The organism is Pseudomonas sp. LBUM1676, assembly GCF_059695605.1.
The window spans coordinates 1,328,603-1,439,042 of sequence record NZ_CP166777.1 but is presented as its reverse complement, the minus strand read 5'-3'; the positions used below and the strand labels follow the sequence as shown (position 1 = coordinate 1,439,042).

Below are 110,440 nucleotides of genomic sequence, written 5' to 3'. Positions count from 1 at the left end.
CTTCCGCTTGCAGGGCTATCTGCTGGCCGAGGTTCAATGCCTGGCCCAGGTCCATCCCGTTGATTCCGGCCGATACCACGGCCGCCACCGCTGCCGCGCTGGAAATGCCCAACGTGGTGTTGTGGGTGACCTGGCAGGCCTGCACCACGGCGTTGATGAAAGATTCAGGATCGGCGACATCCGCCGCGATCCCGACCGGGGTGATGCGCATGGCCGCGCCATTGGTAGTGCCGTAGCGCCCCGCCTCTTCCGGCGAATGACCCGCAAGGATCATCTCGATCGCACGCTTGGTCGACGGGCCCAGCAAATCCTGCGAGCCCTTGGCCTGCATCGCGGCTTCCCATTCAATCAGGCGTTGCGCGAGCATCGACGCTTCGATCCGGCCCTTGCCGTCGATCAACAACTGACCGACCAGAATCGCCTGTTCGGTGTCGTCGGTGATCGAGCCCTTGGGCATGTTCGCCGCGATGGGTTGATCCGGACCAGCGTCTTGCAGGTCGGTGATTTCGCCGAAGCGCGCCTGGATCTCGGCGCGGCTCAGGGATTGCGTCGGCATGCCCAGCGCATCGCCCAGGGCCAGTCCGTAGAACGCACCCAGGGCACGGTTGAGCGCGGTCATTTTGACTCTCCAAACTGCAGGTGCAGACGAAAGTGCACCGGGTCGAGCAGGCTTTCGACCTGCTCCATGAAACGGTTTTTCCGATCGTAGGTGGTGCGCAGGGCCTTGAGAAATACCGTTCCTGGCAGACGGCCCAGCAGTTCGGCGTCTTCGGCACTCAGGGGTTCGGCACCGATCCATTGATCGCCGCGCTCACCGATGTAGCCGTAGGCGGCCAGGGTGATGGTCAGGGAATTATCGATCAAGCCGACCCGCGGCAGGCTTTCCAGGCCTCCGGTGGCGGGCATGAGTGAGCGTTCGAGGGAAACCAGCTTGCCGTCGGTGGAACGGCGTCGTCGGTCGAGGGTGATGAATTGGTCGGTGCCGAAGCGCGGCAGCAGGTCGGGACGGGTCACCGCCTCCAACCGCAGCACTTCGGTATTGATCAGCGCCCCGCTGTCGGCCAGGGCCTGGGCCCAGCCGCTGCGCTGATCGAGCACCACACCGTCGAAGGTGACGATGGAGCCGACCCCGCTTTGCGTCGCGATGTAATTGCGCCGTTTCAATTCGGCTAGGGCCTCGCGCAGCGTGCCCCGGCTGACCTTGAATTCCTGAGCCAACTGATGCTCGCCCGGCAACAGAAAACCGTCCTCCATGAGGCCGCTTTCGATGCGCCGGATGAGTTCGTCGACCACCCGTTGTTTCTTGTCAAATCGTACCTGTCTAATCATGTACAACTTGATAACCGAAACGGGTTGCGGCGGGCAAGGAATATTTCAGGGAGGTGACGGAGGAGACGCGACCGATGGACGATATCGCGGCGGCGGGCACCTGTTTTTGTGCGTGACACAAATCAACTGTGGGAGCGAGCCTGCTCGCGAAGAGGGCGGCACATCCAACAGCAATGTGTCAGGCATGGCGCTTTCGCGAGCAGGCTCGCTCCCACAGGGGATAGGGGTTAGCGTTGTTTCAAGCGGTCGATTACGACGGCCAGCAGCAAGATCGAACCCCGAATCACATACTGGTAAAACGTATCGATGTTCTTCAGGTTCATCGCATTCTCGATGATCGCCAGAATCAGCACCCCGGCAATCACATGCCGGATCATCCCGATCCCGCCACTCAGCGACACCCCGCCCAACACGCAGGCCGAGATCACGGTCAGTTCAAATCCCTGGCCGATCATCGGCTGCCCGGAGGTCATGCGCGAGGCGAGGATCACCCCGGCCAATGCCCCGATCACCCCGTGCACGGCAAAGATGATGATCTTGGTCCGGTCAACGTTGACCCCGGCCAGCAGCGCCGCTTCCTGATTGCCGCCGATCGCCATGGTGTTGCGCCCGTAGGTGGTGTAGTTCAGCAGCCAGCCGAAAAACAGGAAGCAGACGATGGTGATCAGGATCGGCACCGGCACGCCGAACAACTGGCCATTGCCGAAGACGAAGAACGACTCCTGGGACACGCCCACCGCTTTGCCGTTGGCAAAAATGTAGGCCAGGCCGCGAACGATCTGCATGGTCGCAAGCGTGGTGATCAATGCATTGACCCGCAGCTTGGCAATCACGATCCCGTTGATCAGCCCGACTATCAGCCCCATCACCAGCGCCGCGCCGACACCGAGCAACACGCTGTCGGTGTCGCGCATCACCACTGCCGCCACCACCCCGGCGCAGGCAATCACCGAACCCACCGACAAGTCGAAGTGCCCGGACGCCAGGCAATACAACATGGTGCACGCGGCGATCCCGGTGGTGGAAATCGCCAGGCCCAGGCCGCGCATGTTCAGCGGCGACAGGAAGTTGTCGATCAGCAACGTGCACAGCACGAAAATCCCGACGGCCGCGAGAAGCATCACCCAGTCATCGAGAAAACGCCGCAGGTCCAGAGGTTTGCGCTGGGTGGGCAAAGCGTTGTTTTGAATCGTCATAGTCACCTCTCAGTTCGCCACGCCGTCAGCGCGTTGGCGCGGCAAAGCCAGTTGCAGCAGGTTGGATTCATTGGCCTGTGCGCGGGACAGCTCGCCGCGCATCGCGCCCTCGCAGAGCACCAGGATGCGGTCGGAAATGCCCATGACTTCCATCAGGTCGCTGGACACCACGATCACCGCGATGCCGCTGGCCGCCAGGTTATGGATGATCTGGTAGATCTCGGCTTTGGCCCCGATGTCGATGCCACGGGTCGGTTCGTCGAGCAGCAGGACTTTCATCGGCATCGACAGCCAGCGACCCAGAATCGCCTTCTGCTGATTGCCGCCGGACAGGTACATGATTTTCTGCGCAGCGCTGGGCGTCTTCACCTTCAGCGCCTTGATCTGCTTGTCGGCGTTGCCCTTTTCCCACAGGCCGCGCAACAGGCAGCCAAAGGTGGAATGGGCGCCGCGGGCGCTGATGTTGATGTTCTCGGCGACGCTGGAAAGCGGCATGATGCCCTCCTTCTTGCGGTCCTCGGGGCACAGCAGAACCCCGGCGGCAATCGCGTCGCGCGGTGAGCGCAACTTCAGCTCATGGCCCCGCAGTTCCAGGCGTCCGGCGGTATTGCGCGTCAGACCGCTGAGCATCCGGAACAACTCGGTGCGACCGGCGCCCACCAAACCGAACAGCCCGAGAATCTCTCCTTTGTGCACCTCGAAGCTCACCGGCTCACGCAGTCCCGGCCCGAGCAAACCATCGACCTTGAGCGCCACCGCGCCACGCTGACGGGGGCGGTAATCGTAGATGTCCTGGATATCGCGACCGACCATGCAGGTCACCAACTGATCATGCGTCAGCTCACTCATGTCCTCGAAGGTGCGCACGTAACGGCCGTCCTTGAACACCGTCACGGCGTTGCAGATGCGGAACACTTCTTCCATGCGATGGGAAACGTAAAGCACCACTTTGCCCTCGTCCCGCAGGCGCCCGATGATCGCCATCAAGCGATCGATTTCCCGCGCCGAGAGGCTGCTGGTCGGTTCGTCGAAGGCGATCACATGCGCGCCACGGGACAACGCCTTGGCGATTTCCACCAATTGCCGCTGACCCAGGGACAGGCGCCCGACTTTCTCCTGCGGCTCGATCTCATCGGCCAGGCCCTTGAGGCAGGCCAAAGCCTGTTGCCGCAACGCGCCGCGATTGATCAGGCCGAAACTGGCGGGAAGATGACCGAGAAAGAGGTTCTCGGCCACGGTCATTTCCGGGACCAGATGCAACTCTTGGTGGATCACCGCGACGCCGCTGCCGATGCTGTCGGCGGTGGACCTGAAGACCATGGTCTGCTCGCCGATCTGCAGATCACCGCTGCTCGGGATGTAGGCACCGCCGAGGATCTTCAGCAGCGTCGACTTGCCGGCGCCGTTCTCGCCCATCAACGCGTGCACTTGCCCTGGGTGAGCGATAAAGCTGATGCCGTCCAGCGCCTTCACCCCGGGAAAGGTCTTGCCGATCCCGTTGAAGCGCAAGCTGCCGCCGGCACTGTGTCGTTGTGTTTTTGTTTGCGCTTGCATAACCACCTCATCCACAGATCAGACGGCCCCCGTCGCCAGGGCCGCCGATGAAATCAACCGTGCCTCAGTTCCAGAGGCCGATCTTTTCCAGTTCCTGCTTGAAGTTCTCGCGCGTGATCAGCGTCACGTCGTCCATTGCGGTGTACTTGGGTGGTTCTTTGCCGGTGGTGACCCACTCGTACATCATGCTCGCGGTGTTGTAGCCCTCGATATGCGGGCTCGGCAGCATCGAGCCGAAGAAGCCGCTGTTGACCTTCTTCAGTTCGCCGATGGCGTCGGTGCCATTGATGCCGATGCCGATCACGTTGGCCGCGGCAAACCCGGCGCTTTCGGTGGCGCGCACGCCGCCCAGTACGGTGTTGTCGTTCATGCCGCCGATGATCAGGTTTTTCGCTGCGCCCGGCAGCTTCACCAGGGCCGAGTTGGTGGCGTCCATGCTGCCCGGCACGTCGAGGGTTTTCAGTGCCGAGAACAGAATGTGGTCTTTGGGCATCCCGGCGTCTTCCAGGGCTTTGGCCGAGCCATCGGTGCGTTTCTTGCCGGTGTCGAGTTCGTTGTAGGTGTTGATCACCGCGTAGGTGTCTTTCCAGTCCCAGCCGCGTTTTTTCGCTTCGGTGGCCATGGCATTGCCCTGCTTCTGGCCAACTTCGAATGCGGCCATGCCGAGGTACGGCACGTCTTCCATGAACTTGCCGCCGGCATCGACGAAGCGGTCATCGACAGCGATCACTTTCAAGCCATTGAGTTTGGCCTTGGCCATGATGGCAGGTCCCAGGGACACGTCCGGTGGGCAGATCACAAAGCCCTTGGCGCCATTGGCCGCCAGGCTGTCGATGGCCGAGAGGGTTTTCTCGCCATCAGGCACGGCGATCTTGATCACCGTGAAGCCTTTGTCCTTGCCGGCCTTTTCGGCGAATGCCCATTCTGTCTGGAACCAGGGCTCTTCCGCCTGCTTGACCAGAAAACCGATCTTCACTTCTTCGGCCGCCAGCAGCGAACTGCTCAGGCTGACTGCAGTGACTGCCAAAGCGACACGGCACAGGGAACGGATCCCACGACGACGATTCATAAGCTGACTCCTTGTTATTTTTTTTGAGCGTTATTTTTTGAAAGCCGGTCAAGCATGAAGCAAATAGTCATATCGTATGATGATTGGATTTCAGACGTGGTACCGCGCGGAAATCCCGATCTGTCAGTCGTGATACATGACCGAGCGACCACCATCGATGGTGATGCAGGAAGCATTGATCAATGGCGCTTCATCGCTGGCCTGGGTCAAGACTCCTTTTTGCAGGCACGACGAAAACCGGGCATCTGTCGATGTCCGGTTAGCAACCTGGGTGGAAAATCGCTGCATCACTTCACCTGTTTTGTTTTTTTAAGTGTGAGTGCGTGTAACTGATGGCGCCGACTATAAACCCGAGCCCCACATAATCTCAATATATAATTTTACATCCCATATTATGGGATCTAGCCGGAAAATCTCTGACAGGTTTTTCCGGGCACATCCACTCGAATCGACAGCAACGCACCATCCAGCGGGTGCTCCAGCGGGCTGGCGGCGCTGGTGATGTACAGGGTTTTGAGGTCTTCGCCGCCGAACACGCAACTGGTGGGGCGGCTGACCGGCAGTTCCATAACGCGATCGACATGACCGTCCGGGGTCAATCTGAGCAGGCAGCTGCCGTCCCACCGGGCATTCCAGAGGTAACCCTCGGCATCCATCGCCGAGCCATCGGGACCTCCGCGCTCATGGGAGCCGAACCAGGGCCTGGCGGGCTCCAGGCTGCCGTCGGTACGGATGAAATGTTGATAGATCGTGCCATCGAGGCTGTCGGCGAAATACAGGCTGGTGGCGTCATCACTCCACAGCAAGGTGTTGGGAATGCCCAGGCCACGGAGCAATGGCGTGACCCGGGCATCGCGATCGATTCGAAACAGGCCGCCGCGACGATGCTCGATGGGCAAGTCCTCGCCCCCTGCGCCGATGTTGTTTTGCATGGTGCCGAGCCAGAGCCGGCCCTGGGCGTCGCAGCGGGCTTCATTGGCGCGGTTGCCGGGTTGCGGATCGGCGATGCAGAACAAGCTCAGGCGCGGCTCGAGGCCGGGGGAATCGAGATCCAGGCGATAGACCCCGCTGCTCAATGTCACCAGCGCATCGCCGCGTTCGCAGGGGATGAAGGCTGACACGTGCTCCGGCATCTGCCAGATCTGCACGTTGGCGCCGATCAATCGCAGTGCTTGCTTGCCGGCGATATCGACCCAGTACAGCGCTTGGGTCGGCGCGTCCCAGAACGGGCCTTCGCCGAGCTGCGCGCGGTGTTCGGTGATCGCGGTCCATTCCATGAAACCTCCTGCTTTTATTCTTATGTGGGAGCGAGCCTGCTCGCGAAGCGATACACCAGTCGACATTGATACTGAATGTGCCGTCCTATTCGCGAGCAGGCTCGCTCCCACAGGGTTCTTTATCGTCAGCCGGCTTTTTTGTCGGCCACGACCTGGGGGTAGTAGCGCTTGATCGCCAGGTCGGCGTTGTCGATCAGGGTCATGCAGGCCCAGACTCCCCGCGCGCTATCCCGGGCGGCGATGGCGTCGGCCATGTCTTTGTGGATCGGCAGCGTGCGGCGCAGCTCGGCCGGGTCGGCGGCGGAGACCTCGAAGGACACGGCCAGCAGCGCGCCAAGGGCTGGAACCATTTGTTCGATGAACTGATTATGGCTGGCGGCGAGGATGCATTCGTGGAAGAACTGGTCGGCGCGGTTGTAATCAATGCCGCTGTCCACGGCCCTCTCCAGTGCGTTGTAGGCCTGAAGGATGGCTTGAACCTGTTCGACGCTGGCGCGCTCGCAAGCCCAGCGCACGGCCATCGGTTCGATGGTGCGGCGCAGGTCGAGCAGGTCGTCGACGAAGTTCTCCGGCAGCCCGCTGCGCGACAGCCAGCCGACGACTTGCGGATCGAAGAGGTTCCAGCGCCGTACCGGCAAAACCCGCGTACCGACCTTCGGCCCCACTTCAAGCATGCCTTTGGCGACCAGGGTCTTGATGGCTTCGCGGATGACCGTACGGCTGACGCCCAATTGCTCGCCAAGGTCGGCTTCGACCTTGAGGCTCTCGCCGGGCTTCACCTGGCCGGTGGCAATCCAGCAACCCAGCCAATCGACCGTCGACGCATGAAAGCTGCTGGACATGGACACCTCGAGTCAGGGACGGCACAAAGCCGTTCGCGATGGATGTCCACGCTAATCATCACATGATTGGCTGTCAAATTGATTTTTCGAAGGGAGCGCAGATCCAATGTGGGAGCGAGCTTGCTCGCGATGGCGGTATGACCGTCAACATTGATGTTGAATGTAATGCCCTCATCGCGAGCAAGCTCGCTCCCACATTAGTAAGGGGTTACGGCTCGAGGCCTATGGGGAAGAACTCGCCGCCACTCCACACACCCAACCAGCGCTGCCCGTCGATCTCGCGGGTCACCGCCAGCTCCACCAGTTGGTAAAACACATTCCTGTGAATCAAGGCTTCAAGGTTGGTTCGCACATGCACATACGGTGCAGGCTCCTGCGTCAGCGGATCGATCACCACGCGCATCGGGTGTTCGGCACCGGCTTCGGCGTTCTCCTCGACATTGGTGGTGAAACGCAAGACCTGCGCTTCACCCTCGCCTTCCACATCCACCGCAATCGCGACGAAAGGTGCATCGTCAACCTTGATCCCGACCTTCTCCACCGGTGTGATGAGGAAGTAATCATCGCCGTCGCGGCGAATGATGGTGGAGAACAACTTGACCATCGGCTTGCGCCCGATCGGCGTGCCCAGGTAATACCAGGTGCCGTCGCGGGCGATACGCATGTCGATGTCGCCGCAGAAGTCGGGATTCCACAGGTGGACCGGCGGCAAGCCTTTGGTCTTGGGGATTTGCCCCAACAGGTCGTTGGCTTTTTGCGGGCCACTCATGGCGTTCTCCTTTTTGGGTTACTGGTCGCTGAGCCCCAGCAAGCTGCGAGCATATTGCTCCAGCGGCGGGCCCATCAGGTCTTCCGGCTTTTTATCGTGGAATGTCAGTAAACCGCCACGACTCTTGATACGTGCAGTATCAATCAAATACTGGGTGTTGGTCTCGATCAACATGATCTGAATCACGCCGCTGTCGATACCGAGTCGATCCACGGCTTCCTGGTCGAGCCATTCATCCGAGTTGCCGATACGGTCGTCGGCCTTGGCGAAGCGGGTATAGAGCAGGTAATGCGCACCGGCGGCACGGGCTTCGCCCATGGCCTGGTCGAGGCCTTGCGGCAGGCGAGCGCGGCGCACCATCGGGAAATATTCGATAAACCCTTCGAAGGCGACTTCGGCAATCACGTTGGGTCGTGGATAGGCGCTGCCCGGCGGGGCGAAAGCGCCCTGGGCGATGTAGACGAAGGAGTCCGGCTGAATGCGCAGATTGTTCGCGCGGTGGCTGTCGCTATGGTCAAGCAGCCCCGCGTCACTCATGTGGTAGCGAGTGCCTTCGGCCATGTCGCTGACATTCATGCAGCCGCCAAGCGCCAAAACGGCCAGCAGCAAAACCAGGCTACGCATCCTTCCCTCCAGAGGCCGGTGACGGAAAACCGGCGAATGGGCAGAGGATGCAGCTTCCGCGCCAGTCCTTGAGACCGTGAATAATTAGAGTTTGGAATACAGTTCTGTGGCGAGGGAGCTTGCTCCCGCTCGGCGGCGCAGCCGTCGTAAATCTGGAAGAATGCGTTGCGTCTGATAGTTTGGGGCCGCTTCGCGACCCAGCGGGAGCAAGCTCCCTCGCCACAAGGGCCCGATCAGCCGCCAATAATCTTCATGATGGTCGCGCCACCGGAGAACGCCACTTCCTGCTTGTCGCCCAAGGCTTTCACCAGCAAGCGCTGCAAGGCCGGCAATGCCTGATGCCGAGGTTTGTCGAGCAAGTCACCGACATAGTGGCGATTGCTCGACGACAAGCAGCCATGCAACCAGCCAGTGGACGACAGACGCAACCGTGAGCAGGTGCGGCAAAACGGCACGCTTTCGTTGGCAATCACGCCGAAATGACCCTGCCCCGGAATCTGGTAACGCACTGCCGTGGCGTCGACGGGCGCATCGGCCTGCAGGTATTCATAGCGCTCGCCAATCAGGCCAAGCAACTGCTGAAGACTGACGAACTGCTGCAGAAAAGCATTGGAGTCACTGGCCAGATGGCCCATGCGCATCAGCTCGATGAAACGCAGCTCATAGCCGCGTTCCAGGCAGTAATCGAGCAGCGGCATCACCTGATCGAGGTTCTGCCCGCGCAGCGGCACCATGTTGACCTTGATTTTCATACCGGCTGCGCTGGCCTGGTCCATGCCGTCGAGCACGGTCGCCAGATCGCCACCGCGGGCAATACTGCGGAACGCGCCGGCATCCAGGGTATCGAGGGACACGTTGATGCGGCGAATACCGGCGTCCACCAGCAATGGCAGCTTCTTTGCCAGAAGTTGGCCATTGGTGGTCAGGCTGATGTCTTCCAGGCCCATCTGCCCGACAGCCGTCATGAACGCTTCGAGTTTTGGGCTGACCAGGGGTTCACCGCCCGTAATGCGCAAACGCTCGATGCCGGCGGCCTCGATCAGATAGGCCACTCCCCTTGCCATCGCTTCGGCCGACAATTCATCCTGCGCAGCCACCAGCCGCTTGCCGTTGGGCACGCAGTAAGTACAAGCGTAATTGCAGGCTGAGGTCAGGCTGATACGCAGATTGCGAAAGCGCCTGCCTTGACGGTCAACGATCATGGATGACTCCGGCAAAAGGAAATTCGAACCGTTAAAACTTGACTCAGAAATCAAGTTTTAGCAAGCCCTATGCCTGAGTATATTCCTGAGGTACTGCGCCATGTAGCTAAATCATGGCGCAATAAGGCAACTGAATGACTCAGCTGCCTGGGGTGTCGGTATCTCGCTTGCGCTTGTTGCCCATGCGCACGCCAATGTCCATCAGGAACTGGAAGAAACCTTCCTGATCTTCCAGCACATTGCTCCAGAACGGCGAGTGATACAGCGCCACGGCACCGTGCACCAGCGCCCAGGACGCGCAGTAATGGAAGTAAGGCGGTACGTCTTCGAGTTTGCCTTCGCTGATCCGGCCCTTGATCAGCAAGGTCAGGCGTTCGAAGTTCGAGGCGCGGATCTTGTGCAGCTCCTCGACCATTTCCGGCACCTGGTTGCCCTTGACCACTTTTTCTTCCAGGCGGTCGAACAGCCGATAGCGTTGCGGATCGCGCATGCGGAATTCGAAATAGGCCCGGGACAGTGCCTCCTTGTCCTTGTCGACGTCGGCCGAATGCAACAGCTCGTTCAGATCGCGCTCGTAATCGAGCATCAGGCGCAGATAGATCTCCGCCTTGGACTTGAAGTGCTTGTAGATCGTGCCTTTGCCGATACCGACGGCATCAGCAATCATCTCGACGGTGACACTGTCTTCACCTTGGTCGAGGAACAGCTTGAGCGCGGTATCGAGAATTTCTTGCTCGCGGCGACGAAACTCACGGACCTTACGAGGTTCTTTATGCATAAGAAAAGGTCTGTAGGGGTCAAAATTCGAAGCCGCGTATTATGCCTAACTTGCGCCAAAATGCACGGATCATCCGACCATATCTGTGTTTCATGATGATTTCACGCAGATCGCCAGTTGATGAGAACGCTTCCGAAGCGGGCGTATTCCAAAATTGTTTAAAAACCCGACCGGCTAAACTGGACTCGGCGCGATACTGATCAATACTTCAACTGTCGGCGGGGCATCTCCCCCAAGTGTCGCGCCGATATAGGTACCAACGGACCGCGTACCTTTGTTTTACTCCTAATGGTCTTAACCCGGATTCCCCCCCCAGAACCCGGGTTTTTTTTGCCTGCGATTTAACCTGATGGCGCAAGCCTTTCCGCGAACGCGACTTCGAACCCTAAACTGCTTTCACATGCGCCAACGGGAATAACCGCTTGAAGTTTTCCGTGGTCTGCTCGGCAAATCGTTCATAGGACTCACCGCGCAACATCGCCAGAAACTCTGCCACTTCCCGCACATACTGCGGCAGGTTCGGTTTGCCACGATAGGGAATCGGCGCCAGGTACGGTGAATCGGTTTCCACCAGCAAGCGATCGGCGGGCACCTTACTGGCCACGTCGCGCAATGCGTCGGCATTGCGGAAAGTGACAATCCCGGACAAGGAAATGTAATAGCCCATGTCCAGCGCAGCTTTCGCCATGTCCCAGTCTTCAGTGAAGCAGTGCAGGACGCCGGCCTGGGGCAGCGCCGCTTCGCGCAACAGACTCAAGGTGTCGGCGCGGGCCCCCCGGGTGTGGATGATCACCGGTTTGCCGGTCTGCTGCGCCGCCTGCAGGTGCAGGCGAAACGACGCCTGCTGCAACTCGGCCGCTTCCGGCTCGTAGTGATAATCCAGGCCGGTTTCACCGATCGCCACCACTCGCGGGTGGTTCAGCTCCTGCAGCAACCACTCCAGCGCTGGCGCCGCACCGGGTTGCACATCCAGCGGATGCACGCCCACCGAACAATCGACGTCAGCGTAGCGCTCGGCCAGGGCTTTGACGTCGGCAGCATTTTCGACACTGACGCCGATACACAGGAAGTGACCGACCCCGCGTTGACGGGCTGCATCGAGTGCAGCATCCAGCGAACCATCGTGGGCGGCAAGGTCGAGGCGATCGAGATGACAATGGGAATCTACGAGCATAAAAGGGCAGCAACTTACATCGTATGGGTGGGACGGTCGGACTTCAGGGCTCCGGCCAGATGGGTTTCTATTCGACTGCGCGCGGTATCGTCGCCTTCGTTGAACTGCACACCAACCCCCGCGGCTCGATTGCCCTGGGCGCCTTTGGGGGTGATCCAGGTGACCTTGCCGGCGACCGGGATTTTTTCCGCATCGTCCATCAGGTTCAGCAGCATGAACACCTCATCGCCCAACTTGTAGCCTTTATTGGTCGGGATAAACAGGCCGCCGTTCTTGATAAACGGCATGTAAGCCGCGTACAGCACGGACTTGTCCTTGATCGTCAGGGACAAAATGCCGTTGCGCGGCCCCGGATTGACGGCTTCATTCATGCTCACCTCCACTGCTGATGCCCAGAGTCTAGGCGCGAACGGTCACTTCTGGCCAGGCAAGGACGCCCATTGCACCAGCAGCGCCTCTAACAACAGCGCCGGATTCAGGTTGGCTTTACTCATCACTTTCTGACGCTGGGCGAGAATCCAGTCCTGGATGGCGAGCACTTTGTCCTGCGCGGATTTCTGCGCCAGGTATTGAATGACCTTGCGCATGTCCGTCAGGCCGAGGCCTTCTTCATCCTGGGTCAACTGATAGCGCAGGATCAGGCTCGACCAGTCGCAGAACCAGTCGAACAACTGCAACTGCGCAATGGTTTTCCATTCCTCGGCGAGCTGGGTCGGCGATTGCTGCTGCTTGAGCAGTTTCTTCACGCCCTCGACCACCAGCGCCCGCTGATCGCGCACACCCCGGGCCTGCAACTTGACCGCGGCCAATGGCGAACCGGCAGCGAGTGTCAGCAACTCGACGCGTTCCTCTGGCGTGCACTCCGGCAACGCCTGCGCCAACCAGGCCAGGCTCATCGCCTCGCTGGGCAGCGGACACGCCTGCTGCTGGCAGCGGCTCTTGATGGTCGGCAACAAACGACTGGTCTGGTGGCTGACCAACAGCAACACGGTGTCGCCGGACGGCTCTTCAAGACTTTTGAGCAAGGCGTTGGCGGCGTTGACGTTCATCGACTCGGCCGGCTCGATCAGCACCACCTTGCGTCCGCCCATTTGCGCGGTCTGGACCACGAAGCTGACCAGTTCGCGAACCTGATCGACCTTGATCGCCTTGTCGGCTTCTTCCGGTTCCAGGATGTAGTTGTCGGGGTGGCTGCCGGCCTTGAGCAACAGACAGGATTTGCATTCGCCGCACGCGTCCTGCGCGGTCGGACGCTGGCACAGCAAACTGGCCATCAAGCGCTCGGCCAGCGCGCGCTTGCCGACCCCGGCCGGGCCATGCAGCAGATAGGCGTGAGCATGCTGCTTGCGACCGGCCAACTGCTGCCAGAGGCTGTCCTGCCACGGATACGCTTCAGCCACGACTCAACTCCAGCAGACGTGGAAGCAAGGCATCCAGTGCCAGCTGAACCTGCGCCAGCGGCTGGGCGGCATCGACCAGGACATAACGCGCCGGCTGCGCTTGAGCACGCTTGAGGAAGGCACTGCGCACCGCATCGAAAAATGTCCGGCCTTCAAGTTCGAAGCGATCCAGGCGACCGCGAGCGCTGGCACGCGCCAGGCCCACTTCAACCGGCAGATCGAAAATCAGTGTCAGGTCCGGACGCAGGTCGCCCTGGACAAAGGTTTCCAGGGTCGCGATGCGCTCCAGCGACAAACCGCGACCGCCGCCCTGATAGGCATAGGTCGAATCGGTAAAGCGATCACACAGGACCACGGCACCACGGGCCAGTGCCGGGCGAATCACCTCGGCCAGATGCTGGGCTCGCGCGGCAAACACCAACAGCAACTCGGTATCGGGGTTCATGACTTCATCGACAGGCGCCAGCAATACCTCGCGGATCCGCTCGGCCAGAGGCGTACCCCCCGGCTCGCGGGTCAGCAGCACCTCGATACCGGCGGCGCGCAGGCGCTCGGCCAGGTATTCGCGGTTGGTGCTCTTGCCGGCCCCTTCCGGGCCTTCCAGGGTAATAAACAAGCCAGTCACAGGCAGTCCTTAGTCAGAATCATTGCGGGCTTTGCGGCGCGGTCGCATCCGGTTCGGGCACGGCAGCGGGTTCTTGGGCAGGTTGCGGCGAAGGTTCTGGCACCGGCTCCGGTGGCGGCTCCGATTGTAACTCCGGTGGCGGCTCCGATTGTGACTCCTGTAGCGGCTCCTCGGCAGGCGCTTGCGGCTCGGCTGGCGTCGCCTGGGCTGGCTCTTGCGGCGGCACTGGCGGCAAAGCCTCAGGGGCCAGGTTGGGCGAAGCCGCCGGAATCGGCATCTGCTCGTCCAACGCCTGCGGCGCAGTCGCAGTCGCGGGCCCCGGGCTGGAGCGATAATCGGCGCGGCGCTTGAGCTGGAATTCACGCACCGCGTTGTTGTGGGCATCCAGATCATCGGAGAACACGTGGCTGCCATCGCCCCGGGCAACGAAATAGAGGCTGTTGCCCGCCACCGGATTGAGCGCTGCATGGATCGCTTCACGACCGACCATGGCAATCGGAGTCGGCGGCAACCCGGAAATCATATAGGTGTTGTAGGGGGTCGCTTCCTTGAGATGGGCACGGGTCAATTTGCCGTTGTAACGCTCACCGAGGCCGTAGATCACCGTCGGATCGGTCTGCAACAGCATGCCCATTTCCATGCGCCGCACAAACACCCCGGCGATCTGCCCGCGCTCCTGCGGCACACCGGTTTCCTTTTCCACCAGCGAAGCCATGATCAGCGCCTGATAGGGTTCGGTGTAGGGCACGTCAGCCGAGCGCTGCCCCCATTCCTTGGCGAGGACTTCATCCAGGCGGTCGTAGGCTTTCTTCAGCAGCTCGACATCGCTCATGCCACGCACGTAGCGATAAGTGTCGGGGAAGAATCGACCTTCGGGGAAAACCCCGCGATGACCGAGTTTCTCCATGATCTGGCTATCGCTCAAACCTTCGAGGGTCTGTTCGAGTTTCTGCTCCTTGGCCAATGCAGCGCGAACCTGATGGAAATTCCAGCCTTCGACCAGTGTCAGGCTGTACTGAACGATATCCCCGCGCTTCCACAACTCGATCAGCCCTTTGACCGTCATGCCGGGCTGCATGCGGTATTCGCCCTTGTGCAAGGGTTGCCGGGCGAGATTGAAGCGCCAGTAGACGCGCAGCCAGAAAGCGTCCTTGATGACGCCATCGGCTTCAAGCCGATAGAAGGTGCGGGTCGGCGTGGTGCCTTTGGGCACCTCCAGCAATTCTTCCTGGGTGATATTCAGCGGCTGTTCCAGCGCTGAATGGATTTTCCAGGCGGAGGCGCCCAGACACAGCCCCGCCAGAACCAATCCGGTTTCCAGCAGCAGCAGAAATTTACGTCTCACGAATCAAGCATCCAGTAGCGCACGGGCAATGGTTTGCAGTTTACGGGTGAGCGGCCCAACCGGCCAGCTCAGTGCTGCGTAGGCGCGCACCGGCCAAACGCCATACACACTGTTGCAGACGAAGACTTCATCGGCCCACTGCAGCTGATCCAGGCTGATGTCGGTGACTTGCGTGGGGATCCCCGATGACTCGGCTTGAAACAATAATTCCGCACGCATCACGCCGGCCACGCCGCAGCGCTTGAGATCGGCCGTGATCAATACCCCGTCGCGCACCAGGAACAGGTTGCTGAACACGCCTTCGATCACTCGCCCGGCCTGGTCGAGCATCAAGCCTTCGGCGTGATCGGTGTCCTGCCACTCGGAACGGGCGATGACCTGCTCGAGACGGTTCAGGTGTTTGAGGCCGGCCAGCAGTGGCTGTCTGGAGAGCCGCGTCGCGCAGGGGAACATTCGAATGCCCTGCTCCGCATTGGCAGCCGGATAAATCGCCGGGGGATTACTTAGCATGATGCGCCGCGCCTGGGCCGAAGGATCGGGCGCATAACCGCGCGCGCTTTCGCCCCGGGTGACCATCAGCTTGAGGACGCCTTCGCCCAACGCCTGAGCATAGGCCTGTAACTCAGTGCATAGGGCCGCATGGTCGAGATTGATTGCCAGGCGCTGGCAACCCTTGACCAGACGCACCAGATGCCGATCCAGCAGCACCGCAGCGCCGTTGTGCACGGCAATGGTCTCGAACAGACCATCGCCGTAAGCCAGGCCGCGATCCTTCAGCGACAAAGCGTCAGCCGGCTGACCGTCGACCCAGCTGTCCATCAGTCAGCGAACCGGCGGAACACCAGCGAGCCGTTGGTGCCGCCAAAGCCGAAGGAGTTGGACAGCACCACATCGATCTCCATGTTGCGCGCGGTGTGGGGCACGAAGTCGAGATCGCAGCCTTCATCCGGCTCATCGAGGTTGATGGTCGGCGGGGCCACCTGGCTGTTGATCGACAGCACGCTGAAGATCGCCTCGACCGCGCCCGCTGCACCCAGCAAGTGACCGGTCATGGACTTGGTCGAACTGACCGCCAGCTTGTACGCGTGATCGCCGAACACCGACTTGATCGCACAGGCTTCGGCAAGGTCGCCGGCCGACGTCGAGGTGCCATGGGCATTGATGTACTGGACCTGGTCGCTGTTGATCTTCGCGTCGCGCAAGGCATTGGTGATGCAACGCGCAGCACCTGCACCATCTGCTGGCGGCGAAGTCATGTGGTAGGCATCGCCACTGGTGCCGAAGCCGATCAGCTCGGCGTAGATGGTCGCGCCGCGAGCCTTGGCGTGCTCCAGCTCTTCCAGAACCAGTGCACCGGCGCCATCGGACAATACGAAGCCATCACGGCCCTTGTCCCATGGACGGCTGGCGCGGGTCGGCTCGTCGTTGCGGGTCGACAGCGCACGCGAGGCACCGAAGCCGCCCATGCCCAGACCGCAGGCCGCCATCTCGGCGCCGCCGGCAATCATCACGTCGGCTTCGTCGTACATGATGTTGCGAGCCGCCATGCCGATGCAGTGCGTACCGGTGGTGCACGCAGTGGCGATGGCGTAGTTGGGTCCCTGTGCGCCCAGGTGGATGGACAGGAAACCGGAAATCATATTGATGATCGAGCCAGGCACGAAAAACGGAGAAATCCGTCGCGGGCCGGATTCATGCAGGGTGCGACTGGTTTCTTCGATATTGGTCAGACCGCCAATACCCGAACCCATGGCCACGCCGATACGCTCGCGGTTGGCGTCGGTGACTTCCAGGCCGGCGTTACGAACAGCCTGAAAACCTGCGGCCAGACCGTACTGGATGAACAGGTCAAGTTTGCGGGCTTCCTTGACCGACAGGTATTCCTCGACATTGAAGCCCTTTACCGAGCCGCCAAAACGGGTGGAATAGGCAGAAAGGTCGGTGTGTTCGATCAGACCAATGCCACTGCGGCCAGCCAGAATGCCCTGCCAGCTGCTCGGCACATCCGTGCCCAGTGGCGACAACATACCCATACCGGTGACTACGACGCGTCTACGCGACACAGCACTCTCCTTTTTCAAATGACGACTTTGCATCAGGCCTAAAGAAAAAACCGCACGCCGTGATGGCAGTGCGGTTTTTCCATGACAGCAAGCAACGATTACAAACTATTACGCCTGGTGGCTGGTAACGTAGTCGATTGCAGCTTGTACGGTAGTGATCTTCTCAGCTTCTTCGTCAGGGATTTCGGTCTCGAATTCCTCTTCCAGAGCCATCACCAGCTCAACGGTGTCAAGGGAGTCAGCACCCAGGTCTTCAACGAAGGAAGCAGTGTTGACCACTTCTTCTTCTTTAACGCCCAGTTGCTCGGCAACGATTTTCTTGACGCGCTCTTCGATGGTGCTCATACCTTGTTTTCACTCCTAATGGACAAATTCAGGCAGCTGGCCAGTGGGTAAGTGTATAGAAAGACTTTTCAGTTTTTCAACTGAAAGCTTCACTCCTCAAACCCGGCGGCCCTCTGCCTATAAATAGATTGCAGCTTTATAACGGATTTTAGACAGCTCGTATGACATTTTTTTGAAACGATCCGTCACATTTAACTCATGTACATCCCGCCGTTCACCGGGATTGTAGCCCCAGTAACGTAAGCCGCACCGTCGGATGCAAGAAAAGCGACCACAGACGCGATCTCTTGAGCTTGTCCCAGACGGCCCAGCGGAATCTGCGTCTGCAAGGCTTCACGCTGCGCCTCGGGCAGTTCGCGGGTCATATCGGTGTCGATGAACCCTGGGGCCACCGAGTTTACCGTAATCGAACGCGAGCCGACTTCACGCGCCAGTGCACGGCTGAAACCTTCCAGACCGGCCTTGGCGGCAGCGTAGTTTACTTGGCCTGCGTTGCCCATGGCACCCACAACCGAGCCAATACTGATAATTCGTCCCCAACGGGCTTTGGTCATACCGCGCAAAACGCCCTTGGACAGGCGGAACAGACTGTTCAGGTTGGTGTCGACGACGTCATGCCATTCGTCATCTTTCATGCGCATCATCAGATTATCGCGGGTGATACCGGCATTGTTGACCAGGATCGCCGGCGCACCGAACTGCTCCTGGATGCTCGCCAGCACCGCTGCGACGGATTCGTCGCTGGTGACATTGAGTTCCAGGCCAGTGCCTTGAATACCGTTTTCCTTCAGGGTCGCGGCGATGCGCTCGGCACCCGAGGCGGAGGTCGCGGTACCGATAACGATAGCACCCTGACGACCCAGTTCCAGGGCGATAGCCTGGCCGATACCGCGGCTCGCACCGGTGACCAGTGCAACTTTACCTTGCAGACTCATGCAAGCTTCTCCTGATTCAGGCCAGCGCTGCACGGGCGGCAGCGAAAGCGTCTGGGGTATTGAGGTTGGATGTCGATACGCCTTCGGCGCAGCGTTTGTTCAGACCGGCCAGCACTTTGCCCGGACCGCATTCGACCAGTTGGGTCGCGCCTTTGGCCGCCAGCGCCTGGACCGATTCGACCCAGCGCACGGGCTTGTAGAGCTGCTCAAGCAGATCGCGCTTGAGGGTTTCCAGATCGGCCGGCACACCGGCACTGACATTTTGTACCACAGGAATCTGTGGTTCCTGCCAGTCGATCGCAGCGATCGATTCGGCGAAACGCTCGGCCGCCGGACGCATCAGCTCGCAATGAGATGGCACGCTGACCGGCAATGGCATGGCGCGCTTGGCACCACGGGCCTTGCAGCCTTCGATGGCGCGCTCGACCGCCGCCTTGGCACCGGCAATGACCACCTGGCCCGGGGAATTGAAATTGACCGCGCTGACCACTTCGCCTTGAGCAGCTTCGGCACAGGCCGCCAGCACATCGGCATCTTCCAGGCCGAGGATTGCGGCCATGCCGCCCTGCCCGGCCGGAACGGCTTCCTGCATCAACTGACCACGGCGCTCGACCAGCTTCACAGCGTCGCCCAGGCTCAGGCTGCCTGCCGCCACCAGGGCGCTGTATTCGCCCAGGCTGTGACCGGCGACATAGGCCGGACGCGCGCCGCCTTCGGCCAGCCACAGACGCCACAAGGCGATCGAGGCGGTCAGAATGGCCGGCTGGGTTTTATCGGTTTGATTGAGTTGCTCTTCCGGCCCCTGCTGGGTCAGCGCCCACAGGTCGTAACCCAAGGCGTCAGAAGCTTCTTTGAAGGTATCGAGGACAACCGGATGTTGCGCGCCCAACTCGGCCAGCATGCCGAGGGACTGCGAACCCTGTCCAGGAAAGACGAATGCGAGGGATGCAGACATGTAACAAGCCCCTAATGATCTTGTCGCCGAAGAATTGGCGTCCCGCCCGGGGACGCAAGAAAACTGACAATTGGATAGCCAATTGAACTGAGCGGTCACATTTAAGCATTGTCCGACGAAAACGCCTAAAGCAACAAATCCTCCAGACGACCGTGAATCCGTTCCGGCAGGTTTTCCTGAATCTCGATCAAGGCGCGCGAGATTGCGCTTTGAAAACCCTGGACCCCTGCAGAACCGTGACTTTTCACCACAATTCCCTGCAAACCCAGGAAACTGGCACCGTTATGCCGCGCAGGCGCCAGCTCGGCTTGCAGGCGCTTCATCAGCGGCAGCGCCATGGCCCCGACTACTTTTGATGCAAGGTTTTTCTTGAACAGGGCTTCGATGCGCCCGGCAATCATGGTCGCCAGGCCTTCGCTGGACTTGAGCAGGATATTGCCGACAAATCCGTCACACACCACCACATCCGCCTCGCCGCGGTACAGACCGTCGCCCTCGACGAAACCGATGTAGTTGATGCCGCGGGCACTCTGCAACAAGGTTGCCGCCAGCTTGACCTGCTGATTACCCTTGATGTCTTCGGTACCGATGTTCAGCAAGGCGACCCGAGGCCGAACGACACCCAGGGCTTGCGCCGCGACCGACCCCATCACCGCAAACTGCAACAGATGCTCGGCACTGCAATCGACGTTGGCGCCCAGGTCGAGCAACTGGCAGAAACCCTTCTGCGTCGGAATCGCCGCGACCATGGCCGGTCGATCGATGCCTGGCAGGGTCTTGAGCACAAATCGCGACAACGCCATCAGTGCCCCGGTGTTGCCGGCACTGACGCAGGCCTGGACCTTGCCATCGCGCAGCAGCTCCAGCGCCACGCGCATCGACGAATCGGGCTTGCCACGCAAGGCCTGGGCCGGCTTTTCATCCATGGTGATGACTTCGGACGCTGGCGCAATCGACAGGCGCGCGCGATCCACAGCCGATTGGCTGGCGATCAGTTCTTCAAGGAGTGAGGGTTGACCGACGAGGGTCAGGTGCAACGAGGGCGTAGCTTTCAGACAAGCAAGGCTGGCCTGAACAATGCTGCGGGGACCGAAGTCCCCGCCCATTGCGTCAATCGCGATGACTTGAGCAGACAAGTGATTACTCGTCAGCGCCCTTGTCGATCACTTTACGGCCACGGTATACGCCTTCTGGCGATACGTGGTGACGCAGGTGAATTTCACCGGTGGTTTTTTCTACAGACAGAGTGCTTGCCGTCAGGGCGTCGTGCGAACGACGCATGTCACGGGCAGAGCGGGATTTTTTGTTCTGCTGAACAGCCATAATTGATTAACTCCTAAACGTTTGGGTCACGCTTTAACTGCGCCAATACACTGAACGGGTTGGACCGCGTTACCTCGTCCTCGCTCGGTTCGGGCTCATCGAGACCCGCCGGCTGCTGGCATTCTTCCGGATGATGAGCAGGCACAATGGGCAAGGCGAGCAGAAGCTCCTCCTCGATCAGTGACTGCAGATCCAATGGATCTTCGCCCAGTTCCAGCACGTCATAACCTTTCGGCAACGACTGGGTATTCGCACCCTCCTTCACCACAGCATAACTGCATTCGCTGTGGATCGGCAGGGTGACCAGCTCAAGACAACGCTGGCAAACCATTTTGACTTCGGTGTCGATAAAGCTGTGGATTACCACAGACTTACGTTCATCTCGCTCAAAAACGAATTTAGCCTGCACCGTACCGACAGTATCGGAAAGCGGGTCGCAGAGTCTCTCCAAATCGGCCAGCAGCAGTTCACCTTGAAGGGTGGTGCCACGGTCAGCCAATTTGCGCGGGTCAACGTGAGGTGGAATCGGGTCATTCAACATAGGCGCAGCATTATAGGGATGCCCCCGGGCATGTCAAAGGAAATTCAGCCCTGTCCGTCACTTGGTAGCCTCGTTAGAATTCGCACCTGCCTTCTGGAGATGCGCATGCTGCCTTTATTACTCGCTTCAAGCTCGGTTTATCGCCGGGAGTTGCTGGCCCGCCTGCAGCTGCCGTTCACCTGCAGCTCACCGGATATCGACGAAAGCCATCGCCCGGGGGAGTCCGCCATCGAGCTGGTAAAACGCCTCGCCGAGGCCAAGGCCCGCGCACTGGCCGCTAGCCATAACGCTCACCTGATCATCGGCTCCGACCAGGTCGCCGTGCTGGGCGAGCGGATCATCGGCAAGCCCCACACCTTCGAAAAGGCTCGTGAGCAGCTATTGGCCGCAAGCGGCGCCAGCGTCACCTTCCTGACCGGCGTCGCCCTGCTGAATAGTCAGACTGGCGACTGCCAAGTCGACTGCGTGCCGTTCACCGTACACATGCGCACACTCGACACCGCGCGCATCGAACGCTACCTGCGCGCTGAAGAGCCCTACGACTGCGCTGGCAGCTTCAAGGCCGAAGGTTTGGGGGTGAGCCTGTTTCAAAGCACCGAAGGCCCTGACGCCACCAGCCTGATCGGCCTGCCGTTGATTCGACTGATCGATATGCTGTGGGCGCAAGGCGTGCAAATCCCCTGAAAAAACCGGCCTGCAGCCAGGGCAACTGTAGGAGCGAGCTTGCTCGCGAAAAAACCAGGGACGCCGCTGGGCATCTGGCTTTACGCGTTATCGTTCACGACCTTCGTCGGAACGCCGCCCGGAGCAAGCTCGCCCCTACAGGCAACTGGATTCATGCCGGTTTTTTTCAGCCTGCCAGAGAATCAGCGTAGCGAAGGCCCCTGAAACCCCATCCACATCGCCAAATGCTCGGCCACGCTGGCACCCAGCTTCTTCGAGAAGCGATCGAATGGCGATTCCTGGACAGTGAAGTCCACCAGCTCTTTCTCGCCGATCACGTCGCGCGCCACGGAACTGGCGCTACCCAGGCCATCGATCAGCCCCAGCGGCAACGCCTGCTCGCCAGACCAGACCAGGCCGGAGAACAACTCCGGATGCTCCTTGTCCTTGAGCCGATCGCCCCGCCCCTTCTTGACGCTGTTGATGAACTGCTGATGAGTGGTATCGAGCACGCCTTGCCAGAACTGCGTTTCTTCAGGCTTTTGCGGCTGGAACGGATCAAGGAACGATTTGTGCTCGCCCGAGGTGTAGGTGCGCCGCTCGACGCCCAGCTTTTCCATGGTGCCGACAAAGCCATAACCGGCCGCCGTCACCCCGATGGAGCCCACCAGACTCGCCTTGTCGGCATAGATCTGATCGGCTGCGCTGGCGATGTAGTAGGCGCCGGAAGCCCCCAGATCCGAGATCACCGCATAAACCCGGGTATCCGGATGCAGAGCGCGCAAACGGCGGATCTCGTCATAGACGTAACCCGACTGCACCGGACTGCCACCCGGACTGTTGATACGCAGGATGACGCCCTTGACCTTTTCATCCTCAAAGGCGGCACGCAGGCTGCCGACGATGTTGTCGGCGCTGGCGGGCTCCTTGTCGGCAATCATGCCGGTAATATTGATCAGCGCGGTGTAGTTGCCACTGCGGGCCGCGGCTTTTTCCATGTCCATCAGCGGCGAGAACAGGAGCAGCGCGCCAATCAGGTACACAAAGGTCAGCAGCTTGAAGAAGATGCCCCAGCGACGGGACCGGCGCTGCTCCTGCACGCTGGCCAGCAGGGTCTTTTCCAGCAGCTTCCAGCTTTTCTCGTCACCGCTCTGCGCGCCCGGCTCGGCGGGCGCTTTCCATTCGTCGGTCATGCCATGTACCCCAGCAAAAACGGTTTAAGCCTGGCTCAGCCAGGCATGCAATTCTGAAAAACGGTCGATCGCCAGGCGTGGCTCGAACAGCTTCAGCGCCTCGATCGATTGAGCACCATAGCTGACGGCAACCGAATCCATGCCGGCGTTGCGCGCCATCTGCAGGTCAAAGGACGAATCGCCCACCATCAGCGCCTGCTCCGGGCGGACGCCGCAATGCGCGACGATCTGCTCCAGCATCAGAGGATGGGGTTTGCTGGCAGTTTCATCGGCGGCCCGGGTGATGTCGAAATAATCTTCCCAGCCGTGAGACTTCAGCACCCGATCCAGCCCGCGGCGGGCCTTGCCGGTGGCAATCGCCAGGTGATACCCGTCGGCGCGAAACGCTTGCATCGACTCGACCACGCCCTCGAACAATGGCGAGGGCACGGCTTCGGAGGCGATGTAGTGATCGGCATAGTGCTGACGGAAGGCGACCAGTTCGTCGTCACCGATGTGCGGATACAACGTACGGATCGCTTCCGGCAAGCCCAGGCCGATGATGCCCTTGACGGCAAAATCATCGCGCAACTCAAACCCGGATCGCTCGGAGGCCACGTGCATCGACTCGACAATCCGACCAATGGAGTCGGCGAGCGTGCCATCCCAGTCGAAAATCAGCAGCTTGTAATCAGATGGGTGCACTCAGGCGCTCCACGGTCTTGGCCCACATTTCGTCGACCGGTGCCTGCAATTTCAGCTCGCCACCGTCAGGTAGCGGCACGGTCAGCAGGTAGGCGTGCAGGAACAGGCGTTTGCCGCCCAGATCACGGATCTCTTTGCTGAAGCCCTCGTCGCCGTATTTGGTGTCGCCGGCGATGCAATGCCCGGCGTGCAGGGTATGCACGCGGATCTGGTGGGTGCGGCCGGTGATCGGCTTGGCCTCGACCAGGGTGGCAAAGTCGCCGAAGCGGCGCAGGACCTTGAACACGGTCACAGACTCCTTGCCCTCCTCCTCGTCGACCTCGACCATGCGTTCGCCGGAGCGCAGATTGCTCTTGCCGAGCGACGCCCGGACTTGCTTGATCGAGGCCGCCCAGTTACCGCGAACCAGCGCCATGTAGCGCTTGTCGACACCATCGCCGCGCAAGGCAGCGTGCAAGTGGCGCAACATGCTGCGCTTCTTGGCGATCATCAACAGGCCGGAGGTATCACGGTCGAGACGGTGAACCAGTTCGAGCTCCTTGCAATCGGGACGCAACTGACGAAAGGCTTCGATCACCCCGTAAGTCAAGCCGCTGCCGCCGTGAACCGCGATGCCGCAAGGCTTGTTGATCACGATCAGCGCCTTGTCTTCAAAGACAATCGAGGCTTCAAGGCGCTGCAGCAGGCCCTGGGCCAGCGGCACGGGCTCGTCGCGCTCAGGCACACGTACCGGCGGCACGCGCACGATATCGCCCGCCTGCAGCTTGTATTCGGGCTTGATCCGTCCCTTGTTCACCCGCACTTCGCCCTTGCGCAAAATGCGGTAAATCAAGGTCTTGGGCACGCCTTTGAGCCGAGCGAGAAGGAAATTATCAATACGTTGGCCGGCATATTCCGGCGAGACCTCGAGCAGTTGTACCGCTGGGGTCGAAGGGGCAGTAGTCGTCATGCCGCGATGATAACAATTTTTTATGGAATTGAAGCACTTAATCATTGCTGCTATAGTCGCGAACGCCGCCAAAAGTGGCCTGGACAGCGGACCAACGGTCAAAAACCGGCCCTGACCATCGCAATTCACGAGGACGAGAGGCCGTCCTACGGGGCTTTTGCTACGTAACGGTAGAGTTTGCAGTTGTAACAAGCGCAGGTGACATGAGGCCTGAATCATGCCGCAAAGCAGAGTTTTCACTCGCCTTGCGAGCAAATATTCACGGCCAGTTCACAAAGTGCAGTCAGCTACGAACGACCCCGAGCGAACGCTTCGGAAACAACGCCTAAATTAGCCATGATGCGTGACCTCCCCCTTCGGAGCTCACGGTAAATGCCAACCCGCTGCGGATTCTGCGCGCGGCAGCACCCGAATTATCAGGGATACGTGTAGGGTGGAGATGCACAACCGCTGGACTGTGTAGCACTAGGCTTTATCAAGACGCTTCATCTCGTCCACAGCCGCCGGTTGATTCCTCCTCCTGACTGAGTGCTTAAGTAGCCACAGCAAGCAGGACGCGTACGTCGCGATGAAGGCCCACATTGGCCGGACTTCGCTGGACACGGGAATGGCCAACCATTCCCGACGCACCTGACACCGACCGTGAGAAGTCGTGTGTGCCGAACGCCGTTTCCGGCAGCCCGGAAACCGACGGTACTACATGAAAAGAATGCTGATTAACGCAACCCAACCCGAAGAGTTGCGTGTTGCACTGGTAGATGGCCAGCGCCTCTACGACCTGGACATCGAATCCGGTGCACGCGAGCAAAAAAAGGCCAACATCTATAAAGGCCGGATTACTCGCATCGAACCAAGCCTCGAGGCTGCCTTTGTCGATTTCGGCTCTGAGCGCCACGGCTTCCTGCCCCTCAAAGAAATCTCCCGCGAATACTTCAAGAAAGCCCCCGAAGGCCGCGTCAACATCAAGGACGTCCTGAGCGAAGGCCAGGAAGTCATCGTTCAGGTCGAAAAAGAAGAACGTGGCAACAAGGGCGCCGCCCTGACCACCTTCATCAGCCTGGCCGGTCGTTACCTGGTGCTGATGCCGAACAACCCGCGTGCCGGCGGTATCTCCCGTCGCATCGAAGGTGAAGAGCGCAACGAACTGCGTGAAGCCCTGAACGGTCTGGTTGCCCCGGCCGACATGGGTCTGATCGTTCGTACTGCCGGCCTTGGTCGCAGCAGCGAAGAAATGCAGTGGGACCTCGATTACCTGCTGCAACTCTGGACCGCCATCAAAGAAGCTTCGCTGGATCGTTCCGCGCCGTTCCTGATCTACCAGGAAAGCAACGTGATCATCCGCGCCATCCGCGATTACCTGCGCCAGGACATCGGCGAAGTGCTGATCGACAGTGTTGAAGCCCAGGACGAAGCCCTGACCTTCATCCGCCAGGTCATGCCGCAGTACGCCAGCAAGATCAAGCTGTACGAAGACAGCGTGCCGCTGTTCAACCGCTTCCAGATCGAGAGCCAGATCGAGACCGCCTTCCAGCGCGTCGTCGAATTGCCTTCCGGCGGTTCCATCGTCATCGATCCGACCGAAGCCCTGGTGTCCATCGACATCAACTCGGCGCGCGCCACCAAAGGCAGCGACATCGAAGAAACCGCACTGCAGACCAACCTTGAAGCCGCCGAAGAAATCGCCCGTCAGTTGCGCTTGCGCGACATCGGCGGCCTGATCGTCATTGACTTCATCGACATGACCCCTGCCAAGAACCAGCGCGCCGTGGAAGAGAAAGTCCGCGAATGCCTGGAAGCCGACCGTGCTCGCGTGCAAGTCGGTCGGATCTCGCGCTTCGGCCTGCTGGAAATGTCCCGTCAACGCCTGCGTCCATCCCTGGGCGAAAGCAGCGGCATCGTCTGCCCGCGTTGCAACGGCACCGGCATCATCCGTGACGTCGAATCGCTGTCGCTGGCGATCCTGCGCCTGATCGAAGAAGAAGCCCTGAAAGACCGCACCGCCGAAGTTCGTGCACAAGTACCGATCCCGGTTGCTGCGTTCCTGCTCAACGAAAAACGCAACTCGATCACCAAGATCGAACTGCGCACCCGTGCCCGCATCGTCATTCTGCCGAACGATCACCTCGAAACGCCGCACTTCGAAGTTCAGCGTCTGCGCGATGACAGCCCGGAAGCCGCGGTCGGCCAGTCCAGCTACGAAATCGCGGCTGCCGCTGCCGAAGTCGAAGAAGTCCAGCCAGCCGCCGCGACCCGCACCCTGGTTCGCCAGGAAGCCGCTGTGAAGACTGCACCCGCCCGCGCCAATGCTCCGGTTCCGGTCGAAGTCGTCGCTGCCGCCCCGGTGGCTCCACCGCCCGCCGCGCCAGAGCCAAGCCTGTTCAAAGGCCTGGTGAAGTCGCTGGTCAGCCTGTTCGCGACCAAGCAAGAGCCAGCCGCTCCGGTTGTGGTTGAAAAGCCGACGGCCACCGAGCGTCCTGCCCGCAACGAAGAGCGGCGCAACGGTCGTCAGCAAAGCCGCAACCGTAACGGCCGTCGCGACGAAGAACGCAAGCCTCGCGAGGAACGTGCACCGCGTGAAGAACGCGCCCCCCGTGAGCCACGCGAAGAGCGTCAACCACGCGAAGCCCGTGAAGAAACTCCGGCCATCGTCGCTCGCGAAGAACGCGCTCCACGTGAAGAACGCGCACCGCGCGCACCTCGTGAAGAACGTGCACCGCGCGCTCCTCGTGAAGAGCGCAAGCCACGTGGCGATCGTGAAGAACGGGTTCGTGAACTGCGTGAGCCGCTGGATGCCACCGCTCCAGCTGCCGCCGCTGCTGCTACCGCTACCGCTGAAGAGCGTCCAGCTCGCCAGCCACGCGAAGAACGCGCTCCACGCCCACCGCGTGAAGAACGTCAACCACGTGCCGAGCAAGCCGCTGCTGCCGTGACCGAAGAAGAAGAGCTGACCGGCAACGAAGAGCAACTGCAGGAAGACGGTCAGGAGAGCGCCGAAGGCGATCGTCCACGCCGCCGCTCCCGTGGCCAGCGTCGTCGCAGCAACCGTCGTGAGCGTCAACGCGATGCCAACGGCAACGTGATCGAAGGTTCGGACGAGTCCGACTCCGCCGACGGCGAAGCCAGCGAAACCCGTGAAGCCCCAAGCGCTGCCGATCTGGCCGCCGGCCTGGCTGTTACCGCAGCCGTTGCCAGCAGCGTGATCAGCGCTCCGGCCGAGGCACAAGCCAACGAGCAAGCCGAACGCGCCACTGCCGCCACCCGGGAAACTGCTGCGGTGGAAGCCCCAGTCGTTGAAGCGACCACGCCAGTCGAAGTGACCGCCTCGCCGGAAATCGAAGTGGCCCCGGTTCGTGAAGCACAGCCTGAAGTTGAAGCTGTGGCCGAGCCGACTGTAGTTGCCGAAGCGCCAGCCGTGGCTGCGCAGCCGGCTGCTGAAACGGTCACCGAAACCGTGACAGACACCATTCGTGAAGTTCGCGAAGAGCAGACTGCGTTCAACTGGGTTGCCGAGCCTGCCGCCGCCGAAGTGCCAGAAGCTGAAGCCATGGTTTCCGAACCCGTGGTGGCTGCTGCCGAACCTGCACCAGTAGTTGAAGCTGCACCAGTAGTTGAAGCTGCACCGGCAGTCGAAGCTGCGGCACCGGTTGTCGCCGAAGTGGCTGCACCTGAAGTCGAAGCAGCGCCTGTCAGCGCCCTGACGCCAAGCGGCCGTGCGCCTAACGACCCGCGTGAAGTGCGTCGTCGCAAGCGTGAAGCCGAGCGTCTGCAGAAGGAAGCCGAACTGGCTGCCGCTGCTGCACCGGCCGTGGTCGAAGCGGCACCGGTTGTGGCTGAAGTGGTCGAGGCGGCTCCTGCCCCGGCTGCTGAAGTCGCCGCCGAGCCGGTTGACTCCGCGATCAACGAAGCGCCGCGCTCCGTTCAGGAAGCGGTTGAGCAACGCGAACAAGCCCTGGAAAAAGAGCACGAGCCTAAACCTCTCGTCTGATTCCAGCGGCCATTGAAAAGCCCCGCCCGGTGAACCCGGGCGGGGCTTTTTTTATGTCATTGAATATCACCGAGATCCAATGTGGGAGCGAGCTTGCTCCGGGCGGCGTTCCGACGATGGCGGCTTAACATTCGATATCGATGCAAACTGATCCACCGCTATCGCGAGCAAGCTCGCTCCCACAGGGGATCTGCACCAAGGTTATTTGAAGACTAACGCCTCAGGCACATCCACATCCCACAACACCCCAGGATCATCCACCGCCACCTCGACCATTCTTGCCTGGGCAAACAACGGCTTGGCCCCATGATCCCCCGACAACGCCATCAAACCCGGCCCAAATGTTCGCCCAAACCCCACCGGATGCCCATACGCTCCGTCCTGCACCGGCACACAGACAGCATCGTCGGCAATCCCCGCCACCACCCGCTCAATACTCGACGGCAGGACAAACGGCATATCCCCCAGCACTATCAACCAGCCACCAAGCTGCGGACACGCCGCCACCCCGGCCGCAATGCTATCGCCCATGCCGGTGGATTCGACCAGCACAATCTCGCAACCATAAGCCTGGGCCATGCGAATCACTTGCGGGCGGTCTGCGGTCGTCACCAGGACGCGCTTCACCGGACTGGCCGGCAAACTCACCAGCACCTGTTCGATCACCGAATGAACTGCGCCATCACGCCCGGTACAGTCGGCCAACAACTTGTCCTTCCCGGCACCCGCCACCTCTCGGAAACGGATGCCCTGCCCCGCCGCCAACACGATCACGCCGATGGGTTCGCTCATACTTCCTCCTGCAACGGCTTCTTCTGCTTCAGCGCGACACCGTTCTTGATCGCGACAATTTCGGCCAGCAGCGACAAGGCGATTTCCGCCGGAGTATGGCTGCCGATGTGCAAACCGACCGGGCCGTGCAGCCGCTCGATGGCCTGATCCGACAAGCCTAGCTGAGCCAGGTTGTCCCGGCGCTTGCGGCTGTTGACCCGGGAACCCAGGGCACCGACATAAAAGGCCTTGGAGTCCAGGGCCGTGAGCAGCGCCATGTCATCCAGCCTAGGATCGTGGGTCAGGGCTACGATGGCAGTGCGATCATCGGTCTGGATGTTCAGCACCGCTTCGTCGGGCATACCCGACACGAAGCGCCCGTGCTGTTCTTCCCAGCCGTAGACGAACTCGGTGCGTGGGTCGCAGATCAGCACTTCGAAATCCAGCAACCGCGCCATCTCGGCGACGTAACGGGACAATTGTCCCGCGCCGATCAACAACAACCGCCAACGCGGACCGTAGATGGCGCGCAAGGTCTTGCCGTCAAACGACAGCGCATCGGTCTTGCTAGCCGGTTGCAAGACCACTTCCCCGGTCTCGATATCCAGCTGCCGCGCGACGATTTCGTGGGCCTCGCAGCGTGTCAGCAACTCGGCTACCCAGCCCGGATCGCCGACTCGCTCCTCGGTCAGACGCAGCGTGCCACCGCAGGGCAAGCCGAAACGCGCGGCTTCCTCGCGGGTGACCCCGTAAGTGATCAGCTGTATTGGCGGCCCATCGGCCGGAATCCGACCGTCGTGCAGCCGGGCAATCAGATCGTCCTCGACACAACCACCCGACACCGAGCCAATCACCATTCCGTCTTCACGCAAGGCCAGCATGGCGCCAGGTGCCCGGGGCGCACTGCCCCAGGTCTGGACCACGCTGTACAACACCACTCGCTGACCGGCGCGACGCCACTGCAACACGCTGCGCAAAACATTCAGATCGACGCTGTCCATCAAATCTCGGCCTTCTGCCAACCCTGCAACGGATAACGCACCGGCAGGCTTGCCCGGAGCAACGGCATACTCTCGGTGACATCGAGTTGATGGTCGTGACCATTGAGTTTCAGGGTAATCATGGGCACGCCCGCATAGTTTTGGTGTATGGGATCGAGCAATCTGCTGCGGGCAGGTTTCGCGGTTCGCATCATGCAGATCGACTCAGGCTAATGGGCTCTGCCGACGGCAGCCTCTGCATCGGGCCTTTGGTGGAGCAAATGCTTGCATCGTCAGGTGGCCAAGTTAACCCGGCATTAACAAAAAAGCCCTGCACAGTTGAAGGTGTGCAGGGCTTTGAAATCATCCATTGAAGCTTAGCCTCAATAACGATTGGGCTCCATTTCCAGGTCGACGTGAAAACGTTCCGAAATGTCTTTCTGGATGCGCTGCGCCAGGTTCAGCAGTTGCAGGCCGGTGGCATTGCCGTAGTTGACCAGCACCAGCGCCTGCAATTTATGCACGCCGGCGTCGGCGTCGCGAAAACCTTTCCATCCCGCCCGCTCGATCAGCCAGCCCGCCGCCAGCTTCATTTGCCCGTCGGGTTGCGCATAGGCCACCAGGTCCGGGAATTCAACCTTCAACTGTGCCACTAGGGCGGCGGGCACCAACGGGTTCTTGAAGAAGCTGCCGGCATTGCCGAGCACCGCCGGGTCTGGAAGCTTTTCGTTGCGGATGCTGCAGATCGCCTGGCTGACATCGCTGGCGGTCGGCTGATCGATGCCCTGCTCGGTCAGACGCTGGCGCACCGGGCCGTATTCCAGGTGCAGGTGCGCGGCGCGGTCCAGGAGGAAACGAACCCGCAGGATCAACCAACGCCCCGGCTGTTGCTTGAACAGGCTGTCGCGGTAAGCGAAATTGCATTCGGCCAGGGTGAAGTCCCGCAGTTCGCCGGTGTCGCGATCAAGGGCGGTGAGACCTGCGAATACGTCCTTGATTTCCACGCCATAGGCACCGATGTTCTGCATCGGCGCTGCACCCACGGTGCCGGGAATCAGGCTGAGGTTCTCCAGCCCCGACAATCCCTGGGCCAGGGTGTGCTGCACGAACGGATGCCAGGGTTCGCCGGCCTCGGCTTCGATCACGACCTTGCTGCCATCGTCGCTGCGGATGCGAATCCCGCGCGTGGCCATGCGCAGCACCAACGACTGGATATCGGCGGTCAGCAGCAGGTTGCTGCCACCGCCAATCACCAGCAATGGCACTTCATGTTGCGCCGCATAGGCCAGGGCTTCACGCACGTCGGCGTCGCTGTGGGCCTCGGCGAACAACCGGGCCTGGACGTCCACCCCGAAGGTATTGAACGGTTTCAGCGAAACCCCGGGCTGCACCTGCAAACTCATAACCGCCCCTTCAATTCGATCACCAGCCTGTCGCTTGCGCGTTCGATCAGGTCCAGCACCTGTTCGAAGCCCTGGTCACCGTCGTAGTACGGGTCCGGCACTTCATCGACCGGCGACTGGTAACGACGCAGGAACAGGTCCAGCTCGGCCTTGCCCTTGGCCGGTTGCAGGGCCTTGAGGTGGCGCAGGTTGCTGTTGTCCATCGCCAGGATCAGGTCGTAGCTGGCGAAATCGGCACGGCTCACTTGTTGGGCTCGCTGGGCAGACAAGTCGTAGCCGCGCAACTTGGCCGCGGCCTGGCTGCGTTTGTCCGGGGCCTTGCCGACGTGCCAGTCGCCCGTGCCGGCGGAGGCGACTTCGATGTGCCCGGCCAGCCCCGCTTCGCGCAGTTTGTGCCGCAGCACCCCTTCCGCCGTGGGAGAACGACAGATATTGCCCAGGCAGACGAACAGAACCCGCATCAGGCCTCCAGCAGGCGACGAACGCGCTCGAGGTCTTCGACGGTGTCGACGCCAGTAGGCGGAGCGATCAGCGCATCGGCGACGTGGATCCGCACGCCGTGCCACAGGGCCCGCAGTTGCTCCAGGGATTCGGTGTTTTCCAGCCAGCACGGGCCCCAGCTGACGAAGTCATGCAGGAAACCGGCGCGGTAGGCATAAATGCCGATGTGGCGACGATACGGCACGCCTTCCGGGAGCTCTTCGCGATTGTTGGCGAAGGCATCACGAGCCCATGGCAAGGTCGCGCGACTAAAGGTCAGCGCCAAGCCGTTGAGGTCGCTGACGACCTTGACCACGTTGGGATTGAACAGGGTTTGCACATCCTCGATCGGCTCGGCCAGGGTGGCCATGCGCGCTTCGGTGTGGGCGGCCAGGTTGGCGGCGACCTGATCGATCACGCTCGGCGGGATCAGCGGTTCGTCACCCTGGACATTGACCACGATCGCGTCGGGTGCCAGGCCCAGTTTCGCGGCGACTTCGGCCAGGCGATCAGTACCGGAGTTGTGGTCTTCACGGGTCAGCACCACTTCGGCTCCAAAGCCCTTGCAGGCCTCGACAATGCGCGAGTCGTCAGTGGCGACCACCACACGCTGGGCACTGCTTTTGCTGGCCTGTTCCCAGACGTGCTGGATCATCGGCTTGCCGGCGATCATCAGCAACGGCTTGCCCGGCAAGCGGGTCGAGGCGTAACGCGACGGGATGACAACGGTAAAGGCTGTGGTCATTTATCCAGGCGCTCGTCGGTGGTCAGGGTGCGGGCTTCGGTTTCGAGCATCACCGGGATGCCATCACGAATCGGGTAAGCCAGACCTGCGCCCTTGCTGATCAGCTCGGTCTTGTCGGCGCTGAGCTTGAGCGGGCCTTTGCAGACCGGGCAAGCGAGGATATCGAGCAATTTGGTGTCCATGAGCATTCCCTGGATAAAAACGGATTAAGGCAAAAGACGAGCCGGCAACAGGCGCATCAGCTGCGTATCGAACCAGGCCACGAAGGCCGGCGATGGCGCAGCATCGACCGCCAGGTACCACCAATCGGCGGCGGCGAAGGCACGGCACTTCACCGCGTCCTTTTCCGTCATCACCAATGGCAATGACGGCGTGAAATTCAAGGCCTGGACGCTGTATTCGGCGTGGTCGGCAAACGGATGCGGGACTGGCTGCCAGTGTAGCGTTTCGAGGGTCGTGAAGAAACGCCGGGGATTGCCGATCCCGGCCACCGCGTGCAGGGCCTGGCCCGCAGGAAAGTGGTCGAGGGGGCGACGTTCGCCGCTTTGCAGATTGACCAGCGCGGTGGGTTGCAGCTGGAACGCAAAACCACCATCGCGATCGCCAGCGGCGCCGTTGTAGAGCACCGCGTCGACGCTTTGCAGGCGCTCGACCGGCTCGCGCAACGGGCCGGCCGGCAGGCAGCGTTTATTGCCCAGGCCTCGGGCGGCATCGATCAGCACCAGTTCCAGGTCGCGGGCCAGGTGATAATGCTGCAGGCCGTCGTCGGACAGGATCAGGTCCAGCGGCTCGCTCGCCAACAAGGCTTTGACCGCACGGCTGCGGTCCGGGTCGATCATCAACGGCACGCCGCTGCGCTGGACGATCAACAACGGCTCATCCCCGGCGATTTCGGCGCCCTGCCCGGCCTCGACCCGCCACGGCAGGTGCGGCGGTTTGGCGCCGTATCCGCGACTGACCACGCCAACGCGCAAACCGCTGCGCTGGCAGTGCTGGATCATCCACAGGATCAAGGGCGTCTTGCCGGTGCCGCCGACAGTGATGTTACCGACCACGATCAGTGGCACCGGCGGCTGGTAGATCTCGCCCTCTCCCGCCAGAAAGCGCTTGCGCTTGTTCATGACCACGCGCCGGTACAACCACTCCAGCGGCTGCAACAGCTTCAGGGCCGGATGCCCCTGGTACCACGCGGCAAGCAAGCGATCGGACATGGCCATCAGGGCGCGGGCGGCGCCGCTTCGACGGTGGTCATGCGCAGGTGACTGAAGCCGAGTTTGCCGGCGGCGTCCATGGCGGTGATGACAGCCTGGTGCTGGGTCTTGCCGTCGGCGCTGATGGACAGCGGCAGGTTGGTGTCACCGCTGGATTCTTTTTGCAGCGCGTCCATCAGGGTCGCCAGGTCGTTCTTCGGCAGTACCTGGTTGTTCAGCGAGAACACCCCTTCGGCACTGATGGCAACATCCAGATGCTTGGCCTGCTGATCATCGGCTGGCGCGCCGCTGACCGCTTCCGGCAGATCGACGCGCAACTGGGTTTCACGGGTGAAAGTGGTGGTCACCACGAAAAAAAGCAGCAGGATAAACACCACGTCGATCAGCGACGCGAGGTTGATGTCCACATTCTCCCGTTGCTTGCGGCGGAATTTCACGCTTTTTTGCCCTCGGACAGGTCCACGTCACGGTCACCCTGCACAACCTCGACCAGCTTGATCGCTTCCTGCTCCATGCCCACCACCAGCTCATCGATCCGGCGTTGCAGGAAGCGGTGAAAGAACACCGCCGGGATACCGACCATCAGGCCCGCGGCCGTGGTAATCAGGGCTTTGGAGATACCACCGGCCAGCACGGCGGCGTTGGTGGCCATGCCCGAGCCCATGAACGCACTGAAAATGTCGATCATGCCCAGCACCGTACCGAGCAAGCCCAGCAATGGGGCCATGGCGGCAATGGTGCCCAAGGCATTGATGTAGCGCTCTAGTTCGTGGATGACCCGCGCGGCGGCCTCCTCGATGCACTCTTTCATGATCTCGCGACCATGCCTGGAATTGGCCAGGCCGGCCGCCAGGATCTCGCCCAACGGCGAGTTGGCGCGCAGCTCCTTGAGCTTCTCTTTATTGAGTTGCTTGTCCTTGATCCAGACCCAGACCTGCCCGAGCAGGTGCTCCGGGGTCACGCGGCTGGCGCGCAGGGTCCAGAGACGCTCGGCGACGATCGCCATGGCCGCGATGGAACTCAGAATGATCGGCAGCATCATCCAGCCGCCGGATTTGACCAATTCCCACACAGTGACAGTCCCCTCGAAAAAGTGCGCCACTCTAACATAGGGGGTGGGCGCACCGAAGACCGGGATGTCACATCCGGTCGGGGTTCGTTGACTTGCGATCAGGGTGCAGGCCGCCAGAAACGCCGTTCCTGGCGCATCGCCCACGCCGGCTTGAACTGTCCCAGTTGCAGACGGATGGCACCCTGTTCGGCGCTGTCATGGATCGCCATGCCACGCTGTCGATAACGCGCGATCACCGTGGGATGGGGATGACCGAAGGAATTGCCCTGGCCGCGGGAGATCAGCGCCGCCGCGGGTTGCAACGCGGCCAGCAGCGCCGGCGAAGATGAACTGCGACTGCCATGATGCGGCGACTGCAACCAATCGGTGGTCACCGCCAGGGGACTGGCGAGCAAGGCTCGCTCGGCCGCGGTGTCGATGTCACCCGTCAGCAGCAGTCGCTCGCCGTTGGCTTCGATCTGCAGCACGCAGGATTTGGGATTGCTTTCGCGGGCCGCGGCCCATTGCCAGAGCTCGAACTTCACACCGTCCCAGCTCCATTGCCGACCGCTTTCGCAGGCCTCGGCGTGCAGTTCGGTCGGCAACTCCATGGGCTCGCCACTGACTACGCGCTTCACCGCCAACCCCTTGGTCACGGCCCGCGCCCCGCCGGCGTGATCGGCATGGGCGTGGCTGATCAGCATCAGGTCGACGGCGTTCACGCCCAGCTTGTGCAGCGTCGGCAGGACCACGCGCTCGCCGAGGTCGTTATCCCCGAAACGCGGCCCGGCGTCATACAACAGCGTGTGATGACGGGTGCGAACCAGGATGGCCAGCCCTTGGCCGACGTCCAGTTGCCAGATTTCGGCCGTGCCCTGCGGCAGCAGTTGCCGGGGTGGAAAGACCAGCAACAGCAGCAGCGGCCAACCCAACAGGCGAACAGGCACTCCTCGAGGCATTAACAGAAGCAAGGCACCGAGTGCGCCCAAGCCCCCTATCCACAACGGCACCGCCGCGGGCATCCACGCGGGGAAACGCCCGGCCATCAGTGCCAGGCCCTGAAACAATAGGTCGATCAAGCCACCCGACACCCACAGCAGCCCTTCGCCGACATAAGGAACGGGCAACAGCAGTGTCCCCAGCAAGGCTGGCGGCAGCACCACCAGACTGATCCAGGGCACGGCCAGCAGATTGACCAGCGGCCCGCTGAGACTGATCGGCAGTCCCAGTACCAGCAATATCGGGCCCAGGCCGATCGCGATCAGCCACTGGGCGCGGGTCCAGGACTGCCACCAGCGCCAGGGTCCCAAGCGGCCGCCGAAAATCAAGATCAACACCGCTACCGCGGCGAAAGACAACCAGAACCCCGGTTGCAGACTCGCCAGCGGGTCCAGCAGCAAAACGCCGTTGAGCGCCAGCAACAGCGGCCACCAGGCACCCAGGTGTCGAAAGCGCAGCCGCCACAACAGCACCAGGCCGATCATCAGGCAGGCCCGTCGCACCGGCACGTCGAACCCGGCCAGCAACCCATAACCGAGCGCTGCGCCAAAGGCCAGAGCGCAGGCCCATGGCAGCCAGGCCAAACGGCTCGGCCACAGACCATACCGGGCCAGGCCGGCGACCAGCAGGTAGACCAACCCCGCCAGCAAGCCGATGTGCTGCCCGGATATCACCAGCAAATGCACCGTGCCGGTGTCTTGCAACACCTGCCAATCCTCGCGACTGAGCCCGGCACCATCCCCCAGCACCAAGGCCATCAACGCCCCCGTTCGTCCCTGAGCATCCACGGCCTGCAAACGCTGGCGGATGCCATCGCGCCAGGCCCAGCGGGCCTCCTTGAGACGCACGCCATCCTTGACCGTCCCGGTGGCGCCGATGCGTTGCGCCAGCAGCCAGGCGTCGTAATCGAAGGCATGGGGATTGAGCAACCCGGCAGGACGCTTCAATTTCACCGCCAGGCGCCAGTGTTCGCCGCTGTTAACCGGCGGCCCGCCATACCAGGCCAGGCGCAACAATGTCGGGATCTTCTCCCGTCGCGAGCGGGCGTCCGCCAATTCGAAACGCACGACCGCCTCACCGTTCTGCGGCAATCCCACCACCCGCCCTTCCACCCAACGGGTTTCGCCATCCAGATTGACGGGCAGGCGATCATCCAGCGCCCCCTGCGCATTCGCGCACGCCCAACTGAAACCGAACAGGAAAAATGCCAATGGATACGTCCTGAACGGCAGCAGCATCAAACCCGCTACCGGCAACAACAGCCACAACCAGACCGGCGGTAGTACCGGTAAAAAACGCAGGGTCAGCAGACCCAGCGCCAGCGCCGTCATCCCTGTGCGCATAAGCCCGTCCTTGAGAGTTCCCTCCCTAGGCATAGCCGGCTTATGGCACGACCGCGGTTATCAATTGTCACAAAGTCTGAATGGGCGGTTCATGGAATCCAGACATACTTGCCGCCTTAACCGACCGAGAAGCCTTATGCCCCGGCGCTTATTTAAACGTTACATGCCTGACCCGACGAGCATCAGGGAACACAAATCCTTACGCTTTCTAGGCACCCTGCTGCATGACCCGAACCTCTGGCACCTCAACCGACACTCCGTCGCCCGGGCCATGGCGGTGGGTCTGTTCGCGGCTTTTCTGCCGATTCCGTTGCAGATGCTGGTGGCCGCCATCCTCGCCATCATCGTGCGCGGCAACATGCCGATCGCCGTCAGCCTGGTCTGGCTGACCAACCCGATCACCATGCCGGCGGTGTTTTTCTGTACTTACCAGACCGGTGCCTGGTTGATGGACGTCCCTGCCCGTCATTTGCCGGATGAACTGACCTGGGAGTGGATCAGCGGCCAACTCTCGACGTTGTGGCAGCCGTTTTTGCTGGGATCGGTGGTGGTCGGGCTGGTACTCGGAGGCCTGGCTTACTGTCTGGTGATGATGTATTGGCGCTGGTGGGTGAGTCGGCAGTGGGCGCGGCGCAAGAAAAAACGGATGCAGTGAATGCAAAACGGCCTCCCTTTTTGGGGAGGCCGTTTTTTTGTGGTGGCTGGGCTGACGCCTTCACCGGCAAGCCGGCGAATGCAGACGACTCGGTCGCTCGTCAGGTACGCATCCCGCGCCCACTCACCAGCAGCCGCGCACAACCGATATACAACACCACAGTCGCCACCAGCATGAAGGTAATCGCCACGCTGATCCGGATATCCGAAACACCCAGAATCCCGTAACGGAAAGCGTTGACCATGTGCAGCACCGGGTTGGCCAGTGACACGGTCTGCCAGAACGGCGGCAGCAAGCTGATCGAGTAGAACACCCCGCCCAGGTACGTCAGTGGAGTCAGCACGAAAGTCGGGATAATCGAAATGTCATCGAAATTGCGCGCAAACACCGCGTTGATAAAGCCCAATAAAGAGAAAATCGTCGCGGTCAGCACCACCACCAGAATGGTCACCCCCAGGTGATGCACCTGCAACTGGGTGAAGAACAGCGACAGCAGCGTCACGATGACCCCGACCATCAACCCGCGCAACACGCCACCCAGGGTATAGCCGATCAGGATCGTATGCGGCGACACCGGCGACACCATCAATTCCTCGATGGAACGCTGGAATTTGCTGCCGAAGAAACTCGAGACCACGTTGCCGTAGGAGTTGGTGATCACCGACATCATGATCAGCCCCGGCACGATGTACTCCATGTAGGTGAAGCCACCCATGTCGCCGATTTGCCGACCGATCAGGTTGCCGAAGATAACGAAGTACAGAACCATGGTGATGGCCGGCGGCAGCAAGGTCTGCGGCCAGATCCGGGTGAAGCGTTTGACCTCACGGTAAACGATGGTATTGAGGGCGACGAGGTTGGGTTGCAGCTCGGAATTCATACCGCCACCTTCGACAGATTCTTCTCCACCAAGGACACGAACAACTCCTCGAGACGATTGGTTTTGTTACGCAGGCTCAGCACTTCGATGTTCTGCTGCGCCAACTGGGTAAACAGCGCCGTAATGCCCATGGACTTGTCTACCTGGACTTCCAGGGTGTGACTGTCGAGCAACCTGGTGGCGTAACCGAGCAACTGTGGCGCCACTTTCAGATCGTTTTTCATGTCGAGCAGGAAGGTTTCAACATGCAGTTGGCCGAGCAACTGTTTCATGCTGGTGTTCTCGACAATGGTGCCGTGGTCGATGATGCCGATGTGGCGGCACAACTGCTCAGCCTCTTCCAGGTAGTGGGTGGTGAGGATGATGGTGATGCCTTTTTTGTTCAGCTCGGTGAGGAAGGTCCACATCGAGCGACGCAGTTCGATATCCACACCCGCCGTTGGTTCGTCGAGGATCAGCAGGCGCGGCTCGTGAACCAGCGCACGGGCGATCATCAGCCGCCGCTTCATGCCGCCGGACAGCGAACGGGACGGCGTATCACGCTTGTCCCACAAGCCCAGCTGGGTCAGGTATTGCTCGGCGCGTTCCTTGGCGATTTTCGGCGGGATGCCGTAGTAACCGGCCTGGGTCACGACGATGTCGAAGGTCTTTTCGAACTGGTTGAAGTTGAATTCCTGCGGCACCACGCCTATGGAGCGCTTGAGCTGCGCAGGGTTCTTGTCCAGGTCGTTGCCGAAGATATTCACCGTGCCGCTGGTCTTGTTCACCAGGGTCGAGAGAATGCCGATGGTCGTGGATTTGCCGGCGCCGTTAGGGCCGAGCAAGGCGAAAAAGTCACCTTCGGCGACGTCCAGATCGATACCACTCAAGGCCTGGAAACCGTTGCCGTAGGTTTTGGTTAGCTGCCGGATGGACAGAGCGGAACTCATATCGGATTTACGCACCAGGAAGGGAAGAAAGGAACAGATAAGGGCGGGCGGCGAGCAATGCAACCGCGGCGCATGAGCGCAATGGTGCTTGTCGCCGCCACACAAGTACAGTCAAGTGTGTCGATAGTAAGTATTAAGTCAACGCGGTCATGACGGCTTTCTTATACGCCGGACGCTGTTTGAGCCGTGCATACCAGGCTTGAAGATGAGGTTGTGGCGCGCGCTCGATCGGCATCTCGAACCAGGCATAAATGAAACTGCCGAGGGGAATGTCGCCCATGCCGATTTCATCGCCCGAGAGGTACGGTTGGCTCGCCAGCGCTTGATCGGCCATCGACAGCAGATCGTCACATTCCTTGATCGCAGCCTTGATGGCGGGCCAGTCCTGCTTGTCTTCGGGGGTGCGCAATACGCCCCAGAACACGGTGCGGAACGGGCCGGCAAAACTTGAAGTGGTCCAGTCCATCCACTTGTCGGCAGCCGCTCGGGCTTGCGGGTTCTCCGGGTACCAGGCAGTGCCGCTGGCATGGCGAGCCATCAGGTAACGCACGATGGCATTGGATTCCCACAGCACGAAACCGTCGTCTTCAATCACCGGTACACGGCCGTTGGGATTCATCGCACGATACTGCGGCGTATCGACGACACCAAAGGCGCCACCGGCATCGATGGCTTCATAGGCCAGGCCCAGTTCCTCGGCGGCCCATAAAGGTTTTCTGACATTCGACGAATTTTTCCGACCCCAGATCTTCAGCATGACCGCCTCTTTATGGATGGATGCGCAGGCAGCATACGCCGGATCAGGCGCGACTCAAATCGCTCTGCATATCCCCCAGCAGCATCGGCAGTTGTTCGCTGAACAAGTGCGGGTAGCACTTTTCCAGGTGCTCGAAAAAGAACGTTTGCGGCACGTCGGCAAACTGGCCGTGATCGATCAGGTACTCCATCAACTGTTCGCCATCGCGATTGAAGGGGTGGAAAACACTGTCGTTGATCCCGTCGAATTCCAGCGGCGCGACATTGAACAATTCGCACAAGCCCAGATTGAATGCCGGCGTGGCCTTGACCCAGCGCCCGTTCAGGTACAGCTCGGTATAACCGTGCATGGCGAACACGTCGCTCTTGAGCAATTCGAGCAGGCGCGGTGTCGACAAATGATTGCGCACATCCGCCAGGCCTATACGGGCGGGAATCGCGCAATGCCGGGCCGCACCCGCCAGCAATGTAGCTTTGGGCACGCAGTAACTCTCCCCCGCCGCCAGCGCATGACTGCCGCACAAGGTTTGCGGGTCACGACTGAAGGTATAAGGGTTGTAGCGCACGGCCTCGCGCACGGCGTAGTAGAGATTGATCGCCTGCTTGAGCGGGTCGCGACTGGCGCCACGATGTTTTTCGGCGAACTCCACCACCGACGGGTGGTCACTATCGATGAAGCGGCCGGGATTCAGATACTCGTGCATGAGAACAATCTCCTGGGGAAGCCACGAGTCTAGCGACAGGTTAAGCACAGAGATAACGACGTTTCGGCCAAACATGAGCGCATTGTCGCTCGCTCAATGAATGATTTTTCACGGCCTGTCGCCCATCGGTCCTACAAAATCCATCACTGTTTCCCACGAATTCAATCACATCGCTCTGACCACCCTGTTTTACGGATGCCGTCTAAGCTCTGAAGGCTGGTTTTGCCCTGGTTTCACGGAGGATTAAATATGCTGCTGTTGTGGATACTGGTTCTGGTTGTCGGAATAGCTTATCTGGCTCACCGCCGCATCGCCCCGCTGCCCGCCGTGGGCATCGTGGCTGTCTACCTGTTGGCGATGGGCATTTTCAGCCGTGCACCGGGTGGGTTGCTGCTGATTTTCTGGGTGTTGCTCGCCGCCACGGCAGCCCCGCTATTGCTACCCGACCTGCGTCGCAAATATTTCAGTGCGCCGATGTTCAGCTGGTTCCAGAAAACCCTGCCGCCCATGTCGCAAACCGAACGCGATGCCATTGACGCCGGCACGGTGTGGTGGGACGGCGAACTGTTCAGCGGTCGTCCGGACTGGGACAAACTGCTGTCCTACCCCAAAGTGCAACTGAGCGAAGAGGAGCAGGCCTTTATTGACGGCCCGACCGAAGAACTCTGCGCCATGGTCAGCGACTGGCAGGTCGGGCAAGACATGGACCTGCCGCCCGAAGCCTGGGCCCATATCAAGGAAAACGGCTTCTTCGCCCTGATCATTCCCAAGGAATTCGGCGGCAAGGGCTTCTCTGCCTACGCTCACTCCCAGGTCGCCATGAAGCTGGCGACCCGTAGCGGCGACCTCGCGTCCACCGTGATGGTCCCCAACTCCCTCGGCCCCGCGGAGCTGTTGCTGCATTACGGCACCGACGAGCAACGCAACCATTACCTGCCTCGACTGGCACGGGGCGACGACATCCCCTGCTTCGCATTGACCGGGCCACTGGCCGGTTCCGACGCTGGCGCGATGCCCGACACCGGGGTGATTTGCAAAGGGCAGTGGGAAGGCCAGGAAACCCTCGGCCTGCGCCTGAACTGGGAAAAGCGCTACATCACCCTGGGTCCGGTCGCTACCCTGCTCGGCCTGGCGTTCAAGGCCTACGATCCGGACCATCTGTTGGGTGACCAGGAAGACCTGGGCATCAGCCTGGCATTGATCCCGACCGACACCGCCGGCGTCGAGATCGGCCGCCGTCACCTGCCCTTGGGCGCTTCGTTCATGAACGGCCCGAACTCGGGCAAGGATGTGTTTATCCCCCTGGACTTCCTCATCGGCGGCCAGGAAATGCTCGGCAAAGGCTGGATGATGCTGATGAACTGCCTGTCGGTCGGGCGTTCGATTTCCCTGCCTGCGGTCGGTACCGGCGCGGCCAAATTCACCAGTTTGGTGACGGGCCAATATGCGCAGATTCGTGAGCAGTTCAACGTGCCGCTCGCGGCCTTCGAAGGTATTCAGGAAGCCCTGGCGCGCATCGGTGGCAACGCGTGGATGATGGACGCGGCGCGGATGCTGACCGCCAACGCAGTGGACCTCGGTGAAAAACCCTCGGTGCTGTCGGCGATTCTCAAGTATCACCTCACCGAACGCGGCCGCGAGTGCATCAGCCACGCCATGGACGTGCACGGCGGCAAGGCGATCATCATGGGGCCGAACAATTACCTGGGGCGCAGCTGGAATGGCGCGCCGATCTTCATCACTGTGGAAGGCGCGAACATTCTCTCGCGCAACCTGATGATTTTCGGCCAGGGCGCGATTCGCTGCCATCCTTTCGTGCTCAAGGAAATGGCACTGGCCGGCCGCGAAGACAAGGACCAGGCACTCACCGAGTTCGATGGCCTGCTGCTCAAGCACATCGGTTTCGCCGTGGGCAACGCTGCCAGCACCCTGGTGCTCAATCTCGGCTTCGGACATTTCGAACGCGCGCCGGGCAACGCGCTCAGCCAGGGTTACTTCCGTGCCCTCAATCGCCAGGCGGCCGCGTTTGCCCTGCTCGCCGACCTGAGCATGATGTTGCTGGGCGGTGAACTGAAACGCCGCGAACGCCTGTCGGCTCGCCTGGGGGACGTACTCAGCAACATGTACCTCGCCTCCGCCGCGCTCAAGCGTTACCACGACCTCGATTCACCGGACCATATGGCACCGCTGTTTACCTGGGCCATGGAAGAAAGCCTGGGGCAGTCGGAGCGTGCACTCGATGAACTCCTGAGCAACTTCCCGAACAAGGTGCTGGGTTGTCTGCTGCGGGTGATCGTATTCCCGTTTGGTCGTCGCCACAAAGGCCCCTCGGACAAGCTCGGTGCAGAAGTAGCGGCGGTGATTGGCCGGGCCAAGGGCGATCCGACACTCGAAGAATTGCTCGGTGGTTGCTACCGTCCGCAATCGGCCGATGACGCTGTCGGCGCTCTGCAACACGCCTGTAATCTGTTGAACGCAGCGCAACCCTTGCAGAAAAAACTGCATGTCTCGCTCAAAAGCGGGCAGGTCGACCCGGCACCCGGCGAACATGCCATCGATGCCGCGCTGGAAGCGGGCGTATTGCAGCCAGGGGAAGCGCAAACCCTGCGTGATGCCGAAGCAGCGCGACGCAAGGTGATCGATGTCGATGATTTCGCCAAAGAGGAGCTGGCGCTGGCCAAAGGAAAGGTCCGCTGATCCCGTCCACCATGTAAAAATGGGCGCGGGCGCTTTATACTCCCGCGCCCGTTTTGCTCTTGAGGACTTATCTCGTGTCCAATGTCGTTGCCGATCATCTTGTCTTGCTCGACCACCTGCGCAGTATCCTGGTCGCCGTAGGTGAGGCCGAACAGGTTCCCGAAGAAAGCCATGCCTTGTTCCTGGAGCGCTTCGACGAACTGCGCGCATTGCTGCCGGTCGATCCGATCGAAAGCCAATACCTGGGTCAGGACATTCTGTGCCAGGTGATCACCCGCTACCCGCAAATCGCCCACCTGGTCCCGCGCGACTTGCTGTGGTACTTCGCCGGTGACTGTCTGCATTACATGCCCGACGATGAGATCGACTTGTACCAGGCGCTGGAAGAGCGTCGTTTCGAAGCAGAACAGAACGACGAACCGTTCGACTGGAACCAGGAAAAACAGCTGCTGGCGATGTCGAACGACGACAGCAAGCACTGATCCACTTTCAGAAACAGAAAAGGCCCGCATGCATGCGGGCCTTTTTTATGGCATTGCCAAGTAAATACGGTGTTGTGGCGGACGTAATCGCGAGCAAGCTCGCTCCCACAGGGGATCTCCAGTGATTACAAAATTTGCATCTAATACAGATCAATTGTGGGAGTGAGCTTGCTCGCGATGAGGCCAGTCAGAGCAATCCATCACTCTCGGGCAACTCATACTCCGTCGCAACCTTGCCCGACGCACTCGGCTTGCCCGGCTTACTCAGGGTCGGCTCCTTCTCCAGGCACTCCACCAGATAGTCGATAAACACCCGCAGCTTCGGCGGCAGATAACGGGTCGGCGAATGCAGGAGCCAGGCGCCACCGTGATACGACGCCAGGAACGTCCAGTCCGGCAGCACCTGCACGATCAATCCCTGCTCCAGCGCATAACGTGCGGTGAAGTACGGCAGGCTGCCGATCCCGATGTGCTGCAGCACTGCGCCCAATCGCACACCGGTGTGATTGGCCGCATAACGTCCACGCACGCCTACGGTCACGGCTTTGCTGCCTTTCTTGAATTTCCACCGCGCATCGCTCGGGGTTTCGCCCAGGTAGATGCAACTGTGATCGAGCAAGTCGTGGGGATGGCTCGGTACGCCGTGTTCGGCCAGGTACTGCGGCGTGGCGCAGAGCATATGGTCGATGGTCAACAGTTGCCGTCCCACCAGCCCGGCGGGTGGTCGATCGGTGATACGAATCGCCAGGTCGACCTTGTCGTCGATCAAGTCCACCTGACGGTCCTCGAGCAACAACTCCACATCGACTTTTGGATAACGCCGCAAAAATTCGGGCATATGCGGATGAATCACGAATCGCCCCACCGCTTTTGGCACGCTGACGCGCACCAGCCCCTCCGCTTCATGGGTGAACTGGCCGCTGATTTCCATGACCGACTTGGCCGCACTGACCATTTCCTGGCAGCGCTTTAACACTTCCTCGCCACCGTCGCTTAGGCGCAGTTTACGGGTGGTTCGTTGCAGTAACCGGGTGGCGAGCGCCTTCTCCAGACGCGAGATGCTGCGACTGATTGCCGAGGGCGAAGACCCCAGCTGGCGAGCCGCCTCGGAGAAACTGCCGGTCTCGACGACCTTGACGAAAATTGCCATTTCCCCGAGCAGCGGCAGTGGAAGATTTATGCTCACAGCGCAACAGTCCTTTGATGTTTGAACGGATTATCACGTAAATCACCGCTCCATATAATAAAAATAGAACTTTAATAAGGTCATCGACCATGACGCTACGCCTCTTTTTCCATAGCGATGATCTCAAGGCCAACGTGGAAGTCCTGGATTGCACGCCCTGCGAACACGAATTCGCCGTGGTGCTGCGCGCCACGCTGTTTCATCCCCAGGGCGGCGGACAGCCCTTCGACACTGGCTGGATCGGTGAAAGCCAAGTGCTGCGCGTGGTTCAGGATCCGGACCGGATCATCCACTTCGTCGATCGTCCGGTAAAACCCGGCATGACCCCGATCAGGGTCGACGAGCAGCGTCGCCAGTTCAATACACGCATGCATTCCGCCGGTCATCTGATCGGTCACTTTGTTCAGGCCATGGGCTGGATGCCGATCAAGGCGCATCACTGGCCCGGCGAAGGGCGTGTGCAGTTCAAACCGGCAGAGTCGGCAGAAGAGGTTGATGCCGAGACTATTGAGCACGGCATCGCGCAATGGGTCGCCCACGACCTGCCGCGCCTGACGTCGTTGCGCGAGGGTGCCAGGGAAATCGGTTTCGGTGAATTACCCGCCTACGGTTGCGGCGGCACCCATGTACGTAGCCTGAAGGATCTGGGCATGGTCTCGATCGCTGCGGTTTCGCAGAAGAAAGGAACGCTGTCGGTTCACTACACCGTGGACTGAGCATTTTCGAAAGGACGAGGCCGGTCATTGCTTGACGCCGGGGGAGCCCGCATCCGCAGGTTCCGTTGCCTCTCTGTTAGATGGACCTGAACCATGATGCTTGACGTCGAGCGTCTCGATGAGACGTGCATAAAAAAACTGGCCAACGAAGAAGTCCTCGCCATCCGCCTCAAGGGCTGGCTGCCCCGATCGCTGGCGATTCAGATTGGCGACAAGATTCTCGCCCCCGGCTTCGAAGGCTACATCAACGCGCCCAGCATCGGTCGCATCGGCATGGCGTTTTATGAAGCGGAAAACCAGCCGCTGCTGATCGAGGATTATTTCGCACGCGCCACCCGCAACATAGCGGAATTGCGCAACCGCTGTGCGCCCTACTCGTCCCCGGTCGACACGCTGCGCTGCATGCTCGACGAATCCTGGCCAGCGGGTGCGCATCTGGAAAATCTCTATGGGCGCAAGATGTACGTCGGGTTGTCCCGGGTTGTGAAACCGGGGGTGTGCTTTCTCGCCCATCACGACATTTTCGCCAAGGACGCTCCGGACAGTTACCAGGCCAGGAGCCTGGAAGCGCAGTTCGCCTGCAACGTTTACCTGAACATGCCGCCCGAGGGCGGCGCGCTGCAGATGTGGGACCACGATATTTCCCCGGACCAATTCGACGAAATGCGTGGCGACAGTTACGGCATCGACCCGGGTTTGCTCGGTGCTCCAACCCTGGAGATTCGTCCCGAGCCCGGCGACTTCATCATGTTCAACTCGCGCCGCATGCACTCGGTGACACCGGGTGTGGCCGACCCGCGCCTGAGCCTTTCTTTCTTTGTCGGCTATCGCGGCAATGCTTCACCCCTTACTTTCTGGAGTTGAGATGCTATCGAATTACCTGGGCGAGTTTCTGGCGCTGGCGACTATCCACTTCCTGGCCGTGGTCGCACCCGGACCGGACTTCGCGGTCACTATCCGTCAAAGCGTTCGTTTCGGCCGGTGGGTGGGGATCTGCACGGCGCTGGGCATCGGCGCGGGTATTTCCGTGCATGTGCTTTACACCTTGCTTGGGGTTGGCGCGCTGATGCACACGACGCCCTGGCTGTTGACGGTGGCCAAGGTGGTGGGCGGTGCCTACATTCTGTACCTCGGCGTCAGCCTGGTGCGCAGCCAACCCAAAACCGTGCTGGAAGGCGACAAAAGTGCAGACCAACCGGTGATCGAGCAAACGCTGCTGAAGGCGTTCACCACAGGTTTCCTGACCAATGCCACCAATCCCAAGGCCACGTTGTTCTTCCTGGCGATCTTCACCACCCTCATCAGCGCCACGACACCTCTGCAGATTCAGGCGCTGTATGGGATCTGGATGTGCTTCGTGAATGCATTGTGGTTCGTCATCGTCGCGCTGTTCTTTTCCAGCGCCCGGGTGCGGGTGCTGTTCATGCGCATGGGGCATTGGTTCGAGCGGACGATGGGGGTGATTCTGATTTTGTTCGCCGGGCGTTTGATTCTGTCGATGTAAAAAGCGCCGAACATGCAAAAGGCCCGCGCAGGTGACTGGCGGGCCCTTTTATTGTGGCGGAACAAATCGCGCACAAACAAAAACGCCGCTCAATGAGCGGCGTTTTTGTGAATTTGGAGCGGGAAACGAGACTCGAACTCGCGACCCCGACCTTGGCAAGGTCGTGCTCTACCAACTGAGCTATTCCCGCAAATGGCGTCCCCTAGGGGACTCGAACCCCTGTTACCGCCGTGAAAGGGCGGTGTCCTAGGCCACTAGACGAAGGGGACACGCTGCCCGGAACACATGGTGTGTGTTTCGGTGCCCAGAGCCGCATCCGAAGACTTGGTTCTGGTTTCACTCAGCCTTGCCCGAAAGCAACGCTGTTTAAAATTGGAGCGGGAAACGAGACTCGAACTCGCGACCCCGACCTTGGCAAGGTCGTGCTCTACCAACTGAGCTATTCCCGCATTGGCGTCCCCTAGGGGACTCGAACCCCTGTTACCGCCGTGAAAGGGCGGTGTCCTAGGCCACTAGACGAAGGGGACACACGTACAACATTCACTCCCTACCGCGTTTCGCTGTGTGCTTTACGCTGTAAGTGGCGCGCATTCTATGGATGGATTGAGAGGTCGTCAACCCCCATCTATAAATTTATTTAAATCAATGACTTCGCCCTGCTCAGGACCCCTATCCGGCTTTTCCGTTGCCCAGTGCCGACGTCTATATTCCGACGTCTGCCAAGGCGCTATAGTCCACCCGGCCCACCAATGATGGCAATATGCCACCTTCCTGACTATTACTTATATAAGCAGCGTTGCGGCCGATAACAGCTTAAGGATGTCCGATTCGTCCCGTCCAGCGGTCCTAGGCGCGCACCTGCCAAGCCACTACACTCGCAAGCGAACCCCATAAAGAGGTCTTACCGGTGACACCACTCATGATCACCCTGCTAGTCGTAGCCGGGATCGCACTATTGATCGCCATTGGCTACATGAACCATGTGGTGGAAAACAACAAGCTGGAAAAGGCCCGCACCAGGCTCGAGCTCAATGATCGCCTGCGTCGCTGCGGGGAAATCACCGAGACTTTTCCCGGTCAGTTGATGACACCGGCCCTCAAGTTGCTGTTGACCCGCCTGGAACTGAACGTCTGCCAGCGCCTGCTCAACCTGGAAAAATCCAACGGCGAGATGAAGGCACGGATTGCCGAACTGAATGCCTTGGCCGCCCAGGGCGAATCGATCCCGGTCAACAATCCGCCGGCACCGATCCTGACCGAAGCCAAAGCCAAGGATGTACGCTTCCTGCTCGAAGCCCTGCACGGCCAGATCACCCGCGCCGCGCAGGACGGCTTCCTGCCGAACAACGAAGCCAAGCGCTGGATCCGCGATGTGCGTCATATCCTGGTCCTGCTGCACATCGAATTCTTCAACAACCTTGGCCAGCGCTCGCTGCAGGAGAATCAGCCCGGGCAAGCCCGACTGGCGTTCGAGCGCGGCGTGCAATACCTGCGCAAACAGCAGGATCCCCAGGTCTATGCCGAACAGCTGGCGTACCTGGAAAAACTCCTGGCCCGGGCCAATGCCCAGGTCATGGACAACATCGCTCCGGCTGAAGACGAAGTGAACCAGCTGACCGAAGGCCTGAAAGACGTCGAGGCTGATGCGGACTGGAAGAAGAAAGTGATTTACGACTGATCCGGGACGGCAGGAAAGCCACCGAAAGGGTGGCTTTTTTTTGTGTTGGGTTTTGTTGGTGAATACATCCGGGGAAGATTGGTCGGCTGGCAGGCCGCCTTCGCGAGCAGGCTCGCTCCCACATTTTGATCCGGGTACAGCCACAGAATCAGGTCGGCTGTCAGGCCGCCTTCGCGAGCAAGCTCGCTCCCACATTTTGATCCGGGTACAGCCACAGAATCAGGTCGGCTGTCAGGCCGCCTTCGCGAGCAAGCTCGCTCCCACATTTTGATCCGGGTACAGCCACAGAATCAGGTCGGCTGTCAGGCCGCCTTCGCGAGCAAGCTCGCTCCCACATTTTGATCCGGGTACAGCCACAGAATCAGGTCGGCTGGCAGGCCGCCTTCGCGAGCAAGCTCGCTCCCACATTTTGATCCGGGTACAGCCACAGAATCAGGTCGGCTGGCAGGCCGCCTTCGCGAGCAGGTTCGCTCCCACATTTTGATCCGGGTACAGCCACAGAATCAGGTCGGCTGTCAGGCCGCCTTCGCGAGCAAGCTCGCTCCCACATTTTGATCCGGGTACAGCCACAGAATCAGGTCGGCTGGCAGGCCGCCTTCGCGAGCAAGCTCGCTCCCACATTTTGATCCGGGTACAGCCACAGAATCAGGTCGGCTGGCAGGCCGCCTTCGCGAGCAACCTCGCTCCCACAAGTTGATCCGGGTACAGCCACAGAATCAGGTCGGCTGGCAGGCCGCCTTCGCGAGCAACCTCGCTCCCACAAGTTGATCCGGGTACAGCCACAGAATCAGGTCGGCTGGCAGGCCGCCTTCGCGAGCAACCTCGCTCCCACAAGTTGATCCGGGTACAGCCACAGAATCAGGTCGGCTGGCAGGCCGCCTTCGCGAGCAAGCTCGCTCCCACAGAAGAGCAGATCTGCGCACACTCGCTCTTCGCCACTCAACAGGCCGAGCGTTAGCTCGCCTGCAGCTCTTGATCTTGATCCACCCGCCCCTTCGGGAGGCTGAGTGGAGGTGTGCATCCGGGGAGTGGCGCGCAGCGCCGTTCGACGCAGTCGAACACGCTGCATGTAGGTCGTCGCGAAGCAGACCGGAGGGCAGTGTCCCCGGATGGATACCGGAGCGAAGGAACGCCGAGCCTTAGCGAGGGGCCGGACGCCGGGGCGAGCCTTTTTGGGTACTTTTTTGGCGTTTGAAAAAAGTGCCTCGCTGTAAGAGCGAAACCATAAGCGGCCATTACCGCAGCAACGGATATGTACACAACAAACAAGAACCTGGTCGGCCCAAAGGCCGCCAAGTCCAAAAGCATCAAAGCCGAAAATGCCCGACCATCCCCTTCAACTCAACCCCCAATTGCGCCAATTCAATACTGGACGCCGCATTCCCCTGCATCGCCAACGAAGACTGATCCGCACTGGCGCGAATACTCGTCACGCTGCGATTGATCTCCTCGGCCACCGAACTCTGCTCCTCGGCAGCCGCCGCGATCTGCTGGTTCATCTGCTGAATCAACGAGACCGCCGCGGCGATACTGCCCAGCGCACTCTCGGTCTGCAGCGCATCGCTGACCGCCAACTTCACCAACTCGCCACTGTTCTGAATCTGCTGTACCGAGGACTGCGCCGCCGAACGCAAGGCGCTGACCAGCCGCTCGATCTCCTCGGTCGATTGCTGGGTGCGTTTGGCCAGAGCCCGCACTTCATCGGCCACCACGGCAAAACCCCGGCCCTGCTCCCCCGCCCGCGCCGCTTCGATCGCCGCGTTGAGCGCCAACAGATTGGTCTGCTCGGCCACACTCTTGATGACGCTGAGCACCGTGCCGATGTTCTGGATTTGCGCACTCAAGCTGTCGATACTCGAACTGGCCGAGGTTGCCGAGTCCGCCAGTTGCTCGATCCGTGCCATGCTCTGGCGCACCACCTCCTGACCGCTTTCGACCTTATCGTCGGCCGTCTGCGCCGCCTGAGCGGCCTCCTCCGCATTGCGCGCAACGTCATGCACGGTCGCGGTCATCTGATTCATCGCCGTAGCGACCTGCTCGGTTTCTTCCTTCTGGCTGCTGACTTCCAGGTTGGTTTGCGAGGTCACTGCCGACAACGATTGCGCCGAACTGGCCAACTGCTCGATGCCAGCCTGCAAGCCGCTGACGATACTGCTGAGCCCGGCCCCCATCTGTTGCATGGCCTGCATCAACTGGCCGATCTCATCACGACGAGTCACCTCGACCGTCGCACTCAAATCACCGGAGGCAATCTGCTGTGCGACACGAATAACGCTGCGCAACGGTTGAACGATCAGCCGGGTAATCACCCAGGCGGCGATCAATCCGACCAGCAAGGCCAGTGCGGAGGAGCAGACGATCAGCAACGAGTTCTTCTTCAGCTGGGTCTGCATCGACTGGTCTTCGGCGACATAAGCCTGATCCACCCGCTCCACCACCTGCGCGGCACGCTGATGCAGTTGCTCATAAACCGTCTTTTCCTGCGCCAGCAGGCCAGTGTATTCGGCGAGCTTTTCGCTGAAACCACCGATATGGCCGGCCACTTCATTGAGGACCGTCTGGTACCCCTCATCCTTGACCAGGGTCTTGAGCTGCTCGGCCTGGGCCAGCGCCTGGTCGGCCTGCTCGATCTTGCCCCGCGCCACGCTGTCGTCGCCCTTGCGACTCTGGTCCAGGCGCACGCGTGCTTCGTTCATGGCTTGCAACATCAGCCGCGATACCTGACTGACCTGACTGGCTTGCTCGATAAATTGCGCACCGTCCTTGCCCTCGGATTCTTTCAAGGTATAGGCGCCGTCATCGGCCAGCCCGGCCTGCAGCACATCGAGGTTATTGGCCACGCTGGACACAGACCAACTGGCCATTTCCAGCGCCAGGTCCTTGGCCTGGCTGAGCGAGACGAATTCGTCAAAGGCCTTGCGATAGGCGCCCAGGGATTGTTCGACATCATTCATCACCGGCACGTTGGCCGCCGATCGGGCCTTGAGCTCGGTCGCCAGGGCAATCAGCTCGTCAACGCCCTGGTGCAAGGCTTCGGCGGTTTTCGGATTGCCGTGCAAGGCGTATTCCTGCTCAAGCAGTCGCACTTTGAGCAAACCGCTGTTGAGCGACGACATCTGCTTGAGCCCATCGAAGCGCTGGCTGATGGTCTGCAGGGACCATACGCCGATGGCCGCCACCACCGCGGTCAACAGCAGTACGAGTACAAACCCGATACCCAGTTTTTTCGCCATACCGAGGTTGGCAAAACGTCCTTGCACGGCCGAAATCATTGCACTTGGTCCCCTGATAGAGTCTGTTGACGCAGAGTCGCAACGGGCCTGAATCAACACAAGTCTCTGGCGCCTGAATAATGGCAAAAAGCTATGCCCACGTCGTTTTCAGAACGCTTGAGGTCGATCCACAGCGGTGGCTTGAAAAAACGCCCGGGCTCGCGGATCACTGGCATAGGCCACGTTGATCCGCTGCCAGTCGCCAGGCTGGCCGGAGGGGCTGAAGGCCGTCGCAGAAGACAGCAGGACACCGAAACGCTGTGCCTGAGTCCGCACCTGAGCGTAGTCGGACATCCGCGATCGCGCCCAGATGAACACCCCCCCGGCGGGCTTGCCGAAAACCTCCCACTCAGCGTCTTCGAGCGCTTGCAATGCGGCTTGTCGATCGCTGTTCAAACGCTGGCGCTGGCGCTGTACCAAGGTGCGATAGGCACCGCTGGCCAACAGGCAAGCCAACACCGATTCGCAAAACCGTGATGCGCCCATGCTGCTGATCATCTTCACCTCGGCCAACCGCGAAACGACCCCGGCGCCGGCTACGACAAAGCCGACCCGTAACGAGCTGCTAAGGGTCTTGGAGAAACTGCCGACGTAGATCACGTTGTCCGCGGTATCCAGCGCGGCGAGCCGGGTACCCTGCCCGCTGGATAAATCTGCATAGACGTCATCTTCGACGACCAGCACACAGTGGGTTTTCGCCAGTTGCAGAACCTGCCGGGCCACCTGCGGCGCCAGGCTGCTGCCCGTTGGATTGTGATGGAAACTGTTGATGAACAATGCCCGGGGCCGGTATTGCAGCAGCAGGGCCTCGAGTACTTCGGTATCGGGCCCGCTCGGCGTTCGCGGCACCTCGATCATCTTGATCCCGTGCAGCCTGAGCAGCTCGAACAGCATCGAGTACCCGGGATTTTCCACCACCACGTATTCACCTGGCTTGAGCAAGGTGCGCACGATCAGATCAAGCCCCTGGCTGGCTCCCGCCGTTGTCAGGATTCGATGCTCATCCACGGCGATATCCAACTGTCGCAGGCGCTTGAGAATTTGCAGGCGCAAGGCTGGCAGACCCAGCGGGGTGCCGTAGTTGAACAGCCCGGCCATGTCGGTGCGACTGACCTGGCGGATCGCGTAACTCAGATCGTCTGATTCGCGCCAGCTTACGGGCAATCCGCCGCAGCCCAGCTTCAGGTCACCGAAGCTGCCATGCTGCTTCACCGCTGCCCCTTCGGACCAGGGGTGATCGCATCGCGGGCGGGCAGCCGCCGGGTCGGCGACAAAGAAGCCGCTGCCGTGCCGCGCCCCCAGCACCCCTTCAGCCACCAGGCGCTCACAGGCTTCAACGACGCTGGATTGACTGAGCAGATTATCCCGCGCTATTTGCCGCGCAGAAGGTAAACGCGTCCCGGGCAATGTCTCGCTTTGGCGAAGCCAGCCCGCCAGCGCATCGACGATTTGCTGGACGAGCGGCACCAAGGCCTGTCGATCGATTCTCAATTCCATGAGCAAGCAAACTCCTGTTCGTTTGGCTGGAACAGTTAATCACAGGAGCGCTCGATGGGATGTGCGACAACGCCGACAAAATCCCCGGTTCCAACTATTGGAAATACTTTGCCCGGGATCATGCCGAGGAAAAAATTGCAGCTGCCTGGCTTCAGAACGCCGTGACGCCACCGTCCACCGCCAACGAGTGTCCAGTGGTGAATGCTGCACCGTCGCTGCACAGGTACAGCACCGCGCTGGCGATCTCTTCGACCTTGCCGATGCGACCCACCGGGTGCATGGCATTGGCGAACTCGCCCTTCTTCGGATCCGCTTCATAAGCACGGCGGAACATGTCGGTATCGATCACCGCCGGGCACACCGCATTCACCCGGATCTTTTTCTTCGCGTATTCGATGGCCGCCGATTTGGTCAGGCCGATCACCGCATGTTTCGACGCCGCGTAAATACTCATCTTCGGCGCAGCCCCCAGACCGGCCACCGAAGCGGTATTGACGATCGCACCACCGCCCTGAGCCAGCAGCAAGGGCAATTGGTACTTCATGCACAGCCAGACGCCTTTGACATTGACGCCCATGATCGCGTCGAACTCGTCGATCGTGCCGTCGGCCAGTTTGCCTTTCTCGATCTCGATACCTGCGTTATTGAAGGCATAGTCCAAACGACCGTAGGTATTCACGACTTCGTCCATCAGATTTTTTACATCGCTTTCCAGCGTGACGTTGCAACGCACGAAGGTTGCTTCACCGCCTGCCGTGCGAATCAACGCCACCGTGCCCTCACCACCGGCGGTGTCCAGGTCGGCAACCACCACTTTCAAGCCTTCGGCGGCGAACGCCTGCGCCGTCGCGCGGCCAATGCCGGCCGCGGCCCCTGTCACCACTGCCACCTGGCCGGAAAACGTCATGCTCATTGTTATGTCCTCGTAGAGAAGATGCGGGGGTTCGCGTGGCCCCAGTCTAGTCACAGGCATCCTTGGCGCGGCAGCACTATCAGAAGGCCGGTTGAGTGCCCATGGATTGCAATGATAAAACCGTGGGGGCGACCATCACTGTTCTGGATCAAGGTGCATTCGCCGCATCAGGCCAACTTGCGGCATTGATCATGAAGGTCTATCAACAAGACTTCATTCATCTTGAGTGCCTGTCATGACTACCCAGACCAACCGCCAGTTCCTGCTCGCCAAACGTCCGGTGGGCGCGGCCACCCGCGAGACCTTTACCTATCAGGAAGTACCGGTCGGCGAACCGGCCGCGGCTCAGATTCTGGTCAAGAACGAATACCTGTCCCTGGACCCCGCCATGCGCGGCTGGATGAACGAGGGCAAGTCCTATATTCCGCCCGTCGGTCTCGGCGAAGTGATGCGTGCATTGGGGGTAGGCAAAGTCATTGCCTCGAACAATCCGGGGTTTGCGGTCGGGGACTACGTCAATGGCGCCCTGGGTGTGCAGGATTATTTCCTCGGCGAGCCCCGGGGTTTCTACAAAGTCGATCCGAAACTGGCGCCACTGCCGCGTTATCTATCGGCGCTGGGCATGACCGGGATGACCGCCTATTTCGCCCTGCTCGACGTGGGTGCGCCCAAGGCCGGTGACACGGTAGTGCTCTCCGGCGCGGCCGGCGCGGTCGGCAGCATTGCCGGGCAGATCGCCAAGCTCAAGGGTTGCCGCGTTGTCGGCATCGCAGGCGGCGCCGACAAGTGCCAGTTCCTGATCGACGAACTGGGGTTTGACGGTGCCATCGATTACAAGAACGAAGACATCCACGCCGGGCTCAAGCGCGAATGCCCGAAAGGCGTCGATGTGTACTTTGACAACGTTGGCGGCGACATCCTCGACGCGGTGCTCAGTCGCCTGAACTTGAAGGCGCGGGTAGTGATTTGCGGCGCCATCAGTCAGTACAACAACAAGGAAGCGGTCAAGGGACCGGCCAACTACCTGTCGCTGTTGGTCAACCGCGCGCGGATGGAAGGCTTCGTGGTGATGGATTACGCCGCACAGTTCGCTGCGGCCGGACAGGAAATGGCCGGCTGGATGGCCAAGGGGCAACTCAAGAGCAAGGAAGACATCGTCGAAGGGCTCGAGACGTTCCCGGAGACGCTGATGAAGTTGTTCAGCGGGGAAAATTTCGGCAAGTTGGTGTTGAAGGTTTAATCAGACATCTGAAGACACCACAAAACAACTGTGGGAGCCGGCTCGCTCCCACAGTTGATCTTCGGCGTCTGGTTAAGCGAGTTCGGCAACCACGGCCGCCAATGCCTTGGCCGGATCCGCCGCCTGGCTGATCGGACGGCCGATTACCAGATAGTCGGAACCGGCATCCAGCGCCTGGCGCGGGGTCAGGATGCGGCGTTGATCGTCCTGGGCGCTGCCCGTCGGACGAATCCCCGGGGTCACCAGTTGCAGCGAAGGATGAGCCGCTTTCAGGGCCTGGGCTTCCAGGGCCGAGCAGACCAGACCGTCCATCCCGGCCTTTTCCGCCAGAGCTGCCAGACGCAAGACCTGCTCCTGCGGTTCGATATCCAGACCGATACCCGCCAGATCCTCGCGCTCCATGCTGGTCAGCACGGTCACGCCGATCAACAGCGGCTTGGGGCCGGTGCGCTGGTCGAGCACTTCGCGGCAGGCGGCCATCATGCGCAGACCGCCGGAACAGTGCACGTTGACCATCCATACGCCCATTTCTGCAGCCGCCTTGACGGCCATGGCGGTGGTATTGGGGATGTCGTGGAACTTGAGGTCCAGGAATACTTCGAAACCCTTGTCACGCAGGGTGCCAACGATTTCCGCAGCGCAGCTGGTGAACAGTTCTTTACCGACCTTGACCCGGCACAGCTTCGGGTCCAACTGATCGGCCAGCTTCAGTGCGGCGTCACGGGTGGGGAAATCCAGGGCGACGATGATAGGAGTCTGGCAGGCGGACATGAGTGGGCTCTCAGGCAGGTCGAAATCGGCGCGCATTGTAGCGGAACCAGCGGCGCTGCGGGACCCGATGATCGGTAAATCGTCGATACGGCTCCAGCAAGCCTAGCGCCTGCGCCCGGTATGTCGAGTTCGATACGGACCGGGGCCGACCGCTATTGGCCCACCCCCACGGCAGACCCTGCGACCCGCTTGCTGGCCAACGAGCCGCGAGCCACTCATTCCTCGGCGCTGTGTACGACCACCAGCAACTGCGCCTGAACCTCGCCCACCGAGCGAATCCGGTGCGGCTTCTGCGCATTGAAATACAGCGCATCACCGCGATCAAGCAGCACCCGCTCGTTCATGAAGTCCACTTCCACCTGCCCGTCATGGACGAACAGAAACTCTTCCCCCAAATGCTCCTTGAAGGTCTTGTCGGCGAACTCGGTCGGCGGATAAATCATGAACGGCAACAGGCTTCGCTCACTGACCTGATGGGCCAGCACCGAGTAACCCGGGCTCTGGTCATTGGCCCCCAGGGCCTGGCGTTCGGCGCTGCGCACCAGGCTGTAGCTGTCGAGGCTGACGTTGTCTTCCGAGAACAACTCTTCGACCTTCACGTTCAACGCCTTGGCCAGTTTCAGCGCAGCCGCGATCGACGGGGTGTTCAGCCCGCGCTCGACCTTCGACAGATAACTCTTGGTCATGCCGGACTTTTCGGCCAAGGCCTCCAGCGTCACGCCCAATTTTTTTCTCAGTAATTTCAAACGGATAGACATGTAGAGCGATTAATCCAGAAAAAATCGATGAGTTGTCCTTGCCAATGACACTTTGTGTCATATATTCTCATTTGTGTCATTTGCATTCACCCATGACCTTGCGAGCAACGAGTGAACGGCAAAACCGACGTCCATTGAACGCACCAAAGGACACCGATATGACCAAGACCTTAGCACTACCCAAAGAGCAGCTGGTCAAGCAAGCGCTGACACAGATGCAAAATACCCTGGCGGATAATACGTGGACCGACCGGCAAAAGCTGGCCCTGACTTGCCGTATTCTGTTCGAGAATGGTCACGACTCCGGCCTGGCCGGGCAAATCACTGCCCGCGGCCCACAGCCAGGGACCTATTACACTCAGCAACTGGGCCTGGGTTTCGACGAGATCACCGCCAGTAATCTGCTGCTGGTCAACGAAGACCTGGAAGTGCTTGAAGGCCATGGCATGCCCAATCCGGCCAACCGTTTCCACAGCTGGGTGTACCGCGCCCGACCGGACGTGAACTGCATCATTCACACGCACCCGACCCACGTTGCGGCGCTGTCGATGCTGGAGGTACCGCTGCAGATTTCCCACATGGACCTCTGCCCACTGTACGACGACTGCGCGTTTCTCGAAGGCTGGCCGGGCGTGCCGGTGGGCAATGAAGAAGGCGAACTGATTGCCGGGGCGCTGGGCGACAAACGGGCGATCCTGCTTTCGCACCATGGCCAGTTGTCCACCGGTACGACCATCGAAGAAGCCTGTGTCATTGCGCAACTGATCGAGCGCGCCGCGAAGCTGCAACTGCTGGCGATGAGTGCCGGGGTTATCAAGCCGATCCTGCCGGAGCTGGGTCGTGAAGCCCATGACTGGATTTCGAAACCCAAACGCCACGCCGCTGCGTTCAACTACTACGCCCGGCAGAATCTGCGTCAACACGCCGATTGCCTGAACTGAACCCACCCATTTTCTGCAGGAGAGACAGCATGTCGACCCCAACCATTCACGGCATCATTGGCTACACCATCACCCCGTTCACCGCCAATGGCGACGGCGTTGATCTGGACGCGCTCGGACGCTCCATCGACCGCCTGATCGACGACGGCGTCCACGCCATCGCCCCACTGGGCAGCACCGGCGAAGGCGCCTACCTGAGCGACGCGGAGTGGGATCAGGTCAGCGAATTCAGTATCCGGCATGTCGCCAGGCGCGTGCCGACCATTGTCAGCGTGTCCGACCTGACCACCGCCAAAGCGGTGCGCCGCGCTCGTTTCGCCGAGGCTCACGGTGCCGACGTGGTGATGGTGCTGCCGACGTCCTACTGGAAACTCAGCGAAGCGGAAATCCTCGCTCACTACCGCGCCATCGGCGACAGCATCGGCGTGCCGATCATGCTCTACAACAACCCCGCCACCAGCGGCACCGACATGTCGGTTGAGCTGATCCTGCGCATCGTCAACTCGGTGGACAACGTGACCATGGTCAAGGAGAGCACCGGCGACATCCAGCGCATGCACAAGCTGCAACTGCTGGGCGAAGGTCAGGTGCCGTTCTACAACGGCTGCAATCCGCTGGCGCTGGAAGCTTTTGCGGCGGGTGCGAAAGGCTGGTGCACGGCGGCGCCGAACCTGATCGCACAACTCAATCTTGATTTGTATGAAGCGATGTTGGCCAACGATCTGGGCAAGGCGCGCGAACTGTTCTATCGCCAGTTGCCGCTGCTGGACTTCATCCTCAAGGGTGGCTTGCCGGCGACCATCAAGGCCGGTCTGCGGGCGACCGGGCTGGAAGTGGGCGATCCACGGTTGCCGGTGTTTCCGTTGGGCGAAGCCGGCCTCGGCCAGTTGCAGGGTTTGTTGAAAACATTGCGCTGACCTCAAGCACGCCCCCCCTGTAGGAGCTGGCTTGCCAGCTCCTACAGGGGATTTGTGGGTGGTTAGAGCACCGGCAAGGTCTTGTCCTTGATCACCTTGGTCGGGCCGTTGGTCTTTACACTGGCAATGCCTTTGTCCATCGCGGCATCGGAGGAATAAGCCTCGCTGCTGCCAATCGTCTCGTGGTTACCGGCCTTGAGGTTGAAGTAAGGATGGCCATCCCTGGTGGTTTTCTTCTCGTAGCGTTCATCCAGCGGGCTATTGGCCTGAACGGAGGCGATGCCTTTGTCGGCGGCGGCGCGGGTGCTGTACAGCTCGCTGGTCAGAACGGTTTCGGCGTTGGCGGCCTTCAGTACGAATTTGAACTGGCCGTTGCTGCTTTTACTGACTTCGTACCATCCGGACATGCTCTTACTCCTTGGCGAATGAGGTTGCGCGCTTCAGAGTAAAGACCAGGCCGGGATTTCTGTCGCCTGTGCGGGCCTCTTCGCGAGCAGGCTCGCTCCCACATGGATTGATGTACACAACCCACTGTGGGAGCGAGCCTGCTCGCGAAAGGGCCGGCAAGGTCAATACAAAACCACTCTACTTCACCCCCGCTCGCACCACCGACAACTCAGGTGCCTGCCCCCGCCGCTGACTCAGATACCGGGTACAACTCACCCGCAGAAACGAAGCAAAATTCACCACCTCGCCGCGATAATCCATCACCTCTTCATACAGCTTGGCGATCAGCTGGTTGGTGGTCATGCCGTCGACCTCGGCAATTTCGCTGAGAATGTCCCAGAACTGATTCTCCAGGCGCAAGGTGGTGACCACCCCGCAGATGCGCAGCGAGCGGGAGCGCGACTCGTAGAGAATCGGATCGGCCTTGACGTAGAGCTCGCACATGGACAGGTCCTCGTTATAGCGTGATTCTGGTGCCAAGCAACCCGAGGAAACCGGCCAGCCAGCTCGGGTGCGCCGGCCAGGCCGGGGCAGTGGCCAGATTGCCTTGAACGTGACCTTCCGTCACCGGGATATCGATGAACGTACCGCCGGCCAGGCGCACTTCCGGGGCGCAGGCCGGATAGGCGCTGCACTCGCGACCTTCCAAAATCCCCGCCGCCGCCAGCAATTGCGCGCCGTGACACACGGCCGCGATCGGCTTGCCGGCCTTGTCGAATGCCCGCACCAGCTCCAGGACTTTTTCGTTCAGGCGCAAGTACTCCGGCGCACGACCGCCCGGCACCAGCAAGGCGTCGTAATCCGTTTCGGCCACCTTGGCAAAATCGAAGTTCAGGGCAAACAGGTGGCCGGGTTTTTCGCTGTAGGTCTGGTCGCCTTCGAAATCATGGATCGCCGTGCGCACGGTCTGGCCGGCGGTTTTGTCCGGGCAAACGGCGTGTACCGTGTGGCCGACCATCAGCAGCGCCTGGAAAGGCACCATCACTTCATAGTCTTCGACGTAATCGCCGACCAGCATCAGGATTTTCTTGGCAGCCATGGGGAGACTCCTCTGGGTTATGTGGGCCTGCAGAAGTATTCAAGTTAGTCCTTATCCTGGGGGGTGGGTAATAACCAGCTACTACCTGAAGACCGCGTTATCGTTTTTCGCGAGCAGGCTCGCTCCCACATTTGACCGAGTCGCCCATGGGAATGCGGTTGAATGTGGAGCGGGCTTGCTCGCGAAGAGGGTCTCAAACTGTACGGATAACTCTGCGCCTAGCTGTAACAGCGCAGGCGCCGCGGTTTATGGCTAGATGAAGGCTCTTCCCTCCGCCCTCGATCCTGGTTGCCATCATGTCCTCGCGCGAAAACACCGGCATGGCCCTCGGCCTGCTCGGCGTGGTGATCTTCAGCCTCACCCTGCCCTTCACGCGAATCGTCGTGCAGGAACTCCATCCGTTGCTCAACGGCCTGGGCCGGGCGCTGTTCGCGGCGGTTCCGGCGGCGATGCTGTTGCTGTGGCGCCGGGAAAAATGGCCAACGTGGAAACAGATCAAAGGCCTGAGCCTGGTGATTGCCGGGGTGATTCTCGGCTTCCCGGTACTCTCGGCGTGGGCCATGCAAACCTTGCCCGCATCCCATGGTGCACTGGTCAATGGCCTGCAACCGCTGTGCGTAGCGCTGTATGCCGCGTGGTTGTCCCACGAACGACCGTCGAAAGCCTTCTGGGCCTGCGCCGCGCTGGGCAGCGCACTGGTGCTCGGTTACGCGCTGATCAGCGGTGCCGGCAGCATTCAGGCCGGTGATTTACTGATGCTTGGGGCGATCGCCGTGGGTGGCCTGGGTTATGCCGAGGGTGGCCGGTTGGCCAGGGAGATGGGTGGCTGGCAGGTGATCTGCTGGGCGCTGGTGCTGTCGACGCCGTTGCTGATCGGGCCGGTGCTGTACCTGGCGCTGCAACATCAGGGCGAGATTTCGAGCAGAACCTGGTGGGCGTTCGGCTACGTCTCGCTGTTCTCGCAGTTCATCGGTTTCTTTGCCTGGTACGCCGGGCTGGCCATGGGTGGCATTGCCCGGGTCAGTCAGATCCAGCTGTTGCAGATCTTCTTCACCATCGCGTTTTCGGCGTTGTTCTTCGGGGAACACGTCGAGCCGATCACCTGGCTGTTTGCCGCCGGGGTGATCGTGACGGTGATACTGGGGCGCAAGACGGCGGTCAAATCAACTGTGGGGGCGAGCCTGCTCGCGAAGGGGCCGTAACTGCCAACAACATTGTTGGCTGTCGAGCGCCTTCGCGAGCAGGCTCGCTCCCACAGGGTCAGAGGTAACCGTCGGCTCGCAGCAAGGTTTCGAGACAGTGCTCGGTAATCCGGTAGAAATCCTTCAGCTCCTGAATCTTCCCCAACAGCTGACTCGGGTCCACCGGCTCGGCGCGTTTGACCGCCAGAATCATCTTGTTCTTGTTGGTGTGCTCCAGTGAGATGAACTCGAACACCTTGGTCTCGTAGCCGCAGGCCTCCAGGAACAATGCACGCAAACTGTCGGTCACCATTTCCGCCTGCTGGCCCAGGTGCAGGCCGTATTGCAGCATCGGCTTGAGCAGCGCCGGGCTCTGGATCTGCAGGCGGATCTGCTTGTGGCAGCAGGGTGAACACATGATGATCGAGGCGCCGGAGCGAATGCCGGTGTGTATCGCGTAGTCGGTTGCGATGTCGCAGGCATGCAGCGCGATCATCACGTCCAGCTCGCTCGGCGCGACGCTGCGCACATCGCCGCATTTGAACACCAGGCCCGGATGCTCCAGCTTTGCAGCCGCCGTATTGCACAGGGTGACCATGTCTTCACGCAGCTCGACCCCGGTCACCTCCCCTTCGGTCGTCAAGGTATTGCGCAGATAGTCGTGGATCGCGAACGTCAGATACCCCTTGCCCGAACCGAAGTCCGCGACCCTTACCGGTTTGTCCAGCGCCAGGGGCGACGAGGTCAACGCATGGCTGAACACTTCGATGAACTTGTTGATCTGCTTCCACTTGCGCGACATCGCCGGGATCAGCTCGTGCTTGCTGTTCGTCACGCCGAGGTCGGCGAGGAATGGCCGGCTCAGGTCAAGGAAGCGATTTTTCTCGCGGTTGTGCTCGGCGGACGGCACTTCGCGTAATTGCTGAGGTTTGCTCTTGAACAGCGACGACTTGCCCTTTTTGCTGTATTCGAGCTGAGCCTCGTCCGTCAGCGCCAGCAAATGCGCATTTTTAAACGATGCCGGCAGCAATTCGGCGACGGTCGCGATGCCCTCGGCAAGCGACAGGTTCTTGGTAATGTCGCGGGTCTTGTAGCGATAGACGAAGGACAAGCAGGGCTGATCCTTGACCGTCAGTTGCTTGATGATCAACCGCTGCAGGTCCGGCTCTGCGCCGACGTACTTGGCCAGCACCAGTTTGATGAAAGCACTCTGCTTCAGACTGGTCGCCAACAGGTCGATAAACAGCGCGTGATGATCCGGCGTGAGGCTGGCGGTAACGGACATGTAAAAAACGTCTCGGCGTGAAAAATCGGGGAATGAACGGCATTTTAGGGGGGATGGGCGTTTTCGGCACGGGGTTATTTTTCTTCCAGGTCCCGGCAACGCCATCCAGGACCTGAATACAGCTATTGAATCCTCAAGGTTCCACCAGCCGAAGTTTACGGTTGGAGGGCGAGTTGATGACGTATTTGACAATTAACCCCACCGGCACTGCCCAGGTCAGGCCGTTGGCCGGATCAGTGACCACGGCGACGGTCTCGGAGCTGGCCGCGATATCCAGACGCCGGCGATCATGGCTGGACTTGAGCGCTCCGTAGGCATGGCTGACCAGTCTTTCTGCCAGATGCATCGGCACATCGACATGCTCCAGGTGCTTCACTGCACGACAGAACAGCACCTGATCATCAATCGATCCATCGCCCTCATGGCGGGCCAGAAATGCCTGGGCAATGGCCAGCAACTCCTCATCCAACGCCTGGCCTTCATCGCTGCTCGTCATGCCAGTGACTCCTGAGGCGCTTCCGTCGGTGGGTTCGCTACCGCAACAGGTCGGGCAGCGCGACGCAGGTCGGCCCCCGCGCAGGGCAGGTGCACGGCAGGATTGGGCATGCCACTGGGCGAAAGTTCATGGGTCATTTCGAACTCGGCCCGCACCGACCAGCCGCAGGCTTCCGACGTACATTGCAAATACGCTACCCGCAGGAAAATATGCCGGCCCTCGCTGGTTCTGATACGCATCCGGTTCAAGCAATGCGGACACACCATTTTGTAAGTACTCATGCTTGACCCTCGGCAGTCATCTGGTGGCAATCGATATGATCAAACGCAATACTGCTTGAAACATTGATCACCTCGATCCTGCCTTGGGAATCAGGTCGGCCGGACAATAGGAAGTGCGACGGGTGGCTCCATAATCGGCACGAACCAAGCTCGTAGGAAATCACCCTGATACCATTAGGAAGTTTCAACATCGTATTTTTCTGTTTCATAGTTGACGATTGATTACTCACAAGAAGAAAGTACTCACTACGCGTAATCTAGACACTCAAAATGCGCGTGTCAAAAGGAAGAGGCTAAAATTGAGTAGCAAAAAATCACAAGCTGTTCTGTCTCGCTTAAAGCTGATTACAGGCACAAAAACCGATGCCTCGTTGTCTTCCGCGCTACAGATCAGCCCTCAAACACTCAGTAGCTGGAAAGGACGCGACAGCACTCCATACTCATTATGCGTAGAAATCGCGCAAGCACGTGGTATCTCGCTCGACTGGTTGCTGTTGGGTGAAGGGCCCATCCTGCGGCCTACGCCTGACGCTCCCCCCGATAACCATCAAAAAAGCACGACACGGGAAAACACTATTCTCGCGCTCTGGCGATTGCTCAATGAAGATGATCGCTGTGCCATACAAAACGCACTGGAAGAAAAATGGCGATTGCGCGATATGGAACTCAAACTTTCGGAAATGGCCTCTATTCTGGCTGCACTGCAACACTCGAACGACACATGAAGTCATATGTAACCGAAGTCTGATTACTTCAAGGCATGCCACAACACCATAATGTTGCCGCTGCTGCGAATAATCAGTGCGCATGACAAAACGCTCACCACTGCATGCCATGGACTCACCGGCACAAATGTCAGCAGTACATCCAGGCCGCCAAGGTAAAACACCCCTCCGCACAGACTGATCAACAATCCGTCCCGACAGCAATGACGTCGTTCGTTACGCTGATAACAGGCAAGCCTGAACGCACTCAATAAATGAGCGACACCGGTGACAAAGACAAGCGCGATCATTTCATTACCCATCACCCCCGTCCTCGCAGGTGCCGAATGATTTCGCCGATACCGGCACCGTCAATCCACTGCATCAGCTTGATGCTGATGGGGATAACGATCAGCGCGCAGAAAAAGGCCGTCACGCCTCCGGTGAGGAAAGGGGCCAGCCGCAACGCAACAGGGGTGAACAGATAGCCGACGCCCGCCGACAGCAACCAGGAACCGATACGTTGCCAGGCCTTGAAATTGCTCCCGGTCGTCGTGACGAGCCACGCGCCCAATGCCGCACCGAACAAAGCCTCGCCGTCGATCGAGGGCAGTGTCGCGATGCCCAGACCCAGCATGAGTCCACTGAGGCTGTTATAGGTCGAATCAGTCAGGCTCATGGGCGCCTCGCGAATCGATGCTTGCGATGGCAATCACGCCCGTCTCGATGGCTTTGAGCAAAGCGGCACGGCGCGAGCTGACGGCAAACTTGCGGCGGATATTGGAGAAGTGGAAATTGATCGTGGAGACCGAGCAATTCTGAATCCTGGCGATTTCCCAGGAGGTTTTCCCCTGGAAGCACCAGATCAGGGCTTGTTTCTCTTTCGCCGTCAGTCCGGCCGACGGGGCATTGGCTCCGCCACCGGGCACTGCACAAGCATAAGAGTCGAGCGGTTGATGCATTGACATGACAAGAACTCCCTCTATGTCAGAACACCCGTTACCGGGCGCTCACTGTTAGAGAGAGATGTTGAAGTCAGGCCTGGACTCAGACAACGGGCCGGGATTGTAGCGTCGCGCGCTACACAACCGCAGCGTAATGGTGCTCAGCCAAGCACCACCAACCGGTTGGGCAACTCATTGCGCACATGGGTCACCGGCACATGCACCTTGAGCAATTCGCCGCAGGCTTCGACGCAAGTGACAAACCCCTGCAAGGTCTGTCCCTGTTTCACCTGCCGAGTGAACGCCGTCACGATCGCGTCCCAGTTCTCGTTACCCAGGCGCTGCGAAATCCCCTCATCCACCAGGATTTCCACATAGCGCTCGGCTTCGGAGACGAAAATCAGCATGCCGGTGCTGCCCGTGGTGTGGTGCAGGTTTTGCTCCAGGAACTGCCGACGGGCCAGGTTCGAGGCGCGCCAGTGACGTACCGAGCGCGGGATCAGGTGCGTGGTGACTTGCGGAATACGGAACACCAGGCACAGCACGATGAAGCTGCCCCATTGCACCAGCAGCAGGCTGTGCAGGGTCAGCCAGCCGGTCAGGTAATGCACGACACCCGGCACCACCAGCGCCAGCAGGCTGGCCCAGAGCAATGGGATGTACGCATAGTCGTCAGCACGGGCCGCGAGCACCGTCACCAGTTCGGCGTCGGTGTCGCGCTCGACCCGGGCAATCGCCTCGGCGACTTTACGTTGTTCGTGTTCGGTCAGTAATGCCATGTTGAAAATGCCTGCTCGCTAATGTTTTTACCGCCAGTGCCATCACCAGCCGCCCGACGAACCGCCACCGCCGAAGCTGCCCCCGCCGCCGCTGAAACCCCCACCTCCACCACCAAAACCGCCGCCGCCAAACCCGCCACCCGAGCTGCCTCTGCCACCACTGCCACCGCTTGGCAGGATGCCGAGCATCTGGCAGACGAAAATCGTCAGGATGAACAGCATCACCAGAAACACGAATAATCCCGGATGCCGTGAAACGAAGTCGCTCTCCTGATCGCCTCGGGACTCGTACAACGTGGAAGGCTCATCCAGCGGATTTCCCCCCAGCACCACCAGCATCGCCGCGACCCCGTCGCTGATGCCCTTGCTGAAGTTGCCGGCCTTGAATGCCGGGGTGATCACCTGATTGATGATCACCGAACTCTGCGCGTCGGTCAGGCGCTCTTCCAGGCCATATCCGACTTCGATGCGCAACCGGCGCTCATCGCGGGCAACAATCAGCAACGCCCCGTTGTTCTTGTCCTTTTGGCCGATGCCCCAATGGCGCCCAAGCTGATAACCGAAGTCCGCAATGTCGGTGCCCTGCAAATCGGGCAGCGTAACCACCACCAACTGCTCACCCGTGGCCTTTTCATGGGCATCGAGCTGCTGTGTGAGCTGCTCGCGCACCGACGGCTCGATCAGCCCGGCGTTGTCCACCACCCGCCCGGTCAGCTGCGGGAACTTCAATTCGGCCTGGGCCGCCAGGGCAAACACCCAGAGCAACAGGACCAGGCCCACTTTCAACACGCGCATTGGCAACCTCATCCATGGTGACGCATCTAACCTGAACCGGCGCTTACTGGAACTTCACTTCAGGTGCTTTTTGCGCATCGGGGCTGGTGGCCTCGAAGGTTTCGCGGATCGGCAGATCGCTGTACATCACCGTATGCCACAGGCGACCGGGGAAGGTGCGGATTTCGGTGTTGTACTTCTGCACCGCGAGAATGAAATCACGGCGCGCCACGGCGATCCGGTTTTCGGTGCCTTCAAGCTGCGATTGCAGGGCGAGGAAGTTCTGGTTGGCCTTGAGGTCCGGATAGCGCTCGGACACCACCATCAGCCGGCTCAGTGCACCGGTCAGCTGATCCTGGGCCTGCTGGAACTGTTTGAGTTTTTCCGGGTTGTCCAGGGTGCTGGCATCGACCTGGATCGAAGTCGCCTTGGCCCGGGCCTCGATCACCGCGGTCAGGGTCTCCTGTTCATGCTGCGCGTAACCCTTGACGGTTTCCACCAGGTTGGGGATCAGGTCGGCGCGGCGCTGGTACTGGTTCTGCACCTGGCCCCAGGTGGCCTTGGCCTGTTCGTCGAGGGTCGGGATGTTGTTGATGCCGCAGCCGGCCAGCAAGGTGGCCAGCAACATCAAGGCTGCGACCTGCAGGCTGGACCGATAGTGGTGTCGTACGTTCATCTGGTTGACGCTCCCTTGCACATTCCGTTGAAAAACAACCTGCGAACTTTGAGACGGCGCTTGGGGCATAATCTGCGCCGCTACTGGATTGCATCGAGCCAATGGGCTAAAAGATGCCCCAGCGCTAAAACACTGTAGAAGTGTGCTGCATTTACCTGAACAACAATAGTCGCTCCCTAAATTTTGGCTGACCGGCGCGTATTCACTGCCGTTTAGGCTTTAGAGAAAACCATTCATGAAGAAGCTGTGTTTGCTGGGCCTGTTCGTCAGCCTGGCCAGTCATACCGTATTGGCCGCCACGACACCCGCACCTCTGGAGAACAAGGACGCCTTCGTCAGCAACCTGATGAAGCAAATGACCCTCGATGAAAAAATCGGCCAGTTGCGCCTGATCAGCATCGGCCCGGAAATGCCGCGCGAAATGATCCGCAAGGAAATCGCCGCCGGCAACATCGGTGGCACGTTCAACTCGATCACCCGCCCGGAAAACCGTCCGATGCAGGACGCGGCCATGCGCAGCCGGTTGAAGATCCCGATGTTCTTCGCCTATGACGTGATCCACGGTCACCGCACCATTTTCCCGATCCCGATCGCCCTGGCCTCGAGCTGGGACATGGACGCCATCGGCCTGTCCGGGCGAGTCGCCGCCAGGGAAGCCGCCGCGGACAGCCTTGACATCACCTTCGCGCCGATGGTCGACATCTCCCGCGATCCACGCTGGGGTCGTACATCCGAAGGCTTCGGCGAAGACACTTACCTGGTGTCGCGCATCGCCGGCGTCATGGTCAAGGCCTTTCAGGGCAGCGGCGCCAACGCGGCCGACAGCATCATGGCCAGCGTCAAGCACTTTGCCTTGTACGGCGCGGTCGAGGGCGGTCGCGACTACAACGTCGTCGACATGAGCCCGGTCAAGATGTACCAGGACTACCTGCCGCCGTACCGCGCGGCGATTGACGCCGGTGCCGGCGGGGTGATGGTGGCGCTGAACTCGATCAACGGCGTGCCGGCCACCGCCGACACCTGGCTGATGAATGATCTGTTGCGCAAGGAATGGGGCTTCAAGGGCCTGGCGGTCAGCGACCACGGGGCGATTTTCGAATTGATCAAGCACGGCGTCGCCCGTGACGGTCGCGAAGCCGCGAAGCTGGCCATCAAGGCGGGCATCCACATGAGCATGAACGACACGCTCTATGCCAAGGAATTGCCGGGACTGTTGAAGGCCGGCGAGATCCAGCAGAGCGACATCGACAATGCCGTGCGTGCCGTGCTGGACGCCAAGTACGACATGGGCCTGTTCAAGGAACCGTACCTGCGCATCGGCAAGGCTGAGGATGACCCGGTCGACACCTACGCCGAGAGCCGCCTGCACCGTGCCGAGGCCCGCGATGTCGCGCGCCGCAGCCTGGTGTTGCTGAAGAACCAGGGCGAAACCCTGCCGCTGAAGAAAACCGCGAAAATCGCCCTGGTCGGCCCGCTGGCCAAGGCGCCGATCGACATGATGGGCAGTTGGGCCGCTGCTGGCCGGCCTGCGCAATCGGTGACCCTGTTCGACGGCATGACGAATGCGCTGGGCGCACAGTCGACGCTGATCTACGCCCGCGGCGCCAACATCACCAGCGACAAGAAGGTCCTCGATTACCTGAACTTCCTCAACTTCGATGCCCCGGAAGTGGTGGACGATCCGCGTGCGGACCAAGTGTTGATCGATGAGGCCGTGAAAGCTGCCAAGGAGGCCGACGTGGTGGTGGCAGCCGTGGGCGAGTCCCGTGGCATGTCCCATGAATCGTCAAGTCGTACCGACCTGAACATCCCGGTCAACCAGCGCGAGCTGATCAAGGCCTTGAAAGCTACCGGCAAACCACTGGTGCTGGTATTGATGAACGGCCGCCCGCTGTCGATTCTCGAAGAGAAGGAACAGGCTGACGCTATCCTGGAAACCTGGTTCAGCGGCACCGAAGGCGGCAACGCCATCGCCGACGTGCTGTTCGGCGATTACAACCCGTCGGGCAAGCTGCCAATCACCTTCCCGCGCTCGGTGGGTCAGATTCCGACCTACTACAACCATCTGAGCATTGGCCGGCCGTTCACGCCGGGCAAGCCGGGCAATTACACCTCGCAGTATTTCGATGACACCACCGGCCCCCTGTTCCCGTTCGGTTTTGGCTTGAGTTACACCGACTTCAGCCTGACCGACATGGCCCTGTCCGCGACCACGCTGAACAAGACCGGCAAGCTCGATGCCCGCGTCACGGTGAAAAACACCGGCAAACGTGACGGCGAAACCGTGGTGCAGCTGTACATCCAGGACGTGACCGGCTCGATGATCCGACCGGTCAAGGAACTGAAGAACTTCCAGAAAGTCATGATCAAGGCCGGCGAACAGAAAGTCGTGCGCTTCACCATCACCGAGGATGATCTGAAGTTCTTTAATGCCCAGCTCAAGTACGCGGCGGAACCGGGCAAGTTCAATGTGCAGATCGGCCTGGATTCAGCGGATGTGACGCAGCAGAGTTTTGAACTGCTGTAATCCCTGAGCCAACGCAATACCAATGTGGGAGCGAGCTTGCTCGCGATGGCGGACTGACATTCAACATTGATGTCGGCTGAACTGGCCTCATCGCGAGCAAGCTCGCTCCCACATTTGATCTCAGTGTTTTCGGAATCTGTGTTCAGCCCCGCCGATCCAGCAGATTGACCACCAACCGATCCACCCACCCCCACGCCCGTTGTTTCATCCGCCGCCACAGCGGCCGGCGTTGCCAGGCCTCGAGGCTGACCTCCTGGCTCAGGGCAAAGTCCGTCTCGAAGCTCGCTGCCACCGCGCGGGTCAGCCCTGCATCCAGCGCTTCGAGGTTGGCTTCCAGGTTGAACCGCAGATTCCAGTGATCGAAGTTGCACGAGCCAATACTGACCCAGTCGTCAACCAGCACCATTTTCAGGTGCAGGAAACATGGCTGGTACTCAAAGATTTTCACCCCGGACTTGAGCAGTCGTGGGTAGTAACGATGCCCGGCGTAGCGCACCGATGGGTGATCGGTGCGCGGCCCGGTCAGCAGCAGGCGCACGTCGACGCCTCGGGAGGCGGCCCGGCGCAGTGAGCGCCGGACTTTCCAGGTCGGCAGGAAATACGGGGTCGCCAGCCAGATCCGCCGCTGGCCACTGTTCAGTGCGCGAATCAGCGATTGCAGGATGTCCCGGTGCTGACGGGCGTCGGCATAAGCGACCCGGCCCATGCCCTCGCCCATGGCCGGCACGCGCGGCAGGCGCGGCAAGCCGAAGTTCGACGCAGGTTTCCAGGCGCGGCGATGACGGTTGGCGATCCATTGACGATCGAACAGCAACTGCCAGTCGATGACCAGCGGACCACTGATTTCCACCATCACTTCGTGCCATTGGCTGGTGTCTTCTCCGGGCGTCCAGAATTCATCGGTGACGCCCGTGCCGCCGACCACCGCCAGACACTGGTCGACCAGCAACAGCTTGCGGTGATCGCGGTAGAAATTGCCCACCCAGCGGCGCCAGCTCAGGCGATTGTAGAAGCGCAGCTCGACACCTGCGGCCACCAGTCGCCGACGCAAGGTCAGCGTGAACGCCAGACTGCCGTAATCATCGAACAGGCAACGTACCCGCACACCGCGCTCGGCGGCCTGGATCAGCGCCTGAACCATGGCCTCGGCACAGGCGCCCACCTCCACCAGGTACAGCTCCAGCTCCACCTGTTCTTCGGCGCGGGCAATCGCGACCAGCATCCGTGGAAAGAACTGCGGGCCATCGATCAGCAATTCAAAAGCATTGCCTTCACGCCAAGGGAAAATTGCGCCGGCCATGTCAGCGCGCCGTGAAGATCAGTACCGCACCCACCGGCACCGACAGGCTGATGGCCGACAAGCCGGCGACCTTGCGCAAGCTTTCCAGGCCAGGCGCCAGGTCGAAGTCTTCGGCATTGATCACCAGCGGCTCGAGGGTCACGACCTGAAAGCGCCGGTCATCCAGGCGCGTCGCCAACAGCTCGGCGTTGTATTGGTGTTGTTTGCCATGCAGGTCGACAGTCAACGGCAAGCGCAATTCCAGCTGCGCACCGGGCGCGAGGTCGTTGATCGGGAGCAGATCGATTTGCGTGGTGATCAACGCTTCGGGGAATGTCTGGATCTCGAACAGCTCCTTGCGCATGCGTTCGTCGCGCAGGGGGATGCCACTGTTGACCGACTCCAGCTCGACTTCCACCTCGGCCAGACCCGTTGGGCTGACCTTGCCGTGCAGTACCAGAAAGCGTTGTACTTCGGAGATGTTGGCGTTTTTGGTGCTGATGAACGACAGCCGCGAGGACTCGCCGTCCAGGTACCAATTAGCCTGGGCCGATAACGAGGAACAGACCAGGAGCAGGAAGGCGAGGTGTTTGAGCAGGGAGCGGTTGAGCATAAAGACTCGTGGGGGCAAATAAACCTGAGCGAACCTTAACCGTCCGCGGGCGTGTTGCAAACCGTGAAGATCAAAAGATCGCACCTGCAGGAGCCGGCTTGCTGGCGATGGCGATCTCCCGGGCGCCATCGCCAGCAAGCCGGCTCCTGCAAAGAGCGACCCATCACGGATTCAGGCGGCAGCCCTGGTGTTCGCCCAGCCATTGCGCATTGTGGCTTCTCCCCATGCCACTGACCGTCACGCGCTTGTTCACTGGATCATCGGTAAACCCGCTGGTGGGCAGCCATTGCTTCACATAGCCATGGCAATACCCGGCGTCGTAACCCATCACGTACCGGCACGAACAATATTCCTTGGCGGTATAGGCGCTGATGATATCCGGGAACGCCCACAGCGCCTCCCGCTCCTGCCAGATCCAGCCGAGCAAAGCGATCAGCAGGATCAACCACAGCATGCTGAACGGTCGGCGACGAACCAACCCATGGCGACTCATGGCTGCACCTTCGCGGCAAAGGCCTTGAGCGCGAGCTTGAGCAATTCGTTGTGTCGATAGCTGCCGTCGCGATCATCGCCGTAGCGCACGATCACCAGGTTTTCACCGGGAATCACATACAGCGCCTGACCCCAATGGCCCAGTGCGGCAAAGGTGTCGGCGGGAGCATCGGGCCAGGGTTGTGCTGCGCCCTCAAGCGAGCGATTGAGCCACCAATGGCCGCCGGGCACTGCATCGTCCTGATTGGCTTGATAGCGGGCGAACGGTTCGCGGTTGAACGCGACCCACTCTTTGGGCAGCAATTGGCGCTCGCCCCAGCGTCCGTCGCGGGCCATCAACAGGCCGACCCGCGCCAGGTCCCGGGCAGTGAGGTAAGCATAGGACGAAGCGACGAAGGTGCCGCTGGCGTCGGATTCCCAGACCGCATGGCGAATCCCCAAGGGGTCGAACAGCGCGGTCCAGGGATAGTCCGGATAACGGGCCGGACCGACGATGCTTCTCAGCGCTGCCGACAGCAGGTTGGTGTCACCACTGGAATAACGGAATGCCTGACCGGGTTGGGCATAGGCGTCGTGGCCTGCAGTGAACGCGGCGATATCCTGACGACCGCGGGTATAGAGCATCGCCACCACCGAGGACTTCAGAGGGGCGTATTCATAGTCTTCCTGCCAGTCCAGACCCGAGGCCCAGTGCAGCAGGTCGGCCATGGTCATGGTCGGGCGCGTTTGCAGGGGTGGATAAAATTTCAACACCGGATCCTGCAATTTGAACAGGCCTTCGCCATAGGCCACGCCGAGCAACGTCGCCATCAGGCTTTTGCTGATGGACCAGGTCAGGTGCGGGGTGTCGGCGGTGGTCGGCCCGGCGTAGCGTTCGTAGATCAACCGGCCGTCGCGGATCACCAGCAAGGCATCGGTGCGGATGCCCTGGCGGGTGGTGTCGTTGCGGAGTGGGAAGGCGTAGTGCTCAAGGGCCTGAACCGCCGGGCCGGTGACGGTCGGGCCGGTTGTCCATTGCTCGGCAGGCCAGTTTTCGGCGTGGGCCGAGAGGCTGAGCAGCAGGAAAAGCAGGGGCAAGCCTTTGAACATGGAGGAGGCTCGGGAAGATGACCTGCTGAGCCTAGTCGAGCTTGATGACAGTTTTGAACGCGGTGTCGGCCATGAGGCCGCCTTCGCGACCAGGCTCGCTCCCACATTTTGAAATGCATCCCCCTGCTCGCGAAGAGGCCCGTCAAATCAATGAAGATCCAGCCAGTGCCTTGGCCAACCGCTTACCTCTGCCCCCCGCAGCCAAATCCATCACCCCTTGATCCCGCTGCCACATCGCCGCCCAATCCGGCGGGCCATCGGCCAGCGCCTGATCCACTTGCGCCTTCAGCCCGTCGAACTGCGCAAACAAGCCGCCGAGCAACACATGCCCGGCCGGATTGTTCGGCGCCTGTCGGCTGGCTTCCGCGCACCCGGCCAGCAACGCCAGCAAACGCAACTGCAGCGTTTGCGGCCAGTCGCTGTCATGACCGACCCCATACAGCCAGGCCGTCATGGCGCTCAGCACATAGATATCCTCAAGGGTGCGGAACGGTTTGACGTAAGCATCCCAGCCGTCCCCCGCCAGCAATTCGCATAACGCGCCATCGAGAACCAGCCGGCTGTGGCTGATGTCCGGCATCAGCGGGATCGCCGGTAGTTTTTCCAGGCGCACGCCCGGCTCACCGCGATAGACCACCGCCAGACTCAAGCGTGGAACTTCGCCGGGTTCTTCGCTGCGGGCCGCGATCAGCAACCAGTCAGCCGCATCGCCGGCAGTGACGAAATCCTTGCGCCCGCTCACGCGTAAACCGGTCAGACGCGTCTGCATGTCCGCCACCCGCAAGCTGCGCCGCTCCGTCGCACACAGCGCGCCGAGGCTCAGCGGTGCGCTCGGCCAAAGCATGCGCAACGCCGCCTGATAGCCCACCAGAAATGCCAGCCCCGGCGTTGCCATCAGGCACCCGCCGACCACCGCCAATTCAAACGGCGTGACCGTACCCAACTGCTGCAGCAAGTGTGCGAATCCTTCGCCCAGGTCTGGATTGGCGGGCAAGCGATCGCGGCGGTTCAACAGGGTCTGCCAGGGCATAAGAGGCTCCTCGTGGGCTGTCATATAAGCATCACCAAAGCTTCATGGCGATGACACCGGGGCTACATAGCCTGACTTTGCACAACACGGCTGCATAAAGAAAGTCGATCGGCTGCAACCCAAGACGGGTGAACAGCCCGTATGGAGATTCGCAATGACTCAGATCGCCCGCATCAGCGACACCGGCAATGAACGCCGCCTGCAAGCCGAACGCCTGGTGGGCGCCGAGGCCTTGCAGGAAGCCCAGGCCTTGCGCTTCAACGTCTTCAGCGGCGAATTCAACGCCAAACTGAAAGGCGCCGAGCGGGGCCTGGACATGGATGACTATGATGTTCATTGCGCCCACATCGGCGTGCGTGACTTGAACACCGGACACCTGGTGGCGACCACCCGCTTGCTCGATCACACGGCGGCCAGCAGCCTGGGCAAGTTCTACAGCGAGGAAGAATTCAGCCTGCATGGCCTGGTCAATCTGCAGGGCCCGATCCTGGAAATCGGCCGCACCTGCGTTCACCCGGCCTACCGCAACGGCGGCACCATCGCCGTACTCTGGGGCGAACTGGCCGACGTGCTGAACCAAGGCGGCTACAGCTATCTGATGGGTTGCGCGAGTATTCCGATGCAGGATGGCGGCATCCAGGCCCACGCGATCATGCAACGCCTGCGCGAGCGTTACCTGTGCACCGAACACCTGCGGGCCGAGCCGAAAAAACCGTTGCCGACGCTGGCCATCCCGTCCAACGTCATCGCCGAAATGCCGCCGCTGCTCAAGGCCTACATGCGCCTGGGCGCGAAGATCTGCGGCGAGCCGTGCTGGGACGAAGACTTCCAGGTCGCCGACGTATTCATCCTGCTAAAGCGCGACGAGCTCTGCCCGCGCTACGCCAAGCACTTCAAGGCGGCCATGTGATGGGCCGGCTGCGGGTGTACGCGCGGATTGCACGAGTGTTGGTGGTGGTTGCCCTGGGGTTGAGCATGGCCGGCGTGTTCGGGCTGTTCGAACGCCTGGGGATCGCCCATTCGATGGTCCGCCGCCAGCGCTGGTCGCGATTCTTCATGGCGCGCCTGGGCAACGCCCTGCCCTTTCGCGTCACCGTCCACGGTCAATTGCCCAAAGCACCGATGCTGTGGGTCAGCAACCATGTGTCCTGGACCGATATTCCCTTGCTGGGCATGCTCACGCCGCTGTCGTTCCTGTCCAAGGCCGAAGTGCGCACCTGGCCCGTAGCGGGCTGGTTGGCGGCCAAGGCCGGCAGCCTGTTCATCCGCCGCGGATCGGGCGACAGTCAGTTGATCCGCAAGCAGATGACCCGTCATCTGGAGCAGGAACATCCGCTGCTGATGTTCCCGGAAGGCACCACCACCGATGGCCGTTCGTTGCGCACCTTTCATGGTCGCCTGCTGTCGGCGGCGATTGATTCCGACGTGGCGCTGCAGCCGGTGGCGATTCGGTATCTGCGCGACGGCGAAATCGATTCGCTGGCGCCGTTCATTGGCGATGATGATTTGCTCTCACACCTGATGCGCTTGTTTGCCAATGACCGGGGTGAGGTGGAAATTCATCTGCTCAAGCCGATCGCGTGTGAAGGGCGCGAGCGTGCGGCGCTGGCGTTTGAAGCGCAGCAGGCGGTGCAGAAGGCGTTGTTTGGGGCGATTCCGGAAAAGACGCAAATTCCAATGCGTCCGGCGATTGCGGCCTGACACAATCTCTGCTTCAACAGAGAAACCTGTGGGAGCGAGCTTGCTCGCGATAGCTATCGAACAGTCAACATCAATGCTGATTGTTATGGCCTCATCGCGAGCAAGCTCGCTCCCACATTGATTTGTGCAAACTGCTGAAGCTGTGGATAGAACAACCGAAAATCCTCGCTCAACGGCTCATACAACACCCGCAACTCCTGCATCGCCGCCGCCAGTTCCTCCGGCCGGGTCAACCGCCGTGAAATCCCCCGCAGCACCTGCTCCAGCACTTCGAATTCCCGGTAAGACCCCAACCAGTCATTAGCCATCATGTGCGGCGCGATCCTCGCCAACCGTTCCGGCAATTGCGGCTGCGCCGACAGCACCCGATACACGCCCGAGGTGAACTGCCCGAGCGGCTGATCGGCGTAAAGCGCCCAGTCCCGCGCCAGGCAATGGTCGAAAAACACATCGAGCACAATCCCCGCGTAACGCCGGCGGGTCATGGAAAACCGCGACAGCGAGATATCCACCAACGGATGGCGGTCGGTAAACGCGTCGATGCTGCGATGCAGCTGGATGGCGGCTTCGATCTCCGGATCGAACTGCCCTTGCAGCCGCCCTTTGACGAAATCGCCATACAGACTGCCGAGCAATTGACCGGGGCGCTGGCCACCGAGGTGCAGATGTGCGAGATAGTTCATGGGCGCAGCTTAGCACTGCGCCCTGGAACTTTTTACATCCAACGTATCGTTATAACTCGATATACCGATTTATGCGGTCATCAGAGCAAAATCATATTGGTATATCGCGAAGTACCGATTTAAAGTTCGCCTCATCGCGATATAGCGTTTTACTCATCACGAGCCCAACCCCATGACCATCGACCTCGACGAAATAATAAAAGCGCTGGCCCACCCAGTACGCCGAGACATCCTCATCTGGCTGAAAGACCCCAAGACCCAGTTCCCGGAACAGATTCACAACCATGAGTACGGCATTTGCGCCGGACAGATCGATCAACGCTGCGGCCTGTCGCAGTCGACCGTGTCCGCGCACTTGGCGAACTTGCAACGGGCGGGACTGATCAGCAGCCAGAAAGCCGGTCAATGGCATTTCTTCAAACGCAACGAGGACGTGATCCAGGCGTTCCTCGACGCCATCGTCAAGGAGCTCAGCGCTCCGACAAGGAATTAACGATGCCCCTCTCGCTACTCATCCTGGCCTTGAGCGCCTTCGCCATCGGCACCACCGAGTTCGTCATCATGGGCCTGTTGCCCGATGTGGCGGCGGACCTCGGTGTATCGATCCCCGGTGCCGGCTGGCTGGTAACCGGTTACGCCCTGGGCGTGGCCATCGGTGCGCCGTTCATGGCACTGGCCACCTCACGGCTGCCGCGCAAGGCCGCCCTGGTAGCGTTGATGGGCATCTTCATCATCGGCAACCTGCTCTGTGCAGTGGCCAGTGACTACAACGTGCTGATGTTCGCCCGGGTGGTCACCGCCCTGTGTCACGGGGCGTTCTTCGGCATCGGTTCGGTGGTGGCAGCAGGCCTGGTGCCGGCGAACAAGCGCGCTTCGGCCGTGGCCTTGATGTTCACCGGGCTGACCCTGGCCAACGTACTGGGTGTTCCACTGGGCACCGCGCTCGGTCAGGAAGCCGGCTGGCGCTCGACGTTCTGGGCCGTGACCGTGATCGGGGTGATTGCACTGATCGGCTTGATCCGCTTCCTGCCGGGCAAGCGCGATGAAGAGAAGCTCGACATGCGCGCCGAACTGCGTGCCCTCAAGGGTGCCGGGATCTGGCTGTCGTTGAGCATGACCGCATTGTTCGCCGCGTCAGTCTTCACCTTGTTCACTTACGTAGCCCCGCTCCTGGGCGAGGTTACCGGTGTCTCGCCACGCGGCGTGACCTGGACCCTGATGCTCATCGGTCTGGGGCTGACGGTCGGCAACATCATCGGCGGCAAGCTGGCCGACAAAGGCATGGCAGCGACGCTGATCGGTGTGTTCATCAGCATGGCCGTGATTTCCACCGTGCTGACCTGGACCAGCGTTGCCCTGATCCCGACCGAGATCACCCTCTTCCTCTGGGCCACTGCGTGCTTTGCCGCCGTACCCGCCCTGCAGGTGAATGTCGTGACCTATGGCAAGGCCGCACCGAACCTGGTGTCGACCCTGAACATCGGCGCGTTCAACGTCGGCAACGCATTGGGCGCCTGGGTCGGCGGCAGCGTCATCGCCCACGGTTTCGGCCTGACCCGCGTGCCTCTCGCGGCGGCAGCACTGGCGGTACTCGCCCTGCTGGTGACCCTGATTACTTTCCGTCAGAGCGGCGACCCCAAACTGGTCCCTGCTACTCCTAACTGATCTTCAAAAGAGAGCTACTTCATGACGACTATTTTCGATCCGATCAAACTGGGCGACCTCGAGTTGGCCAACCGCATCATCATGGCGCCGCTGACCCGCTGCCGCGCCGACGCAGGCCGGGTGCCGAACGCACTGATGGCCGAGTACTACGTGCAGCGCGCCTCGGCCGGCCTGATCCTCAGCGAGGCCACCTCGGTCACGCCGATGGGCGTCGGCTACCCGGACACCCCGGGCATCTGGTCCAACGACCAGGTGCGTGGCTGGACCAACGTGACCAAGGCAATCCACGGCGCGGGCGGCAAAATATTTCTGCAGCTGTGGCACGTCGGCCGGGTGTCCCACGAGTCGTACCTGAACGGCGAAGCGCCGGTGGCACCGAGCGCCATCCAGCCCAAAGGCCACGTCAGCCTGGTTCGTCCACTGGCCGACTACCCGACCCCGCGCGCCCTGGAAACCGCTGAAATCGCCGACATCGTCGATGCTTACCGCGTCGGTGCCGAAAACGCCAAGGCCGCCGGTTTCGACGGCGTGGAAATCCACGGCGCCAACGGTTACCTGCTGGACCAGTTCCTTCAAAGCAGCACCAACCAGCGCACCGACCACTACGGCGGCTCCCTGGAAAACCGTGCACGCCTGTTGCTGGAAGTGACCGACGCGGCGATCGAAGTCTGGGGCGCCGGCCGCGTCGGTGTGCACCTGGCACCGCGCGCCGACTCCCATGACATGGGCGACGACAACCTGGCCGAAACCTTCACCTACGTCGCTCGCGAACTGGGCAAGCGGGGTATCGCCTTCATCTGCTCGCGCGAAAAAGAAGCCGGTGACAGCCTCGGCCCACAACTCAAGGAAGCTTTCGGCGGTCCGTACATCGTCAACGAACGCTTCACCAAGGACAGCGCCAACGCCTGGCTGGCCAGCGGCAAGGCCGATGCGGTCGCCTTCGGTGTGCCGTTCATTGCCAACCCGGACCTGCCGGCACGCTTGAAGGCCGACGCGCCGCTGAACGAAGCGCGCCCGGAACTGTTCTACGCCAAGGGTCCGGTCGGTTATATCGACTACCCGACGCTGTAAGTTTCAGCCGCCTGAAAAACAAAAGCCCCATCTCGAAAAAGATGGGGCTTTGTGCTTCTCCTGTGGGAGCGAGCCTGCTCGCGAAGGCGGTGTAACAGTCAACGATGGTGTTGGATGCGCTGCCCCCTTCGCGAGCAAGCCCGCTCCCACAGGTCAGAGTTCGAGCACCATCTCATGCCACGCCATGCCGCCATGGTCGGAAGCGGAAGGCTTGATGTAGACGAAGCCGAACCCGGCATAGAGCGCAATATGCCGCTCCTTGCACATCAGGTGGATGCTGGCCTTGTCCAATGCGCGCATCCGCTCGATGAACTCGGCCATCAAGCGTTTTGCCAGGCCTTGCCCCTGGAAATCCGGGTGCACCACCACCGACATGATCACCACATGTGGGCCAGCCGGGTCGTGGCCGATCAGCTCCTTGAACGCCTCATCCGACATCTGCACCTCAAACGCCGCACCGGAGTTGATGAAACCGGCTACGACGCCGTCCACTTCGGCCACGATAAACCCCTCGGGCCAGGTGGCGATGCGGGTGGCGATTTTTTCCCGGGTCGCGGCTTCGTCACCTTCGTAGGCAAGGGTTTCGATGGAGTAGCAGCGGTCCAGGTCAGCGGGGGTGACGTGGCGAATGACGGTGTTCATGGCAGCTCGGAATCAGCGAGGGAAAGGCTGTGGATCATAAATCAGCGTCGGCACGACATCGAGAGGCGAATCGCTGATCCGCCCCTCGATCCTGACATCACGCCTTGAGCGGCAACCAGATTTCCAACACACCGGTGTTGAGCTTCGGGTTGAAGTCTTCGCTGTAGCGTTCGAACTCCGGGGCGTCTGCCGCCTGATAACCGGACTGCGGCAGCCAGGTTTTCCAGATGTATTGAAAGGTCTGGGGCAAGGTATCCAGGGCGCCCCTATGCTCGAATATGGCGTAGTGCTGAGGCTGAACCTCCACCCAACGATATTTGTCAGGCAGGTCGTCGAGCTTGCTGATTTCGACGCCGGCGATGTATTCAAAGCCGCCCTTGCCATCCGGATTGCAACAAATGCCGTAGGTCACTTCGCTTTTCTGACCGGGAATTTTGCCAATCTCGGGAACGAATTTCTCCCAGAGGTCGGGGATCGCTTTAGTGGTTTGTGAAGTAAATCGTCCGCCAAGCCCTGCAATGAGCAGGAAGTGACCGTTTCCAAAGCGTGGTCCGGCCGGTTTGACGCCTGTTTGCTCATCCATGACTCGACTCCTGGTACGAAAAAAGTGGGTTCGGCTGGGAGTATAGAAGCCATTCCCGATTCGCCCAATTAGAGGGCGTGCAGCTGCTCGGCGGCGCCAGGGGCGATGAACTCGTTATACCCCGATAGGATCACGTATACCGCGAAATAGCAGAAGATCGCCGCCGATGCCAGGTAGGAATAGCGCAGCAGTTTGTCCCCCAGCAATTTACCGCCATGGCTTGCGGCGAAGCACAGGCCCACGCACCAGAGCACTCCGGCACACAGGAAGCCGCCAAGAAACAGCGCAGAATCGAGGGCACCGCCACCGCCGGAACGGGCGATCAGGGTTCCGCCCACCGCCGCGAACCAGAGGATGGCGCTGGGGGACGACATGGCGAGGAAAATGCCGCGCAAAAACTCCCGCCGATGGGAGTTCTGCCCCACCTCTCCGGCCTGTGCAAGTACCGCTTCATGATGGATGGCCGAATAGATCATCTTCGCCGCGAAGTAGACGAGAAGCGCCGAGCCACCGATCCACAACACCCAGCGTACCGTCTCGTATTGCAGCAAAACGGTCATGCCGGCCAGCGCCAGCACGGCGTAGATCAGGTCGCCGACACAGGTCCCCAAGCCCAGGGCAAAGCCTTGGAAATAGCCGCGCTGCATCGCCAGGGTGATCATCGCGATATTGGCCACACCGATATCCAGGCACAGCGAAAGGCTCAGCAGAAAGCCGCTGGTAAATTCCATCAACCGATTTCCTTCGGACAAATTTGTTTACATAGTCGCTGGACAGTTTGCCACATCTGCCCGTACATTCCGCCACAGGTCACCGCAGTGGCCAGCGTCGCTCGGACGGTTCCGGGCGCTCACGTTATCCGAGGCAACAATGGCTAACCCAGGTTCGCCGCGCCGCTTTGCGCGCATAGATCGACTCCCCCCTTACGTATTCAACATCACCGCCGAGCTGAAGATGGCCGCCCGTCGCCGTGGTGAAGACATCATCGACTTCAGCATGGGCAACCCCGACGGGGCGACGCCGCCGCACATCGTCGACAAACTCGTCACCGTCGCCCAGCGCGAAGATACCCACGGTTACTCGACCTCCAAGGGCATCCCGCGTCTGCGCCGGGCGATTTCCAACTGGTACAAGGATCGCTACGAGGTCGACATCGACCCGGAAAGCGAAGCCATCGTCACCATCGGTTCCAAGGAAGGCCTGGCGCACCTGATGCTGGCCACCCTCGACCAGGGCGACACCGTGCTGGTGCCGAACCCGAGCTACCCGATCCACATCTACGGTGCCGTGATTGCCGGCGCCCAGGTGCGCTCGGTGCCACTGATTCCGGGCGTGGATTTCTTCGCCGAGCTGGAAAGCGCGATTCGCGGCTCGATCCCGAAACCGAAAATGATGATCCTCGGCTTTCCATCCAACCCCACCGCCCAGTGCGTCGAGCTGGATTTCTTCGAGCGGGTGATCGCCCTCGCCAAGCAGTACGACGTTCTGGTGGTGCACGACCTGGCTTACGCCGACATCGTCTACGACGGCTGGAAAGCCCCCTCGATCATGCAGGTGCCCGGCGCCAAGGACATCGCGGTGGAGTTTTTCACCTTGTCCAAGAGCTACAACATGGCCGGCTGGCGCATCGGATTCATGGTCGGCAACGCCGAACTGGTCAACGCCCTTGCGCGAATCAAGAGCTACCACGACTACGGCACCTTCACCCCGCTGCAAGTCGCGGCGATTGCTGCACTGGAAGGTGATCAGCAGTGCGTGAAGGACATTGCCGAGCAATATCGCCAGCGCCGCAACGTGCTGGTCAAAGGCCTGCATGAACTGGGCTGGATGGTGGAAAACCCGAAAGCCGCGATGTACGTCTGGGCCAAGATTCCCGAGGCTTATGCGCACCTGGGCTCTTTGGAATTTGCCAAGAAAATGCTCGCCGAGGCCAAGGTCTGCGTCTCGCCGGGTGTGGGATTCGGTGAGTATGGCGATGATCATGTGCGCTTCGCGCTGATCGAAAACCAGGACCGGATTCGTCAGGCCGTACGCGGGATTCGCGGGATGTTTCGGGCTGATGGGTTAGTAACCAAAACCAACGCCTGACACAAAAACCTGTGGGAGCGAGCTTGCTCGCGATAGCGGTCTGACAGTCGAAACATGTTTTGAATGTGATGCCGTCATCGCGAGCAAGCTCGCTCCCACAGTGTCCGTAACGCCCTTGAAATCAATCAGCCACAAAAAAACCGCATCGCAGCGGTTTTTTTGTGTCTGCGGTTGTGCTTAAACGAACATCGACAACAGCAGGATAAAGCCCAGTGCAACAATGGACAGGATGGTTTCCATCGCGGTCCAGGTCTTGAAGGTTTCAGCCACGGTCATGTTGAAGTACTGCTTCACCAGCCAGAAACCCGCGTCGTTGACGTGAGACAGAATCAACGAACCGGCACCGGTGGCCAACACCAGCAGCTCACGGTTCACGCCCGGAATCATCCCCACCACCGGCACCACGATGCCCGCGCCGGTAATGGTCGCCACGGTGGCCGAACCGGTCGCAATACGGATCACCGCCGCCACCAGCCAGGCCAGCAGGATCGGTGAGATCTGTGCGTTTACCGCCATGTGGCCGATCACGTCACCCACGCCGCTGGTCACCAGCATCTGCTTGAAGCCACCACCGGCACCGATGATCAGAATGATCGCGGCGGTCGGCGCGAGGCTGGCGTCGAGCAGCTTCAGAATCTTGTTCGAACCCATGCCCTGACGGTGGCCGAAGGTGTACAGCGACAGCAGCAATGCCAGCAACAGCGCCGAGATCGGGTGACCGACCAGGTCCATGAAGGAGCGCGCGAAATTACCTTCCGGCAGCACCACGTCGGCAAAGGTCTTGAGCAACATCAGGAACACCGGCAGCAGCACCGTGATCAAGGTAATACTGAAGCTCGGCAACTCGGCCGAGTCTGGTTCGCGCGCCAGTTGATCCACCAGTTCCTGGTTAGGATGGCCGGGGATGTACTTGGCAATGAATGTGCCGTAGATCGGGCCGGCGATGATAGCCGTCGGCAGCGCAACGATCAGGCCGTACAGAATGGTTTTACCAATGTCGGCGCCGAACACGCCGATCGCCAGCAACGGACCCGGGTGCGGCGGAACCAGACCGTGCACGGCAGACAGACCGGCCAGCAACGGGATACCGATCTTGATGATCGACACGCCGGTACGCCGGGCGACGATGAACACCAGGGGGATCAGCAACACAAAGCCGATTTCGAAGAACAGTGGAATGCCGACCAGGAAGGCGGCGAACATCATCGCCCACTGCACCTTGTCCTTGCCGAATGCGCGAATCAGGGTCTGGGCAATCTGATCCGCCCCGCCCGACTCGGCCATCATTTTGCCAAGCATGGTGCCCAGCGCGAGGATGATCCCGACGAAACCGAGTACCCCACCGAAGCCGTCCTGGAACGCCTTGATGATGGTGCCGAACGGCATGCCGGACGTCAGCCCGAGAAAGGCGGCCGCGATGATCAGGGCAATGAAGGGGTGAAACTTGAATTTGGTGATCAGAACGATAAGCCCGATCACCGTAACCACTGCATCGAGCAGCAGGAACGTCTCGTGGGACATGCCAAACATTAGGGGTGTCTCCTGGTTGTTGTTGTTATTAAAGCGAGGAATTCGAAAGCCATAAGGACAGCGCTATCTCTGCAAGAAAAAATTAACCGGCGCGTTTCAGGCCATGCTCAAGCCACCAGTGGTGAGCCTGAACGGCCAACTCATCGACGCTGTGGCTCGACGCATCCAGGGCCAGGGTCAGAGGCTCGCCAACGGGCGATTCGAGTGTGGCGAACTGGCTGTCGATCAAGGTCGAGGGCATGAAGTGACCCGGCCGATGGGACACACGATCGGCGGCGACTTCAGGGGTCAGTTCCAGGAACACGAAGCCCAGGCCAGGCAAGGCGCTGCGCAGACGTTCGCGATAAATGTGCTTGAGGGCCGAGCAGGTCAGCACCGGGCGTTGACCCTCGGCGTCGACACGACGCAGTTCGTCGCACAGGCTGTCGAGCCAGCCGGCACGGTCTTCGTCATTCAGGGGGATGCCTGCGCTCATCTTTTCGATATTGGCGGCAGGGTGAAAGGAGTCGCCTTCAATGGCGGTCGCGCCGCTGAGCTGGCACAAGGCCTCGCTGACGCACGTCTTGCCGCAACCGGCAACGCCCATGATGACCAGGGCGGTGATGGGATGATTCATGTAACACCTCAGCGCGCAGACAGCGCTACCTTTGCTGGTTATGACACTGGAGCAAAAGCAGAAATTGCCGACGCCTTCTTGTCATTTTTGTGGGTTGCAGCGTGTTTACCCCTATGCCAAAAAGCGCGGATCAGGCAGATCCCGCTCACGCATTTGCAGCTGCATCGAGACAGCGCTACCTTAGTGCCTTGAATTTTGTTTGGCAAGCCGCCCGATGACCTCTTCCAAAAACGATAAAAATACCCGCACCACTGGCCGCCCTACCCTCAATGAAGTCGCACGCCTGGCCGGTGTCAGCCCGATCACCGCCTCCCGCGCCCTGCGTGGCGTCAGCACGGTGGCCACCGAACTGGTGGAAAAAGTCCAGAAAGCCGCCCTCGACCTCAATTACGTGGTCAACCCTGCTGCTCGCGCTTTAGCCTCGGCCCAGAGCCATTCGGTGGTGGTTCTGGTGCCGTCGCTGTCCAATTTGCTGTTCATCGATACGCTGGAAGCCATTCATCAGGTTTTACGCCCCAAGGGCTTCGAAGTGCTGATCGGCAACTTCCACTATTCGCGCGATGAAGAAGAAAACCTGCTGCGCAATTACATGGCCTATCAGCCTCGTGGCTTGTTGCTGACCGGTTTCGACCGCACCGAAAGTTCGCGGCGGATGATCGAAGCAAGCAACATTCCGTGCGTGTACATGATGGAGCTGGACAGCGCCGCCGGGCTCAACTGCGTGGGTTTCTCGCAGCTCGCTGCCGGCGAAACGGCGGCGCAACATTTACTATCCCGCGGTCGCAAACGCCTGGCTTACATCGGCGCGCAGCTGGACCAGCGCACATTGCTGCGCGGCGAAGGCTTCCGCAAAGCCCTGCAAAAGGCCGGATTGTATGACCCGGACCTGGAAGTGCTCACCCCACGCGCCTCTTCGGTGGGCCTGGGTGGCGAGTTGTTCCTGCAACTGATGGCCAGTCATCCGGATGTCGATGCGATTTTCTTCGGCAACGACGATCTGGCCCAGGGCGCATTGCTCGAGGCCATGCGTTGCGGCATCAAAATCCCCGAGCAGGTGGCGATCCTCGGCTTCAACGACCTGCCGGCCTCGGCCCACATGGTCCCGCGCCTGAGCAGCATCAGCACCCCGCGCGAGGCCATCGGCCGGCGTTCGGCGGAATTGATGCTGACCTTGCTGGCCGGCAACACGGTTGCAAAACCGGTGCAGGACATGGGGTTCGAGTTGAAGGTGCGCGAAAGTACCTGATCGGTTGAAGCTTTTGTGGCCAGCCACGATTTCGCGTTGACAAACTTGATGTCATCCGTTGGCAGGCACACTATTAAATTCCCGAAACCTCGAACCGCTAACGGAGTAGCCCCATGGAACATGCACTGAAGATTCTGGGTAAAGCCTCGTCAATCAACGTCAGAAAGGTCCTTTGGACCTGTGAGGAACTGGGTGTTTCCTACGAGCGTGAAGATTGGGGCGGCGGCTTTGCCTCGACCCACACGCCGGAGTTCCTCAGGCTCAACCCCAATGCCCTGGTGCCGGTGATCATCGACGAGGCCGGCGTGCTGTGGGAGTCCAACACCATCTGTCGCTATCTGGCCGGCAAACACCAGAACACTGACCTGCTGCCGCACGAACCGGCGGCCCGCGCCCGGGTCGAGCAGTGGATGGATTGGCAATCCACCGAACTCAACGCGGCATGGAGCTACGCATTCACGGCGCTGGTTCGAAAGGACCCGGAATTCCAGGACCCGCATCACATTGCCGCCGGCGTGCGTGGCTGGAACCAGAAGATGGGCATCCTCGAGCATCAGCTCGCGACCACCAAGGCTTATGTCGCCGGGCCACGGTTCACCCTGGCCGATATTGTCATCGGGCTTTCCGTCAATCGTTGGCTGATGACACCCTTGGAACGGCCCGACTATCCGGCTGTCGATGAGTATTTCCAGCGCCTGGCACAACGCCCGGGGTTCCTGAAGTACGGCTGCAACGGCCTGCCTTGATAGCCAGGTTTGCGTCGCGGCGGTCGACCACTGCCGCCCGGCGGCAAAGGCTCACCGCAAGTTCGGCATAAGGCCCGGCAAATGTTCTGGATGACCAGCACCCGTGGCTTTTACTGGGCAAACAAAATAACCATGGGGGAAAAAGCGACGCTGACCATCCTGTCGTTTTGCTCGACCAGCCTGCTCTGGGCATATATTTCGGTCCACGTCACTGCAGTGCTGACCTGTTCGGGAATACTGAACGGGCAGCAGCCCCTCCCGAGGACAACTTCCTTGATATTGCTCATCATCATGTTGCCCTTCGCACCGGGCCCATCCACCCCGAAAACCTTCACGGCGTGAGCTTTATTATTGTGCTGCCAGGATGAGACCTGACGGCTCATGTTGTAGTCCGCCAGGTTAACGGGGCGGCTGGCCGGCGTGCTGGCCAGCGACAATTTCCTGCCTGCGTAATCCCAACCCTCCCAGACACAAAAATAACCGTAGTCACAGATGGGATCAGTTTGATTCGTGTCGCCGGGTATCGGGAACGTCATCACGACGGCCCCGTTGTCATAAACCACTTGACTGGAACTGACCTGGCGCCCTCCGGTCTTTCGACTGAGTTGTTGATCAATCTGCAGCTGAACCTGTGCTGCCTGTTCGGCGGTCATCGCGGGATTGAACACTGCATATCGGCTTTGCTTGCCCGGCGCTTGATTCGCATAAAAATAGAACAGCGCGCCCATGCCGAGACACAAAGTCACGAACCATTTGATTTTCATGAAAAAACTCCGTTCCTGAAAGCGCTGAAAAGATCCAGCGCGATACAAGGAACAGAGTTCAGTTATTGCAATGGCCTGTCTACTGTCACAAATGACAGGTTAGACGGTCGGTGGGTCATAGCGCTGCGGTGACACGATTGGCCACCTCCGCCGGCACCCAGTCCTGCCAGATCCGGGGCTGGTCACGCAGGAACGCCTGCGCCACCTGACGCGGTGGCTGGCGTTTCTCGCTCATTTGCGCAAGGGTCTGGTTCAGCAGATCGATCGGCAAGTCGACCTTTTCGAAAAACGCCACCAGGTCCGGATACTGCGCCTTGAACGGTGCGGACACGCCAATGGCCAGGCTGGCCGGCATCGAACGGGTGCCCCTGGGATGGGGGTTGTTGGCATCGGCCAGGGTTTTCCAGGCTTCAGCGTCGAACGGCGGTTCGTCCAGCTTCACCAATTTGAAGCGACCCAACAGTGGCGTCGGCGACCAATAGTAGAACAGCACCGGTTTGCCTCGACGAATCGACGATGCCACCTCGGCATCCAGCGCCGCGCCGGAGCCGGTGCGGAAGTTGACGAAGCTGTCAGTCAGCTCATAAGCCTTGAGTTTCTGGCTGTTGACGATCTCCGAGGTCCAGCCGGTCGGGCTGTTGAGAAAGCGGCCGCGGCTGGGGTCTTCCGGGTCACGGAACACGTCCTTGTAGCGCGCCAGGTCGGCGACGGATTTCAACTCTGGTGCCACAGGCTTGATGCCGCGCTCCGGGTCGCCCTTGATCACGTATTCCGGCACCCACCAGCCTTCGGTGGCGCCCTTGACCGTGTCACCCAGACCAAACACTTTGCCTTCAGCGGCAGCTTTGACCCAGGCCGGACTGCGCCCGGCCCACTCTTCGCCGATCACCTGGATATCATTCCTGGCCAATGCCGCTTCGAGGCTGACGGTACTGCCGGGCAAGGTATCGGTCGGGTAACCGTAACCCTTCTCGACGATCAAGCGCAGTATTTCGGTAATCAGGCTGCCACTTTCCCAGGTGATGTCGCCGAAGTGGATCGGCGCGGTTTTTTCCGCCGCGGGAACCTGCAAAGCCACAAGGCTCAGGGCCAGCAGCGAACCGCCGAGCAGGGTTTTGATCGATCTCATGCAGACCTCCGGTGCAAGGGTTGATTGGCGCTGTGCCGGGCGCACAGTGCCTGGGAACGGGTCATGTAGACGCTCACCGAGCGCTGGGAAATGCCCAGCTCGGCGGCGATTTGCGGGTAGGTCAGGCCGTCGATTCGCGACAGCAGGAACGTTGCCCGGACCTTGCCCGGTAAACGCTCAAGCAGACGGTCGAGGCCATGCAGCGCCTGTGTCAGTTGCACCCGTTCCTCCGGCGACAGCGCTTGAGGGTGAGGGATGTGTTGCAGCTGATCGAGGTGTTGGCGCTCCAGGTCGCGGCGGCGCCAGAGCTGATAGATCAAGCGGCGGGCGATGGTGGTCAGCAAGGCGCGAGGCTCGCGGATCGGCGCCAGCCCCGGTGATTCCAGGAGTTGCGCGAAGGTTTCGGCGGCGATGTCTTCGACACTGGAACTGGCACCCAGATGCCGGCGCAAGCGTGCGCACAGCCAAGGGTAATGGGCGCGGAACAAGCCGCCCACAGCATTGCGATGGGATACGTCGGTGCCGGACATAGAGGCTCCAAGGGTTAGGGGTCGCTGAATGTCCGGTGATCCGGTAGCGCGATCCTAGCAAGGAGCCTTATTCATTAATAATACTTAAAATTAATTTTTATATTCCTATATGGAATTTCAGTCACGTCTGACCGAATGCTTTCGCGAGCACGCTCGCTCCCACAGGGGGGCACCGAAATCCTGTGGGAGCGAGCCTGCTCGCGAAAATGGTTGTGTCGACACGATTCTAAGACTCATCGCAACCGCCCATACCCCAACGCCTCGGCTTCCTGCTGATAATCAAGAACCACTTGATAGTCGCTTTCGCTGGCCGGCAGCACCTCTTCCAAGCCGAGGATTTCAGCCACCTCGGGCAACCCCCGCAATGCCGTATTCATCACTTGCCTCAGCGCTTCGGCCTGTTCATCGGTCGTGGTAGCAGCGGTGATATAGGGCAAGGTCGGGCTGAATGCACTGCGAACGATAACCCGCAGGCCCGCCACTTCTGCTTCGGCGTGCCGCGCCAGGTAGGCAAAGGTCACGCTGTCGATGGCCGCCAGGTCGGCTTTGTCTTCACGCAGCCAGCGCAGGCTTTCGCGGTGGCTGCCGCTGATGCCGACACGGGCAAAGAATTGTCCTTCGTGATGCAACGGCGCCAGACGATGGCGCAGCAGGTTCATGCCGCTGTTGGAGTCCGCACCGTTGATCACACCGCGGCTGCCGCGAAATGCCGGCAAGGTCCTGCGCGGATCATCGGCGCGACTCAGCAGCAGGCTGCAATGGTTGCCGCCGCTGCTGTCCGGCAGTTCGTAGCGAGGACGACCGATGACCCGGACTTTACCGCGCAGTGCGGTCATCAGCGGGTAGCCGCAGGTTTGGGTCAGGAGCAAGCGCGGGGACAGCCAGAGGTCCGTCAGCGACAGGCCTTCTGCGTCGCCGCGGGTGATGTCCAGTTGCTCGACGATGCGCGCCAGCCAGCGCTCGTTGGCCTGGCGGATGGGTTCGGGGGCGACGTACATCAGTAGTTCAGCGATGTCTTGAGTCATCGAAATCTTCCCATTCAACAAAAATCCCTTTGTGGGAGCGAGCCTGCTCGCGAAGAGGGCGTATCAGTCGACATTAATGGTGAATGTCTCACCGCCTTCGCGAGCAGGCTCGCTCCCCCAGGGGAATGCATTGGCAATCAGTGGAACGGGTGTTTGGGGCTGTCGATGGCCTTCACGCCATGCTGCCGCCATAACTGCCCATAACCCTGCACCAGAAACCCGCCGCTGCGTTCCAGCCATTGCTCGCGACGAGCGTGGTAGGCACGGGGCAAGTCATACCAGGGCAACCCCGGCAAGTCGTGATGCACCAGGTGCAAATTGAGGTTCAGGAACAGCCAGCGCCAGGGCCAGGCGGCTTCATTGATCACCGTGCGTTGCTCGGGCTGCGCATGGGGACGGTGTTCATAATAGGAGCGAATCATTGCGATCGACAGCGCCGGCACACTGATCAGCAGCAGGTAATGCCATACTGGCAGCGCACTGTAGCGCGCCATAAATACCAGCATCAGCACCGTCAGCGCACCATGGCTCAGCCACATCAACCAGGCCTGCCGTTCACCCGCTTGCAGGCGTTGCAACTGTTCCTTGGCAAGCGCCAGCAAAGCCAGCGGCGCACCTAGGGCTAAACGGCCAAGCACGGTTTTGTTCAGCCAGTGCAGACCCTGTTGGAACAGCGAACTGCCCTGCCATTGCTCGATGCTCAGGTAACGGCTTTCCGGATCGCGGCCGGGGATGGTCAGGTCTTCGTCGCGATGATGCCGCAAATGACTGTCGCGATAGAGGGTGTAGGGATACCAGACAGCGAAGGGCGCGTAGCCGAGGATTTTGTTCAGCGCCGGCCAACGGGTGGGATGCCCGTGCAGCACTTCGTGCTGCACCGATAACCACAGCACCAACAGCGGAATCAGGCACAACGTGCTCCACCACAGACCCAGCCGATCGCTTGCCAGGACAATGCTGAACCAACCGGCGTACACGCCGATCAACAGCAACCAGGTCGGCCACTCGGTGCGAGCGGTCAGGCGTTGGCGCAGGGTGTCGATTTCTTCACGGTGGGCATTATCGAAGTAATGGGGCATGGCGTTGCTCAGATCGGGGACCGGTCCCCTTCTGTGCAATGGCGCAGGGAAATCTTGCAGATTATTTGGTGATCGTACCCACGCAGAGCGTGGGTACGATCAATTAAAGCGGGATCAATGACCGAACACATCCACCTTCTTGGCCTTCTTGTCCGCGCGCTTTTCATCGGCGGTTTTCGCCGGTTTCTTCTTTGCCGCTTTTTTTGAATCCATGCCTTTGGCCATGATACGTACTCCACTCATACGGGATGTGAGATCAGGTATACACCTATCCCTGCGCTCGCGTTCTTTTATAATCGCCGGCTTTGCGTACCAAAAGTCCAAGACCATGCCCAACACCCAGTACACCTTGCTCGCCGAGCCTTTGTGGCCATTGATGAACAAGTTCTATCGCGCCCATCAATCGTCGATGAAAGCCGTCCGCGACGCTCAACTCTGGGTCGCCAGGCGCGACGAGATCGTTGGCGCGCTGTGTTTGCGCCCGGTGGCGGGCGGGCATTGGCTGACGGGTTTGTTTGTCGACCCAACCTGCCGCGAACAGGGGATCGCCGCGGCATTGATCGCTCAGGCCATCAAGGACCTCGAAGGCCCGGTGTGGTTGTTTTGTCATCCGGATTTGCGGGATTTTTATGAGCGGCGTGGCTTTGTCTTCGATCCGCCAATGCCTTACGCCATGGTCGAACGGTTGAGCCGCTATGCGCGCAGCAAACCGATGATCGCTATGGGCCTGGTGGCGAATGAAAGTCAATGAGTCAATGAAGATCCACTGTGGGAGCGAGTCTGCTCGCGAAGGGGCCATGTCAGTCACCCGAAACGTCGACTGGCAGGCTCGCTCCCACATTATTAGTTTTGTGGTTAATTCAATCGTCGGCGTTGGGATCAAGATCCGGGAACATTACTTCGGTAAACCCGAACTTGCTGAAGTCGTTAATGCGCGACGGATACAGGCGGCCGATCAGGTGATCGCATTCATGCTGCACGACCCGCGCATGGAAGCCTTCGGCGATGCGCACGATCGGCTGGCCCTTGGGATCGACACCTTCGTAGCGAATATGCTGATAGCGGTCGACCGCGCCACGCAGGCCGGGCACTGACAGGCAGCCTTCGAAGCCCTCTTCCATGATCGGGCTCAACGGCGTGATCAACGGATTGATCAGAATGGTCTGCGGCACCGCTTCGGCGTCCGGGTAGCGTTCGCTGTGCTCGAAACCGAAGATCACCAACTGCAGGTCGACGCCGATCTGCGGCGCCGCCAGGCCGACGCCGCCGACGCTTTCCATGGTCTGGAACATGTCGTCGATCAGTTGCCACAATTCGGGGCTGTCGAACATTTCTGCCGGTACCGGCGGAGCGATGCGCAGCAGGCGCTCGTCGCCCATTTTCAGAATTTCTCGGATCATTTGGTGACTTCGTCAGTGCTCGGCTTGATCGAGTGATCCCGACCCAGGCCCGAAACATGGTGTTTGGGTTCCGGCTCGCCGGCTACTTTTTCGCCAGCATTTTTGCCTTCGGCCGACATGTGTTCGATCACCGCATTCATTTCAGCACCGAGTAACAGCACCGCGGCGGAAATGTAGAAGTACAGCAACAGCACGATGATCGCGCCGATACTGCCATACATGGCGTTGTAGTCGGCGAATGTTTTGACGTACAGGCCGAAACCCACCGAGGCCAGGATCCATACCACCACTGCCAGCACCGAACCCGGGGTGATAAAGCGGAACTCCTGTTTGACGTCGGGCATGACGTAATAGATCAGTGCCACCGCCACCATCAGCAGGATCACCACCACCGGCCAGCGGGCGATAGTCCACACCGTGACGATGAACTCCTCCACGCCGACTTGCGCCGCGATCCAGCCCATCACCTGCGGCCCGAGCACCATCAGCGCGGCGGCGATCAGCAGCATGCCGGCGATGCCGATGGTGTAGATGATCGACAGCGGGAAACGCTTCCACGCCGGACGGCCTTCAACCACATCGTAGGCGGCGTTCATCGCACTCATCATCAGCCGTACGCCCGCAGACGCAGTCCACAGCGCGATCACGATACCGATCGACAGCAAACCACCCGTGGACTGCTGGAGTTGATCGATCACCGGGTTCACCTGCTCCAGTGCCTGGGGCGGCAGCACCAGTTCCGATTGCAGGCGCAGCCAGGAGAAAAAGTCCGGCAGGTGCAGGAAACCGATCAGGGCGATCAGGAACAGGATGAAGGGGAACAGCGAGAACAGCATTTGATAGGCCAGCGCCGAGGCATAGGTCGACATCTCGTCGTCGACGAACTCGGTGACCGTGCGCACCATCACACGGTGGATAGGCAGACCTTTCATGTCCGGGAAAATCATAAGCGTCTCCTTTCGCCGCTAAAATTGGGTGAAGTCGTGGCGACTCAGGGGCCGTTTTCTACATCAAAGTAGCCTGTTTGGCGACTTTGAAACAATTTTCAGGCTCAAGTTCAGGCTGACACAAAAACGGCCATCCGCAGATGGCCGTTCCTGATAGTCGTCAAAGGCTCAATCAAGCCTTGTCGACGCCTTTCTTGACAGCGTCCTTGACTTTGCCCACAGCTTGCTGAGCTTCGCCTTTCTTTTCCTGCACCACGCCTTCGGCGCGCATTTTGTCGTTACCGGTGGCCTTGCCGACGCCTTGCTTGACGTTGCCGGCGGCTTCGTTGGCCATGCCTTTTACTTTATCGCCAGTGCTGCCCATGGTATTTCTCCTGTGAACAATCGAACGGGGAAAGTAGTTACACAAAGATTGACCGGGGTCGTTTGCACGGAGTTTCATTTATTTTCATCGCGACATTTCATCGTTCGATGCAGGTTGGGCTTTATGTTTGCCGATCAACCCCCGAGAATGCGCAACGTATTCAGGCCATGGCGCTGAAGATCCAATCCCGTAGGAATGTTATGAAACTCGATAAAAAGCAGGCCATTGCCCGCAGAAACCAGGAACTCGGCGGTGCTGTGCTTGGCGTCAACAACTGCCATTTCACCGAATTGAACCGCAACCGCAACATCTGGTGGTTCGATATCCCGGTCGCCCGACTGGCCATTGGTCAGTACGAATGGATTCACCTGCTGATGCACACCCCGGATACCGACGAACTGCTGCACCTGAAAGTGCCGACGGTGTTCCTGCGCGAGAAGCTCGAAGGCCTGGTGGTGCGCAACCAGGGCAAACGCAAGGCCGCCCTGAGCCTGGAACTGAGCGCCGACAAGGATTCCTGGCTGCAGGACATGCGCCCGGCGGGCACCAACGTCAATTTCGCGCAGTTCCGCTTGTAACAACTCAAGACTACTGTGGCGAGGGAGCTTGCTCCCGCTCGACTGCGCAGCCGTCGCAACTTCAGCGAATGCGGAGTATCTGACGAGACGTGGTTGCAGGTTTTGGGCTGCTTCTCAGCCCAGCGGGAACAAGCTCCCTCGCCACAAAAGCATCCTGATATCGCTTTAAACAAAAAGCCCCGCTTCTGCGGGGCTTTTGTTTGTTACGCGCTGACCTTCTTCGCGGCAAGCTTCTTCAGCTCTTCATCGCGCAACTCGCGGCGCAGGATCTTGCCGACGTTGGTGGTCGGCAGTGCATCGCGGAACTCCACGGCCTTGGGCACCTTGTAGCCGGTAACGTTGGCGCGCATGTGCTCCATCACCTGTTCCTTGGTCAGGGTCACGCCCGGTTTGGCGACGATGAAGATCTTGATCGCCTCACCCGATTTCTCGTCCGGTACGCCAATGGCCGCGCATTGCAGCACCCCCGGCAGGGTTGCCAGCACGTCTTCGAGTTCGTTCGGGTACACGTTGAATCCGGATACCAGGATCATGTCTTTCTTGCGATCGACGATGCGCATGAAGCCGTCAGGCTGGATCACGGCGATATCCCCGGTCTTCAACCAACCTTCGCTGTCGAGGATTTCATCGGTGGCTTCCTGACGCTGCCAGTAGCCTTTCATGACCTGCGGACCTTTGACGCACAGCTCGCCGATTTCGCCCAGCGGCCGTTCAACGCCGGCGTCGTCGATGATTTTGCACACCGTCGACGGCACCGGGATGCCGATGGTGCCGATCTGGATGTTCTGGATCGGATTGACCGTGGCCACCGGGCTGGTTTCGGTCATGCCGTAACCTTCGCAGATGGCGCAACCGGTGACCGCTTTCCAGCGCTCGGCCGCCGCCAGTTGCAGGGCCATGCCACCGGACAGGGTGATTTTCAGCGCAGAGAAATCCAGCTTGCGGAAGTCTTCGTTATTGCACAGGGCAACGAACAGCGTGTTCAGGCCGACGAAGCCGCTGAACTTCCACTTCGACAGTTCCTTGACCATCGCCGTCAGGTCGCGCGGGTTGCTGATCAGGATGTTGTGGTTACCGATCAACATCATTGCCATGCAATGAAAGGTGAAGGCATAGATGTGGTACAGCGGCAGCGGCGTGATCAGGACCTCGCAGCCTTCATTAAGGTTGGAACCCATCAGCGCCTTGCACTGCAGCATGTTCGCCACCAGGTTGCGATGGGTCAGCATCGCGCCCTTGGCCACGCCGGTGGTGCCGCCGGTGTATTGCAGCACCGCGACGTCGCTGCTGGCCGGGTTGGCTTCAGCCACTGGCTGGCCGTGGCCCTTGCTCAGCACGTCATTGAACTTGATGGCCTGGGGCAAGTGATAGGCCGGGACCATTTTCTTCACGTACTTGATGACGCTGTTGACCAGCAGGCGCTTGAGCGGCGGCAGCAGGTCGGCCACTTCGGTGACGATGACGTGCCTGACCCCGGTTTTGGGCACGACGGTTTGGGCCAGGTGCGCCATGTTGGCCAGGCAGACCAGGGCCTTGGCCCCGGAGTCGTTGAATTGGTGTTCCATTTCCCGCGCGGTGTACAGCGGGTTGGTGTTGACCACGATCAGCCCGGCGCGGATGGCACCGAAGACGGCGACCGGGTACTGCAACACGTTGGGCAGTTGCACGGCGATTCGATCGCCCGGCTGCAAGTCGGTATGCTGTTGCAGGTAAGCGGCAAAGGCACCGGACAATTCGTACAGTTCACCGTAGGTGATGGTCTTGCCCAGGTTGCTGAACGCCGGCTTGTCGGCAAAGCGTTGGCAGGACTGCTTCAACACCGCCTGAATATTCGGATACTCGTCTGGATTGATCTCGGCAGCAATCCCGGCAGGGTACTTATCCTTCCAAAAGTCTTCGTTCATGGAAGCCCACTCCTCAGCAACGCGAATTCATCACCGCATTTGATGCGATTATTATTGGTGTGTGTTTGTCGGTGAATCTAGCGCTTTTATAAGCCCGAGAAGTCACAAAGCGGGCCGAGAGTAGCAGCTTTGCCGAGGGTCGACTAGAGCCAAAAGCGGCCTCTACGGTCACATTAGTGACTCAAGATTAGCAACCAGTCATTTTAGAGCAAAAAACCTATAAGTCGCTAAAAGCCCCGGAAATCTTGGCTGTAGGAGCGAGCTTGCTCGCGAAAAACCCGAGGCCACCGCTGGGCATCCGGTTTTACGCGTTATCGTTCACGACCTTCGCGAGCAAGCTCGCTCCTACAAGGTATACGCGCGAAGCGCGGCCATTCACCACTCAGGCAATATCACGCAACTCCCGCCGCAGAATCTTGCCCACCGGCGTCATCGGCAACGACTCACGCAACACGATGTGCTTGGGCACTTTGTACGCCGTGAAGTTTTCCTTGCAGTACGCCTTCAGCTCTTCAAGGCTGACCCCCGATTCCCGGGCCACCACAAACAACTTCACCGCCTCCCCCGAACGCTCGTCCGGCACGCCGATCACCGCGCAATTGGCGACTTTCGGGTGGGCCATCACCACGTCCTCGATCTCGTTCGGGTACACGTTGAAACCCGAGACGATGATCATGTCTTTCTTGCGATCGACGATGCGCACGAAACCGTCCGGATCGATCACCGCGATGTCGCCGGACTTGAACCAGCCTTCGGCATCCAGCACTTCGGCAGTGGCTTCAGGTTTTTGCCAATACCCCTTCATGATCTGCGGGCCCTTGATGCACAGTTCGCCGCGTTCGCCCAAGGCCTGCTCGACGCCTTCATCGTTGATCACCTTCAAGGTGGTGCCCGGCACCGGCAGGCCGACCGTACCGATGCGCGACTTGTCGCCGTAGGGGTTGGTGCAGGCCACCGGCGAGGTTTCGGTCAGGCCGTAACCTTCGGTGATGCGGCAACCGGTCAGCTGCTGCCAGCGCTCAGCGGTGGCCTTGACCAGCGCGGTACCGCCGGAGTTGGTGAGTTTGAGACTGGAGAAATCCAGGGTCTTGAAGTCGGGATGGTCCATCAGCGCGACGAACAGCGTGTTGAGCCCCAGCAGCGCCGAAAACCGCCAGTTTTTCAGCTCCTTGATGAAGGCGCCGATATCCCGTGGATTGGTGATCAAGACATTGTGGTTGCCGGTCACCATCATGCACATGCAGTTCGCCGTGAAGGCATAGATATGGTACAGCGGCAGCGGCGCGATCATCACCTCCTGCCCTTCGCGCAGCAGTGGCTGACCGTCGGTGCCGAACTGCCCCAGGCAGGCTCGCGCCTGCTGCATGTTGGCGACCAGGTTGCCGTGGGTCAGCATCGCGCCCTTGGCCAGGCCCGTGGTGCCGCCGGTGTATTGCAGTACGGCGATGTCGTCCAGACCGGCCTTCAGCGGCTTAATCCCCAGGCCCCGGCCCAGACTCAGCGCGCTCTTGAAGGAAACCGCCTGGGGCAAGGAATAGGCCGGGACCATTTTCTTCACCTTGCTCACCAGGGTATTGACCAGCCAACCCTTGGCGGCGGGCATCAGGTCGCCCATCTTCGCTTCGATCAGGTACTGGATGTCGGTGTCGGCCAGTACTTCCTGGACCTTCTGCCCGAACACGTTCAGGTACACCAGGGCACGGGCACCGGAGTCCTTGAACTGATGGCGCATCTCCCGCGCGGTGTACAGCGGGTTGGTGTTGACCACGATCAGCCCGGCGCGCAAGGCGCCGAACACGGCAATCGGGTAATGCAGGACATTGGGCATCTGCACCGCGATGCGATCCCCCGGCACCAGGTCGGTGTGGGCTTGCAGGTAACCGGCGAACGCGGCGCTGTAGCGTTCCAGTTCGGCGTAGGTCAGGGTAACGCCCATATTGCTGAATGCCGGGCGGTCGGCAAATTTCTTGCAGGAACGCTCGAACACCTCGATCACCGACTTGTAGGCCCCTTGGTCGATGTCCAGGGGCACGCCGGCCGGGCGTTTGTCATTCCAGAAATCAGGATGCATTGTTCTTGTCCTCTTTACCTGAACCTATCCGGGGCCGCTTTCTGTCGTTTCTGAAAACAAACAGCGAAAAGCGGAGCTTCACGGACACTAGCAGTTATGGCGAATCAGGCAAATATGGCCAACATCGTCATTGATCGTGTGAATCTTCGTAGCGTGGCGTAGCCGATCAGACGGCTGGCGATGGATGCGCTATACAATGCAACCACGCCCATGCCACATGCAGCCTCATGCAAAGGAATCGCCATGATCCACGACACTTTCTGGCTGACCGCGAGTGACCGCAGCCGCCTGTTCGTTAACCAGTGGCTGCCGGCCGCGCCGTTGAATGCAGTGATCCTGCTGGCGCACGGCATGGCGGAACACAGTGCCCGCTACGCCCGTCTGGCGGAAAAATGCTGTGAACAGGGCTACGGTGTGTACGCTCCGGATCTGCGTGGACATGGCAAAACTGCCGAAAACGGGACCCTGGGCCATTTCGCCGACGACGATGGCTGGTGCAAGGTGGTCGGCGACCTGGCCAGTCTCAATCAGCACATCGGCCAGCACCATCCCGGCGTGCCGATCGTCTTGCTGGGTCACAGCATGGGCAGCTACATCGCCCAGGCGTACCTGCTGCACCACAGCGCCAGCCTGCACGGCGCCATTCTCAGCGGCTCGAACTTCCAGCCGGTGGCGCTGTATCGCGCGGCCCGCCAGATCGCCCGTGCCGAACGGTTGCGCCAGGGGCCCAAGGGCCGTAGCGCCCTGATCGAATGGTTGTCATTCGGCTCGTTCAACAAGAAATTCAAACCGGTGCGCACGCCGTTCGACTGGCTCAGTCGCGATCCGGCCGAGGTCGACAAGTATGCCAACGACCCGCTTTGCGGCTTTCGCTGCACCAATCAATTCTGGATCGATCTGCTTGGCGGCTTGCAGCAAATCAGCAAAGCGTCCAATCTCGCCCAGATCGATCCGGGCCTGCCGCTGCTGGTCATAGGCGGCGAATGTGATCCGGTGAGTGAAGGCAAGCGTCTCAAGGATCTGGCTCACGCGCTGCGCGCAGCCGGCAGCCGGAATCTGCAACTGACCATTTACCCGCAGGCACGGCACGAACTGTTCAACGAGAGCAACCGCGATGAAGTGACCGCCGATGTACTGAACTGGGTCGCCCAGGCGCTGAGCCATCGACGGCCACCCCGCTCCGAATAGTTTTTTTGTGGATTTTTTATTCGTCACAGGAATTGAGACAGATGACCCAGGTAACCAACACCCCTTACGAAGCCCTCGAAGTCGGCCAGACCGCCAGTTACAGCAAAACGGTCGAAGAGCGCGACATTCAGTTGTTCGCCGCCATGTCCGGCGATCACAACCCGGTGCACCTGGACGCTGAATTCGCTGCCGGCACCATGTTCAAGGAGCGCATCGCCCACGGTATGTTCAGCGGCGCATTGATCAGCGCGGCCGTGGCCTGCGAGCTGCCTGGGCCGGGGACTATTTATATCGGCCAGCAGATGAGCTTTCAGAAACCGGTGAAGATTGGCGACACCCTGACCGTGCGCCTGGAGATCCTTGAGAAACTGCCCAAGTTTCGTGTGCGCATTGCCACCCGCGTGTTCAACCAGCGCGATGAGCTGGTGGTGGACGGCGAGGCGGAGATCCTGGCACCACGCAAGCAGCAGACGGTGACGTTGCCGACCCTGCCGGCGATCAGCATCGGCTGATACCCCGTCCCCTGTGGCGAGGGAGCTTGCTCCCGTTCGGCTGCGAAGCAGTCATGAACACTGACATCGCGGTTGATCAGATTAAGCGTGGTGTCGGTTTTTTGGGGCGCGCTGCGCACCGCAGCGGGAGCAAGCTCCCTCGCCACAGTGATCGCAGCGCATCAATTATTGATGTGCCTCCTGCACCTGCACACTCGCGGTCATCCCCGAACTCAGATTGATCCCCTCGGGCACCTTGTCCAGCTTGATCCGCACCGGAATCCGCTGAGCCAGCCTGACCCAGTTGAACGTCGGCTCCACCTCCGCCAGCAACTGCCCATCGGGCGTGGTGTTGCGGTCGGTAATCCCGCGGCTGATGCTTTCCACGTGCCCCTGCAACGCCTCCCCGGCGCTCATCAACCAGATCTTCACCGGATCGCCGATGCGGATCCGCGGCAACTTGGTTTCCTCGAAGTACGCCTGCACATAAAAAGTCGAACCGTCGATCAGCGCCATCACCGGTTGCCCGGCATTCACATAGTTGCCCTGGGCCAGACGCAGGTTGGTGATGTGACCACTGCGCGGCGCATGGACCTGGCTGCGCTCCAGGTTGAGTTGCGCAACCTTGGCCTCGGCCTGAGCCTCACGCAGTTCGCCGCGGGCGATGCCGGCATTGATCTGCGCGTTCTCGCGCAGCTCGGCACTGATCGCCTGCGGCCCGAGACTGGCGCGGCGGCTGGCTTCGCGCTCACGCAGGTTGAGTTGCTGCTGGCGGGTCTGGACCACCGCTTGAGCTTTCTCCAGCGCGGCTTCGAAGCGGTCGCGGTCGATGCTCAGCAACAGATCGCCGGCCTTGACCTGCTGGTTGTCGAAAGCCTTGAGTTCACGCACCCAGCCCGACACATCAGGGGCGATGACCACCACGTCAGCCCGAATCCGCGCGTCGCGGGTCCAGGGCGTCAACATGTAGTACTGCCACAAATGGAAACCGGCAAAGATCGCCACGGCCACCAGGCACAGGGTTACGGCTACACGTACGGATGTACGCATGTTCAACTCCTTATAAAGGTCCCAGGACGACGGTGATCAGGGTCAATACACAGACGTACAAGGCGCAATCGAATAACGCTTCGTGCCAGATCCAGCGGCCGGCCGGGGTCAGGCCCAACAACAGGCGCAGGGCCCCGGTCACGAGCAGCGCCAGCAGCACATAAATCAGAAACGGGCTGAGCAGCACGCCACCCACCGACCACTCACGCAAGCCCATGACTCTCCTCCTGCTGACGGCACCAGGCACGCCAGCTGTTCTGCAATTGCAGCACCGCGCCCTGGGCCAGTTTCACCGCATCACTGGGGGGCAGCGCGTACAAGGTTTTCAGGAATTCTTCGCTGGGTTGTTCCAGCGCATCGGTGCGACTGCCGGCCGGACCTTGCTCGAGGACTTTTTCCAATTGGTCGAGGTAGCGCCGTTGCGGCGCACTGACGGGTGCCTGGGCCACCGCCAGGCTCAAGCGCAAATGCAGCAATTCATCGCCGATGTCCAGCCCCAGCAACCCGTCGTCCCAGCGGCTGCGCGCCGGTTCCGGCAACTCTGGATAGTGCCGCGCCAGTTGCAGCAAGCGATCGGCCATGCGTCCACCGAACCAGCTTTCAGCCCCGCGCAGATTGCGCCGGGTCAGGCGCACCAGGTCGTGAAGCGTCGCCACCAGCAAGCGGCGGCCATGCCACGCCGGATTGCGCAGGATCAAGAGGCGGAATGCCAGCACCGCCGCGCCCACACCGATCACCATCGCCTGAGCACTGTTGAAGAAGTTCGCGACATCGAACTTCATCGCGTTGAGCGGCGAGATCAGGACAATAAAATGCAGGCAGAACGAGGTCGCCGTGGCACCAATCTGCGGTTTGGCCATGCCCAGTGCACCCAGGAACAACGGCACACCCATGCCGAGACAGAGCATTGCGAAACTGCTCCATTGCGGTAGCAGAATCTGCCCGACGAAAAACGCTGCCGGAATCGCCAGGAAAATCCCGCGCATGAAACTCATGCCGATCTGCGCGCCGTTTTCGCGGCTGGCAAACAGGCTGCACACCACGCAGGTCAGCAACAGCGCACCCGAGGCGGCGGGCCAGGCGGTCGCCAGCCAGAAACACGACACCACCAGGAACGCCAAGGCGCTACGGGCACCGAACACCAGGGCCAGGGACAGGTCGCGGTGCGGGGCCAGGGTTCGCGGTGGATCGACCGTTTCCTTGCCCTCCTCCACCGCTTTCAACGCTTCGCTGGCCGCCATCGCCGTATCCAGCAGCAAGGTAAAACGAGCCAGGCAGTAACTTTGCGCGGAACTGATCAGCGGGTCATGGGAGGCATCGAGCAACCTCGGTCGCAAGGCTTGCAGGGTCGCGTTATCCGCACGGTCGAGTGCCTTCTGGACTTCGTTCATCCACGGCAGCAGTTGCTCGGCCTCCTGGGGTTGCAACTGCTTCCACTGCCGGCGCACCGAACGGGCGACGCGCAGCAACATCAACAGCTTCTGGCTCAAGCCACTGATCGAGCGCGCTCGCTGGCGGCCAAGACTGCCTTCGAACCAGGCATGTTCGCGCTGGGCATCCACCGCCACGATCCTGCCGAGGATTTCCAGCAGCCCCCTGCGCGCCTGGCTATCGCCGGCCAGGGTCGCCCGGGCGGCCTGCATCCCGCTGTTCCAAGCCGCACGCGCCTGATCCGCCAGTTGCTGCTCGACCCGCATCGGCCACAGCAGCGCACTGGCGGCGGTGGCGCAAAGAATGCCCAGGCAGATTTCCGTGCAGCGTGCCACGGCCTGGTCGAACACCGTCAGCGGATGGGTAATGGCCGGCAAGGCGATGATCGCCACCGTATAACCGGCCAGCACAAACGAATAGGACCAGGCACTGCGCAACAAGGTCGAGCTCGCGGTACACAAGCCGAGCCATAACGCCAATGCCAACAGGAACAGCCAGGGCGTCTGGGCAAACAGCCCCATGAACACCACCGACATGATCGTCCCGACCAGGGTCCCCAGCAGCCGCGCCAGCCCCTTTTGCACCACCATCCCGGACAAGGGCTGGGCGACGATGAACGCGGTCATCAGCGCCCAGGCCGGTTGCTCCAGGCCCCAGCGCAATGCCAGCCACAGCGCCAGGCCGCCGCCGATCAAGGTCTTGATCGCGAACTGCAGCGCGCGGCGGTCAGGCGCAAACAGAGCCTGCAAAGTGATAGGCACGTAAAACACTCTCGTACGGACGATTTAACGATAGACGTGATCGGTGGAGTAACATGAAAAACAAATTATTAGCTAGCTATCTATATCCCGTCCAGCCCTAAATTCCACACACAAAAAAACGCCAGACTGGCTGGCGTTTTTGACAGGCTATGAGCGCTTACGAGCGCGCGCGAGCCTGATTGCGCAGGGCTTTTACCTGATCGTGGTTGCGTTGCACGCCATGGTACTGACGCTCAACCAGGTCACGAATGCCCACCAGGTTGTGCTTGTTGATTTTTTCGATGGCTTCTTTGTAGGCCTTCAGTGCATGGTCTTCACCACGTTCGGCTTCATTCAGCACGGCTTCTTCATCCTTGCCGGTGAAAACGGCCTTCACGTCGACCCAGCGACGGTGCAGATCACCGCTGACACTGGTGGAGGTTTCCGGATCGCCGCCCATCGAACGCACGGCGGCTTGCAGTTCGGAGGCCGCGGTAGCGCAGTCGGCGGAACGCTGCACGAACAACGATTTCAGTTCCGGATTCTTGATGTCTTCAGCGCAGGTCTTGAACCCTTCCTGACCGTCTTTGCTGGTTTCAATCAGGTCGTTGAGTACAGAGATGGCTTCTTTATTCACGTCGGTCATTTTCAATTCCTCGCGGGTTGATGAAAGATGCAATAGCTATTGCACCCTGCATGCCAGCTTTGAATTGAAATATTAATCCTTATTTTTCAACGAGTTATGTTTAAGCTACAAATCTGCATCCGCGTTTTTTGCATGATCTGTCATTTGGCCTGCATGCAGAATGCCTGTATTTTCCAGACTGGTTGAATCAAGGCGACTGATAGATGAACCCGGAAAAGCTCGAACTGCTGGTCACCCGTGAAATGCCCTTCGGCAAATACAAGGGCCGAATCATCGCCGACCTGCCCGGCCCGTACCTGAATTGGTTCGCCCGGGAGGGGTTTCCCCACGGGGAACTGGGTGGCTTGCTGGCCCTGATGCAGGAAATCGATCACAACGGCCTGTCGGAGCTGCTCGAACCGCTGCGCGCCAAACATGGTAAACCTGCCCCTCGTCACTGAATCGCTTTACCTGCCCCTATTGAGTAAACCCATGCCCGATAATACCCGCCGCGCCCGTGATGAAGCCTTCTGGCTGACCTTTGCCGACCGTTATGCTGTCGAGCCGGGCCCGGTCAATCTGGAAAACGGTTACTTCGGGCGCATGTCCCGCACAGTGGTCGAGGAATATCAGCGTAATATCGAACTCATCAACCGCAGCAGCTCGGTCCATGTACGCCAACGTTTCGAACAGGGTGAGAACGAGGAAATCCGCAAGCAGCTGGCCGCGCTGATGGGCGTACCCGCCGATACCGTCGCCTTCACCCGCAACGCTTCGGACGGATTGCAATCGCTTATCCGCAACTACAACCGCCTCAAGCCCGGCGATCAGGTACTGATCTGTGATCTGGAATACGACACGGTCAAAAGCGCCATGCGTTGGCTGGCACGCCATCGCGGGGTCGAGGTGATCGAGATCGACCACTGCCACCCCGCCAGTTTCGACAGTCTGCTGGCCACCTATCGCGAAGCCTTCGTGCGTTACCCGCGCCTGAAACTGATGGCCCTGACCCACGTCACCCATCGCACGGGCCTGGTGATGCCAGTGAAGGCGATTGCCGCCGCCGCCAGGGAACACGGGGTCGATGTCATCCTCGACGGCGCCCACGCGCTCGGCCAGATCGAGTTCGATCTCGAGGACCTGGGCATCGCCTTCGCCGGCTACAACCTGCACAAATGGATCGGCGCGCCGCTGACCCTCGGTTTCATCTACATCAACCGCGAGCGCCTGGCCGACATCGACCCGGACATGGGCGAAATGCACTTCCCGACCACCGACATTCGCGCCCGCACGCCCTACAGCACCCCCAACATCCCGGCCCTGCTGACCCTGCCGCTGGTGTTCGAGGAACATCGGGCCATGGGCGGTTCCGCCGCCAAGGGCGCACGCCTCAATTATTTGCGCAATCGCTGGGTCCGCGCAGTACGCGAGCTAACGGGCATCGACGTCATGACGCCGGACGACCCGCGCCTGTATTGCGGCATCACGTCGATGCGCTTTACCCGGCAGCTCGATCAACAGGTGATGGTCGAGCGGTTGCTCAAGGACTACAACCTGTTCACCGTTGCGCGCAGTGGTGCCGCGAGCGGTCCGTGCATTCGCATTACCCCCGGGCTCACCACCACCGCCGCCGACATGGACTTGCTGGCCCGGGCGCTGACCGAACTGCGCTGATGTCACACGGTGTACTTGTCGAAATCCTCGGGCCTGATCTGCTTCGACACCGCGAGCGTGTCGATGCCGATGGTCATGTGACCGAAGAAGCCGTCCTCTTTCGAGTCTCGACCAATGGCGTGCACGTTCAGGGTCGAGGCTTCACCGCCCATGGTCTCATAGAATAAATCCTGATCATTGGTCAGCGGCGAGGCGGCTCGACCGCTGTATTCCCGGGTGTTGAGAACCGAGCGTGAGGCCACTTCGGGCAGGTACAGCTGACCGACCCAGGCGACATGCCGCTCTTGCAGATAGTTATTGCCGGCCGTGATGCGTATGGCGACATGAATGTGCAAGGCACGGCCGGCATAGAACCCCGGATAGATCGTGGTAAAGCGCACGATGCCCTTCCTGTCCGTGAATTGCCCGCCACGCAGGTAGGTATCATCGTCGGTGCGCGGGATCGCGCCGATGTCGTCGACGTCGACCTCATTGTCGGGGTTGATCCTGCTCCAGCCCGAATAAGCCCCGCGCGCATTGCAATGCCAGATGTCCACCAGCGCGTTAGTCACCGGCTGACAGGTCATGGCATCGACAATCGTCAGTCTCAACACCAGGGGGACGCCATCCATCCCTTCACTGATGTTTCTTCTGATCAATTTCGGGTCGCGGAAATAGGGGCCGGCGATCTGTTCGGGTGACAGCTGACAAGCCGGTGAAGGTGCAACCAGGGTGTTGTCGTCCATGACGTTCTCTCTTCCATCAGAAGAACTCAGGTTAATGCTGGACGAGCGGCGAGATGCGGTAACTATGTATCGCATGGCGCCCCCTTGCAGGAGCGTGCTTGCTCGCGATGGACTCAAGAGCGCCGCGTTCAGCCAGTTAACACGCGTTATCGTTAACGATCATCGCGAGCAGGCTCGCTCCCACAGGGATTTTCTTTGGGCAAAAAAAAACGGTGCACCGACCAAGCGCACCGTAAAGCCGTAGAACACACAACGAAGTGTTGGGTAAAAGCAGATCAGTCCAGCAGCGCCAGGGCCTCGGCGGTGCATTCCTGAATGCGGGCCCAGTCGCCGTTCTTGATCCACTCTGGGTCAAGCATCCAGCTACCGCCCACGCACATGACATTTTTCAACGCCATGTAGCTTTTGATATTGGCCGGGCTGACGCCGCCAGTCGGGCAGAATTTCACTTCGCCGAACGGGCCGCCCAGGGCCTTGATGGCTGCGACGCCACCGCTGACTTCCGCCGGGAACAGCTTGAAGCGGCGATAACCCAGGCCATAGCCTTCCATGATGCCCGAGGCATTGCTGATGCCAGGCAACAGCGGAATCGGGCTGTCGACGCTGGCTTCGAGCAGATCACGGGTGATGCCCGGCGTGACGATGAACTGCGAACCCGCAGCCTCGGCAGCCGCCAGCATGCCGCGATCGAGCACGGTGCCGGCACCGGTCACCAGTTCCGGACGCTGCTCGCGCAGAATCTGGATAGCCTTGAGGCCAAATTGCGAACGCAGGGTCACTTCCAGGGCGGTCAGGCCACCCGCCGCGAGGGCGTCGGCCAACGGCAGCACGTCCTGCTCGCGAGCGATGGTGATGACCGGCAGGATCCGCGCCTTGGCACAGAGGTTGTCGATCAGGGCAATTTTGTCCGCCATGGAAACGGTCGGGTAAGTGTTTGTCATAGCGGCTGATCCTTGGCTCATGGGCACCAGTAAATCTCTAACGTAGGTTGCAGAAACGCGCGAATCGGCATGGCAGCGACATCGTCACCGGCCAATGCGGCACTCAGGGTGGTCAGCTTGGACTGACCGGAAATCGATAAAACAGTGTGCTTGGCCGAAGCCAGCAGCGCGCGACTCATGGTCAGGCGCTGATGCGGTACGGTCGGCGCCAGCATCGGCCAGCAGCGACGGCTGCCGTCGACTTTCAAGGCGTCGGCCAGGTTCGGGCTGTTCGGGAACAGCGAAGCGGTGTGACCGTCGTCGCCCATGCCCAGGATCAGCACGTCGATTTGCGGCAATTCGCCCAGCAAGCGGTCAGCCTGCTCGGCCGCCTGTTCAACGTTGGCCGTAGCGCTGTAGAGGCTCAGAAACTGCGCCTTGGCCGCCGGGCCTTGCAGCAGGTAGCGCTTGAGCAGGCCGGCATTGCTGTCGGCGTGTTCCACCGGCACCCAGCGCTCGTCCGCCAAGGTGATGACGACCTTGGGCCAGTCCAGCGTCTGCTTGGCAAGATGCTGGAAAAACGCTACCGGGCTACGACCGCCGGACACCACCAGGGTGGCGGTGCCTCGGGCATCGATCGCGTCGCTCAGTTGCTTGGCCACATTCAGCGCCAGGCCTTCGGCGAGCAGCACCGGGCTTTTGAACTCATGGGCGCTGACGCCCTGAGGCAGTTTCAGTTCAGATATCGCCATACCACGACCTCCCATCCCGCGTAATCAGTGCAATGGAGCTCATCGGTCCCCAGGACCCGGCCGCGTACGGCTTGGGCGCATCACCGGATTTCTTCCATCCGGCGATCAACTGGTCACACCACTTCCACGCGGCTTCGATTTCATCTTTACGGACAAACAGGTTCTGATTGCCGCGCATCACTTCCAGCAACAACCGCTCGTAGGCATCGGGAATCCGTGCGCTGCGATAAGTGTCGGAAAAATTCAGCTGCAACGGACCGCTACGCAGCTGCATGCCCTTGTCCAGGCCTTGTTCTTTGGTCATCACGCGCAAGGAAATGCCTTCGTCCGGTTGCAGGCGGATAATCAGCTTGTTGCTGATCTGCAGGCGCTGCTCGGGAGCGAAGATGTAGTGCGACGGTTCCTTGAAGTGGATGACGATCTGCGACAGTTTCTGCGGCATGCGCTTGCCGGTGCGCAAGTAGAACGGCACGCCGGCCCAGCGCCAGTTGCGAATGTCGGCACGCAGGGCGACGAAGGTTTCGGTGTCGCTCTGGGTGTTGGAATT

General features: G+C 60.4%; 119 protein-coding genes, 4 tRNA genes and 2 pseudogenes (2 of these 125 cut by a window edge). 30 read left to right on the top strand and 95 right to left on the bottom strand.

Going from position 1 to position 110,440, the window contains the following annotated elements:
• The 25 genes from ACA041_RS06660 to ACA041_RS06540 all read right to left on the bottom strand — a co-directional run.
• A protein-coding gene (locus tag ACA041_RS06660; RefSeq protein WP_497440405.1) for an ADP-ribosylglycohydrolase family protein crosses the window boundary here: on the bottom strand, positions 1 to 619 show its 5' portion. Its footprint begins 380 nt before the window's first position; only the first 619 of its 999 coding nucleotides appear in the window; the start codon lies at positions 617 to 619; its stop codon lies off the left edge, out of view.
• Entirely contained in the window at positions 616 to 1,329 is a 714-nt protein-coding gene (locus ACA041_RS06655) for a GntR family transcriptional regulator (RefSeq protein ID WP_497440404.1), read from the bottom strand. Before ACA041_RS06655 ends, ACA041_RS06660 begins: the two co-directional genes overlap by 4 nt.
• Before the next feature lie 227 nt (positions 1,330 to 1,556).
• Positions 1,557 to 2,525 carry an L-arabinose ABC transporter permease AraH gene (gene araH, locus ACA041_RS06650; protein ID WP_497440403.1) on the bottom strand — a complete coding sequence of 323 codons (969 nt, stop codon included), beginning with the start codon at positions 2,523 to 2,525 and terminating at the stop codon, positions 1,557 to 1,559.
• A 9-nt stretch (positions 2,526 to 2,534) separates the two neighbouring features.
• Complete coding sequence (gene araG, locus ACA041_RS06645) at positions 2,535 to 4,079, bottom strand: L-arabinose ABC transporter ATP-binding protein AraG (protein WP_497440402.1); 1,545 nt, start codon at positions 4,077 to 4,079, stop codon at positions 2,535 to 2,537.
• A 64-nt stretch (positions 4,080 to 4,143) separates the two neighbouring features.
• On the bottom strand, positions 4,144 to 5,148 hold the full coding sequence (locus tag ACA041_RS06640; RefSeq protein WP_497440401.1) for a substrate-binding domain-containing protein: 1,005 nt from the start codon (positions 5,146 to 5,148) through the stop codon (positions 4,144 to 4,146).
• 123 nt (positions 5,149 to 5,271) lie between these two features.
• On the bottom strand, positions 5,272 to 5,436 hold the full coding sequence (locus ACA041_RS06635) for a hypothetical protein (protein ID WP_497442213.1): 165 nt from the start codon (positions 5,434 to 5,436) through the stop codon (positions 5,272 to 5,274).
• Positions 5,437 to 5,549: 113 nt separating this feature from the next.
• Positions 5,550 to 6,425 (bottom strand): SMP-30/gluconolactonase/LRE family protein, encoded by an 876-nt coding sequence (locus tag ACA041_RS06630; RefSeq protein WP_497440400.1) that lies wholly within the window; start codon positions 6,423 to 6,425, stop codon positions 5,550 to 5,552.
• A 125-nt stretch (positions 6,426 to 6,550) separates the two neighbouring features.
• A complete protein-coding gene (locus ACA041_RS06625; RefSeq protein ID WP_497440399.1) occupies positions 6,551 to 7,267 on the bottom strand; it encodes a FadR/GntR family transcriptional regulator in 717 nt (238 codons plus the stop codon).
• 208 nt (positions 7,268 to 7,475) lie between these two features.
• Complete coding sequence (locus ACA041_RS06620; protein ID WP_497440398.1) at positions 7,476 to 8,036, bottom strand: DUF1285 domain-containing protein; 561 nt, start codon at positions 8,034 to 8,036, stop codon at positions 7,476 to 7,478.
• Positions 8,037 to 8,054: 18 nt separating this feature from the next.
• Complete coding sequence (locus tag ACA041_RS06615; RefSeq protein WP_497440397.1) at positions 8,055 to 8,660, bottom strand: DUF4823 domain-containing protein; 606 nt, start codon at positions 8,658 to 8,660, stop codon at positions 8,055 to 8,057.
• Positions 8,661 to 8,893: 233 nt separating this feature from the next.
• The gene (locus ACA041_RS06610) at positions 8,894 to 9,862 is read right to left on the bottom strand and encodes a GTP 3',8-cyclase MoaA (protein WP_497440396.1); all 969 of its coding nucleotides are present in this window, start codon (positions 9,860 to 9,862) and stop codon (positions 8,894 to 8,896) included.
• A 139-nt stretch (positions 9,863 to 10,001) separates the two neighbouring features.
• Positions 10,002 to 10,640 carry a TetR/AcrR family transcriptional regulator gene (locus tag ACA041_RS06605; RefSeq protein WP_123364802.1) on the bottom strand — a complete coding sequence of 213 codons (639 nt, stop codon included), beginning with the start codon at positions 10,638 to 10,640 and terminating at the stop codon, positions 10,002 to 10,004.
• 385 nt (positions 10,641 to 11,025) lie between these two features.
• On the bottom strand, positions 11,026 to 11,814 hold the full coding sequence (locus tag ACA041_RS06600; protein WP_497440395.1) for a TatD family hydrolase: 789 nt from the start codon (positions 11,812 to 11,814) through the stop codon (positions 11,026 to 11,028).
• A 14-nt stretch (positions 11,815 to 11,828) separates the two neighbouring features.
• The gene (locus ACA041_RS06595) at positions 11,829 to 12,185 is read right to left on the bottom strand and encodes a PilZ domain-containing protein (RefSeq protein ID WP_497440394.1); all 357 of its coding nucleotides are present in this window, start codon (positions 12,183 to 12,185) and stop codon (positions 11,829 to 11,831) included.
• A gap of 42 nt (positions 12,186 to 12,227) precedes the next feature.
• Positions 12,228 to 13,214 (bottom strand): DNA polymerase III subunit delta', encoded by a 987-nt coding sequence (locus ACA041_RS06590; protein WP_497440393.1) that lies wholly within the window; start codon positions 13,212 to 13,214, stop codon positions 12,228 to 12,230.
• The gene (gene tmk, locus ACA041_RS06585) at positions 13,207 to 13,839 is read right to left on the bottom strand and encodes a dTMP kinase (protein ID WP_497440392.1); all 633 of its coding nucleotides are present in this window, start codon (positions 13,837 to 13,839) and stop codon (positions 13,207 to 13,209) included. The genes ACA041_RS06590 and tmk overlap by 8 nt, the downstream gene beginning before the upstream one ends.
• 19 nt (positions 13,840 to 13,858) lie before the next feature.
• Entirely contained in the window at positions 13,859 to 15,184 is a 1,326-nt protein-coding gene (gene mltG, locus ACA041_RS06580) for an endolytic transglycosylase MltG (protein WP_497440391.1), read from the bottom strand.
• Positions 15,185 to 15,187: 3 nt separating this feature from the next.
• A complete protein-coding gene (gene pabC, locus ACA041_RS06575; RefSeq protein WP_497440390.1) occupies positions 15,188 to 16,003 on the bottom strand; it encodes an aminodeoxychorismate lyase in 816 nt (271 codons plus the stop codon).
• Positions 16,003 to 17,247: a beta-ketoacyl-ACP synthase II gene (gene fabF / locus ACA041_RS06570; protein ID WP_339500977.1), complete on the bottom strand. Its 1,245-nt coding sequence runs from the start codon at positions 17,245 to 17,247 to the stop codon at positions 16,003 to 16,005. The genes pabC and fabF overlap by 1 nt, the downstream gene beginning before the upstream one ends.
• A gap of 108 nt (positions 17,248 to 17,355) precedes the next feature.
• Positions 17,356 to 17,592 (bottom strand): acyl carrier protein, encoded by a 237-nt coding sequence (acpP, locus tag ACA041_RS06565; RefSeq protein WP_003175607.1) that lies wholly within the window; start codon positions 17,590 to 17,592, stop codon positions 17,356 to 17,358.
• Positions 17,593 to 17,783: 191 nt separating this feature from the next.
• On the bottom strand, positions 17,784 to 18,527 hold the full coding sequence (gene fabG / locus ACA041_RS06560) for a 3-oxoacyl-ACP reductase FabG (protein ID WP_008014356.1): 744 nt from the start codon (positions 18,525 to 18,527) through the stop codon (positions 17,784 to 17,786).
• A gap of 16 nt (positions 18,528 to 18,543) precedes the next feature.
• Positions 18,544 to 19,482: an ACP S-malonyltransferase gene (gene fabD / locus ACA041_RS06555; protein WP_497440389.1), complete on the bottom strand. Its 939-nt coding sequence runs from the start codon at positions 19,480 to 19,482 to the stop codon at positions 18,544 to 18,546.
• A gap of 125 nt (positions 19,483 to 19,607) precedes the next feature.
• A complete protein-coding gene (gene plsX / locus ACA041_RS06550) occupies positions 19,608 to 20,618 on the bottom strand; it encodes a phosphate acyltransferase PlsX (RefSeq protein WP_497440388.1) in 1,011 nt (336 codons plus the stop codon).
• Between the two features lie 4 nt (positions 20,619 to 20,622).
• Entirely contained in the window at positions 20,623 to 20,805 is a 183-nt protein-coding gene (rpmF, locus tag ACA041_RS06545) for a 50S ribosomal protein L32 (RefSeq protein WP_008152339.1), read from the bottom strand.
• A gap of 13 nt (positions 20,806 to 20,818) precedes the next feature.
• Positions 20,819 to 21,346, bottom strand: a complete 528-nt coding sequence (locus ACA041_RS06540) for a YceD family protein (RefSeq protein ID WP_004371317.1) — start codon at positions 21,344 to 21,346, stop codon at positions 20,819 to 20,821.
• A 105-nt stretch (positions 21,347 to 21,451) separates the two neighbouring features.
• Here ACA041_RS06540 and ACA041_RS06535 point away from each other — a divergent pair, with 105 nt between their 5' ends.
• Complete coding sequence (locus ACA041_RS06535) at positions 21,452 to 22,030, top strand: Maf family protein (protein ID WP_497440387.1); 579 nt, start codon at positions 21,452 to 21,454, stop codon at positions 22,028 to 22,030.
• 182 nt (positions 22,031 to 22,212) lie between these two features.
• Here the strand turns inward: ACA041_RS06535 and sppA are convergent, their stop codons facing one another.
• Genes sppA through rluC form a run of 3 tightly spaced genes read right to left on the bottom strand, consistent with a single transcriptional unit; the run spans position 22,213 to position 24,835 of the window.
• A complete protein-coding gene (gene sppA, locus ACA041_RS06530; protein WP_497440386.1) occupies positions 22,213 to 23,202 on the bottom strand; it encodes a signal peptide peptidase SppA in 990 nt (329 codons plus the stop codon).
• A 24-nt stretch (positions 23,203 to 23,226) separates the two neighbouring features.
• Positions 23,227 to 23,886 (bottom strand): HAD-IA family hydrolase, encoded by a 660-nt coding sequence (locus ACA041_RS06525; protein ID WP_497440385.1) that lies wholly within the window; start codon positions 23,884 to 23,886, stop codon positions 23,227 to 23,229.
• On the bottom strand, positions 23,873 to 24,835 hold the full coding sequence (gene rluC / locus ACA041_RS06520; RefSeq protein WP_150744418.1) for a 23S rRNA pseudouridine(955/2504/2580) synthase RluC: 963 nt from the start codon (positions 24,833 to 24,835) through the stop codon (positions 23,873 to 23,875). The genes ACA041_RS06525 and rluC overlap by 14 nt, the downstream gene beginning before the upstream one ends.
• 700 nt (positions 24,836 to 25,535) lie before the next feature.
• On the opposite strand from rluC, the gene rne reads away from it, so the two are divergent.
• Positions 25,536 to 28,820, top strand: a complete 3,285-nt coding sequence (gene rne, locus ACA041_RS06515; RefSeq protein WP_497440384.1) for a ribonuclease E — start codon at positions 25,536 to 25,538, stop codon at positions 28,818 to 28,820.
• 201 nt (positions 28,821 to 29,021) lie between these two features.
• Here rne and ACA041_RS06510 read toward each other — a convergent pair whose 3' ends face one another.
• The 11 genes and pseudogenes from ACA041_RS06510 to ACA041_RS06460 form a co-directional block, all read right to left on the bottom strand.
• Positions 29,022 to 29,612, bottom strand: a complete 591-nt coding sequence (locus tag ACA041_RS06510) for a nucleotidyltransferase family protein (protein WP_497440383.1) — start codon at positions 29,610 to 29,612, stop codon at positions 29,022 to 29,024.
• Positions 29,609 to 30,592, bottom strand: coding sequence for an XdhC family protein (locus ACA041_RS06505; protein WP_497440382.1), 984 nt, complete (start codon positions 30,590 to 30,592; stop codon positions 29,609 to 29,611). The genes ACA041_RS06510 and ACA041_RS06505 overlap by 4 nt, the downstream gene beginning before the upstream one ends.
• Positions 30,593 to 30,642: 50 nt before the next feature.
• Positions 30,643 to 30,714 (bottom strand): annotated as a pseudogene (locus tag ACA041_RS06500) ((2Fe-2S)-binding protein); the annotation flags it as partial.
• Between the two features lie 240 nt (positions 30,715 to 30,954).
• Entirely contained in the window at positions 30,955 to 31,974 is a 1,020-nt protein-coding gene (gene murB, locus ACA041_RS06495; protein WP_497440381.1) for a UDP-N-acetylmuramate dehydrogenase, read from the bottom strand.
• Positions 31,971 to 32,435, bottom strand: a complete 465-nt coding sequence (locus ACA041_RS06490; RefSeq protein WP_497440380.1) for a low molecular weight protein-tyrosine-phosphatase — start codon at positions 32,433 to 32,435, stop codon at positions 31,971 to 31,973. The genes murB and ACA041_RS06490 overlap by 4 nt, the downstream gene beginning before the upstream one ends.
• Positions 32,435 to 33,199, bottom strand: a complete 765-nt coding sequence (gene kdsB / locus ACA041_RS06485) for a 3-deoxy-manno-octulosonate cytidylyltransferase (protein ID WP_497440379.1) — start codon at positions 33,197 to 33,199, stop codon at positions 32,435 to 32,437. The genes ACA041_RS06490 and kdsB overlap by 1 nt, the downstream gene beginning before the upstream one ends.
• Positions 33,196 to 33,381, bottom strand: coding sequence for a Trm112 family protein (locus ACA041_RS06480; protein ID WP_007945752.1), 186 nt, complete (start codon positions 33,379 to 33,381; stop codon positions 33,196 to 33,198). The genes kdsB and ACA041_RS06480 overlap by 4 nt, the downstream gene beginning before the upstream one ends.
• 24 nt (positions 33,382 to 33,405) lie before the next feature.
• Positions 33,406 to 34,416, bottom strand: coding sequence for a tetraacyldisaccharide 4'-kinase (gene lpxK / locus ACA041_RS06475; protein ID WP_497440378.1), 1,011 nt, complete (start codon positions 34,414 to 34,416; stop codon positions 33,406 to 33,408).
• Positions 34,416 to 34,847, bottom strand: a complete 432-nt coding sequence (pocB, locus tag ACA041_RS06470; RefSeq protein WP_497440377.1) for a flagellar polar localization protein PocB — start codon at positions 34,845 to 34,847, stop codon at positions 34,416 to 34,418. Before pocB ends, lpxK begins: the two co-directional genes overlap by 1 nt.
• Positions 34,844 to 35,482: a flagellar polar localization protein PocA gene (pocA, locus tag ACA041_RS06465; protein ID WP_497440376.1), complete on the bottom strand. Its 639-nt coding sequence runs from the start codon at positions 35,480 to 35,482 to the stop codon at positions 34,844 to 34,846. Before pocA ends, pocB begins: the two co-directional genes overlap by 4 nt.
• 98 nt (positions 35,483 to 35,580) lie before the next feature.
• Entirely contained in the window at positions 35,581 to 37,803 is a 2,223-nt protein-coding gene (locus ACA041_RS06460) for a DNA internalization-related competence protein ComEC/Rec2 (RefSeq protein ID WP_497440375.1), read from the bottom strand.
• Between the two features lie 136 nt (positions 37,804 to 37,939).
• Between ACA041_RS06460 and ACA041_RS06455 the strand changes: the two genes are divergently transcribed.
• Entirely contained in the window at positions 37,940 to 38,458 is a 519-nt protein-coding gene (locus ACA041_RS06455; protein ID WP_497440374.1) for a DUF2062 domain-containing protein, read from the top strand.
• 100 nt (positions 38,459 to 38,558) lie between these two features.
• Here ACA041_RS06455 and ACA041_RS06450 read toward each other — a convergent pair whose 3' ends face one another.
• The 4 genes from ACA041_RS06450 to ACA041_RS06435 form a co-directional block, all read right to left on the bottom strand.
• Complete coding sequence (locus ACA041_RS06450; RefSeq protein WP_497440373.1) at positions 38,559 to 39,338, bottom strand: ABC transporter permease; 780 nt, start codon at positions 39,336 to 39,338, stop codon at positions 38,559 to 38,561.
• The gene (locus ACA041_RS06445) at positions 39,335 to 40,267 is read right to left on the bottom strand and encodes an ABC transporter ATP-binding protein (RefSeq protein WP_497440372.1); all 933 of its coding nucleotides are present in this window, start codon (positions 40,265 to 40,267) and stop codon (positions 39,335 to 39,337) included. The genes ACA041_RS06450 and ACA041_RS06445 overlap by 4 nt, the downstream gene beginning before the upstream one ends.
• Before the next feature lie 133 nt (positions 40,268 to 40,400).
• Positions 40,401 to 41,024, bottom strand: a complete 624-nt coding sequence (locus ACA041_RS06440) for a glutathione S-transferase family protein (RefSeq protein WP_497440371.1) — start codon at positions 41,022 to 41,024, stop codon at positions 40,401 to 40,403.
• Positions 41,025 to 41,067: 43 nt separating this feature from the next.
• Positions 41,068 to 41,727 carry a transglutaminase-like domain-containing protein gene (locus ACA041_RS06435; RefSeq protein ID WP_497440370.1) on the bottom strand — a complete coding sequence of 220 codons (660 nt, stop codon included), beginning with the start codon at positions 41,725 to 41,727 and terminating at the stop codon, positions 41,068 to 41,070.
• 249 nt (positions 41,728 to 41,976) lie between these two features.
• Here ACA041_RS06435 and ACA041_RS06430 point away from each other — a divergent pair, with 249 nt between their 5' ends.
• Together ACA041_RS06430 and ACA041_RS06425 are read left to right on the top strand one after the other, a co-directional pair.
• A complete protein-coding gene (locus tag ACA041_RS06430) occupies positions 41,977 to 44,424 on the top strand; it encodes an acyl-CoA dehydrogenase (RefSeq protein WP_497440369.1) in 2,448 nt (815 codons plus the stop codon).
• Positions 44,425 to 44,498: 74 nt separating this feature from the next.
• Positions 44,499 to 44,906, top strand: a complete 408-nt coding sequence (locus ACA041_RS06425) for a PA2817 family protein (protein ID WP_027924016.1) — start codon at positions 44,499 to 44,501, stop codon at positions 44,904 to 44,906.
• A 187-nt stretch (positions 44,907 to 45,093) separates the two neighbouring features.
• Here the strand turns inward: ACA041_RS06425 and ACA041_RS06420 are convergent, their stop codons facing one another.
• Positions 45,094 to 46,092 (bottom strand): LysR family transcriptional regulator, encoded by a 999-nt coding sequence (locus ACA041_RS06420; RefSeq protein ID WP_497440368.1) that lies wholly within the window; start codon positions 46,090 to 46,092, stop codon positions 45,094 to 45,096.
• Between the two features lie 89 nt (positions 46,093 to 46,181).
• Between ACA041_RS06420 and ACA041_RS06415 the strand changes: the two genes are divergently transcribed.
• From ACA041_RS06415 to ACA041_RS06405, 3 genes are all read left to right on the top strand, one after another.
• A complete protein-coding gene (locus tag ACA041_RS06415; RefSeq protein ID WP_497440367.1) occupies positions 46,182 to 46,808 on the top strand; it encodes an alanyl-tRNA editing protein in 627 nt (208 codons plus the stop codon).
• A 93-nt stretch (positions 46,809 to 46,901) separates the two neighbouring features.
• Positions 46,902 to 47,672 (top strand): 2OG-Fe(II) oxygenase, encoded by a 771-nt coding sequence (locus tag ACA041_RS06410; RefSeq protein WP_497440366.1) that lies wholly within the window; start codon positions 46,902 to 46,904, stop codon positions 47,670 to 47,672.
• A gap of 1 nt (position 47,673) precedes the next feature.
• Positions 47,674 to 48,312, top strand: coding sequence for a LysE family translocator (locus tag ACA041_RS06405; protein ID WP_497440365.1), 639 nt, complete (start codon positions 47,674 to 47,676; stop codon positions 48,310 to 48,312).
• A gap of 114 nt (positions 48,313 to 48,426) precedes the next feature.
• Here ACA041_RS06405 and ACA041_RS06400 read toward each other — a convergent pair.
• The 4 genes from ACA041_RS06400 to ACA041_RS06385 form a co-directional block, all read right to left on the bottom strand.
• Positions 48,427 to 48,502, bottom strand: a tRNA-Gly gene (locus ACA041_RS06400).
• 3 nt (positions 48,503 to 48,505) lie between these two features.
• Positions 48,506 to 48,581: transfer RNA gene (locus ACA041_RS06395), tRNA-Glu, on the bottom strand.
• A 104-nt stretch (positions 48,582 to 48,685) separates the two neighbouring features.
• Positions 48,686 to 48,761 (bottom strand) — tRNA-Gly (locus ACA041_RS06390).
• Positions 48,762 to 48,763: 2 nt separating this feature from the next.
• Positions 48,764 to 48,839 (bottom strand) — tRNA-Glu (locus ACA041_RS06385).
• A gap of 392 nt (positions 48,840 to 49,231) precedes the next feature.
• Here ACA041_RS06385 and ACA041_RS06380 point away from each other — a divergent pair.
• Positions 49,232 to 49,990, top strand: coding sequence for a hypothetical protein (locus ACA041_RS06380; RefSeq protein ID WP_497440364.1), 759 nt, complete (start codon positions 49,232 to 49,234; stop codon positions 49,988 to 49,990).
• Positions 49,991 to 51,297: 1,307 nt separating this feature from the next.
• Here ACA041_RS06380 and ACA041_RS06375 read toward each other — a convergent pair.
• The 4 genes and pseudogenes from ACA041_RS06375 to ACA041_RS06360 form a co-directional block, all read right to left on the bottom strand.
• Positions 51,298 to 52,161: a methyl-accepting chemotaxis protein gene (locus ACA041_RS06375; protein WP_497442014.1), complete on the bottom strand. Its 864-nt coding sequence runs from the start codon at positions 52,159 to 52,161 to the stop codon at positions 51,298 to 51,300.
• Positions 52,159 to 53,223, bottom strand: a pseudogene (locus tag ACA041_RS06370) (HAMP domain-containing protein); the annotation flags it as partial. The gene ACA041_RS06375 and the pseudogene ACA041_RS06370, both read right to left, overlap by 3 nt.
• A 147-nt stretch (positions 53,224 to 53,370) precedes the next feature.
• Positions 53,371 to 54,759 carry an aminotransferase-like domain-containing protein gene (locus ACA041_RS06365; protein WP_497440363.1) on the bottom strand — a complete coding sequence of 463 codons (1,389 nt, stop codon included), beginning with the start codon at positions 54,757 to 54,759 and terminating at the stop codon, positions 53,371 to 53,373.
• Between the two features lie 151 nt (positions 54,760 to 54,910).
• Positions 54,911 to 55,672 carry an SDR family oxidoreductase gene (locus tag ACA041_RS06360; protein WP_497440362.1) on the bottom strand — a complete coding sequence of 254 codons (762 nt, stop codon included), beginning with the start codon at positions 55,670 to 55,672 and terminating at the stop codon, positions 54,911 to 54,913.
• Between the two features lie 101 nt (positions 55,673 to 55,773).
• On the opposite strand from ACA041_RS06360, the gene ACA041_RS06355 reads away from it, so the two are divergent.
• Positions 55,774 to 55,911, top strand: a complete 138-nt coding sequence (locus ACA041_RS06355; protein WP_497440361.1) for a hypothetical protein — start codon at positions 55,774 to 55,776, stop codon at positions 55,909 to 55,911.
• Complete coding sequence (locus ACA041_RS06350) at positions 55,908 to 56,912, top strand: NADP-dependent oxidoreductase (RefSeq protein ID WP_497440360.1); 1,005 nt, start codon at positions 55,908 to 55,910, stop codon at positions 56,910 to 56,912. Before ACA041_RS06355 ends, ACA041_RS06350 begins: the two co-directional genes overlap by 4 nt.
• 72 nt (positions 56,913 to 56,984) lie before the next feature.
• On the opposite strand, the gene pyrF is transcribed toward ACA041_RS06350, so the two are convergent.
• The gene (pyrF, locus tag ACA041_RS06345) at positions 56,985 to 57,683 is read right to left on the bottom strand and encodes an orotidine-5'-phosphate decarboxylase (RefSeq protein ID WP_497440359.1); all 699 of its coding nucleotides are present in this window, start codon (positions 57,681 to 57,683) and stop codon (positions 56,985 to 56,987) included.
• Between the two features lie 215 nt (positions 57,684 to 57,898).
• The gene (locus ACA041_RS06340; protein WP_497440358.1) at positions 57,899 to 58,441 is read right to left on the bottom strand and encodes a helix-turn-helix domain-containing protein; all 543 of its coding nucleotides are present in this window, start codon (positions 58,439 to 58,441) and stop codon (positions 57,899 to 57,901) included.
• Between the two features lie 158 nt (positions 58,442 to 58,599).
• Here ACA041_RS06340 and ACA041_RS06335 point away from each other — a divergent pair, with 158 nt between their 5' ends.
• Both ACA041_RS06335 and ACA041_RS06330 read left to right on the top strand, forming a co-directional pair.
• Positions 58,600 to 59,382: an aldolase gene (locus ACA041_RS06335; protein ID WP_497440357.1), complete on the top strand. Its 783-nt coding sequence runs from the start codon at positions 58,600 to 58,602 to the stop codon at positions 59,380 to 59,382.
• A 29-nt stretch (positions 59,383 to 59,411) separates the two neighbouring features.
• Positions 59,412 to 60,299 carry a dihydrodipicolinate synthase family protein gene (locus ACA041_RS06330; protein ID WP_497440356.1) on the top strand — a complete coding sequence of 296 codons (888 nt, stop codon included), beginning with the start codon at positions 59,412 to 59,414 and terminating at the stop codon, positions 60,297 to 60,299.
• A 62-nt stretch (positions 60,300 to 60,361) separates the two neighbouring features.
• Here ACA041_RS06330 and ACA041_RS06325 read toward each other — a convergent pair whose 3' ends face one another.
• From ACA041_RS06325 to ACA041_RS06315, 3 genes are all read right to left on the bottom strand, one after another.
• Entirely contained in the window at positions 60,362 to 60,706 is a 345-nt protein-coding gene (locus tag ACA041_RS06325) for a YegP family protein (protein WP_497440355.1), read from the bottom strand.
• Positions 60,707 to 60,884: 178 nt separating this feature from the next.
• Entirely contained in the window at positions 60,885 to 61,190 is a 306-nt protein-coding gene (locus tag ACA041_RS06320; RefSeq protein ID WP_497440354.1) for a ribbon-helix-helix domain-containing protein, read from the bottom strand.
• Between the two features lie 13 nt (positions 61,191 to 61,203).
• Positions 61,204 to 61,785 carry a DJ-1/PfpI family protein gene (locus ACA041_RS06315; RefSeq protein ID WP_497440353.1) on the bottom strand — a complete coding sequence of 194 codons (582 nt, stop codon included), beginning with the start codon at positions 61,783 to 61,785 and terminating at the stop codon, positions 61,204 to 61,206.
• Between the two features lie 296 nt (positions 61,786 to 62,081).
• Here ACA041_RS06315 and ACA041_RS06310 point away from each other — a divergent pair, with 296 nt between their 5' ends.
• Positions 62,082 to 62,987, top strand: coding sequence for a DMT family transporter (locus tag ACA041_RS06310; protein ID WP_497440352.1), 906 nt, complete (start codon positions 62,082 to 62,084; stop codon positions 62,985 to 62,987).
• 58 nt (positions 62,988 to 63,045) lie between these two features.
• Here ACA041_RS06310 and ACA041_RS06305 read toward each other — a convergent pair whose 3' ends face one another.
• The 3 genes from ACA041_RS06305 to ACA041_RS06295 form a co-directional block, all read right to left on the bottom strand.
• Positions 63,046 to 64,251: a class I SAM-dependent methyltransferase gene (locus tag ACA041_RS06305; RefSeq protein WP_497440351.1), complete on the bottom strand. Its 1,206-nt coding sequence runs from the start codon at positions 64,249 to 64,251 to the stop codon at positions 63,046 to 63,048.
• 133 nt (positions 64,252 to 64,384) lie between these two features.
• Complete coding sequence (locus ACA041_RS06300) at positions 64,385 to 64,747, bottom strand: hypothetical protein (RefSeq protein WP_497440350.1); 363 nt, start codon at positions 64,745 to 64,747, stop codon at positions 64,385 to 64,387.
• Positions 64,744 to 65,028 (bottom strand): Ogr/Delta-like zinc finger protein, encoded by a 285-nt coding sequence (locus ACA041_RS06295; RefSeq protein ID WP_497440349.1) that lies wholly within the window; start codon positions 65,026 to 65,028, stop codon positions 64,744 to 64,746. Before ACA041_RS06295 ends, ACA041_RS06300 begins: the two co-directional genes overlap by 4 nt.
• A 299-nt stretch (positions 65,029 to 65,327) precedes the next feature.
• Here ACA041_RS06295 and ACA041_RS06290 point away from each other — a divergent pair, with 299 nt between their 5' ends.
• Positions 65,328 to 65,753: a helix-turn-helix domain-containing protein gene (locus ACA041_RS06290; RefSeq protein ID WP_497440348.1), complete on the top strand. Its 426-nt coding sequence runs from the start codon at positions 65,328 to 65,330 to the stop codon at positions 65,751 to 65,753.
• A gap of 23 nt (positions 65,754 to 65,776) precedes the next feature.
• Here ACA041_RS06290 and ACA041_RS06285 read toward each other — a convergent pair whose 3' ends face one another.
• The 6 genes from ACA041_RS06285 to ACA041_RS06260 all read right to left on the bottom strand — a co-directional run bounded on the left by ACA041_RS06285 (position 65,777) and on the right by ACA041_RS06260 (position 68,905).
• The gene (locus tag ACA041_RS06285) at positions 65,777 to 66,055 is read right to left on the bottom strand and encodes a phage holin family protein (protein ID WP_497440347.1); all 279 of its coding nucleotides are present in this window, start codon (positions 66,053 to 66,055) and stop codon (positions 65,777 to 65,779) included.
• A complete protein-coding gene (locus ACA041_RS06280) occupies positions 66,055 to 66,411 on the bottom strand; it encodes a putative holin (protein WP_150748089.1) in 357 nt (118 codons plus the stop codon). The genes ACA041_RS06285 and ACA041_RS06280 overlap by 1 nt, the downstream gene beginning before the upstream one ends.
• Positions 66,398 to 66,700 (bottom strand): helix-turn-helix domain-containing protein, encoded by a 303-nt coding sequence (locus tag ACA041_RS06275; protein WP_497440346.1) that lies wholly within the window; start codon positions 66,698 to 66,700, stop codon positions 66,398 to 66,400. The genes ACA041_RS06280 and ACA041_RS06275 overlap by 14 nt, the downstream gene beginning before the upstream one ends.
• Before the next feature lie 137 nt (positions 66,701 to 66,837).
• On the bottom strand, positions 66,838 to 67,455 hold the full coding sequence (locus ACA041_RS06270) for a TPM domain-containing protein (RefSeq protein ID WP_497440345.1): 618 nt from the start codon (positions 67,453 to 67,455) through the stop codon (positions 66,838 to 66,840).
• 42 nt (positions 67,456 to 67,497) lie between these two features.
• Positions 67,498 to 68,250 carry a TPM domain-containing protein gene (locus tag ACA041_RS06265; protein WP_497440344.1) on the bottom strand — a complete coding sequence of 251 codons (753 nt, stop codon included), beginning with the start codon at positions 68,248 to 68,250 and terminating at the stop codon, positions 67,498 to 67,500.
• Between the two features lie 43 nt (positions 68,251 to 68,293).
• Entirely contained in the window at positions 68,294 to 68,905 is a 612-nt protein-coding gene (locus tag ACA041_RS06260; protein ID WP_497440343.1) for a LemA family protein, read from the bottom strand.
• A 235-nt stretch (positions 68,906 to 69,140) separates the two neighbouring features.
• Here ACA041_RS06260 and bglX point away from each other — a divergent pair, with 235 nt between their 5' ends.
• Positions 69,141 to 71,432 carry a beta-glucosidase BglX gene (bglX, locus tag ACA041_RS06255; protein ID WP_497440342.1) on the top strand — a complete coding sequence of 764 codons (2,292 nt, stop codon included), beginning with the start codon at positions 69,141 to 69,143 and terminating at the stop codon, positions 71,430 to 71,432.
• 142 nt (positions 71,433 to 71,574) lie between these two features.
• Here the strand turns inward: bglX and ACA041_RS06250 are convergent, their stop codons facing one another.
• The 5 genes from ACA041_RS06250 to ACA041_RS06230 all read right to left on the bottom strand — a co-directional run bounded on the left by ACA041_RS06250 (position 71,575) and on the right by ACA041_RS06230 (position 75,935).
• Complete coding sequence (locus ACA041_RS06250) at positions 71,575 to 72,732, bottom strand: phospholipase D-like domain-containing protein (protein WP_497440341.1); 1,158 nt, start codon at positions 72,730 to 72,732, stop codon at positions 71,575 to 71,577.
• 1 nt (position 72,733) lies between these two features.
• Positions 72,734 to 73,324 carry a YceI family protein gene (locus tag ACA041_RS06245; RefSeq protein WP_497440340.1) on the bottom strand — a complete coding sequence of 197 codons (591 nt, stop codon included), beginning with the start codon at positions 73,322 to 73,324 and terminating at the stop codon, positions 72,734 to 72,736.
• Positions 73,325 to 73,487: 163 nt separating this feature from the next.
• The gene (locus ACA041_RS06240) at positions 73,488 to 73,817 is read right to left on the bottom strand and encodes an amidase (protein WP_497440339.1); all 330 of its coding nucleotides are present in this window, start codon (positions 73,815 to 73,817) and stop codon (positions 73,488 to 73,490) included.
• Positions 73,814 to 74,905 carry a serine hydrolase domain-containing protein gene (locus ACA041_RS06235; protein ID WP_497440338.1) on the bottom strand — a complete coding sequence of 364 codons (1,092 nt, stop codon included), beginning with the start codon at positions 74,903 to 74,905 and terminating at the stop codon, positions 73,814 to 73,816. The genes ACA041_RS06240 and ACA041_RS06235 overlap by 4 nt, the downstream gene beginning before the upstream one ends.
• A 142-nt stretch (positions 74,906 to 75,047) precedes the next feature.
• A complete protein-coding gene (locus ACA041_RS06230) occupies positions 75,048 to 75,935 on the bottom strand; it encodes an acyl-CoA dehydrogenase middle domain-containing protein (protein ID WP_497440337.1) in 888 nt (295 codons plus the stop codon).
• Between the two features lie 154 nt (positions 75,936 to 76,089).
• On the opposite strand from ACA041_RS06230, the gene olsB reads away from it, so the two are divergent.
• Positions 76,090 to 76,845: an L-ornithine N(alpha)-acyltransferase gene (olsB, locus tag ACA041_RS06225; protein WP_497440336.1), complete on the top strand. Its 756-nt coding sequence runs from the start codon at positions 76,090 to 76,092 to the stop codon at positions 76,843 to 76,845.
• Entirely contained in the window at positions 76,845 to 77,636 is a 792-nt protein-coding gene (locus ACA041_RS06220) for a lysophospholipid acyltransferase family protein (protein WP_497440335.1), read from the top strand. The genes olsB and ACA041_RS06220 overlap by 1 nt, the downstream gene beginning before the upstream one ends.
• 83 nt (positions 77,637 to 77,719) lie before the next feature.
• On the opposite strand, the gene ACA041_RS06215 is transcribed toward ACA041_RS06220, so the two are convergent.
• Complete coding sequence (locus ACA041_RS06215; RefSeq protein WP_497440334.1) at positions 77,720 to 78,319, bottom strand: acyl carrier protein phosphodiesterase; 600 nt, start codon at positions 78,317 to 78,319, stop codon at positions 77,720 to 77,722.
• Between the two features lie 172 nt (positions 78,320 to 78,491).
• Between ACA041_RS06215 and ACA041_RS06210 the strand changes: the two genes are divergently transcribed.
• The 3 genes from ACA041_RS06210 to ACA041_RS06200 are packed head-to-tail and all read left to right on the top strand — an operon-like array spanning position 78,492 to position 81,055.
• Positions 78,492 to 78,812 carry an ArsR/SmtB family transcription factor gene (locus ACA041_RS06210; RefSeq protein WP_109628334.1) on the top strand — a complete coding sequence of 107 codons (321 nt, stop codon included), beginning with the start codon at positions 78,492 to 78,494 and terminating at the stop codon, positions 78,810 to 78,812.
• 2 nt (positions 78,813 to 78,814) lie between these two features.
• Positions 78,815 to 79,984 (top strand): MFS transporter, encoded by a 1,170-nt coding sequence (locus ACA041_RS06205; RefSeq protein WP_497440333.1) that lies wholly within the window; start codon positions 78,815 to 78,817, stop codon positions 79,982 to 79,984.
• A 21-nt stretch (positions 79,985 to 80,005) separates the two neighbouring features.
• Positions 80,006 to 81,055: an alkene reductase gene (locus ACA041_RS06200; protein ID WP_497440332.1), complete on the top strand. Its 1,050-nt coding sequence runs from the start codon at positions 80,006 to 80,008 to the stop codon at positions 81,053 to 81,055.
• A gap of 153 nt (positions 81,056 to 81,208) precedes the next feature.
• Here the strand turns inward: ACA041_RS06200 and ACA041_RS06195 are convergent, their stop codons facing one another.
• From ACA041_RS06195 to ACA041_RS06185, 3 genes are all read right to left on the bottom strand, one after another.
• Positions 81,209 to 81,697 carry a GNAT family N-acetyltransferase gene (locus tag ACA041_RS06195; protein WP_497440331.1) on the bottom strand — a complete coding sequence of 163 codons (489 nt, stop codon included), beginning with the start codon at positions 81,695 to 81,697 and terminating at the stop codon, positions 81,209 to 81,211.
• Positions 81,698 to 81,794: 97 nt separating this feature from the next.
• Positions 81,795 to 82,280: a GyrI-like domain-containing protein gene (locus ACA041_RS06190; RefSeq protein ID WP_497440330.1), complete on the bottom strand. Its 486-nt coding sequence runs from the start codon at positions 82,278 to 82,280 to the stop codon at positions 81,795 to 81,797.
• A gap of 68 nt (positions 82,281 to 82,348) precedes the next feature.
• Entirely contained in the window at positions 82,349 to 83,011 is a 663-nt protein-coding gene (locus ACA041_RS06185) for a LysE family translocator (protein WP_497440329.1), read from the bottom strand.
• Positions 83,012 to 83,150: 139 nt separating this feature from the next.
• On the opposite strand from ACA041_RS06185, the gene alaC reads away from it, so the two are divergent.
• A complete protein-coding gene (gene alaC / locus ACA041_RS06180; protein ID WP_497440328.1) occupies positions 83,151 to 84,368 on the top strand; it encodes an alanine transaminase in 1,218 nt (405 codons plus the stop codon).
• 177 nt (positions 84,369 to 84,545) lie between these two features.
• Here the strand turns inward: alaC and ACA041_RS06175 are convergent, their stop codons facing one another.
• Entirely contained in the window at positions 84,546 to 85,898 is a 1,353-nt protein-coding gene (locus ACA041_RS06175) for a GntP family permease (protein ID WP_497440327.1), read from the bottom strand.
• An 82-nt stretch (positions 85,899 to 85,980) separates the two neighbouring features.
• A complete protein-coding gene (locus tag ACA041_RS06170) occupies positions 85,981 to 86,514 on the bottom strand; it encodes a gluconokinase (protein ID WP_497440326.1) in 534 nt (177 codons plus the stop codon).
• 214 nt (positions 86,515 to 86,728) lie between these two features.
• Here ACA041_RS06170 and gntR point away from each other — a divergent pair, with 214 nt between their 5' ends.
• Together gntR and ACA041_RS06160 are read left to right on the top strand one after the other, a co-directional pair.
• Positions 86,729 to 87,760 carry an HTH-type transcriptional regulator GntR gene (gene gntR, locus ACA041_RS06165; RefSeq protein WP_497440325.1) on the top strand — a complete coding sequence of 344 codons (1,032 nt, stop codon included), beginning with the start codon at positions 86,729 to 86,731 and terminating at the stop codon, positions 87,758 to 87,760.
• A 113-nt stretch (positions 87,761 to 87,873) separates the two neighbouring features.
• Positions 87,874 to 88,506, top strand: coding sequence for a glutathione S-transferase family protein (locus ACA041_RS06160; protein WP_497440324.1), 633 nt, complete (start codon positions 87,874 to 87,876; stop codon positions 88,504 to 88,506).
• Positions 88,507 to 88,616: 110 nt separating this feature from the next.
• On the opposite strand, the gene ACA041_RS06155 is transcribed toward ACA041_RS06160, so the two are convergent.
• The 5 genes from ACA041_RS06155 to ACA041_RS06135 form a co-directional block, all read right to left on the bottom strand.
• Positions 88,617 to 89,270: a peptidase inhibitor family I36 protein gene (locus tag ACA041_RS06155; RefSeq protein ID WP_497440323.1), complete on the bottom strand. Its 654-nt coding sequence runs from the start codon at positions 89,268 to 89,270 to the stop codon at positions 88,617 to 88,619.
• A gap of 115 nt (positions 89,271 to 89,385) precedes the next feature.
• Positions 89,386 to 90,399: an ABC transporter substrate-binding protein gene (locus ACA041_RS06150; protein ID WP_497440322.1), complete on the bottom strand. Its 1,014-nt coding sequence runs from the start codon at positions 90,397 to 90,399 to the stop codon at positions 89,386 to 89,388.
• Positions 90,396 to 90,929 carry a sigma-70 family RNA polymerase sigma factor gene (locus ACA041_RS06145; RefSeq protein WP_497440321.1) on the bottom strand — a complete coding sequence of 178 codons (534 nt, stop codon included), beginning with the start codon at positions 90,927 to 90,929 and terminating at the stop codon, positions 90,396 to 90,398. Before ACA041_RS06145 ends, ACA041_RS06150 begins: the two co-directional genes overlap by 4 nt.
• A 233-nt stretch (positions 90,930 to 91,162) precedes the next feature.
• Complete coding sequence (locus tag ACA041_RS06140) at positions 91,163 to 91,954, bottom strand: phosphate/phosphite/phosphonate ABC transporter substrate-binding protein (protein WP_497440320.1); 792 nt, start codon at positions 91,952 to 91,954, stop codon at positions 91,163 to 91,165.
• A gap of 137 nt (positions 91,955 to 92,091) precedes the next feature.
• Positions 92,092 to 93,033 (bottom strand): fatty acid desaturase, encoded by a 942-nt coding sequence (locus tag ACA041_RS06135; RefSeq protein ID WP_497440319.1) that lies wholly within the window; start codon positions 93,031 to 93,033, stop codon positions 92,092 to 92,094.
• Positions 93,034 to 93,361: 328 nt separating this feature from the next.
• Here ACA041_RS06135 and ACA041_RS06130 point away from each other — a divergent pair, with 328 nt between their 5' ends.
• Positions 93,362 to 93,784 carry a GNAT family N-acetyltransferase gene (locus ACA041_RS06130; protein WP_497440318.1) on the top strand — a complete coding sequence of 141 codons (423 nt, stop codon included), beginning with the start codon at positions 93,362 to 93,364 and terminating at the stop codon, positions 93,782 to 93,784.
• Between the two features lie 109 nt (positions 93,785 to 93,893).
• On the opposite strand, the gene def is transcribed toward ACA041_RS06130, so the two are convergent.
• From def to ACA041_RS06115, 3 genes are all read right to left on the bottom strand, one after another.
• Entirely contained in the window at positions 93,894 to 94,433 is a 540-nt protein-coding gene (gene def / locus ACA041_RS06125) for a peptide deformylase (RefSeq protein ID WP_497440317.1), read from the bottom strand.
• Positions 94,430 to 95,380, bottom strand: a complete 951-nt coding sequence (locus ACA041_RS06120; protein ID WP_497440316.1) for a YihY/virulence factor BrkB family protein — start codon at positions 95,378 to 95,380, stop codon at positions 94,430 to 94,432. The genes def and ACA041_RS06120 overlap by 4 nt, the downstream gene beginning before the upstream one ends.
• Positions 95,381 to 95,552: 172 nt before the next feature.
• Complete coding sequence (locus ACA041_RS06115) at positions 95,553 to 95,744, bottom strand: CsbD family protein (protein ID WP_497440315.1); 192 nt, start codon at positions 95,742 to 95,744, stop codon at positions 95,553 to 95,555.
• 200 nt (positions 95,745 to 95,944) lie between these two features.
• Here ACA041_RS06115 and ACA041_RS06110 point away from each other — a divergent pair, with 200 nt between their 5' ends.
• On the top strand, positions 95,945 to 96,322 hold the full coding sequence (locus ACA041_RS06110) for a hypothetical protein (protein WP_497440314.1): 378 nt from the start codon (positions 95,945 to 95,947) through the stop codon (positions 96,320 to 96,322).
• A gap of 203 nt (positions 96,323 to 96,525) precedes the next feature.
• Here ACA041_RS06110 and fadD1 read toward each other — a convergent pair whose 3' ends face one another.
• Both fadD1 and fadD2 read right to left on the bottom strand, forming a co-directional pair.
• Entirely contained in the window at positions 96,526 to 98,226 is a 1,701-nt protein-coding gene (fadD1, locus tag ACA041_RS06105) for a long-chain-fatty-acid--CoA ligase FadD1 (protein WP_497440313.1), read from the bottom strand.
• Positions 98,227 to 98,608: 382 nt separating this feature from the next.
• Complete coding sequence (gene fadD2 / locus ACA041_RS06100) at positions 98,609 to 100,297, bottom strand: long-chain-fatty-acid--CoA ligase FadD2 (protein ID WP_497440312.1); 1,689 nt, start codon at positions 100,295 to 100,297, stop codon at positions 98,609 to 98,611.
• A 243-nt stretch (positions 100,298 to 100,540) separates the two neighbouring features.
• On the opposite strand from fadD2, the gene ACA041_RS06095 reads away from it, so the two are divergent.
• On the top strand, positions 100,541 to 101,485 hold the full coding sequence (locus ACA041_RS06095; protein WP_497440311.1) for an alpha/beta hydrolase: 945 nt from the start codon (positions 100,541 to 100,543) through the stop codon (positions 101,483 to 101,485).
• Between the two features lie 41 nt (positions 101,486 to 101,526).
• Positions 101,527 to 101,997 carry a MaoC family dehydratase gene (locus ACA041_RS06090; RefSeq protein ID WP_008151121.1) on the top strand — a complete coding sequence of 157 codons (471 nt, stop codon included), beginning with the start codon at positions 101,527 to 101,529 and terminating at the stop codon, positions 101,995 to 101,997.
• Between the two features lie 165 nt (positions 101,998 to 102,162).
• On the opposite strand, the gene ACA041_RS06085 is transcribed toward ACA041_RS06090, so the two are convergent.
• The 4 genes from ACA041_RS06085 to ACA041_RS06070 all read right to left on the bottom strand — a co-directional run bounded on the left by ACA041_RS06085 (position 102,163) and on the right by ACA041_RS06070 (position 105,843).
• Entirely contained in the window at positions 102,163 to 103,026 is an 864-nt protein-coding gene (locus tag ACA041_RS06085) for an efflux RND transporter periplasmic adaptor subunit (protein WP_497440310.1), read from the bottom strand.
• 10 nt (positions 103,027 to 103,036) lie between these two features.
• The gene (locus ACA041_RS06080) at positions 103,037 to 103,243 is read right to left on the bottom strand and encodes a DUF1656 domain-containing protein (protein ID WP_497440309.1); all 207 of its coding nucleotides are present in this window, start codon (positions 103,241 to 103,243) and stop codon (positions 103,037 to 103,039) included.
• Positions 103,230 to 105,218: an FUSC family protein gene (locus ACA041_RS06075; protein ID WP_497440308.1), complete on the bottom strand. Its 1,989-nt coding sequence runs from the start codon at positions 105,216 to 105,218 to the stop codon at positions 103,230 to 103,232. Before ACA041_RS06075 ends, ACA041_RS06080 begins: the two co-directional genes overlap by 14 nt.
• Before the next feature lie 157 nt (positions 105,219 to 105,375).
• Positions 105,376 to 105,843 (bottom strand): ferritin-like domain-containing protein, encoded by a 468-nt coding sequence (locus tag ACA041_RS06070; RefSeq protein ID WP_497440307.1) that lies wholly within the window; start codon positions 105,841 to 105,843, stop codon positions 105,376 to 105,378.
• Between the two features lie 203 nt (positions 105,844 to 106,046).
• Here ACA041_RS06070 and ACA041_RS06065 point away from each other — a divergent pair, with 203 nt between their 5' ends.
• The gene (locus ACA041_RS06065) at positions 106,047 to 106,283 is read left to right on the top strand and encodes a DUF3820 family protein (RefSeq protein ID WP_096509378.1); all 237 of its coding nucleotides are present in this window, start codon (positions 106,047 to 106,049) and stop codon (positions 106,281 to 106,283) included.
• 31 nt (positions 106,284 to 106,314) lie between these two features.
• Positions 106,315 to 107,496, top strand: coding sequence for an aminotransferase class V-fold PLP-dependent enzyme (locus tag ACA041_RS06060; RefSeq protein WP_497440306.1), 1,182 nt, complete (start codon positions 106,315 to 106,317; stop codon positions 107,494 to 107,496).
• Positions 107,497 to 107,498: 2 nt separating this feature from the next.
• Here the strand turns inward: ACA041_RS06060 and ACA041_RS06055 are convergent, their stop codons facing one another.
• From ACA041_RS06055 to zwf, 4 genes are all read right to left on the bottom strand, one after another.
• The gene (locus tag ACA041_RS06055; protein ID WP_497440305.1) at positions 107,499 to 108,221 is read right to left on the bottom strand and encodes an intradiol ring-cleavage dioxygenase; all 723 of its coding nucleotides are present in this window, start codon (positions 108,219 to 108,221) and stop codon (positions 107,499 to 107,501) included.
• Between the two features lie 275 nt (positions 108,222 to 108,496).
• A complete protein-coding gene (locus tag ACA041_RS06050; RefSeq protein ID WP_497440304.1) occupies positions 108,497 to 109,162 on the bottom strand; it encodes a bifunctional 4-hydroxy-2-oxoglutarate aldolase/2-dehydro-3-deoxy-phosphogluconate aldolase in 666 nt (221 codons plus the stop codon).
• Between the two features lie 17 nt (positions 109,163 to 109,179).
• Positions 109,180 to 109,893 carry a 6-phosphogluconolactonase gene (gene pgl / locus ACA041_RS06045; protein ID WP_497440303.1) on the bottom strand — a complete coding sequence of 238 codons (714 nt, stop codon included), beginning with the start codon at positions 109,891 to 109,893 and terminating at the stop codon, positions 109,180 to 109,182.
• Positions 109,880 to 110,440 carry the final stretch of a glucose-6-phosphate dehydrogenase gene (gene zwf / locus ACA041_RS06040; protein WP_497440302.1) on the bottom strand. Its footprint extends 909 nt past the window's final position, so 561 of the gene's 1,470 nt are visible here — the last part of the coding sequence; the start codon falls outside the window, past its right edge; its stop codon occupies positions 109,880 to 109,882. The genes pgl and zwf overlap by 14 nt, the downstream gene beginning before the upstream one ends.

Bases quoted from the DNA above. Each gene is read 5' to 3' on its own strand.
- kdsB (WP_497440379.1), bottom strand. From the start codon at position 33,199: ATGACCACAGCCTTTACCGTTGTCATCCCGTCGCGTTACGCCTCGACC.
- ACA041_RS06185 (WP_497440329.1), bottom strand. From the start codon at position 83,011: ATGGAATTTACCAGCGGCTTTCTGCTGAGCCTTTCGCTGTGCCTGGAT.
- ACA041_RS06265 (WP_497440344.1), bottom strand. From the start codon at position 68,250: ATGCGCGTGTTGAAAGTGGGCCTGGTCCTGTTGCTCTGGGTGTTTGCC.
- ACA041_RS06535 (WP_497440387.1), top strand. From the start codon at position 21,452: ATGCTGCCTTTATTACTCGCTTCAAGCTCGGTTTATCGCCGGGAGTTG.
- ACA041_RS06095 (WP_497440311.1), top strand. From the start codon at position 100,541: ATGATCCACGACACTTTCTGGCTGACCGCGAGTGACCGCAGCCGCCTG.
- ACA041_RS06490 (WP_497440380.1), bottom strand. From the start codon at position 32,435: ATGCGGGTTCTGTTCGTCTGCCTGGGCAATATCTGTCGTTCTCCCACG.
- ACA041_RS06270 (WP_497440345.1), bottom strand. From the start codon at position 67,455: ATGGCATTACTGACCGAACACGAACAACGTAAAGTCGCCGAGGCGATT.
- pyrF (WP_497440359.1), bottom strand. From the start codon at position 57,683: ATGTCCGCCTGCCAGACTCCTATCATCGTCGCCCTGGATTTCCCCACC.
- ACA041_RS06360 (WP_497440362.1), bottom strand. From the start codon at position 55,672: ATGAGCATGACGTTTTCCGGCCAGGTGGCAGTGGTGACAGGGGCCGCG.
- ACA041_RS06430 (WP_497440369.1), top strand. From the start codon at position 41,977: ATGCTGCTGTTGTGGATACTGGTTCTGGTTGTCGGAATAGCTTATCTG.
- ACA041_RS06250 (WP_497440341.1), bottom strand. From the start codon at position 72,732: ATGGCCGGCGCAATTTTCCCTTGGCGTGAAGGCAATGCTTTTGAATTG.
- araG (WP_497440402.1), bottom strand. From the start codon at position 4,079: ATGCAAGCGCAAACAAAAACACAACGACACAGTGCCGGCGGCAGCTTG.
- rne (WP_497440384.1), top strand. From the start codon at position 25,536: ATGAAAAGAATGCTGATTAACGCAACCCAACCCGAAGAGTTGCGTGTT.
- ACA041_RS06640 (WP_497440401.1), bottom strand. From the start codon at position 5,148: ATGAATCGTCGTCGTGGGATCCGTTCCCTGTGCCGTGTCGCTTTGGCA.
- ACA041_RS06410 (WP_497440366.1), top strand. From the start codon at position 46,902: ATGATGCTTGACGTCGAGCGTCTCGATGAGACGTGCATAAAAAAACTG.
- ACA041_RS06625 (WP_497440399.1), bottom strand. From the start codon at position 7,267: ATGTCCAGCAGCTTTCATGCGTCGACGGTCGATTGGCTGGGTTGCTGG.
- ACA041_RS06365 (WP_497440363.1), bottom strand. From the start codon at position 54,759: ATGGAATTGAGAATCGATCGACAGGCCTTGGTGCCGCTCGTCCAGCAA.
- ACA041_RS06120 (WP_497440316.1), bottom strand. From the start codon at position 95,380: ATGATTTTCCCGGACATGAAAGGTCTGCCTATCCACCGTGTGATGGTG.
- ACA041_RS06085 (WP_497440310.1), bottom strand. From the start codon at position 103,026: ATGCGTACATCCGTACGTGTAGCCGTAACCCTGTGCCTGGTGGCCGTG.
- ACA041_RS06320 (WP_497440354.1), bottom strand. From the start codon at position 61,190: ATGTGCGAGCTCTACGTCAAGGCCGATCCGATTCTCTACGAGTCGCGC.
- ACA041_RS06415 (WP_497440367.1), top strand. From the start codon at position 46,182: ATGACGCTACGCCTCTTTTTCCATAGCGATGATCTCAAGGCCAACGTG.
- fadD2 (WP_497440312.1), bottom strand. From the start codon at position 100,297: ATGCATCCTGATTTCTGGAATGACAAACGCCCGGCCGGCGTGCCCCTG.
- ACA041_RS06510 (WP_497440383.1), bottom strand. From the start codon at position 29,612: ATGAGCGAACCCATCGGCGTGATCGTGTTGGCGGCGGGGCAGGGCATC.
- bglX (WP_497440342.1), top strand. From the start codon at position 69,141: ATGAAGAAGCTGTGTTTGCTGGGCCTGTTCGTCAGCCTGGCCAGTCAT.
- ACA041_RS06275 (WP_497440346.1), bottom strand. From the start codon at position 66,700: ATGTCAATGCATCAACCGCTCGACTCTTATGCTTGTGCAGTGCCCGGT.
- ACA041_RS06375 (WP_497442014.1), bottom strand. From the start codon at position 52,161: ATGGGGGCCGGGCTCAGCAGTATCGTCAGCGGCTTGCAGGCTGGCATC.
- ACA041_RS06090 (WP_008151121.1), top strand. From the start codon at position 101,527: ATGACCCAGGTAACCAACACCCCTTACGAAGCCCTCGAAGTCGGCCAG.
- ACA041_RS06315 (WP_497440353.1), bottom strand. From the start codon at position 61,785: ATGGCTGCCAAGAAAATCCTGATGCTGGTCGGCGATTACGTCGAAGAC.
- ACA041_RS06160 (WP_497440324.1), top strand. From the start codon at position 87,874: ATGGAACATGCACTGAAGATTCTGGGTAAAGCCTCGTCAATCAACGTC.
- ACA041_RS06260 (WP_497440343.1), bottom strand. From the start codon at position 68,905: ATGAACGTACGACACCACTATCGGTCCAGCCTGCAGGTCGCAGCCTTG.
- ACA041_RS06145 (WP_497440321.1), bottom strand. From the start codon at position 90,929: ATGTCCGGCACCGACGTATCCCATCGCAATGCTGTGGGCGGCTTGTTC.
- ACA041_RS06110 (WP_497440314.1), top strand. From the start codon at position 95,945: ATGAAACTCGATAAAAAGCAGGCCATTGCCCGCAGAAACCAGGAACTC.
- ACA041_RS06055 (WP_497440305.1), bottom strand. From the start codon at position 108,221: ATGGACGACAACACCCTGGTTGCACCTTCACCGGCTTGTCAGCTGTCA.
- ACA041_RS06610 (WP_497440396.1), bottom strand. From the start codon at position 9,862: ATGATCGTTGACCGTCAAGGCAGGCGCTTTCGCAATCTGCGTATCAGC.
- araH (WP_497440403.1), bottom strand. From the start codon at position 2,525: ATGACGATTCAAAACAACGCTTTGCCCACCCAGCGCAAACCTCTGGAC.
- ACA041_RS06155 (WP_497440323.1), bottom strand. From the start codon at position 89,270: ATGAAAATCAAATGGTTCGTGACTTTGTGTCTCGGCATGGGCGCGCTG.
- ACA041_RS06655 (WP_497440404.1), bottom strand. From the start codon at position 1,329: ATGATTAGACAGGTACGATTTGACAAGAAACAACGGGTGGTCGACGAA.
- ACA041_RS06335 (WP_497440357.1), top strand. From the start codon at position 58,600: ATGACCAAGACCTTAGCACTACCCAAAGAGCAGCTGGTCAAGCAAGCG.
- ACA041_RS06325 (WP_497440355.1), bottom strand. From the start codon at position 60,706: ATGTCCGGATGGTACGAAGTCAGTAAAAGCAGCAACGGCCAGTTCAAA.
- acpP (WP_003175607.1), bottom strand. From the start codon at position 17,592: ATGAGCACCATCGAAGAGCGCGTCAAGAAAATCGTTGCCGAGCAACTG.
- murB (WP_497440381.1), bottom strand. From the start codon at position 31,974: ATGAGTTTGCAGGTGCAGCCCGGGGTTTCGCTGAAACCGTTCAATACC.
- alaC (WP_497440328.1), top strand. From the start codon at position 83,151: ATGGCTAACCCAGGTTCGCCGCGCCGCTTTGCGCGCATAGATCGACTC.
- ACA041_RS06330 (WP_497440356.1), top strand. From the start codon at position 59,412: ATGTCGACCCCAACCATTCACGGCATCATTGGCTACACCATCACCCCG.
- ACA041_RS06620 (WP_497440398.1), bottom strand. From the start codon at position 8,036: ATGAGTGGCCCGCAAAAAGCCAACGACCTGTTGGGGCAAATCCCCAAG.
- ACA041_RS06280 (WP_150748089.1), bottom strand. From the start codon at position 66,411: ATGAGCCTGACTGATTCGACCTATAACAGCCTCAGTGGACTCATGCTG.
- ACA041_RS06305 (WP_497440351.1), bottom strand. From the start codon at position 64,251: ATGTCCGTTACCGCCAGCCTCACGCCGGATCATCACGCGCTGTTTATC.
- ACA041_RS06435 (WP_497440370.1), bottom strand. From the start codon at position 41,727: ATGCACGAGTATCTGAATCCCGGCCGCTTCATCGATAGTGACCACCCG.
- ACA041_RS06300 (WP_497440350.1), bottom strand. From the start codon at position 64,747: ATGACGAGCAGCGATGAAGGCCAGGCGTTGGATGAGGAGTTGCTGGCC.
- ACA041_RS06190 (WP_497440330.1), bottom strand. From the start codon at position 82,280: ATGGATGAGCAAACAGGCGTCAAACCGGCCGGACCACGCTTTGGAAAC.
- ACA041_RS06050 (WP_497440304.1), bottom strand. From the start codon at position 109,162: ATGACAAACACTTACCCGACCGTTTCCATGGCGGACAAAATTGCCCTG.
- ACA041_RS06350 (WP_497440360.1), top strand. From the start codon at position 55,908: ATGACTACCCAGACCAACCGCCAGTTCCTGCTCGCCAAACGTCCGGTG.
- lpxK (WP_497440378.1), bottom strand. From the start codon at position 34,416: ATGGCCATGTCCGATCGCTTGCTTGCCGCGTGGTACCAGGGGCATCCG.
- ACA041_RS06600 (WP_497440395.1), bottom strand. From the start codon at position 11,814: ATGCTCGTAGATTCCCATTGTCATCTCGATCGCCTCGACCTTGCCGCC.
- fadD1 (WP_497440313.1), bottom strand. From the start codon at position 98,226: ATGAACGAAGACTTTTGGAAGGATAAGTACCCTGCCGGGATTGCTGCC.
- ACA041_RS06380 (WP_497440364.1), top strand. From the start codon at position 49,232: ATGATCACCCTGCTAGTCGTAGCCGGGATCGCACTATTGATCGCCATT.
- ACA041_RS06285 (WP_497440347.1), bottom strand. From the start codon at position 66,055: ATGGGTAATGAAATGATCGCGCTTGTCTTTGTCACCGGTGTCGCTCAT.
- ACA041_RS06115 (WP_497440315.1), bottom strand. From the start codon at position 95,744: ATGGGCAGCACTGGCGATAAAGTAAAAGGCATGGCCAACGAAGCCGCC.
- def (WP_497440317.1), bottom strand. From the start codon at position 94,433: ATGATCCGAGAAATTCTGAAAATGGGCGACGAGCGCCTGCTGCGCATC.
- rluC (WP_150744418.1), bottom strand. From the start codon at position 24,835: ATGACGACTACTGCCCCTTCGACCCCAGCGGTACAACTGCTCGAGGTC.
- ACA041_RS06405 (WP_497440365.1), top strand. From the start codon at position 47,674: ATGCTATCGAATTACCTGGGCGAGTTTCTGGCGCTGGCGACTATCCAC.
- ACA041_RS06540 (WP_004371317.1), bottom strand. From the start codon at position 21,346: ATGTTGAATGACCCGATTCCACCTCACGTTGACCCGCGCAAATTGGCT.
- ACA041_RS06220 (WP_497440335.1), top strand. From the start codon at position 76,845: ATGGGCCGGCTGCGGGTGTACGCGCGGATTGCACGAGTGTTGGTGGTG.
- fabD (WP_497440389.1), bottom strand. From the start codon at position 19,482: ATGTCTGCATCCCTCGCATTCGTCTTTCCTGGACAGGGTTCGCAGTCC.
- rpmF (WP_008152339.1), bottom strand. From the start codon at position 20,805: ATGGCTGTTCAGCAGAACAAAAAATCCCGCTCTGCCCGTGACATGCGT.
- olsB (WP_497440336.1), top strand. From the start codon at position 76,090: ATGACTCAGATCGCCCGCATCAGCGACACCGGCAATGAACGCCGCCTG.
- ACA041_RS06200 (WP_497440332.1), top strand. From the start codon at position 80,006: ATGACGACTATTTTCGATCCGATCAAACTGGGCGACCTCGAGTTGGCC.
- ACA041_RS06205 (WP_497440333.1), top strand. From the start codon at position 78,815: ATGCCCCTCTCGCTACTCATCCTGGCCTTGAGCGCCTTCGCCATCGGC.
- ACA041_RS06460 (WP_497440375.1), bottom strand. From the start codon at position 37,803: ATGCGCACAGGGATGACGGCGCTGGCGCTGGGTCTGCTGACCCTGCGT.
- ACA041_RS06455 (WP_497440374.1), top strand. From the start codon at position 37,940: ATGCCCCGGCGCTTATTTAAACGTTACATGCCTGACCCGACGAGCATC.
- ACA041_RS06080 (WP_497440309.1), bottom strand. From the start codon at position 103,243: ATGGGCTTGCGTGAGTGGTCGGTGGGTGGCGTGCTGCTCAGCCCGTTT.
- ACA041_RS06210 (WP_109628334.1), top strand. From the start codon at position 78,492: ATGACCATCGACCTCGACGAAATAATAAAAGCGCTGGCCCACCCAGTA.
- ACA041_RS06605 (WP_123364802.1), bottom strand. From the start codon at position 10,640: ATGCATAAAGAACCTCGTAAGGTCCGTGAGTTTCGTCGCCGCGAGCAA.
- ACA041_RS06440 (WP_497440371.1), bottom strand. From the start codon at position 41,024: ATGCTGAAGATCTGGGGTCGGAAAAATTCGTCGAATGTCAGAAAACCT.
- ACA041_RS06060 (WP_497440306.1), top strand. From the start codon at position 106,315: ATGCCCGATAATACCCGCCGCGCCCGTGATGAAGCCTTCTGGCTGACC.
- ACA041_RS06175 (WP_497440327.1), bottom strand. From the start codon at position 85,898: ATGTTTGGCATGTCCCACGAGACGTTCCTGCTGCTCGATGCAGTGGTT.
- ACA041_RS06195 (WP_497440331.1), bottom strand. From the start codon at position 81,697: ATGAACACCGTCATTCGCCACGTCACCCCCGCTGACCTGGACCGCTGC.
- gntR (WP_497440325.1), top strand. From the start codon at position 86,729: ATGACCTCTTCCAAAAACGATAAAAATACCCGCACCACTGGCCGCCCT.
- ACA041_RS06215 (WP_497440334.1), bottom strand. From the start codon at position 78,319: ATGAACTATCTCGCACATCTGCACCTCGGTGGCCAGCGCCCCGGTCAA.
- ACA041_RS06480 (WP_007945752.1), bottom strand. From the start codon at position 33,381: ATGGACACCAAATTGCTCGATATCCTCGCTTGCCCGGTCTGCAAAGGC.
- ACA041_RS06135 (WP_497440319.1), bottom strand. From the start codon at position 93,033: ATGCCCCATTACTTCGATAATGCCCACCGTGAAGAAATCGACACCCTG.
- ACA041_RS06355 (WP_497440361.1), top strand. From the start codon at position 55,774: ATGGATTGCAATGATAAAACCGTGGGGGCGACCATCACTGTTCTGGAT.
- ACA041_RS06245 (WP_497440340.1), bottom strand. From the start codon at position 73,324: ATGCTCAACCGCTCCCTGCTCAAACACCTCGCCTTCCTGCTCCTGGTC.
- ACA041_RS06230 (WP_497440337.1), bottom strand. From the start codon at position 75,935: ATGCCCTGGCAGACCCTGTTGAACCGCCGCGATCGCTTGCCCGCCAAT.
- ACA041_RS06150 (WP_497440322.1), bottom strand. From the start codon at position 90,399: ATGAGATCGATCAAAACCCTGCTCGGCGGTTCGCTGCTGGCCCTGAGC.
- ACA041_RS06170 (WP_497440326.1), bottom strand. From the start codon at position 86,514: ATGAATCATCCCATCACCGCCCTGGTCATCATGGGCGTTGCCGGTTGC.
- ACA041_RS06140 (WP_497440320.1), bottom strand. From the start codon at position 91,954: ATGACTCAAGACATCGCTGAACTACTGATGTACGTCGCCCCCGAACCC.
- ACA041_RS06450 (WP_497440373.1), bottom strand. From the start codon at position 39,338: ATGAATTCCGAGCTGCAACCCAACCTCGTCGCCCTCAATACCATCGTT.
- ACA041_RS06130 (WP_497440318.1), top strand. From the start codon at position 93,362: ATGCCCAACACCCAGTACACCTTGCTCGCCGAGCCTTTGTGGCCATTG.
- ACA041_RS06235 (WP_497440338.1), bottom strand. From the start codon at position 74,905: ATGTTCAAAGGCTTGCCCCTGCTTTTCCTGCTGCTCAGCCTCTCGGCC.
- ACA041_RS06310 (WP_497440352.1), top strand. From the start codon at position 62,082: ATGTCCTCGCGCGAAAACACCGGCATGGCCCTCGGCCTGCTCGGCGTG.
- ACA041_RS06295 (WP_497440349.1), bottom strand. From the start codon at position 65,028: ATGAGTACTTACAAAATGGTGTGTCCGCATTGCTTGAACCGGATGCGT.
- ACA041_RS06445 (WP_497440372.1), bottom strand. From the start codon at position 40,267: ATGAGTTCCGCTCTGTCCATCCGGCAGCTAACCAAAACCTACGGCAAC.
- sppA (WP_497440386.1), bottom strand. From the start codon at position 23,202: ATGACCGACGAATGGAAAGCGCCCGCCGAGCCGGGCGCGCAGAGCGGT.
- ACA041_RS06630 (WP_497440400.1), bottom strand. From the start codon at position 6,425: ATGGAATGGACCGCGATCACCGAACACCGCGCGCAGCTCGGCGAAGGC.
- ACA041_RS06595 (WP_497440394.1), bottom strand. From the start codon at position 12,185: ATGAATGAAGCCGTCAATCCGGGGCCGCGCAACGGCATTTTGTCCCTG.
- ACA041_RS06065 (WP_096509378.1), top strand. From the start codon at position 106,047: ATGAACCCGGAAAAGCTCGAACTGCTGGTCACCCGTGAAATGCCCTTC.
- fabG (WP_008014356.1), bottom strand. From the start codon at position 18,527: ATGAGTCTGCAAGGTAAAGTTGCACTGGTCACCGGTGCGAGCCGCGGT.
- pgl (WP_497440303.1), bottom strand. From the start codon at position 109,893: ATGGCGATATCTGAACTGAAACTGCCTCAGGGCGTCAGCGCCCATGAG.
- ACA041_RS06615 (WP_497440397.1), bottom strand. From the start codon at position 8,660: ATGCGTAGCCTGGTTTTGCTGCTGGCCGTTTTGGCGCTTGGCGGCTGC.
- ACA041_RS06070 (WP_497440307.1), bottom strand. From the start codon at position 105,843: ATGACCGACGTGAATAAAGAAGCCATCTCTGTACTCAACGACCTGATT.
- ACA041_RS06240 (WP_497440339.1), bottom strand. From the start codon at position 73,817: ATGAGTCGCCATGGGTTGGTTCGTCGCCGACCGTTCAGCATGCTGTGG.
- ACA041_RS06505 (WP_497440382.1), bottom strand. From the start codon at position 30,592: ATGGACAGCGTCGATCTGAATGTTTTGCGCAGCGTGTTGCAGTGGCGT.
- ACA041_RS06340 (WP_497440358.1), bottom strand. From the start codon at position 58,441: ATGTCTATCCGTTTGAAATTACTGAGAAAAAAATTGGGCGTGACGCTG.
- ACA041_RS06635 (WP_497442213.1), bottom strand. From the start codon at position 5,436: ATGCAGCGATTTTCCACCCAGGTTGCTAACCGGACATCGACAGATGCC.
- pabC (WP_497440390.1), bottom strand. From the start codon at position 16,003: ATGGACAGCTGGGTCGACGGTCAGCCGGCTGACGCTTTGTCGCTGAAG.